This window comes from Robertmurraya massiliosenegalensis JC6 (assembly GCF_000311725.1).
Classification (GTDB): domain Bacteria; phylum Bacillota; class Bacilli; order Bacillales; family Cytobacillaceae; genus Robertmurraya; species Robertmurraya massiliosenegalensis.
Genome location: NZ_HE978511.1, coordinates 378,841 through 494,183, shown reverse-complemented (window position 1 = coordinate 494,183; position 115,343 = coordinate 378,841). Strand labels below are relative to the sequence as shown.

Here is a 115,343-nt window from a genome sequence, read left to right as displayed (position 1 = left end):
AACACAACCAAAAGCAAAAACGGAAAAACAACCTGAAGAAAAAATGACATCAAGAGTGAAGAAATTCCTTGGTTACTTTTTTGAATAGCTGAAAGTTATGTTCAGCTTAAACGATAGCTTCAAGTAAAACAAAACTTACTTGTAGAAGGCGGGATAAATAGTGCTATCAGGAATATCGACGAATTAGGAGGATTTGTCATGTTGGAATTTGATACTAATTTAGATTCATTAGCGACGATAAAAGTAATTGGCGTAGGTGGCGGCGGTAACAATGCAGTGAACCGAATGATTGAACATGGGGTTCAGGGTGTTGAGTTTATTGCTGTAAACACAGACGCTCAAGCTTTAAATCTATCAAAAGCAGAAGTGAAAATGCAAATAGGAGGAAAGCTAACCAGAGGTCTTGGTGCTGGGGCAAATCCTGAAGTTGGAAAAAAGGCAGCAGAAGAGAGCAAAGAACAGCTTGAGGAAGTCCTTAGTGGTGCTGATATGGTCTTTGTGACGGCTGGTATGGGTGGCGGAACAGGTACAGGTGCTGCACCAGTTATTGCCCAAATTGCTCGTGAATTAGGAGCTTTAACCGTTGGGGTTGTGACACGTCCTTTTACCTTTGAAGGTAGAAAGCGTCAAAATCAAGCGGCAGGCGGTATTCAAGCGATGAAGGATGCCGTTGATACATTAATCGTAATCCCGAATGATAGATTGTTGGAAATTGTTGATAAGAGCACACCAATGCTTGAAGCATTCAGAGAAGCCGATAATGTATTGCGTCAAGGGGTACAAGGTATTTCTGACTTAATCGCAGTACCTGGACTTATTAACCTTGATTTTGCTGATGTGAAGACGATCATGTCGAATAAAGGTTCAGCACTAATGGGAATCGGTGTTTCTGCTGGTGAAAATCGTGCAGCAGAAGCGGCGAAGAAAGCTATTTCTTCACCATTATTAGAAACATCTATTGATGGTGCACAAGGTGTCCTCATGAATATTACAGGTGGTTCTAACTTAAGCTTATACGAAGTTCAAGAGGCAGCTGATATTGTTGCAACAGCTTCTGACCAAGAGGTGAATATGATTTTCGGATCCGTAATTAACGAAGATTTGAAAGATGAAATTGTCGTTACGGTCATTGCAACAGGTTTTAATGAGGAAGTTGCTCAGCCAAAATCATTCCGCCCAACAGTAAATCAAGCAAAACCAACAAACTCTTTTGAAAAACCACGTAGAGAGGTTAGAAGAGAAGAGGAAGTTCCAGAGCCAACAAGAACAGTAAGCCAACAAGAAGATGCTCTAGATATTCCAACGTTTTTAAGAAATCGCAATCGTAGAAGATAATTGCAAGAAGAAGGAAAAAGCATGATCCGAAAATGGGTCATGCTTTTTTTGCGTCAAAAATTGCGAATCAATATTCCCTCTTAAGATGCTTGCAAATTATCCAATGTGAAAATAAGAAAAACTGACAAAATCCGAACGAATATGTGAAAATTACTGCTTTTTTATTTCATGAAGTGACACACTTTCATCATCAATGTACGCTATACTTTTTCGTAACAGATTAGTAGAGAAACAGTAAATGAGAATTACCTTAGTGATAGAGAAAAGGGGGAGAGCAGTTGACCATCTATTTAGATGTCATTTGGGCATTAAATTTTCTGTTCGATACCCTTCTTTTATCTTTAACAGCTATCATTTTGAAGAGGAAGATTCAAAAATATAGGTTATTGCTCGGTGGGTTGATTGGTTCATTCATTATTTTATTATCGATTACGCCATTAAATGCCTATTCGGTCCATCCGATGACCAAATTATTTTTTTCTTTCCTTATGATTCTTACCGCTTTTGGTTATAAGCGATTACGTTACTTTCTAAGTGGTGTATTTACCCTTTATTTAGTGACATTTCTTGCTGGAGGGGCTCTAATCGGTACTCACTACTTTATCCAATTTGACTTTAATTTAGCTTCAAATGTGGCATTAGGTAGTATAAAAGGGTTTGGTGATCCGATTAGTTGGCTTTTTGTTCTAATCGGGTTTCCGCTCGCATGGCATTTTTCCAAGACGAGCATTGATAGGATTGAAGTGACAAAAATTCAGTATGAGAAGATCGTTGATGTCACGGTTAAACTAGGTAACTCCAATATGAAGATCAAAGGGCTTGTAGATAATGGGAATCAATTATATGATCCAATTTCGAAAATGCCTGTTATGTTTGTTTCAATAAAAAATCTAATGGAATTACCTGAGGAAATAACAAAGCTGGCGACAGATGCAGAAAGAATTATATTAGGTGAAATAGAATTGGAATCGGATGTGAATTTTAATTTGAGAATTATTCCTTATAAGGTAGTCGGACAAGAGCATCAATTAATAATCGCCGTTAAACCAGATGAAATTTTAATTGAAACGGGAGGAGAAGTAGTGTTAGTAGATAAAGGCTTGGTTTCATTTACTACTCAGGAGCTATCCTCTGACGATGCCTTTAGGTGCATCGTCCATCCTAAGATGTTAACAAGTTGTAAGAGTAAGAGTTCATCGAAAGTGAGTTAATATATTTACTCTTGAATGATTGAGTATGTTGCGTTATGAAAACAAAACAGCTTTAAAAAAAAATAAACATAATTTAGAAGGAGGACAACAGATGAAAAGATTGAAACTTCGCTTATCCTACTATTGGTACAAACTATTAATCAAATTACGAATTAAAACGGATGAAATCTATTATATAGGTGGAAGCGAAGCTCTCCCTCCTCCCTTAACGAAAGAAGAAGAAGAGCTATTATTACAAAAGCTCCCAAATGGAGATATGGCTGCGCGCTCTATTTTAATTGAACGGAATTTACGTTTAGTTGTCTATATTGCAAGAAAGTTTGAAAATACAGGGATTAATATTGAAGATTTGATTAGCATTGGAACCATTGGTTTAATCAAAGCGGTTAATACATTTAATCCTGAAAAGAAGATTAAGCTCGCTACATATGCATCAAGATGTATCGAAAATGAAATTCTTATGTACTTAAGAAGAAATAATAAAATTCGTTCAGAAGTATCTTTTGATGAACCACTTAATATCGATTGGGATGGCAATGAACTGCTTTTATCTGATGTTCTAGGAACAGAGGATGATATTATTACAAAAAATCTTGAGGCGACTGTAGATAAAAAATTATTATTAAAAGCATTGCACCAGCTATCCGATCGAGAAAAACAAATTATGGAGCTCCGTTTTGGACTTGGAACCGGTGAAGAAAAGACACAGAAAGATGTAGCAGATATGCTGGGAATTTCTCAATCATATATTTCTCGCTTAGAGAAACGAATTATTAAAAGATTAAAGAAAGAATTTAATAAAATGGTGTGAATAATTCGAATTAAAAAACATCTAAAGGTTGAAGGGGGAAATTTTTAAAATAAAACACTACTAGGAAAAGGTTTTCTGAGGATAATGACTCTTTTTCGCTTTTCCTTGTCCTGATCGAAAGTGCATATTTTTCCTTCTCAAGGAGATACTGTTTTTTGTACAGCAACTCCTGTGAGGAGGGAAAAGAATTGACTCGAAATAAAGTTGAAATCTGCGGTGTTGACACATCTAAACTTCCAGTGCTTAAAAACGATGAAATGAGAAAGCTATTTAAAGAAATGCAGAGTGGGGACATTTCCGCACGTGAAAAACTCGTTAATGGAAATTTACGACTAGTATTAAGCGTGATTCAGCGTTTTAATAATAGGGGCGAGTTTGTTGATGACCTCTTTCAGGTAGGATGTATAGGTCTTATGAAATCTATTGATAACTTTGATTTAGGTCAAAATGTCAAATTCTCTACTTATGCTGTTCCGATGATCATTGGAGAGATTCGGCGCTATTTAAGAGATAATAATCCCATTCGTGTTTCTCGTTCATTAAGAGATATCGCTTATAAGGCACTTCAAGTACGAGAGAAACTAATGAGTGAAACGTCAAAGGAACCAACAGCGGCAGAAATTGCGAAGGTTCTCGATGTTCCGCATGAGGAAATTGTCTTTGCTTTAGATGCAATTCAAGACCCAGTATCCTTATTTGAACCAATCTATAATGATGGGGGAGATCCTATTTATGTGATGGATCAATTAAGTGATGAAAGAAATAAAGATATTCAATGGATTGAAGAAATCGCTCTAAAGGAAGGCATGCGAAGATTAAATGAGAGGGAGAAACTAATCCTAAGGAAGCGCTTCTTCCAAGGGAAGACGCAGATGGAAGTTGCTGAAGAAATTGGCATTTCCCAAGCACAAGTATCCCGTTTAGAAAAAGCAGCCATTAAACAAATGAATAAAAACATACAAAGCTAAGCAAAGAAGCTGCCAAAATAGGCGGCTTTTTTGCTGCGATTTAATCTTTTTCCGCCTCCTTCCGATTCTGTTCATTATTTGCCCACCTTGTTTCATATACATAGAAGGAGAAATCGTAGGAGTTGATATCCATGATAAGAATATCTGAATTTCAAATGAAAGATGTTGTCAATATATCAGATGGAAAAAAGCTTGGGAACATTGGAGATATTGATATTAACTTAAAAACAGGTAAAATTGAAGCGATCATTATAACGGGTGCCGGTAAGGTTCTGGGCTTTTTTGGGAAAGATGAAGAAGTAACGATTTCGTGGAAGAATATATTAAAAATTGGTGAGGATGTCATATTAGTTCGTTATAAGGATATTCCAGAAATTAAATATCTTGAAGAATAGAAAGTAAGCAAGCTTTGGCAGAAAAGCCATTTTATACTGTGACCTCAGAGTTATCTATGTTAAACTAAAAAAAACAACATGAGGTATTGAAGTATGGAGCCGTTCTTTTTAAGGAATGAACAATTTTATTTGATTGAAGGTTGGCGATCTGATTCTCTTGTTGCGGGATTCACAAGTAAAAATGGGGGAGAGAGTTCAGAGGATTTTTTATCGTTAAATCTAGGATTCCATGTAGAAGATAACATAAAAACAGTCTGCCAAAATCGTGAGACAGTTTCTCAATTGCTTGATTTTCCATTGGAAAATTGGGTTGGTGCTGAACAAACCCATGATATACAGATTGTAAACATTCAAAAGCAAGATAGAGGAAAAGGTGCCAGTCAATACAAAGATTCCTTTAAGCATACAGATGGCTTTTTTACAAAAGAGTCTGGTGTTTTGCTCACTCTTTGTTTTGCTGATTGTGTTCCACTCTATTTTTATGCGCCGCAACATCATGCAATTGGAATCGCCCATGCTGGCTGGAAAGGGACCGTGAAAGGAATCGGGAAGGAAATGATGCAGTTGTTTCATACCGAGCAGATCACTGCCGATGAGGTGTTCGCTGTGATCGGGCCTGCCATTTGCGAAAAATGTTATATTGTTGATGATCGAGTTATCGATTTAGTTCAAAATATACTAGAAGATGTCGAAGAAAAACCATATAATTTAATTAATGACAATCAATATCATCTGAATCTTAAGGAATTAAATCGTTTAATCTTACTTCAATCAGGAATTCCAGCCGAGAATATTCAAGTATCGAATTTCTGCACAAGTTGTCATAAAGAACAATTTTTTTCACATCGACGGGATGAAGGAAAGACCGGTCGTATGTTAGGATTTATAGGTTGGAAGGAGGATATTAAAACAATCGATGAAAGTAACAGACAATTTAGCAGCAATCAATGAACAAATTCATGAAGCATGTCACCACGCTCATCGTGATCCTAAAGAAATTAAGATTGTTGCTGTTACAAAATATGTATCTATTGAGAGAGCAAAAGAGGCGATTGATGCAGGAATTACTCATTTAGGTGAAAACCGTGAAGAAGGGTTAAGTGCTAAATGGGAGGTTCTTGGGGACAAGCCGAAATGGCATTTCATCGGTACTCTTCAGTCACGAAAGGTAAAGAACATTATTGATAAGGTTGATTTTATCCACTCGCTCGATCGAGTATCTCTAGCTGCTGAAATCGATAAAAGGGCTAAAAGGAAGATCAAATGCCTTGTTCAGGTAAAAACATCGGAAGAGGAATCAAAACATGGTCTAGTTCCAAATGAAGTACTCTCATTCATTCAACAATTAGGTGATTATTCGAATATAGAGGTTGTTGGTTTAATGACGATGGCGCCGTTTACTCAAGACGAAAAGTTGCTACGACATTGCTTTCGCACACTAAAAGAGTTACAACAGGAAATTCAAAATCAAAAATTAGAATATGCTCCTTGTCATGAGCTTTCCATGGGAATGTCTAATGATTTTACAATCGCGATTGAAGAAGGAGCAACAATGATTAGAATTGGTACCGCATTAGTCGGTGAATAAAGAGGTGAAAAACATGAGTATAAAATCAAAATTCAAAACATTTTTTTTCCTAGACGATGAATATGATTATGAAAATGAAGAGCCGTATGAGGAGCAATCTGCACCACCGGCTAGATCCCAAAAACATCAACAAGCTACTCAGAAGCAAAATGTAGTGAGCTTGCAAAGTGTGCAAAAATCATCTGCATCGAAAGTGGTTCTTGTGGAGCCTAGAGTGTATGCAGAAGCTCAAGATATTTCTGACCAATTGAAAAATCGCCGCGCAGTTGTTGTCAATTTACAAAGAATTGATCGTGAACAAGCAAAGAGAATAGTCGACTTCTTAAGTGGTACTGTGTATGCTATAGGGGGAGACATCCAAAAAATCGGAACCGATATTTTCCTTTGTACACCTGACAACGTAGAGGTTTCTGGAAGCATATCGCAAATTTTACAAGAAACGGAATATGAAGATACGAGGTGGTAGTGGTTGCTTACAACGATTTTTAGTATTTTGGTTCAACTAATTTCCATTTATTCATGGGCGTTAATTATTTATATTTTGCTCTCTTGGTTTCCTAATGCGAGAGAGTCAGCCATTGGACAATTTTTAGCAAGAATATGCGAACCTTATTTAGATCCTTTTCGTAGAATTATCCCACCGCTTGGGATGATCGACATTTCACCAATTGTCGCTATCTTGGTGTTGCGATTTGCTACAAATGGATTGTGGCAGCTTTACTCTTGGATCATTTAAATAGCTTGAACAAATACTCATATGAAGATGTAAAAGGGGCTTGTACGAATCCCCCTTTTTTTCATTAACTCCAGGTGATGACATGAATATTTATCAGCATTTTCGCATCGAAGAAAGAGAATTCATCGATCTGGCTTTGCAATGGATGGAATATGTTGAACAAACGTATAGCTCCAAGTTAACCGATTTTCTCGATCCGAGAGAGCAACAGATTGTCCAGGCAATTGCAGGAAGTCAGTCTGAAATTCAAGTTGCTTTTTTTGGTGGACAAGAAAGTAATGAACGTATGCGGGCTCTCATCTATCCAGATTACATGCAAGTAGGAAAAGATGATTTTCAGATTCGCTTAATTGAAGTAGAATATCCAGTGAAATTCATTACCATTGAGCATCCACAAGTTCTAGGAAGTTTGATGTCTCTAGGGTTGAAAAGAGGTAAATTTGGTGATATTCTCATTCGCGATGAGCAAATTCAATTTTTGGTAGCAGAAGAAATTTGTGATTATGTGACATTGCAGCTTACCCAAATTGGGAAAGCTTCAGTTACATTAAAAGCCTTACCTTTAGAAGAAGGATTAACCATGGAAGAGCAATGGCAAGAATTGACCTCAACTGTTTCTTCTCTTCGGTTAGACACCGTTTTAGCTGCAATGCTTAATCTTTCTCGGCAGAAGTCACAAGAATTAATTAGAAGTAAAAGGGTGAAAGTTAACTGGACAATGATTGAAAATCCTTCCTTTGAATGTGGGATGGCTGATATCCTATCTGTAAGAGGTTTTGGTCGCTTAAAATTAATTGCCATTGAAGGAAAAACAAAAAAAGATAAGTGGCGAATCGTTGCCGGCAAGCAAAAATGATGATCTTTGCCTAAATTTTTTTACAAATGATGCAGGAAAAAGATAATAAATGTCGAATAATTGCTTGTATATACATACTAACTATACAGAAATATGGAGGTGGCCTTCATGCCATTAACACCTTTAGATATACATAACAAGGAATTTAATAAAGGGTTCCGAGGTTATGATGAAGATGAGGTAAATGAATTTCTTGACCAGGTCATTAAGGATTATGAAATTATTATCCGTGAGAAAAAGGAATTAGAAGAAAAATTAAATGATCAGAAAACTCGTCTAGGCCATTTTTCTAATATAGAAGAAACATTAAATAAATCGATTGTTGTGGCCCAAGAAGCAGCTGAGGAAGTTAAACGCAATGCGCAAAAGGAAGCGAAGCTGATTATAAAAGAAGCGGAGAAAAACGCTGATCGAATAGTCAATGAGTCTTTATCAAAGGCCAGAAAGATTGCTTTAGAAATTGAGGATTTAAAAAAGCAATCAAAAGTATTTCGGACACGCTTTAAAATGCTCATTGAGGCTCAATTAGATCTTCTCAATAATGATGATTGGGATCACCTCTTACAGTACGAGATTGATGCAGCTGAATTGAAATCTGCTGAAGAAGAAGATTCAATGGCTTGACGTTTAGCGGTAAAAGAGAATATAATACGAAAATAAAACATATTTCATACAATGAGAGGGACAAGTACAATTTTTCATAAACTTACTGTAGCGAGTCGAAGATGGTGAGAGTTCGACGTAGACGGAAAATTGGAAATCACCCTTGAGTACCTAGTTGAACAATTTCTTTGAAGGTTCCTTCAGGAAATAAGTAGGCATAGGCGAGTTATTCACGTTACGAACATAGAGCGGATAGTTTTTCTATCTACTAGGGTGGTACCGCGGGATTTTAAACCTTCTCGTCCCTTTTGGGGATGAGAGGGTTTTTTTGTGTTTGCAAACGCCTCAACTTTATGCCTTAAAATGCGAAAATAGGTAATACTGTATGATTAGTGAGGTAGGACTTGTAAGGAGGAAGGAAAATGGAATATAAAGATACGTTATTGATGCCGAAAACAGAGTTTCCAATGCGAGGAAACTTACCAAAAAGAGAACCTGAAATGCAAGAAAAATGGAATGAGATGGACATTTATAAAGCCGTACAGGAAAAAACAAAAGATCTCCCCATGTTTGTTTTACATGATGGCCCTCCATATGCAAATGGTGATATTCACATGGGGCATGCGCTAAACAAAATTTTAAAGGATTTTATCGTTCGCTATAAATCAATGAGCGGGTTTAATGCTCCATATGTACCAGGATGGGATACGCATGGATTGCCAATTGAGCAAGCCTTGACGAATAAAGGGGTTAAGCGTAAAGAGCTTACTGTAGCTGAATTTAGAAAGCTATGTGAAGAGTATGCTTATCAACAAATCGACAGTCAAAGATCGCAATTTAAACGCTTAGGAGTGCGTGGAGATTGGGAAAACCCATATATCACATTGAAGCCAGAATATGAAGCACAGCAAATTAAAGTGTTTGGAGAAATGGCGAAAAAAGGATATATCTATAAAGGATTGAAGCCGGTTTATTGGTCTCCATCAAGTGAGTCCGCACTTGCTGAAGCAGAAATTGAATACAAGGATAAGCGTTCAGCTTCAATTTACGTGGCCTTTGATGTGAAAGATGGCAAAGGAGTGCTCGATACAGATACTCAAATTATCATCTGGACGACTACACCGTGGACGATTCCAGCAAATCTTGGGATCACGGTTCATGCTGACTTGAATTACGTAGTGGTAGAAGTGTCAGGTAAGAAATATGTCATTGCTGCTGAGCTTTTAGAGTCTGTATCAAGTGAACTTGGCTGGGAAGATGCTTCCGTTGTTAAAACGGTAAAAGGAAATGAGCTCGAATATATTGTAGCAAAGCATCCGCTATATGGTCGTGATTCGCTTGTAATGCTTGGTGATCATGTCACTACTGATGCTGGTACAGGTTGTGTCCATACGGCACCAGGACATGGGGAAGATGACTTCCTAGTTGGAAAAAAATATGGTTTGGATGTGTTAAGTCCTGTCGATGACAAAGGGGTATTCACAAATGAAGCTCCAGGATTTGAAGGGTTATTTTATGATACTGCGAACAAACCAATTACAGAAAAGCTGCAAGAAGTTGGCGCATTACTGAAGTTGAATTTTATTACCCATTCCTATCCACATGATTGGAGAACGAAGAAACCGGTAATTTTCCGAGCTACGGCACAGTGGTTTGCTTCCATTAAAGATTTCCGCCATGAGCTTTTAGAAGCTGTAAAGGAAACAAAATGGGTACCTGCTTGGGGAGAAACTCGTCTCTTTAATATGGTAAGAGACCGTGGCGATTGGTGTATCTCTCGTCAACGTGTATGGGGAGTGCCGATTCCAGTGTTTTATGGGGAAAACGGAGAACCGATCATTACGGATGAAACAATTAATCATGTATCCAATCTATTCCGTGAAAATGGCTCAAATATTTGGTTTGAACGGGAAGCAATTGAGTTACTTCCAGAAGGGTTTACCCATGAGTCTAGTCCAAATGGCAAGTTTACAAAAGAAACCGATATTATGGACGTATGGTTTGATTCAGGCTCTTCACATCAAGCAGTGTTAGAAGAGCGAGAAGACTTGCAACGCCCTGCAGACCTTTATTTAGAGGGTTCTGACCAGTACCGAGGTTGGTTTAATTCATCATTATCAACAGCAGTTGCGGTTACAGGTAAGGCACCGTACAAAGGGGTATTAAGCCATGGCTTTGTCCTTGATGGGGAAGGGCGAAAAATGAGTAAATCGATCGGAAATGTCATTATCCCTGAAAAGGTAATGAACCAACTCGGGGCAGATATTTTACGACTATGGGTATCTTCTGTTGATTATCAAGCGGATGTGAGAGTATCTGATGCGATTTTAAAGCAAGTAGCTGAAGTTTACCGTAAAATCAGAAATACCTTCCGTTTCTTATTAGGGAACCTTGCAGACTTTAATCCAACAGTGAATGCTGTTGCCTATGAGGATCTACGAGAAGTGGATCAATTCATTTTAGTAAAATTAAATCAGTTGATTAAAAATGTTCGAAACGCTTATGAAAATTATGAGTATGCTTCCATTTATCATGCGATTAATAATTTCTGTACGCTTGATTTGAGCGCCTTCTACTTAGATTTTGCGAAGGATGTCCTTTATATCGAAGCACCGGATAACAGAGAGCGTCGTGCGATACAAACGGTTTTATATGAATGTTTAATCCATTTAACGAAATTAGTGACACCGATTCTTCCACATACGGCAGATGAAGTGTGGAGCCATATTCCAAATGTAGAAGAAGCAAGTGTTCAATTAACTTCTATTCCAGAATACAAAGAGCTTGCAAATGGGGAAGCTTTAGTTGAGAAATGGACAGCATTTATGGATGTCCGCGATGATATTCTAAAAGCGTTAGAAGAAGCAAGAAATGCTAAAGTTATCGGAAAGTCATTATCAGCAAAAGTGAGCCTATATGTTAATGCATCAACAAAAGAATTACTTGATTCCATTTCTGAAAATCTACAACAGTTATTTATTGTTTCAGGATTTGAAATTGCAGGTACGTATGATGCGGCACCTGAGAATGCTCTCAAGTTAGAGCATGCAGCCATTGTTGTATCAAAAGCAGATGGTCAAACATGTGAGCGCTGCTGGGTCGTGACAACTGAAGTTGGTCAAGTGGAGGAACATCCAACTCTTTGCCCACGTTGTGCAGAAGTAGTAGAAAATCATTATAGCCATTTAAGCTAAATCAAAAAACTCCCTCTAGATAGTTGTCTTAGGGAGTTTTTTTATGGAATCTTTTCCAATTCTAAAAGGAGATGAACCTTTTTTATACTTGCTTTATACAATACAGAAAGGGGAAAAAATATTCCAAGATCGTAAAAGCTTGTTCACCTTGTCAAATGTTTGTCTGTGTCAGATTGTCAAGTATGGCAATACTAATGGCAATAACAAAGGTTTAAAATGCTTAAAAAATTTGCAGAGCGGAGGGGTAGATATGGTTGCCAATCAACAAAAGCTCTATTCAGAACTCCGTATGATTCGTAATGAATTATTAGAAAGTCTTAATAAAAATTCAAGTATTAAACCGCTGATCGAGGACGAGCTAAGGGATATTGAAGAAACACTCGGAAAAATGGAATCAGGGACATTTGGTTTTTGTGAGAGTTCTGGGGAAATGATTCCAGATGATTATTTATCTATTGTACCGACAATTAAATCAATTGATGATGTAAATGAAATCAGTAAATATTATTGCAAACCAATCTACCATTAGCACCAATAGCTATCGTTTTTATGAGTTGTATGCTAAAATGCAAAGGTAACAATTTTCGTATGAGCTGGAGGTTACCTTTGTGTTTTTATATTACATACTAGCAATTGTCATTATTGCACTCGATCAGTTGACTAAATGGTTAATTGTAAAAAATATGGAGCTTGGAGAAAGCATGACGATCGTGGAGAATTTCCTCTATATTACTTCCCATCGCAATCAAGGTGCTGCTTGGGGAATTCTTCAAGGACAAATGTGGTTCTTCTACATTATTACAACAGTTGTGATCGTGGGAATCATATACTATATGGCAAAGCATACGAAGGGAAATATCCTTCTTGGAATTTCATTAGGGCTAATGCTTGGCGGTGCGATTGGGAATTTTATTGATCGGATTTTCCGAAAAGAAGTAGTCGACTTTGTTGATACATATATATTCGGATACGATTTTCCAATCTTTAATGTGGCGGATTCGGCTTTAGTGGTAGGAGTCATCCTCCTAATGATTCAAATGTTCCGTGAAGAGCGGCAAGCAAAGGAGAAAATAAATGGAGAAAAAGGAACACATCATTCATGAAGAACAGGTAAATGAAAGGATCGATAAGGTTCTCTCAACCTTGAATCAAGAATGGTCAAGGACACAAGTACAGGCATGGATCAAAGAAGGTCATGTCCTTGTAAATGGAAAACAAATTAAGACCAATTACAAAAGTAGTTTAAATGATAAAATTGAAATTATGATCCCTGAGCCAGAAGAGTTAGATGTTATTCCTGAAGAAATGGATTTGGATATATATTATGAGGACAAGGATGTCATTGTCGTTAATAAACCAAAGGGAATGGTTGTACATCCAGCTCCGGGTCATTTAACGGGGACATTAGTCAATGGTTTAATGGCCCATTGTAAAGATTTATCAGGAATTAATGGGGTGTTAAGACCAGGGATTGTCCATCGAATTGATAAAGATACATCTGGATTATTGATGGTTGCCAAAAATGATTATGCCCATGAGCATCTCGTTAATCAGCTTGTAGAAAAGACGGTGACAAGAAAGTATCGAGCAGTCGTCCATGGAAATATTCCGCATGATTATGGAACGATTAACGCACCGATTGCACGAGATCCGAAAGAGCGTCAAAGCATGACTGTGGTCGATAATGGCAAGCATGCTGTTACCCACTTTCAAGTACTTGAAAGATTTACTGATTTTACCTTTGTAGAATGTCAGCTTGAAACAGGTAGAACCCATCAAATTCGCGTTCATATGAAATATATTGGCTATCCTCTTGCAGGGGATCCAAAATACGGTCCAAGAAAAACAATAGATTTTGGTGGGCAAGCCTTGCACGCAGGGGTGCTTGGTTTTGTACATCCAAGAAGTGGTGATTATTTAGAATTTGAAGCGCCGCTTCCACAGGATTTTGTCGAATTATTGGATAAGCTACGAAATAATCGTTGACTTATTTTTTTAGTTAAGCTATGATAACTATAGTTTCATAAGTCCTTTAAGACAGTCCAGAGAGGCTGAGAAGGAAACGGATCGTAAGTTGGTCGAACTACGCCCAATTTACATTAGATTAGAATTCGTCCATCCTCTCGCCTTTACGGTGGGAGGATTTTTTGTTTGAAGCAATGAAGTTCGTAAAAAGGGTGTGAATCAATGTCTAAAAAAGCAGTTGTCCTAGATGAACAAGCAATCAGACGAGCATTAACGAGAATAGCTCATGAAATCATCGAAAAAAATAAAGGGATAGAAGGCTGTATCCTTATTGGTATTCGTACGAGAGGGATTTATTTAGCGCAACGTCTCGCTGAGCGAATTCAACAAATTGAAGGAACTGAAATTCCAGTCGGAGAAATAGACATCACCCTATACCGTGATGATTTAACAACAAAAACAGAGAATCAGGAACCGCTTGTAAAAGGCTCTGACGTTCCGCAAGATGTTAATAACCAAAAAGTCATTTTAGTCGATGATGTATTGTATACAGGAAGAACAGTACGTGCAGCACTAGATGCCTTAGTGGATATTGGCAGACCTTCATCAGTGCAGCTTGCGGTATTAGTAGACCGTGGACATCGGGAATTGCCGATTCGGGCTGACTATGTAGGGAAAAACATCCCAACTTCAAGCTCAGAAAAAATTGTCGTGGAGTTAACCGAAATTGATGAGCGTGAACAAGTAAGTATATATGAAAAATAAGAATCACCTTTTAATTGTAGTCCAGAGAGGCTAGCAAAAGGAATTGTATAAGGGGGCACCCTTATACTCTTTCGCCTAGCCTCTTTGAAAGAAATTTCAAAGAGGTATTTTTTTGGGGGGAAATTGACATGAACAGACCAGTATTAGATATTCATGAAAAACCAACAGCAGGACAAATGATTACACTTAGTTTCCAACATATGTTTGCGATGTTTGGAGCAACAATATTAGTTCCTAAATTAGTTGGGTTGAGTCCAGCAATCGCACTACTTACTAGTGGGATTGCTACGATTTTGTTTTTAATTATTACTCAATTTAAAGTACCAGCTTATCTTGGTTCTTCCTTTGCTTTCATCGCACCGATTCTAATTGCGGCTGGCGGACTTGATGATAACGGTATGAGTGTCAATCCTGGCAATGCGATGATAGGAGCAATGGCAGTAGGGGTTACCTATGGGGTAGTCTCACTAATCATTTGGAAAACAGGTTATAAATGGTTAATGCGTCTTTTACCACCGATTGTCGTCGCACCCGTGATAATGGTTATTGGTCTTGGATTAGCAGGAACAGCAGTAGATATGGCCATGAATGTTGAAGGAAAATATAATTTCTTACACTTTACAGCAGCACTTGTAACACTATTCTCTGCCATTATCTTCACTGTGTATTTCAAGAACATTATAAGTGCAATGCCAATTTTACTAGGATTAATTGTTGGCTATATCTACTCAGCGATTGTCGGTATTGTTGATTTTACAGCAGTAAAAGAAGCCAATTGGTTCGCCTTACCAGACTTTTTATTCCCTGGGATTCATTATGAGTTTTCGATTACTTCTTCCATTCTCCTTGCAATGGTTCCCATCGTCTTTGTTACCATCTCTGAGCATATCGGACACCAATTAGTGTTAGGAAGAGTCGTTAATCGTAATTATATTAAAGACCCAGGATTACATCGTTCCATTGTTGCCGATGGATTAGGAACATTCATCAGCGCGTTTTTAGGTGGACCTCCAAAAACAACATATGGAGAAAATATCGGAGTATTAGCGATAACAAGAGTTTATTCTATCTATGTGATTTTTGGTGCAGCGGTGATAGCCATTCTCTTCTCATTCGTAGGAAAAGCAATGGCATTCATCCAAACGATTCCGACAGCAGTACTTGGAGGTATCTCGATTTTACTCTTTGGAATCATCGCTTCAAGCGGCTTACGCATGCTTGTCGACAGCAAAATTGATTTTGGAAACAACCGAAACTTAGTGATTTCTTCTGTCATTTTAGTATTAGGTATCGGTGGAGCAGCGTTAGAAATATCAGAAGCATTTAGTATTGAAGGAATGGCTTTAGCTGCCATTGTTGGGGTGATACTGAACATCGTCCTCCCTGGCAGAGATAAAGGAAGTAACGATTTAGAAGATGAAGTTGATAACCATGATGTTGCATAAGTTCAGCCTTTAATTAAATCCGAGAGATTTACAAGGGTGAGAATAGGTTGGCATTAAAGATAGCTTTCATAGTAGATAGCTATCTTTAGGCTAGCGTTCTTTAACACACCCTGAAAAAATTCAGGGTGTGTTTTTTACGAAAAAAAGGAGGGTTCTCTTAAATGAAGCATTTATTAACGACGAATACCTTATCACTAGAAGAAGTAAGAACAATTTTAGAAGATGCTCAAGCATTTTCTGAAGGTGCTGTTTGGAAACCGGAAAAGCAAACATTTGTGGCTAATCTTTTTTTTGAGCCAAGTACGAGAACTAAATGCAGCTTTGAGGTTGCTGAAAGAAAACTAGGGTTAGAGGTCATCCCGTTTGAAGTAAATGCTTCAAGTGTGTTAAAAGGAGAAACCTTGTATGACACAATCAGAACACTGCAATCAGTTGGTGTTGAAGCGGTCGTCATTCGCCATCATGAAGATAACTACTTTGCTGAATTAGAAGGGAACATTCATATCCCGATATTAAATGCCGGAGATGGATGTGGACATCACCCGACACAGTCATTATTGGATCTCCTTACCATCCAACAAGAATTTGGTCATTTTTATGGGTTAAAGGTGGCGATAATCGGAGACATCCGCCATAGCCGTGTAGCACGTTCAAATGCAAATATTTTAAATCGCTTAGGAACAGAAGTTGTCTTTTCTGGACCGGAAGAGTGGTTTGATGATAGTTTGTTAGAAAATGGAAAATACGAAGAAATTGATGAGGCAATCTTGACAGCTGATGTCGTCATGCTTCTAAGAATTCAACATGAAAGACATGAACAAGGGGAAGAAAAAGGGAAAGAATCTTATCATCAGCAATATGGACTTACCGTCGAACGGGAAAAAAATATGAAAGCTGGGAGCATCATTATGCATCCTGCACCCGTGAATCGTGATGTGGAAATTGCTGATGTACTCGTCGAATGTCAGCGTTCAAGAATTTTTAAACAAATGGAAAATGGTGTTTATGTTCGGATGGCAGTATTAAAAAGAGCATTACAACAAGGGGGAAAAGTAAATGTCAATCATCATCAAAAATGGCCAGTTGCTTACTAATGAAGGGGAATTACAGAAAAGGGATCTGTTTATTGATAACGGTGTAATCGAAGAGATTGGAGAGTCTCTTTCTAAAGAAGCAGATGAAATGATTGATGCAAATGGACTTCTCGTTGCACCAGGATTAATTGATTTACATGTTCATCTACGTGAGCCTGGCGGCGAAAAGAAGGAAACGATTGAAACGGGAACTTTAGCTGCGGCAAAAGGTGGTTTTACAACCGTCGCTCCAATGCCAAATACAAGACCAGTACCTGATTCAAAGGAACAGTTACAGTGGTTGAATCAGCGAATTGAAGAAACAGCATCGGTAAGAGTGTTACCATATGCCTCCATTACCATTCGTGAGCTAGGGCAAGAGCTAACAAACTTTGCAGAATTGAAAGCTGCAGGTGCATTTGCTTTTACGGATGATGGAGTAGGTGTGCAAAGTGCGGCAATGATGCTGGAGGCAATGAAAAAAGCTGCGGCTATTAACATGCCGATTGTCGCCCATTGTGAAGAAAACACGCTCATTAATAAAGGGGCTGTTCACGAAGGGAATTTTTCCGAAAAACATGGCATTAACGGAATCCCTTCTGTGTGTGAATCTGTACATATTGCCCGGGACGTTCTATTAGCAGAAGCTGCCGATTGTCATTATCATGTTTGTCATATTAGTACAAAAGAATCGGTGAGAGTCGTACGTGATGCAAAGCGAGCAGGAATTAAGGTGACAGCAGAAGTAACACCACATCATCTCTTGTTATGTGAGGATGACATTCCGGAACTTGATCCGAACTACAAGATGAATCCGCCTTTACGAAGCAAAGAGGATAGAGAGGCATTAATTGCAGGGCTGTTAGATGGAACGATCGACTTTATTGCAACAGACCATGCCCCGCATACGGAAGCAGAAAAGGCTGAAGGAATGGCATTAGCACCATTTGGAATTGTCGGCTTAGAAACAGCCTTTCCACTTCTCTATACGTTTTTAGTGAAGGATGGTGTCATCACATTAAAGCAGCTAGTTGACTTTCTAACGATCAAACCAGCAGACGCATTTGGCTTAAATTATGGAAGGCTAGAAGTGGGGAAAGCCGCAGATATCACGCTAATCGATTTAGACTATAAAGACAAGATTGACCCAGAAAACTTCTTATCAAAAGGAAAAAATACTCCGTTTACAGATTGGGAGTGTGCAGGCTGGCCACAGCTAACAATCGTTGGGGGAAAAATTGCTTACAACAGGGAGAGTGTAAGAGCATGAAAAGGCAATTAATTCTAGAAGATGGTAGTGTCTTTATTGGAGAAGCATTTGGAAGCGAAAAAAGAACACTTGGTGAAGTCGTATTTAATACAGGAATGACAGGCTATCAAGAAATCTTATCTGACCCCTCTTATTGTGGACAAATTGTTACACTAACATATCCATTAATCGGAAATTATGGAATCAATCGTGATGATTTTGAATCCATTACCCCAGCGATTTCTGGTTTTATTGTCAAGGAAGCGGCAGATTTTCCGTCAAATTGGCGAAATCAAATTTCATTGAACGATTATTTTCAAAGTAAAAATATTCCGGGGATTGCTGGAATTGATACAAGAAAGTTAACAAGAATTATTCGTCAACACGGAACATTAAAAGGGGCCATCTGTCATATTGAAGAAAATGTTCAAGCTGTTTTACATCAATTAAGAACAACTCCATTAAGAAGCGACCAAGTGAAGCAAGTTTCTACGAAAACAGCTTATCCAAGTCCTGGAAGAGGGAAAAGAGTCGTCCTTGTCGATTTTGGCATGAAACATGGAATACTACGCGAGTTAAATAATCGAAATTGCGATGTGCTTGTTGTTCCTTACAATGTAACAGCAGAGGAAATCTTAGCGTTAAACCCAGATGGCATCATGCTTTCCAACGGCCCTGGAGATCCAAAGGATGTACCAGATGCGATTGAAATGATTAAAGGGATTTTGGGAAAAGTACCGATGTTCGGGATTTGTTTAGGGCATCAGCTCTTCGCTTTAGCATGTGGTGCCAATACGGAGAAGATGAAGTTTGGACATAGAGGTTCGAATCATCCGGTAAAGGATTTACGTACAGGAAAAGTAGCCATCACCTCACAAAATCATGGCTATACAGTAGAAGAGAATTCCATTGGAAGCACTCGCTTGGAAGTCACCCATATTGCCCTTAATGACGGAACAATCGAAGGTTTAAAACATAAAGATGTACCGGCCTTCACCGTGCAATATCATCCTGAAGCTTCACCAGGACCAGAAGATGCAAATTATTTATTTGACCAGTTTATGAGCTTACTAGAATCTGAGGAAAGTGGTGCAAACAAATGCCAAAGCGTACAGATATAAACAGCATATTAGTCATCGGATCAGGGCCGATCGTCATCGGTCAAGCAGCGGAATTTGATTATGCCGGGACACAAGCATGTATGGCCTTAAAAGAAGAGGGGTATAAGGTTATTCTCGTTAACTCAAACCCAGCTACGATTATGACAGATACAGAGATGGCCGATGTTGTGTATATTGAGCCACTTACTCTTGAATTCGTTTCACGCATTATTCGTAAAGAACGTCCTGATGCTATCGTGCCAACATTAGGAGGGCAAACAGGTTTAAACCTTGCAGTAGAACTTGCTAAATCAGGAGTACTTGAAGAATGTGGCGTCGAAATATTAGGAACAAAATTAGCTGCGATTGAACAAGCGGAAGACCGAGATCTTTTTCGAACATTAATGAATGAATTAGGCGAGCCAGTTCCTGAAAGTGATATCATCCACAACTTAGAAGAAGCCTACAAATTTGTGCAAACAGTAGGGTATCCAGTAATCGTTCGTCCTGCTTTTACATTGGGCGGAACTGGTGGCGGAATTTGCCATAACGAAGCAGAACTGATTGAAACGGTTCAAAGTGGCTTGAAATATAGCCCGGTTACACAATGTCTACTTGAAAAAAGCATTGCCGGTTACAAGGAAATAGAGTATGAAGTTATGAGAGATGCAAATGACAATGCGATTGTCGTTTGTAATATGGAGAATATTGACCCAGTTGGTGTTCATACAGGGGATTCGATTGTTGTTGCGCCAAGCCAAACGCTAAGTGACAGAGAATACCAGCTTCTTCGTAACACATCGTTAAAAATCATCCGTGCCCTAGGAATCGAAGGGGGCTGTAATGTTCAGTTAGCACTAGACCCTTATAGCTTCCAATATTACATCATTGAAGTAAATCCAAGGGTAAGCCGTTCTTCGGCATTAGCATCAAAAGCAACGGGCTATCCAATCGCTAAGCTCGCAGCAAAAATTGCGGTTGGCTTGACTTTGGATGAAATGATGAACCCGATTACAGGGAAAACCTATGCCAGCTTTGAGCCAGCTCTTGATTATATCGTCACGAAAATCCCTCGCTGGCCTTTTGATAAATTTGATTCAGCTAAGCGAAATCTAGGTACGCAAATGAAAGCTACAGGAGAAGTGATGGCGATTGGGCGTACATTTGAAGAGTCTTTGCTAAAAGCGATTCGCTCGCTTGAAGCAGGTGTATACCATTTAGCACTTAACGATGCAGACGAAATCAATAACGAGTTATTAGAAAAACGTATCCGTAAAGCTGGGGATGAAAGACTGTTTTACATTGGAGAAGCGTTAAGAAGAGGATACAGCATTGAGACGATTCATGACTGGAGCCAAATTGACCTCTTTTTCCTACACAAAATGGAGAAAATCATCAAATTTGAGCAAGAAATTGCGGACTACCATTTTGACTTAGAAGTCGGGAAAAAAGCAAAGGAAATGGGTTTTTCGGATATGGCACTTGCACAAATTTGGAATTGCCGTGAGCTTGAAATCTATGAATGGCGTAAAGAACAAGGGATTATGCCAGTTTATAAAATGGTTGACACATGTGCAGCTGAATTTGAATCTGAAACACCTTATTATTACGGGTCCTATGAAGATGAAAATGAGTCGATTGTAACGGATAAGAAAAGTGTCGTGGTGTTAGGTTCTGGTCCAATCCGAATTGGGCAAGGAATTGAGTTTGATTACTCAACTGTTCATGCTGTATGGGCGATTAAGGAAGCTGGTTATGAGGCTATCATTATTAACAATAATCCAGAAACTGTTTCAACCGATTTTAGTATTTCAGATAAGCTCTACTTCGAACCGCTGACGATCGAGGATGTGATGCATATCATCGATTTAGAAAAGCCAGAAGGAGTAGTCGTCCAGTTCGGTGGACAAACGGCAATAAACCTTGCATCAAAGTTGGTTGAGCGCGGCGTGAAGATTCTTGGAACATCTCTTGAGAACATTGATGGTGCAGAAGATCGAGATAAATTTGAACATGCACTCTCTCGCTTAAATATTCCACAGCCGAAGGGAAAAACAGCTCTTTCTGTTGAAGAAGCAGTGAAAATTGCATCAAATATTGGCTATCCGGTCTTAGTTCGACCTTCTTATGTCCTTGGAGGACGGGCGATGGAAATCGTTTATCATGAGGAAGAACTTTTACACTATATGAAAAATGCCGTCAAAATCAATCCAGAGCATCCAGTACTCATTGACCGCTATTTAACGGGAAAAGAAATTGAGATTGATGCCATTTGTGATGGAGAGACCGTCTTGATTCCAGGAATTATGGAGCATATCGAAAGAGCTGGGGTTCACTCAGGCGATTCGATTGCCGTTTATCCACCACAAAGCTTAACGACAGAAATCAAAAATACGCTTATTGACTATACGGAAAAGTTGGCAAAAGGGTTAGGCATAATCGGACTGTTGAACATTCAATACGTCATCTCCAAAGGGGAAGTATTCGTCATTGAAGTCAATCCTCGGTCAAGTCGTACAGTGCCTTTCCTAAGCAAAATTACGAAGGTACCAATGGCAAAAATTGCGACTAAGGTTATTCTTGGTCAATCCCTTAAAGAACAAGGATATGAATCAGGACTTGTACCAGAACAATCAGGAGTATACGTGAAAGTGCCGGTCTTCTCTTTTGCAAAGCTAAGAAGAGTCGATATCACATTAGGACCAGAAATGAAATCAACCGGGGAAGTCATGGGCAAAGACATTACGTTAGAAAAAGCGCTATATAAAGGACTTGTTGCTTCAGGGATGAAAATACAGTCTCACGGAAATGTGCTGATGACGGTTGCAGACAAAGACAAAGAAGAGTCTCTTCAAATCGCTAGAAGATTTGCTTCCATCGGCTTTCAATTAATGGCGACAAGTGGCACGGCCGAATTTTTACAAACGGCAGGAATTGAAGTTAAAGTCGTTGATAAAATTGGTACAGAGGGTCCAGACCTACTAGATGTCATTCGCAATGGAAATGCACAAATGGTCATTAACACCTTAACAAAGGGTAAACAACCGGCACGTGATGGCTTTAGAATTCGTCGAGAGTCTGTTGAAAATGGGATTCCATGCTTCACATCACTCGATACGGCAGAGGCGATGCTTCGCGTCCTAGAATCGATGACTTTCGCGGCAGAACCAATGGGGCAACAAACGAAAGTACGAGAGGCGGTTTTACTGTGATTGTTAACGACCATTGTTCCATCGTTTCACAAAGAGAAATAGCTGAAAATATTTATGAGCTCATCCTTCGTGGTGAGCTTTCCTCTCAAATGAATGAGCCAGGTCAGTTTGTTCATGTAAAGGTAGCACAAGGTTATGACCCATTGCTCCGTAGACCGATTAGTATCGCGCACATCGATCAGGAAAATCAGGAATTCACCTTGATTTATCGTAAAGATGGTCGAGGAACAAGTATTTTGTCTTCTAAAAAGACCTCTGAAACAATTGATATTCTTGGTCCATTAGGACATGGATTTCCAGTTGAAGAAACAAAGGCAGGCGAGACAGCTCTACTCGTCGGAGGCGGAATTGGCGTTCCACCGTTGTATGAGTTATCCAAGCAACTTGTGAAAAAAGGTGTAAATGTCATCCACGTCCTTGGCTTTCAAAACGAAGCAGCGGTGTTCTATGAAGATAAATTTAAAAGTTTAGGACCGACCTATGTAACTACGGTCGATGGTTCTTACGGTACTAAAGGCTTTGTAACAGACGTTATCAAGGATTTACAGTTTAATACGATTTTTTCTTGCGGACCAACGGCTATGCTCAAGGCACTAGAAGCTGGTTATGCCTCTTCTAAAAAAGTGTATTTATCCTTAGAAGAAAGAATGGGCTGTGGCATTGGCGCGTGCTTTGCCTGTGTGTGTCATACGGCAGACGACCCTACTGGCTACTCCTATAAAAAGGTCTGTACGGATGGACCGGTGTTTAAAGCAGGGGAGGTCGTGCTATGAATCGATTAGAAACCCAATTACCAGGCTTACAATTGAAAAATCCGGTCATGCCTGCTTCTGGTTGTTTTGGCTTCGGCAGAGAATTCGGTGGCTTATATAATTTGTGCGACTTAGGCGCGATTATGATTAAAGCGACGACAGCAGAACCTCGCTTTGGCAACCCAACTCCTCGAGTGGCTGAAACTGCAGCAGGAATGTTAAATGCGATTGGTTTGCAAAACCCAGGACTTGATGGAGTCATGAATAAGGAGCTTCCCTGGTTAGAACAGTTTGATGTTCCGATTATCGCTAATGTTGCAGGTTCGACAGAAGAGGACTATGTGGAAGTCGCTACGCGAATATCGACTGCACGAAATGTCCATGCTCTCGAATTGAATATTTCCTGCCCAAATGTGAAGACAGGAGGCATTGCCTTTGGAACGATTCCGGAAGTAGCGAAAAGCTTAACAAAAAAAGTAAAAGACGTATCAGCGGTTCCCGTTTATGTGAAACTTTCTCCCAACGTCACCAATATCGTCGAGATGGCAAAAGCGGTGGAAGATGGCGGAGCAGATGGTCTAACGATGATTAACACATTACTTGGGATGAGACTCGATTTGAAAACAGCGAAACCAATTTTAGCGAATAAAACAGGCGGGCTTTCAGGTCCAGCGATAAAACCAGTAGCGCTTCGGATGATTCACGAGGTAAGTCAACAAGTGAACATTCCGATCATTGGAATGGGTGGGATTGAATCAGCAGAAGATGTGATTGAATTTTTCTATGCAGGTGCAAGTGCTATCGCAGTAGGGACAGCAAACTTTGTAGACCCATTCGTTTGTCCGAAAATCATTAAAGATTTACCAGAATTACTAGACCAACTTGGATTTGACCATATTTCTGATTGTACGGGAAGGAGCTGGAAGTAAATTGAATAATCCCCTAATTATCGCCCTTGATTTTCCGAATAAACATGAGGTATTCCATTTTTTACATCAATTTCAGGACGAGAAACTCTTTGTAAAGGTTGGGATGGAGCTTTTTTATCAGGAAGGTCCTCAAATCATCCAAGAAATAAAAGAAAAAGAGCATCAAATTTTTCTCGATTTGAAATTGCATGATATCCCAAACACGGTGTACAGAGCGATGAAAGGGTTAGCGAAACTAGGCTGTGACCTTGTCAATGTTCATGCGGCAGGGGGAAAAGAAATGATGCAGTCTGCTCTTGAAGGATTAGAGGCTGGAACGCAAGCTAAAGAGAAGAGACCTGCTTGTGTTGCTGTCACCCAGTTAACGAGTACATCAGAACAGCAAATGAAAAGCGAGCAGCTTATTGAAGCAACTCTTCAACAATCGGTACTTCATTATTCAATGATTGCACAAGAATCTGGAATTGATGGAGTCGTTTGTTCATCCCATGAAGTGGCTATGATACGGCAGCATCTAGGAAAAGAGTTTCTGACAGTGACACCAGGGATTCGCTTAAACTCTGACCTCGTTCAGGATCAAAAAAGAGTGGCAACACCTGAGGAAGCAAGAGCAGCTGGGGTTTCAGCAATAGTGGTTGGCAGAGGGATTACGAAGTCAGAAGATCCATTCAAAAGCTATCAAGCCTATAAACAAGCATGGGAAGGTGTTCAAGTATGAAAAAAATCATCGCTGAAAGATTATTAGAAATAGAAGCAGTTGCCTTAAAACCTGAAGAACCTTTTACTTGGTCGTCTGGTCTTAAGTCACCGATTTACTGTGACAATCGTTTAACGCTATCCTATCCCCATGTACGTAAGGAAATTGCCAATGGATTAAAGGAGCTCATTGAAGAGAATTTCCCTACAGCTGAGCTTGTTGCAGGTACAGCAACCGCAGGAATTCCCCATGCAGCATGGGTAAGTGACCTACTTGACCTTCCAATGTGCTATGTACGTTCAAAGGCAAAGGGTCATGGAAAAGGAAAGCAAATTGAAGGGAAAGCAGTGGAAGGACAAAAAGTCGTCGTCGTAGAAGATTTGATTTCTACTGGTGGAAGCGTCATTACGGCAGTAGCTGCATTAAGAGAAGCAGGCTGTGACGTATTAGGAGTCGTATCCATTTTTACTTATGAACTAGAAAAGGGAAAGGAACTTCTTGCTGAAGCAAACATAACGGCTTATTCTCTTTCTGACTTCTCAACTCTAATCGAAGTAGCAGAAGCGAAGGGCCGTATCCAACAAAAAGATTTAGAAAGCCTAACAGAATGGAAAATGGACCCTGCTGAGTGGGGGAAACAAAGGGTTTAATAATGGTAGAAATGGAAAGGGAAGATTTTTGGATCTTCTCTTTCATTAATTATTAGGTAAGGATTTGAATATATCTCGTGTAATGGGGATAATTAACAACACACATACCCCAATATTAACCAAGAATTTTATGACATTGCCTTCCATAAAGGCAGTTGGAAGTATGAAGAACAATTGAATTCCTAAGGCGAAGGCGCATAAAATTGACATTAATTTAATTTTCATCTTTATTCCCCCATTCTAATATTTTGTTCATCCATTTCAGTATTTTATTCTTCCATGCATTTTACTTGAAACAAGAGCCTGTCGAAAACAATGGAATCCTAAACTATCCGTTGTGCGTTCCAGCGTTCTATTTTTTTATGCCGAAGATGATAGTATCCCTAGAACGATTTCCTAAAAAATTGGTTGATCCCATTTATATAACATCCTCCATGGATATGCAATGGTACCATTATTATACAGTACGAATACCGTTTGAAATAGTTTCATTATTTAAAAAGCAAAAAAGGTAGTAAGGAAAAACTAAATCCTTACTACCATATCTAAATCTCTTCTATTTCTTCAATCGTAACACGGTATCTTCCTCAGGCGTCACGTACACCGTTTGCTGATGATCATATATGACGTAACCAGGCTTTGCGCCGCTTGGCTTCTTGACGTGGCGAATTTGCGTGAAGTCGACAGGAACGGAACTAGAATTCCTCGCTTTACTGAAATAAGCTGCGAGTTGAGCTGCTTCAAGAATTGTCTCATCAGAAGGATTTGCACTTCGAATGACCACATGGGAACCAGGAATATCCTTCGTATGGAGCCAAATTTCGTCCTTGCCGGCTATTTTATTTGTTAAATAATCATTTTGCTTATTGTTTTTGCCGACGAGAATTTCCGTTCCATCTGTAGACGTGTATTTTTCCAAAATAGGCTTGGCATTTTTACTATTTTTGTTGCTTTTCTTATGCCGATCTCGTAAGTAGCCACCTTCAATCAGTTCCTCGCGGATTTCAGAGATGTCCTTCGTTGAGGCTGTTTCAACTTGCTGCAGGAGAGAATCGAAATAGACAACCTCTTCTTTTGCTTTTTCCAATTGTTCACTTGCCATTAGGAGAGCGGTTTTGGATTTCTGATATCGGGTGAAAAATCTCTGCGCATTTTCAGAAGGGGTCTTTTGCGGATTTAATGGAATCGTGACCGTTCCGCTATTCTCATCATAATAATTGATGACCTCAATTTCCTTCATTCCTTTTTCTAAGGCATAGAGATTAGCTGTTAACAGTTCCCCATACAGCTGATATTGAGTTGCATTTTTCGCTTCATTGATTGTCGCTTCGAGCTTTTTAATTTCTTTTCATTTTTTTCTTTTTCATTCAAAATGAATCGTTCTAAATCAGTGGCTTGCTGTTTTACTCGATCTCGATCTGCTTTGCCAAAATAATAGCGGTCAAGGAGTTCGCTGAGCGATTCATAACGTTTACTTTCCCCATATAGGTGTTCTAATGGAAAGAGGTAAAAGGATTCTTTCTTATCCTTCATCGTAATGGCTGGCTCGTAGGTATGCTCCTTTATTTTTCGTAATACGTCTACGAACGCTTTTGGAATCGTCATTCTATTGGCGATTCCTGCATGATACACAATCTCTTTCGCAAGGAGTGGTGAAATTCCGGCGAATTGTTCAACGATTTGTTTATCCAATTTACCAGCATTAAAGTCTAATTTTCTTAATACGGCTTCTTCCGTTGCATCCAATGGATTTTCCTTGTTCTGCACAGGAGGGGCGATATATTCTTGTCCTGGCATAACGGCTCGATGGCTGTTTACCGCATAGGAAATATGCTTGATGCTGTCTAGAATCATATTTCTCGTCTTATCTACTAAAATAATATTGCTGTGCCGCCCCATAATTTCCACGATTAGCTGCTTAGAAGAAATATCTCCAATCTCATTTCGTCCTTTTACGTCAAAAACAATGATCCGATCCATTCCGACTTGATGGATATCCTCTAAAATAAAACCTTCGAGATGTTTTCTAAGGAGCATACAGAACATCGGTGGCTCATTTGGATTTTCATAGCTTTCATTCGTTAATTGAGCCCTCGCATAACTTGGATGCACAGAAATAAGGAGTTTGTGATTCTTACCGTTGGCACGAATGATTAAGACAATTTCATTTTTAAAAGGTTGATGTATTTTATTGATTCTTCCTCCTTTTAAAAGGGAAGAAAATTCATGCGTAATCGCTCTTGTAAAGACACCGTCAAATGACATATGTAACATCCTCTTCTTTCTAAAATCTCATCCTTAATCATAGCCTATTTTTAAGGAAAAAACGAATCTGGATGTCTGGTCCTTAAACTAAAGTAACTACTGAAAATAAAAATAAACGGAGATTGGAATTAGTAGCTTTTTTTCTCTTTTCAAATTTGAGTTTATTGTAGCATTTTTTAGGACGAGTCTGAATAAGCTTTCTTTAGAGTGAGTTTGCATTCTATCACAAATATTAGCAGTGATTTGCAAGGTTTTACAATGCTGGAGGAGGAGTGAAATGGTCGGATGAAGTACCATGAGATGAAAGAACAAGATATTGAAAAGGTCTTGAATACCGACTTTTCTAACGGTCTATCAAGTAGTGATGCGAGAAAACGAATGAAGCAGCAAGGATTTAATGAATTAGATGAAGGGGAAAAACAGTCAGCTATTCTTTTATTTTTTAGTCAATTCAAAGATTTTATGGTTCTTGTTCTATTAGGAGCTGTCTTAATTTCCGGGTTGTTAGGAGAATATATCGATGCGATTGCTATCATTGCCATCGTCATCATTAATGGTTTTCTCGGTTTTTTTCCAGGAGAGGAAAGCGGAGAAATCGTTACAAGCGTTAAAAGAACTGTCTGCCCCACATGTCATGGTCTTGCGAGACGGTGAATGGAGAAAGATCCCATCAAAGGAGCTTGTTCCAGGGGATGTCGTGAAATTTTCCTCAGGGGACAGAATTGGAGCAGATGTAAGAGTAATAGACTCAAAAAGTTTAGAGATCGAAGAATCAGCTTTAACAGGTGAATCTCTTCCAGTATCAAAAACAACTGAAGCGATTGGAAAAGAGAATATTGGTATTGGTGATATGGAAAACATGGCCTTTATGGGTACGATGGTGACGAGAGGTTCAGGGATTGGGGTGGTCGTTGGTACTGGTATGAAGACGGCGATGGGCCAGATTGCAGACCTATTGCAAAATGCGGAGACGATGATTACACCACTTCAAAGAAAACTTCAGCAACTCGGGAAAATCCTTATCATTGTTGCCTTATTACTTACTGTTTTAGTCGTTCTTGTTGGAGTCATCCAAGGACATGATCTTTATACGATGTTTTTAGCAGGTGTTTCACTAGCGGTTGCAGCTATTCCAGAGGGTCTGCCAGCTATCGTTACCGTTGCACTTTCACTGGGAGTCCAACGGATGATTAAGAAAAATGCAATCGTTCGAAAGCTTCCAGCTGTAGAAACATTAGGTTGTGCATCTGTTATTTGTTCTGATAAAACAGGGACGATGACGCAAAACAAGATGACCGTTACGCATCTATGGAGTGGGGGAACGACATGGAGAGTGGACGGGGTAGGCTATAGCCCTAGAGGAAGTTTTTATCGGGGAGATCAGGACAATCCAGTAGATGTGAGCCGTGAAAAATCGATTCAGCAAATGCTGATGTTTGGAATGATGTGTAATCATGCCGTCTTAAAAGAGAATGATCATCATGAATATGTGGTCGACGGTGACCCAACAGAAGGTGCTTTGCTAGTTGCAGCCATGAAGGCAGGTTATAATCGTGATAACCTATTAAAGCAATATAAGATTGTACAAGAGTTTCCATTCGATTCTACTAGAAAGCTAATGTCTATCATTATAAAGGATCAAAATGGGCGTCAATTTATTGTGACGAAAGGTGCCCCAGATGTAATGGTTGGAATTAGCGAATCGATTCTGTGGGAAGGAAAACGTCAGCTTCTTTCGGCAGATAGAAAAAATGAGGTGCAGGCAGCAATCAATGAATTAGCTTCAAATGCACTGCGAACCATTGCAATTGGATTTAAAGAAATACCCGCTAAAACAATGATTCTAGATGAAAAGGAAGCGGAGAAGGATTTAACCTTTATTGGGTTACAAGGGATGATCGACCCGCCAAGACCAGAGGTGAAATTAGCTGTTAAAGAATGCAAGGAAGCGGGAATAAAGACCGTTATGATTACTGGAGATCATTTGATTACAGCGAAGGCAATTGCCACTCAGTTAGGAATTCTAACAAAAGATAAGAAAGTACTAGATGGCAATGCATTATCCAATATGTCAGTCGATGAGTTAGAAGCAGTAGTCGATGAAGTGGCTGTGTTTGCCCGCGTATCACCTGAGCATAAGTTGAAAATTGTTCGTGCTTTCCAAAATCAAGGACATATTGTGGCGATGACAGGGGATGGAGTCAATGATGCTCCTGCCATTAAGACAGCTGATATTGGTGTAGCAATGGGGATTACTGGAACAGATGTGGCAAAGGAAGCATCAGCTCTGGTTTTATTAGATGACAACTTTGCAACGATTAAAGCAGCAATTAAAGAAGGACGCAATATTTATGAAAATGTCCGCAAATTTATTCGTTACTTATTAGCTTCCAATGTAGGTGAAATTCTTGTTATGCTTTTTGCGATGCTTTTGGCATTACCGTTACCGCTCGTACCGATCCAAATTCTCTGGGTTAATCTTGTCACAGATGGCTTGCCAGCAATGGCTTTAGGCCTTGATCAACCAGAAGGAGATGTAATGAAGCGAAAGCCAAGAGATCCGAAAGAAGGGATATTTGCAAGGGGCTTAGGGTGGAAGGTTGTCTCAAGGGGATTCTTAATCGGGCTTGCGACATTGGTTGCCTTTATGATTGCTAATAATGAAAATCCAGACCATTTAGCGTACGCACAAACCGTTGCTTTTGCTACCTTAGTCATGGCACAACTGATTCATGTGTTTGATTGTCGTAGTGAAAAATCGATATTTGCCCGTAATCCTTTCGGAAATATGTATTTAGTTTGGGCTGTTATATCATCTGTCGCCTTAATGTTTGTCGTCATCTATTATCCACCGTTACAACCGATTTTCCATACTGTTCCGATTTTAGCGAAAGATTGGATCATGATTCTCGGTTTAGCTGCTGCACCAACTTTTTTACTGGCGGGAACATTTTTGGCAAGAAAAAGAAAGTAAACTATGTTATAATCCAAAAGGTAATAGAGCGATGGCTCTATTACCTTTTTCAATGGGCTATTTTGTTAAAATACTCTTTAGCAAAACAGATGTATTCAATATCAAAAATTGGATGTGTTACGATGATCGTGAGTATGACAGGCTTTGGCCGTAGTAAAGCAGAACTCGAAACATGTTCTGTGACAGTAGAAATAAAAGCTGTTAATCATCGGTTTCTTGAATTCAATATACGAATGCCTAGACAACTATTGGTGATCGAGGATAAAATCAAGAAAAAAATAGCTGAGCAAGTGACGAGAGGACGAATCGAAGTATTTGTTACCCTAGAAGGTACCGGACACTCCACTTCTAAAGTAGTGGTGGATTGGCAACTGCTTGAACAATATGTTCAATCGATAAAAGCGATTCAGAATAAGTATGAGTTTGCACATGCTATTTCTTTACAGGACGTTCTCCAAAGAAGTGACTTTATTTCAATTGATGAAGATCATGGTGGAAATGAAGAACTAGAACAGCTTGTACTTGATGCAATCGAAAATGCAGCGTTGCAATTAAAGCAAATGCGTATCATTGAAGGGAAGGTCCTTGAAAGCGACATACATAAACAATTGAAACTTTTAAGTGAAAAAGTCATTCTCCTAAGAGAATATGCTCCTAAAGTTGTCAAGCTCTTTGCAGATAGATTGAAGAAGAGAATGGAAGAATTCACGAATGGTTTAATAGATGAAGCGAGAATGGTCAACGAGATTGCCATTTTTGCCGATAAAGTAGATATTAATGAGGAATTGACGAGATTAGAAAGTCATATTAGTCAATTTCAAAAAATCATGAAATTAGCTGAACCGATTGGACGTAAATTGGATTTTCTCCTCCAAGAAATGAATCGTGAGGTGAACACGATAGGTTCAAAAGCAAATGACTCTAGCATCGCTAGAGAAGTCGTCGAAATGAAGAGTTCGCTCGAAAAAATGAAAGAACAAGTTCAAAATATAGAATAGTCCTAGTTTAGAAACAGGCGAGCAAGGTAAAAATAAATAACTGAATTATGGAGGGGAAGCATGTCAATTAAATTAATTAATATCGGCTTTGGAAACATTGTTTCTGCAAACCGAATCATTTCAATAGTTAGTCCAGAGTCAGCTCCAATAAAAAGAATTATCCAGGATGCAAGAGACCGTGGTGTCCTCATTGATGCCACTTATGGAAGAAGAACTCGAGCTGTTATTGTAATGGATAGTGACCATGTGATTCTTTCAGCGGTTCAGCCCGAAACGGTAGCAGCCCGTCTGAATGACCGTGATGAAATTATAGATGAAGGGTAGGTACATTTCATGCAAGAAAAGGGGTTATTAATTGTCTTATCTGGACCCTCTGGAGTCGGGAAAGGTACCGTTAGAAAGGAAATTTTTTCGCAAGAGGACACGGCGTTTGAATATTCCATTTCAATGACCACGCGTTCACCTAGACAGGGAGAAGTGAATGGTGTCGATTATTTCTTTAAGACAAGAGAAGAGTTTGAAGAGCTTATTAAACAAGGTAAGCTCCTTGAATATGCAGAGTTTGTTGGCAATTATTATGGTACACCAGTAGATTATGTTCGAGAGACATTAGATAGAGGAAAAGATGTTTTCCTTGAAATTGAGGTTGAGGGTGCAAAGCAGGTGAGGGAGAAATTTCCTGATGGTTTGTTTATTTTCCTCGTACCACCAAGTTTGTCAGAATTAAAAAACCGCATTACTACCCGAGGAACTGAATCTGAGGAAGTGATCAATAATCGCATGAATGCGGCGAAAGAAGAAATTGAAATGATGCATTTATATGATTATGTCGTAGAAAATGATAAAGTAGAGAATGCGGTAGAGAAAATTAAAGCAATAGTCATTGCAGAGCATCTCCGTAGAGAGCGCGTTGAGCCGAAATATAAAAGAATGCTGGAGGTAAATTAACTATGTTATACCCATCAATAGACTCACTATTAACAAAAATCGATTCCAAGTACTCATTAGTATCAGTAGCTGCTAAAAGAGCTCGTCGTTTATCACAAGATGCACAGCCATACTTAACAAAGTATGTTTCCCATAAACCCGTTGGGAAGGCGTTAGAAGAGATTCATGCGGATGAGTTGACATTCCGTATCGTGAATCATGATGAATCATCTTCAGCTGAATAAATTGGTGGATGAACAACCTAGAAATAGGTTGTTTTTTATTGCCAAAGTAATGTGTAATACGAACACTTGTAAGGTTTTTAAAGCCATTTCGATTATAAAAGATGCAATGAAACGACAATTCTTGCATAATGGAAGAAAGAGCTTGCGTTTTTGAGGGGGAACGATAAATGTTAAATGGAAAAAAAGTATTGCTGTGTGTAACAGGCGGAATTGCAGTCTACAAAGCGGCGGCTTTAACGAGTAAGCTTACACAGGCGGGCGCACAAGTGAAAGTAATTCTTAGTGATTCAGCGGCGAAGTTCGTGACTCCGTTGACCTTTCAGGCATTATCACGCAATGACGTATACATAGATACTTTTGACGAAAAAGATTCAAAGGTGATCGCTCATATCGATTTAGCAGATTGGGCAGATTTAGTCTTGGTTGCCCCTGCTACTGCCAACATTATTGGAAAAATGGCCAACGGTATCGCTGATAATATGGTCACAACGACACTTTTAGCGACGACATCTCCAGTTTGGGTAGCTCCAGCAATGAATGTCCACATGTATGAGCACCCTGCTGTCAAAAAAAATATTGAAACACTTCATCACTTTGGCTATCAATTTATTGAGCCAAGCGAAGGTTACTTAGCGTGTGGATATGTTGGCAAGGGGCGTCTGGAGGAACCAGAAAGAATTGTTGAGTTAATGGAAGCCTATTTTCAGCCACAGCCAGTGATGCTCTATGGAAAAAAAATTGTGGTAACTGCTGGTCCAACCCGTGAAAAGATTGATCCTGTTCGATTTATTTCAAACCACTCAAGTGGAAAAATGGGCTACGCCTTAGCAGAACAAGCCATTCGTTTAGGAGCAGATGTTGTGTTAATTTCAGGACCTGTTTCTGTACAACCACCATTAGGAGCCAAAGTTATTCATGTTGAAAGTGCGGAAGAGATGCTTCAAGCGGTGAGAACAGAATATCCTACAGCTGACATTGTCATTAAAACAGCGGCAGTTGCTGATTATCGTCCAAAGATATCCCATGATGAAAAGGTGAAGAAGAAAGATGGCGAAGAAGTTCTGGAATTAGAGAGGACAACAGACATCTTACTGCAATTAGGAAAAGAGAAAAAAGAGCAAATTCTCATCGGTTTTGCAGCAGAAACTAGCCGTGTTGAGGAATATGCCAGGATGAAGCTTGAGAAGAAAAATGCTGATATGATTGTTGCGAACAATGTGAAGGTGCCAGGAGCAGGCTTTGCAACAGATACGAATATTGTCACCATTTTTAAGCGTGATGGTTCAAAAATAGAACTTCCAATGATGTCAAAACAAGATGTTGCGAGAAGAATTTTAATAGAAGCGAGTCAATACTTAAAGGGTGACGATAAATAATGATTGCTAAAGTAATAGTCGATGTGCCAGCCAAGCAAACGGATCGCACGTTTGATTACAAAATTCCTGAGGCTTTAGAAGAAGTGATAAAACCTGGGATGAGGGTCGTAGTTCCATTTGGACCAAGAACGATCCAAGGTTTTGTTGTAGAGTTAAGCGAGAACTCATCCTTTGCGGAATTAAAAGAAATCGTTGAACCAATGGATCTAGCTCCTGTCTTAAATCAGGAGTTACTGAAACTTGGAGATTGGTTAACCGAACAAACCCTATCTTATAAAATTTCTGCCTTTCAAGTGATGCTCCCAGCAGCTTTAAAGGCAAAATATAAGAAAAAGATTAGAAGACTTGCTCCAGTTGAAAGTCTACCAACGAAAATACAGTCGCTATTTCAACATGATGATATGATCTTGTGGAGTGAGGCTGCCGGCTATTTAAGTGCTTTGCAAAAAGAAGCGGCTAAAGGAACCGTTGAGGTTATATACGAAGTAAAGGAAAGAGTAAAAAAGAAAAAATTGAAATATGTTTCTCCGCTTTTGGATAAGGAAGGGCTTCAACAGGCAAAAGCAAGCTTAGTGGCAACTGCAGAAAAACAACGGGATCTCATTGACCATTTTCTCGACAAGCCTGAAGCGATAGAACTCCGTCAAATTCAATCACTCCTTAATATTTCCTCTCAAACGATTAAAAGTCTTGTTAAAAAGGGAATTTTAGAAGAAAAGGATGTCGAAGTGTATCGCGATCCCTTTGAAGATCGAGTATTTGCCAAAACCGCCCCTTTTCCGTTAACGAATGAACAAGAGAATGCCATCGCTCCTATTTTAGCTACCATTGAAGAAGAGCTACAAAAGGTATTTTTATTGTACGGTGTAACAGGTAGTGGAAAAACGGAAATCTATTTGCAGTCGATCCAGAAAGTGTTAGAGAAAGGCAAAGAAGCGATTGTATTAGTTCCTGAAATCTCTTTGACACCGCAAATGGTGAAAAGATTCAAGGGGAGATTTGGCGATGCGGTGGCTGTTCTCCATAGTGGGCTATCTTCAGGAGAAAAATATGATGAATGGCGGAGAATCGAACGTAAGGAAGTAAAAGTAGTCGTTGGGGCGAGATCTGCTATATTTGCGCCATTTGAACATTTAGGGATTATTATCATTGATGAAGAGCATGAGACAAGTTATAAGCAGGAAGATAATCCGCGTTATCATGCTAGAGATGTGGCAATTGAACGTTCCCTTTACCATCAATGTCCAGTCATTTTAGGAAGTGCAACACCAACATTAGAAACATTTGCCCGTGCCCAAAAGGGGGTATATGAGTTACTAACATTACCTAAAAGAATGAATAATCAATCATTACCTTCTGTGCAAATCGTCGACATGAGAGAAGAGCTTAGAGATGGAAATCGTTCCATGTTTTCAAGAACGTTAATTGAAGGATTGAAAGAGCGACTTGAAAAAAAACAACAGATTGTTCTGTTTTTAAATAAAAGAGGGCACTCTTCCTTCGTTATGTGCCGTGATTGTGGCTATGTAGTTAATTGCCCGAATTGTGATATTTCCCTTACATATCACCGCTTTAATCAGCAAATGAAATGCCATTACTGTGGTTATGAAGCACCTGTCCCTCAGCGCTGTCCGGAATGCAATAGCGAGCATATACGTTATTTTGGAACAGGGACACAAAAGGTCGAGGAAGAGCTTGGCAAAGTATTGCCAGAGGCAAGAGTGATTAGAATGGATGTAGATACGACAAGTCGAAAGGGTTCACATGAACGATTATTAACTGAATTTGAAGAAGGAAAGGCAGATATCCTTCTTGGTACACAAATGATCGCTAAGGGTCTTGACTTCCCCAATATTACGCTCGTTGGTGTGCTTTCAGCAGATACGATGCTGCACTTGCCAGACTTCCGGTCTTCCGAAAAGACATTTCAACTTTTAACACAGGTTAGTGGAAGAGCGGGGAGGCATGAGTTGCCTGGAGAAGTCATTATCCAGACATACACGCCAGAACATTATAGTATTGAATTAGCTTCTGAGCAAAATTTTGATCGCTTTTTTGAAAGGGAAATGATGGTTCGTAAATCCCATCAATATCCACCGTATTATTATATTGCTCTGATTACAGTATCCCATGAAAACGTAGCGATGGTAGCTTCTATCACAGACAAGATTGCAAAGTTTGTCCAATCTAAGCTATCGAGAGAATCTCATGTCCTTGGTCCTGTTGCTTCACCGATCTCCCGGATCAAAAATAGATATCGCTATCAATGTTTGATAAAATACAAACGTGAACCAGAATTAAACAAAACATTAAAGACGGTGCTCGAGCATTACCAACAAGATATCGTCTCAAAAGGTTTGCAAATTTCGATTGATGTAAATCCTTATATTTTAATGTAATCAGGTTGTTAAAAAAGTTTTATGAGAAATGAATCGTTAATGGAGGAAATGAGTTGACTGTAAAAGCCATTGTGACATATCCTGCTGAAATATTGGAGCAGGAATGTGAGCCAGTAAAGGTATTTGATAAAAAATTAGCAAAGTTATTAAATGATATGTATGAAACGATGATTGAATTTGATGGCGTTGGACTTGCTGCACCACAAATAGGTGTGAACAAGCAAATCGCCATTGTTGATATAGATGATGACACAGGCACAATTGAACTGATTAACCCAGAAATTCTTGAAACATCTGGAGAACAAAATGGCGTGGAAGGGTGCCTGAGTTTTCCTGGTCTTTATGGGGAAGTTGCGAGACCCTATTACGTAAAGGTTAAAGCCCTTGATCGTAAAGGCAAGCCGTTCGTATTTGAAGCAGAAGACTATTTAGCTCGTGCAATACAGCATGAAATCGATCATCTGCATGGAATCTTATTTACGTCAAAAGTTAGTCGATATTTAGAAGAAGAAGAGTTAGAGGAAGTGGAGCAAAATGACTAAAATCGTTTTTATGGGAACACCAGATTTTTCTGTTCCTGTTTTACAACAAATTATTGAAGATGGCTTTGAAGTGATTGGAGTGGTGACACAGCCAGATCGTCCTGTAGGAAGAAAAAAAGTGTTAACTCCTCCACCGGTGAAAGTTGAAGCTGAAAAACATGGAATCCCTGTTTTTCAGCCAGAAAAAATTCGCCAAAGGGAAGCATTAGAACCCATTTTGGCACTTCATCCAGATTTGATCGTAACGGCAGCCTTTGGGCAAATTTTACCGAAAGAACTGCTAGATGCCCCGAAGTTTGGCTGTATTAATGTCCATGCATCGCTATTACCAGAATTAAGAGGTGGTGCCCCTATGCATTACGCAATCGTGCAAGGGAAAGAGAAGACAGGGATTACGATTATGTATATGGTTGAAAAACTTGATGCTGGAGATATGCTCACGCAAGTAGAGGTTCCAATTACAGAAACAGATACGGTTGGCACATTGCATGACAAACTAAGTTCTGCAGGTGCAAAACTACTATCGGAAACCTTACCAAAGCTTTTGAAGGGGGAATTAAAGGCAACTCCTCAAAAGGAAGAAGAAGCGACCTTTGCTTATACGATCAAACGAGAGCAAGAGAAGATTGATTGGACGAAAACAGGAGAAGCTATTTATAACCATGTGAGAGGTTTTAATCCATGGCCTGTTGCATATACCACTCATTTAGGCACTGTGATGAAAATTTGGTGGGTGGAAAAATGTCATACTTCTTCAACAAAACTCCCAGGTGAAATCATGGCGATAGAAGAGGATGGATTCATTGTCGCAACAGGTAATGAAACAGCTGTGAAAATCATCGAGCTCCAACCATCTGGAAAAAAACGAATGAAAGCTAGCGATTTTTTAAGAGGGGCAAAGGTAGTCGTTGGAGACAGATTAGGAGAATAGAATGAGTCAGTCAAACAATGTAAGAGAAGGTGCTCTTAGGATTTTAGAACAGATTGAGAAAAATCAATCTTACAGCAATCTTCTATTAAATAATGAGATCAAGAAAAATCAAATCAATTCTAAGGATATCGGACTATTAACCGAATTAGTATATGGAACATTACAGCGAAGAATGACACTAGACTTTTATTTGCAGCCTTTTTTAAAAAAAGCTCGTAAATTGGAGTTGTGGGTTCGACAGTTACTGAGATTGACTGTTTATCAAATGGTCTATCTAGATAAAATCCCCGACCGTGCTGCGATTTATGAGGCTGTTGAAATGGCAAAGAGGCGAGGTCACAAAGGGATATCAAGTATGGTCAATGGAGTGTTAAGATCTATTCAAAGAGAAGGCGTCCCCAGTCTTGAAGACATAAGTGACCCAGTCGAACGCCTTTCCATTAGTACAAGTCACCCGTCTTGGTTGGTGCAACGTTGGGTCAATCAACTAGGTTATGAGCGAGCAAAGGAAATGTGCGAGATGAATTTAACAGCACCTCTTCAAACAGCGCGCATCAATACGACAAAAACAAATCGCAAAGCATGTATGGAAATGCTCCAAGAGGAAGGGTATCAAGTTGAGGCGAGTTCTGTTATTCCTGAAGCGATCAGATGTTTAAAAGGAAATTTAGCAAACTCACAAGCATTTAAGGACGGACTATTAACGATACAAGATGAAAGTTCGATGATCGTTGCATATGCCTTAGGTGTACAACAAGATGAAGAAATATTGGATGCTTGCGCTGCTCCTGGAGGGAAAACGACTCATATTGCCGAAAAGCTTAATCAAACAGGTAAGGTCTTTTCATTAGACCTTCATGATCATAAAGTAAAGCTTATCGCTCAAAATGCCAGTCGTTTACAATTAACGAATATTGAGACAAAAGCATTGGATAGTCGTAAAGTGCAAGAACATTTCAAAGAAGAAAGCTTTGATCGTATTCTTCTAGATGCACCTTGCTCCGGATTCGGGGTCATGAGAAGAAAACCGGATATGAAGTACACGAAAAAAGAAACAGATGTTGATCAGCTTCAAGAGATTCAGTTGCAACTTTTGAAATCTGTCACACCTTTATTGAAAAAAGGTGGTATTCTTGTTTATAGTACATGTACAGTGGATGAAACTGAGAATGGGGCTGTTGTTGAAAAGTTTTTGGGTGAGAATAAAGAATTTATTGGAGATATTGGACTGAAAGGTCGACTTCCAGAAACGATCCAACCGCTTTGCGATGAGTTCACATTGCAAATTTTGCCGCAGGATTTTGGCTCAGATGGATTTTATATAGCCGCATTAAGAAGATTAAATTCGTAAATACTCGTTTATTGTTGACAATAAACAGAAACAATGTTGATGTAGAGGCATAGAAAGAAGGTGTAGGAAATGGAACAAACAACAAGAGTGAAAAAACAAACAACAAATCAGAAACCATCCATTTATTCCTTACAATTACATGAATTAAAAGAATGGTTAGTAGAAAGAAACGAAAAGGCATTTAGAGGGGAACAAATTTTTGACTGGTTATATATAAAAAGAATTACCACGTTTGAGGATATGACCAATCTTTCAAAAGGGCTACGAGAAAAGCTTGCTGAGCATTTCACGATTACGACTCTAAATACACTCATACAGCAAACTTCGGCCGATGGAACGATCAAATTCCTATTTGAGCTTCATGATGGATTTTCGATTGAGACCGTCCTTATGAGACATGAGTATGGGAACTCTGTCTGTGTCACTACTCAAGTAGGATGTAGAATTGGTTGTACATTTTGTGCATCCACCCTTGGCGGTTTAAAAAGAAATTTAGAAGCAGGAGAAATTGTTTCCCAAGTTGTTAAGGTGCAACAAGCATTAGATGAATCAGATGAGCGTGTCAGCTCTGTCGTGATTATGGGAATTGGAGAACCGTTTGATAATTTTGACTCCATGATGTCATTCTTAAAAATTATCAATCATGACAAAGGCTTAAATATCGGTGCCCGTCATATTACGGTTTCAACAAGTGGAATCATACCTAAAATTTACAAATTTGCTGATGAGAACTTACAAATCAACTTTGCGATCTCTCTTCATGCTCCAAACACGGAGATCAGAAGTAAATTAATGCCGATTAATCGTGCTTATAAGCTCCCAGATTTAATGGAAGCCGTTAAGTATTATATTAATAAAACAGGACGTAGAGTAAGCTTTGAGTATGGTCTCTTTGGTGGAGTAAATGACCAAGTGGAGCATGCAGAAGAGCTTGCAAAACTGATAAAAGGTATCAAATGTCATGTCAATTTAATTCCTGTTAATTACGTACCTGAAAGAGATTATGTGCGAACTCCAAAGGAACAAATTTTCTTATTTGAAAAAACATTAAAGCAGCATGGTGTCAACGTAACGATAAGAAGAGAACAAGGACATGATATTGATGCTGCATGTGGACAACTACGTGCGAAGGAGCGAAAAGAGGAGACGAGGTGACTGGTAAAGTGAAGTCTATTTATATGACTGACAAAGGGAGAGTCCGCCAAAATAATGAAGATAATGGCGGGGTGTTTGAAAATAAGCATGGTCAACGCCTCGCGATTGTTGCTGACGGGATGGGCGGTCATCGCGCTGGGGATGTCGCTAGCGAAATGACGGTCACGACCTTACAATCATTGTGGGAGCAGAGTGAAGCGATTGAAACAGCCGATCAAGCAGAAATTTGGTTAAGGACTAATATTATAGAAGTCAATAACAAGATATTTGAGCATGCCAGAGTGAACTCTGAATGTGATGGAATGGGAACAACGATTGAAGCTGTTATTGTGACAGAGCTTTTTACGACTGTTGCACATGTGGGAGATAGTCGTAGTTACATACTTAATTCGAGTGGTTTTAAGCAATTAACCGAAGACCATACATTGGTTCACGAATTGGTCCGCACGGGTCAAATTTCTGAAGAAGATGCTGAGCATCACCCGAGAAAAAATGTCATTTTACGTGCCCTCGGAACAGAACTTGAGATAAAAATTGATATAAAAACAATTATGTTCGAGGAAGAAGATTATCTTTTATTATGTTCTGATGGACTTTCTAATAAAGTCTCAAACGATGAGATGAACGAGATTTTAAGCGGCGATGGAACGTTAGAAGAAAAGGCGACTAAATTAATCAATCTAGCAAATGAAAATGGTGGCGAAGACAACATCACCCTTGTCATTTTAGAATTTGACGAAGGTCATGAAAGAGGGTGATGTGAATGTTGATCGGTAAAAGAATTAGTGGTCGCTACAAAGTCCTCGATATGATTGGCGGAGGAGGTATGGCGAACGTTTATTTAGCCCATGACATGATTCTTGATCGGGATGTAGCCGTGAAAGTACTCCGTCTTGACTTTTCCAATGATGAAGAATTTATTCGTCGTTTTCATCGTGAGGCCCAATCTGCGACAAGCCTAGCACATCCTAATATCGTAAATATTTACGATGTAGGGGAAGAAGATTCGATTTATTATATTGTGATGGAATATGTAGATGGGCAGACGTTAAAGCAATACATTCAGCAGCATTCTCCAGTGAGGGTTGAAACCGTATTAGACATCATGCAACAGCTAACTTCCGCCATTTCCCATGCGCATCAAAACCATATCGTGCACCGGGATGTTAAACCGCATAATATATTAGTTGATCGAGATGGCAATGTGAAGATTACTGATTTTGGGATTGCGATGGCATTAAGTGCAACTAGTATAACGCAAACGAATTCGGTACTAGGTTCTGTTCACTATTTATCACCAGAACAAGCACGTGGAGGAATGGCAAATAAAAAATCTGATATTTATTCACTAGGGATTGTGATGTTTGAATTATTAACTGGAAGACTCCCATTCTCAGGTGAATCAGCTGTTTCGATTGCTTTAAAGCATCTTCAATCAGAAACACCGTCGATTCGCCGTTGGTATCCATCGATTCCACAAAGTGTTGAAAACATTGTCTTGAAGGCGACAGCAAAAGACCCGTTTCATCGCTATGATAGTGCTGAAGAAATGGAGCATGATTTAAGAACGGCGTTAGACCCATCTAGAATGAATGAGGAACGATTTATTCTTCCTGAAGATAACGATGCAACAAAGGCGATTCCTGTTATTACGAATGACCGTCCATACGGAAACCTAGACGAAACGATCGTTCATGGAAAAGAAACAACTCAACCTGATTCAGTGGCTGAACAAAATGAGAATGGGAACAAGAAGGCGAAAAATAAAGACAAGCAGAAAAAGAAACGGAAGAAATGGCCTATCATTCTAGTTTCTGTTTTCATCGTCCTTATTATACTCGCTATTTCAGTTGTGACGATCTTACCAGATTTGTTGGCGCCAGAAGAAGTGGAAGTACCTGATGTAGCAACGAAGGAATTGGAAGAAGCGATTGAAGAACTTGTGGGATTAGGGTTTGTGATTGGCGATACGAATGAGCTTCCAGATGATGAAATTGAGGAAGGACACGTGATTAGAACGGATCCGAAAGCTGGTCAATTACATAAAGAAGGTACGTCAATTGATCTTTTTGTAAGTACTGGAAAAGAAAAAGTAGAGTTACTCGACTATACTGGACGCAGTTTTGATGACGTTTATCAGTTATTAGATGGTCGAGAGCGTAAATTCAAGGATATAGTCAAGAATGAAGTAAATAATGATGAAGTGCCTGCCGGTGTCATTATTGAACAATCTTATACCCCAGGTGACCAAGTTATACCTGAGGATACGGTTCTTGAATTTACTGTAAGTAAAGGTCCAGAAATCGTCAAACTGAAGGACTTATCCGGTTATAATGCCAAGGGCTTGGAGGAATATGCAGCTTCTGTCGGGTTGTTTGTAGACATTGCAAAGGAAGAATTTCACGATTCAGTCGATAAAGGGTTGGTCATCTCTCAAGATCCGAAAGCAGGTTCAGAATTGAAAAAAGGAGACAGAGTATCTGTCACAATTTCGAAAGGTAAAGAAGAAATCCCGCCCAAGGATGTTGTCGAAGAAATAGCGATTCCTTATGAGCCAACTGAAGAGGGCGCACCACAGACCGTACAAATTTTTATCGATGATATGAATAATAGTAGTACAGTCCCATTTGATACATTTGAAATAACGGAACCTAGAACAATGACGATCACATTGAAAATTGCCCATGATCGTAAAGCTGGTTACCAAGTCATTGTTGACGGTCGGGTCATTATTACTAAATCGGTGCCATATCCAGAGGGTTAGTAAAAATTTTCATTATCAGAACTTCGCTATGTACTTCAGAAGTGTAGAGGGAATTATTGAACGCCTTTTCACTTCTGAATACGAATAAAAGGAGTGTATATATGCCTGAGGGCAAAATTATTAAGGCGCTAGCTGGTTTCTATTATGTTTTAACGAAAGATAAAAGAATGGTTCAATGCAGGGGTCGAGGTGTTTTTCGAAAGAAGAAGATAACACCACTTGTAGGGGATGAAGTGGTATTCCAAGCTGATAATGACACAGAAGGATACATTCTCGAAATTAAAGAACGAAAGAATGAACTTGTCCGCCCACCGATCGCAAATGTCGATCAAGCTATTTTGATTTTTTCTGCCGTTGAGCCGGATTTTAGCACAGCATTATTGGATCGCTTTCTCGTACTAATAGAATTTAATCGAATTCGTCCAATTATTTGTATATCTAAAATCGATTTAATTAACGAAGTGGAACGGGAGCGCATCATGACTTATGTCAAAGACTATGAAAGTGCAGGCTATCATGTCTTATTAACTTCCTCTGTGACAGAGGATGGTGTGGAAAAACTTCTCCCATTGTTAGAGGATGAAATTTCCGTTTTTGCAGGCCAATCGGGCGTAGGAAAATCTTCTTTGCTTAATGTGTTGAAGCCGGATTTAGAGCTTGAGACGAATATGATTTCTTCCCATTTGGGGCGGGGAAAGCATACAACTCGCCATGTAGAGCTCATTGAGATCGGTGCCGGATTGGTAGCTGACACTCCTGGGTTTAGTTCTTTGGAATTTATGGAACTCGAAATGGAAGATTTAAATTATTGTTTTCCCGAAATTGAAAAAGCAAGTGAATCATGTAAATTTAGAGGCTGTTTGCATATGCAAGAACCAAAATGTGCGGTCAAAGAAGCGGTAGAAGCAGGAGATATTCCAGATTATCGTTATGAGCATTACAAACAGTTTTTGCAAGAAATAAAAGAGAGAAAGCCGAGGTATTAGTTATGGTGAAAATCGCACCTTCGATATTATCCGCTGATTTTTCCAAATTGGGTGAAGAGATCAAGGATGTTGAACGAGGCGGAGCAGACTATATCCATGTCGATGTGATGGATGGTCATTTTGTTCCGAATATTACAATTGGACCACTTATTGTGGAGGCGATTCGGCCAGTAACAACTCTTCCTTTAGATGTCCATCTCATGATCGAGAAACCTGATCAATATGTAGAAGCATTTGCAAAAGCAGGAGCAGATATTATAACGGTTCATGTCGAAGCATGTAATCATCTTCATCGTACCATTCAAAATATTAAATCTCATGGGGTTAAAGCAGGTGTTGTTTTGAATCCAGCTACCTCTGTTGAAATGATTAAACCGATCATTGACGATGTTGATATGGTCCTCTTAATGACGGTCAATCCAGGTTTTGGAGGACAAAAATTTATCCATTCGGTACTTCCGAAAATTAAGGAAGTGAAAGAAATCATAGAGGCAAGAGGCTTGAAGACTGAGATAGAGGTCGATGGTGGTGTGAACGAAAAGACGGCCAAACTCTGTATAGAGGCAGGAGCAAATGTCCTTGTTGCAGGCTCCGCAATCTATAACGAAACCGATCGAAAGCGTGCTATTGAAGGATTAAGAGGATAATTTCGAAAAGCTCAATGTCAAAGTCAGCTGTCAAAAAGCTGGCTTTTTTCATAGATTTTTCTATGGTAGCAGGTAATTAATCATAGTAAGAGGGTGGAGGTATGAATATTAATATTGTCGCAGGTGGTCCTGTAGAACATCTGCCAGCACTGACAGAGTTTACAAAGGATAGTATGTGGATTGGGGTAGACAAAGGTGTTGCAATCCTCTTAAATAATGGGATCCAACCAGACTATGCTTTTGGTGATTTTGATTCAGTGACAGAACAAGAATGGAATTTGATTCGTTCGAAGGTGAAAAATATTCGAACATTTAAGCCGGAGAAGGATGAACCAGATATGGAACTTGCCATTAACTGGGCATTAGCTCAGAACGCAGAAAAAATTCGCATCTTCGGTGGGACTGGAGGAAGATTGGATCATTTTCTTGGCAATCTACAATTAATCATTAGGCCCCTTTTAAAGGACATAAGTTGTGACATCGAGATCATTGATAGGCAAAATATTATTTTTGCGAAAGGACCGGGGCGTCACCAAATAGAGAAGAATGAGAATAAAAAATTCATTTCATTTATCCCTTTTTCCAGCGATATCGAAGGGCTAACGCTTATCGGTTTTAAATATCCATTAAAAGATCGTCATATTCCGCTTACTTCCACACTATGTATTAGTAATGAACTTATTAAGGATTATGGTACTTTTTCTTTTACGAAAGGCATATTATTGGTTGTAAGGAGCAATGATTAACTAATTTTACTTGTAAGAATATAATAGTTAGGGCATTACGTAGTAGTTGTATGCGTGAGATGGTAAGGAGGGACATGATGAAATTTTATACAATTAAACTTCCGAAATTTCTTGGTGGCATCGTCCGGGCCATGTTGGGAACATTCAAAAAGGGCTAATGTAAAACAACGAGAAAAGCAAACTTTATGCACCTCATAATCTTGATGAGGTGTTTTTTCCTGTGGAGAAAAATGTAATTTTGAGAAATGGGACAAACTAATGCTAGGTAGACTTCTGGCAAAAAGAAAAGAGCATCTATGTGGATGCTCTCAACTTACTTATACGCGTTCAACTTTACCTGATTTAAGCGCTCTTGCAGAAACCCAAACACGCTTAGGCTTACCGTTAACAAGAATACGTACTTTTTGAAGGTTTGCACCCCATGTACGCTTGTTTGCGTTCATAGCGTGAGAACGTGCATTACCTGAAGTTGTTTTTTTACCAGTGATAACACATTGACGTGGCATATTTATTTCCCCCCTTACTATGAAAGGCGTATCATTTCAACCTATACATTGTGCGCAATGAATCTTGCCATTTTTAATTTAATGCGAAAAATTAGCAAACATTTTTCGACCATTAAAAGATACTTTAATAATTTATCATACAAACATTCGGATTGCAATAGGGATATAGAAGAGTTTCAAGAAAATTACCTTGACAGCATTGTTTTGTGAATAGATAATGGCAAATGGATGGTTTGATCCAGTCTTCTTTTCATTTAGAGTTCCTTCATAGCACTTTCAAATTTGAAATCATTATAGTAAAATGGCTATAGTTGAAATAATTTCATAATACTTGTTCAAGTAATGCCTTTTATGGGTATAGTACATTATGAAGATCAACTCAGTTGGATGGATTCCATCAAGGATCGTCATTTAAAACGGAGTAATTTCCAAAGGGGGAAGACCTGTGTCCATTGAATTGAAAACGAACTACGGACAAATTGATATTTCAAATGATGTAATTGCTACAATTGCAGGTGGAGCAGCAGTTGACTGTTATGGTATAGTAGGAATGGCGTCAAAACATCAAATTAAAGATGGATTAACTGACATACTACGTAGGGAAAATTTCACACGTGGTGTCATCGTTCGCCAAGAAAATGACGATGTGCATATTGATATGTATATTATCGTAAGTTATGGAACGAAAATTTCCGAAGTAGCACACAATGTTCAATCTAAAGTACGATATACATTGGACAAGACGGTCGGACTTAGTGTGGAATCGGTAAATATATTTGTTCAAGGCGTTCGTGTTACGAACCCGTAGTGAGGAGGAAGTTTAGTGTCTATGAAAACTTTAGACGGGAAACGTTTTGCAGAAATGATCGCCGTTGGGGCGAATCATTTGTCCGCAAATGCTAAATATGTGGATGCGTTAAACGTTTTTCCTGTTCCAGATGGAGATACTGGAACGAATATGAACTTATCGATGACTTCTGGTGCAAAGGAAGTTAGAAATAATGTTCAGGACCATATCGGACGAGTTGGTCTTGCTTTATCGAAAGGTCTCCTAATGGGAGCGCGTGGTAATTCGGGGGTTATCCTTTCTCAATTATTTCGTGGATTCTCAAAATTTATTGAGCAAAAAAGTGAAATCAATGCGACTGAATTTGCTCAAGCATTTGAAGCGGGTGTACAAACAGCATATAAAGCAGTTATGAAGCCTGTTGAAGGTACTATTCTTACGGTCGCTAAGGATGCAGCTAAGCATGCAGTCGAAGCCGCCGTACAAAATGATGATATCGTGAAGATCATGGAAGAGGTTGTTAAAGAGGCGAAGGCATCGCTAAAAAGAACCCCTGATTTACTGCCAGTTTTAAAAGAGGTCGGAGTGGTAGACAGTGGTGGTCAAGGGCTTGTATTTGTCTATGAAGGTTTCTTAGCTAACTTAAAAGGTGAACAATTACCTGAAACTCCATCTGAATTGCCGAGCATGGATGAGCTTGTTAATGCCGAACATCATATGAATGTTCAAGGTCATATTAACACAGAGGATATTGAATTTGGCTATTGTACAGAGTTTATGGTTAAATTTGAATCTGAAAAGCTTTCCCAAAATCCATTTTCAGAAGAAGACTTTCGTCAGGATTTGAGTAAATATGGTGATTCCTTATTAGTTATTGCTGATGAGAACGTTGTTAAAGTACATATTCACTCAGAGCAACCAGGGACTTGTTTATCTTATGGACAAAAATATGGTAGCTTAATCAACATGAAAATAGAAAATATGCGTGAGCAGCACACCAATATTGTTGGTGAGCAGCATCGTGCTGAGGCGCCTGTGAAACGGGCGGAAAAGCTTGAATATGGGATTGTGACCGTGTCCATGGGAAGTGGGATCGCTGAGTTATTTAGAAGTATTGGTGCCCATGCTGTCATTGAGGGTGGCCAAACAATGAATCCAAGTACAGAGGACATTGTAAAAGCGATCAAAGAGATCAATGCTGAAAAGGTCATCATCATGCCAAATAATAAGAACATAATTATGGCGGCAGAACAAGCGGCAGAGGTTTCTGAAGAAGATGTTATCGTTGTTCCAACGAAAACGGTTCCTCAAGGTTTGGCTGCACTTCTTGCTTTTAACCCAACTGCTGATCTTTTAGCCAATAAAGAAGGTATGACAGAAGCGTTCAGTCATGTAAAAACAGGACAAATTACTTATGCTGTCCGCGATACGAATATTGACGGCATAGAGATTGAAAAAGATGATTACATGGGCATCGCTGATGGTAAAATTGTCTTAAAAAACAAGGTACTGTCTGCAGCTGCAATTGAACTGCTTAAAAATATGCTTGATGAAGATTCTGAGATCTTGACGATACTAAAAGGTGAAGATGCGACAGATGAAGATGTTCAATCAGTGATTGAATTTGTTGAGCAACAGTTTGAAGATGTAGAAATTGAAGTGCATGATGGGAAACAGCCGTTATATGCATTTATTTTCTCCATCGAGTAATTCCATACCCTTCTAAATGATAACCAACAAAAAGCATGGCTAAATTAGTCATGCTTTTGTGATTATCAAAAGTTAAGGAGGAACTAAAAGGTGAGCGAAGATAGAAATTTAAAACAATCAATCACTGTCATTAAAGGGATTGGCGAAGAGACAGCAGAAGCACTTGCTGACATGAATATATTTTCTGTTGAAGACCTTCTTGAGCATTATCCATTTCGCTATGAAGATTATCGCCTGAAGGATTTAACGGAAGTAAAGCATGAAGAGAGGTTAACACTTGAAGGGAAAGTACAAAGTGAGCCATCTCTCGTTTATTATGGGAGAAAGAAATCCCGTTTAACGATAAAACTATTAGTGGACCATTTTTTAATTCAAGTGATCTTCTTTAATCAGCCGTACTTAAAGAATAAGATTCAGCTGAATGATACGATTCAAGTAACTGGGAAATGGGATATGCATCGCCGCACGATTACAGCCTCAGAAATGAAAATGGGTCCATCCAACAATAAGGAGACCTTATCTCCTGTTTATAATGTAAAAGGAAGCGTAACGATAAAAGGAATCCGTCGTTTTTTACAATTAGCCATTCAACAATTTGGTGATCAAATTGTTGAAACATTGCCACCGCATCTTCTATCAAAGTATCGCCTTCCAAGTAGGAAAGAATCATTGAGAATGATTCATTTCCCTTCTCATGATCAAGACATAAAACAGGCAAGAAGAAGGATTGTTTACGAGGAGTTTCTTTACTTTCAATTAAAGATGCAAGCATTGCGGAAGTTTGAAAGAGAACAGTCACAAGGGGTTATTCAAAACTATGACTTGAAAAAGCTTAAAGGATTTCTTGACTCACTACCTTTCCCGTTAACGAATGCCCAAAAAAGAGTCGTAAATGAAATATTGTCCGACATGAAATCGCCGTATCGAATGAGTAGACTCCTTCAAGGGGATGTTGGTTCTGGAAAAACCGTTGTAGCAGCCATTGGTCTTTTTGCTAGCATTTCAGCTGGTTTTCAAGGTGCACTTATGGTACCGACAGAAATCTTGGCAGAACAGCATGCCGACTCATTGAAAGAGCTCCTTTTTCCATTTAATATTCACTGCGAACTTTTGACAAGCTCTGTCAAAGGAAAACGGCGGAAGGAAATCTTGGAACGACTACAGATTGGTGAAATTGATGTTTTGATTGGCACCCATGCTTTGATTCAAGATGAGGTACATTTCCATAAGCTTGGCCTTGTCATTACAGATGAACAACATCGTTTTGGAGTGGGACAGCGGAAAGTTCTACGAGAAAAAGGGGAGAACCCTGATGTGCTCTTCATGACAGCAACGCCAATCCCGAGAACGCTTGCGATTACCGTTTTTGGGGAAATGGATGTCTCGATCATTGATGAAATGCCTGCGGGGAGAAAATCGATTGAAACGTATTGGGCAAAGCACGATATGCTCGATCGAGTGCTGGTCTTTATGGAAAAGGAATTATCAAAAGGTAGACAAGCCTATGTTATCTGTCCGTTGATTGAAGAATCAGATAAGCTTGACGTGCAAAATGCAATAGATGTACATGCAACTCTTATCACCTACTTTCAAGGAAGATATGATGTTGGATTAATGCATGGTCGCTTAAGTGCAGATGAGAAAGATACTGTCATGAAAGCATTTAGTCAAAATGAACTTCAGGTGCTTGTCTCCACAACAGTTGTAGAAGTCGGTGTAAATGTACCGAATGCAACCCTGATGATCATCTATGATGCAGAACGTTTTGGATTAGCGCAGCTTCACCAGCTTCGGGGTCGAGTAGGGCGCGGGAGTGAACAATCCTATTGCATTTTACTTGCCAACCCTAAAACGGAAATTGGGAAAGAACGTATGCAAATTATGACGGAGACGAACGATGGTTTCGTTTTAAGTGAAAAGGATTTGGAATTAAGAGGTCCTGGAGACTTTTTCGGTAAAAAACAAAGTGGTGTTCCAGAGTTTAAGCTTGCGGACATGGTCCATGATTATCGTACACTGGAAACAGCAAGAAATGATGCGACGCTCATGATTCAATCAGAAGAATTCTGGCAATCTCAAGCGTATGCAGCTTTACGTGAATATCTTCATAAATCTGACGTATTAAAAGGTGAAAAGCTAGATTAAAAGGGTTTGTCCTTAAAAGTTACTTGTTCGAATAGATTGCAAGAAGATTTCCTTCTTGCAATCTGCATTTTTTAATCATATACTACTATTAGTACCTAGTCTTAATATCTTGGACGGTGTCATAAATGAGAAGAAATAAAAGGGAACGGCAAGCGTTATTAACAGAGACAATCAAGGAAAATCCGTTTATCACAGATGAAGAGCTTGCGGATAAATTTACCGTTAGTGTTCAAACGATTCGATTGGATCGATTAGAATTATCAATCCCTGAATTAAGAGAAAGAATAAAGAATGTTGCTGAAAGAACGTTTGAAGATGAGGTTCGTTCATTGCCTATAGACGAAGTGATTGGGGAAATTATTGATATGGATTTAGACCAATCAGCAATTTCCATTTTGGATATTCGCAAAGAACATGTGTTCAAGCGAAATCAAATTGCTAGAGGACATCATCTATTTGCGCAAGCGAACTCATTGGCAGTAGCTGTCATTAATGACGAACTTGCGTTAACAGCCAAAGCGAATATTCGTTTTACCCGTTCAGTCAAAGAGGGAGAAAGAGTCGTTGCTAAAGCAAAGGTCATTCATATTGATGAAGACAATGGGCGTACACTAGTTGAAGTAACGAGCTTTGTAAATAGTGAGATTGTTTTCAAAGGTGATTTTGAGATGTATCGCTCCCATGTTTAATTCAATGATTTAGTTAACTTACTTTTAATATAAGGAATGAGACATAAATGAAAATAGCGATAGATGCTATGGGCGGTGACAATGCTCCAAAGGAGATTGTCCTCGGAGCAATGAAAGCCATTGAGGCATTTTCTGATTTAGACATTATCTTAGTCGGTGATGAAAACAAGATTAAAGAACATCTTTCTAAAGATGAAAGAATAACGATTGTACATACAGAAGAAGTGATATTAGGGACAGACGAGCCCGTTCGTGCAGTGAGAAGGAAGAAGAACGCCTCAATGGTATTAGCGGCAAAGCTAGTAGCAGACGGTGAAGCTGATGGTTGTATTTCTGCAGGAAACACAGGTGCCTTAATGGCAGCCGGATTATTTGTTGTTGGACGTATTGAAGGGATTGATAGACCAGCCCTTTCGCCAACCTTGCCAACGATCGGTGGAGAAGGATTTCTTTTACTCGATGTCGGAGCAAATGTGGATGCGAAGCCGGAGCATTTGTTACAAAATGCGATTATGGGATCGATCTATTGTGAAAAAGTAAGAGGCGTTACGAATCCCCGTGTCGGTCTCTTAAATATTGGAACAGAAGAGAAAAAAGGCAATGAATTGGCCAAACAGACATTTGAATTACTGCAAGCCTCTAATCTCAACTTTATCGGCAACATAGAAGCTCGCGATTTATTAGAAGGTGTAACAGATGTCGCTGTGACGGATGGGTTTACAGGTAATATGGTTTTAAAAACGATCGAAGGAACAGCGATGTCGGTGTTTAGCATGCTTAAGACGGCCCTTTCAAGTGATTTTAAATCAAAGCTGGCAGCTGCTGTCTTAATGCCTAACTTAAGAGCGCTAAAGTCAAAAATGGATTATTCGGAGTACGGTGGTGCTGGATTATTTGGACTAAAGGCTCCTGTGATTAAAGCACATGGGTCGTCTGATGCGAACTCCCTTTATAATGCAGTTCGACAAACCCGTGAGATGGTACAGAAGGAAGTTACAAAAACGATTAAAGAAATGATTGAAGAAAACTCAAATTAATCTACAAAAAGGAGATTTTTCATGGGCAAAATTGCTTTTATATTTCCAGGACAAGGTTCCCAAACTGTCGGAATGGGACAAACTCTCGCCGAGAAGAATGAATCGGTGCGTTCCATTTTTCTAAAAGCGGATAATAAATTAGGTTTTGGCCTTTCAAATCTCATTTTTGAAGGTCCTCAGGAAGAATTAACGTTAACCACGAATGCGCAACCAGCCTTATTAACTACGAGCATTGCTATTTTAAACTTTTTTAAACAAGCAGGTATTGAAGCTGATTATGTCGCTGGACATAGCCTTGGAGAGTATACCGCCCTTGTAGCAGCAGGTGCACTATCTTTTGAAGATGGGGTTTACGCTGTCCGCAAAAGAGGAGAATGTATGGAAGAAGCTGTGCCAAATCGTGAAGGAACGATGGCCGCAGTTCTTGGATTAGAGCGACATGAGTTAGAGAAGGTGACAGATGAAATTACGCAAGCTGGCGATCCTGTCCAACTCGCCAATATTAATTGTCCAGGTCAAATCGTCATTTCCGGTTCACGACATGGTGTCGAATTGGCATCCGTTAAGGCGAAAGAAGCTGGTGCAAAAAGAGTTCTACCTCTTGAGGTTAGTGGACCTTTTCATTCAAGCTTAATGAAACCCGCATCTGATAAATTATCTGCAGTGCTTGATGAAGTGGATATTCATGAAGCTAACATTCCTGTCATTGCGAATGTTTCCGCTACAGCAATGACAAATCCAAGTGATATAAAAGAGAAGCTCATTAAGCAATTATATTCCCCTGTACAATGGGAAGATTCCGTTAAGAAAATGATTGAGCTCGGCGTTGATACCTTTATCGAGATTGGTCCTGGAAAGGTTTTGTCCGGGTTAGTGAGAAAAATTGACCGTAATGTGAAGACTTACGCTATTTCGGACGAAGAAAGCTTTAAAACTGTGTATGAAGCCCTAAAGGAGGGAGTACAATGAAGATTGAAGGTAAGAATGCCTTAGTGACTGGTGCATCTAGAGGAATAGGAAGAGAAATCGCCCTTGAACTTGCTAGACAAGGTGCTAATGTTGCTGTCAATTATGCTGGTAGTGAACAAATGGCAAACGAAGTAGTGGACGAGATTAAATCTTTAGGTCGCAAAGCATTTGCTATTCAAGCAAATGTTGCAGACGGAGATGCTGTTTCGAACATGATGAAGGAAGTAGTTGACCGCTTTGGTAGTATTGATATTTTAGTAAACAATGCAGGGATTACTAGAGATAATCTACTTATGCGTATGAAAGAAGAAGATTGGGATGCTGTCATTGATACGAATCTAAAGGGAGTATTCCTTTGTACTAAAGCAGTGACTCGTCCAATGATGAAGCAACGAAACGGAAGAATTATCAACATTTCTTCTATCGTTGGTGTCGGTGGAAATGCTGGACAAGCAAATTATGTGGCAGCAAAAGCGGGTGTGATCGGGTTAACGAAGACGACTGCAAAAGAGTTAGCTTCACGAGGAATCACTGTTAATGCAGTTGCACCTGGCTTTATTACGACGGATATGACCGACAAACTAAATGAAGATGTGCAAGCTGAAATGCTCAAACAAATTCCACTTGCACGCTTAGGTGAACCACAAGATATCGCCAAAGTGGTTGTGTTTTTAGCTTCAGAAGACAGCCGTTATATGACAGGTCAAACCCTGCACGTAGACGGTGGAATGATTATGTAGTTTTATTTTAATATAAAATCAACTATAATGGCTTGAGGGGAGGTGAACAAGCATGGCAGAAGTATTAGAAAGAGTAACAAAAATAATCGTTGACCGCCTTGGTGTGGAAGAGTCTCAAGTGAAACTTGAAGCGACTTTCAAAGAAGATCTTGGTGCTGATTCACTAGATGTTGTTGAGTTAGTGATGGAATTAGAAGATGAGTTTGATATGGAAATTTCTGACGATGATGCTGAGAAAATTCAAACAGTTGGTGACGCAGTTAATTACATACAAGCCAAATCATAATGTAAGATCTTAAAAAAAGCTCCGTTTTGTGACGGGGCTTTCTTCTATAGTATACCTTAGTAAATGAGGGATCGGGATTTTCTGAAGAAAGTACGTTATATCAATGTATTTTCACTTAGAAAATTTCTTTGCGTTTTAAAGAAAATAAAAGTACACTTGAATCTAGAATGTAAAAATATAGCAAGGTGGATGCAGGATGCGTAAGAGTGGCAAAGAAAAGGACAAATGGGCATTACGGAATAGGGATAGACAATTTAAAGAATTCCAAGATAAAATAGGTGTGCAATTTACGAATGTGAAATTACTGATTCAAGCTTTTACTCATTCATCATATGTGAATGAGCATCGCAGAAAGCCTTATGATGACAATGAAAGGCTAGAATTTCTAGGAGATGCAGTTCTTGAATTAACGGTTTCTCAATTCCTGTATAATAAATATCCAACGATGAGCGAAGGAGAGCTTACGAAGCTAAGAGCAGCGGTTGTATGTGAACCTTCCCTGGTAGCGTTTGCTAATGAATTGACCTTTGGTGAGTATGTTTTACTTGGAAAAGGTGAAGAAATGACAGGTGGCAGAACGAGACCTGCCTTGTTAGCTGATGTGTTCGAGGCATTTATTGGAGCGTTGTTTTTAGACAAAGGAATTGACATAGTCGTGCAATTTTTAGAAAAAGTCGTATTTCCGAAAATTGATGCTGGTGCTTTTTCTCATGTGATGGATTTCAAAAGTCAGTTGCAAGAGCATGTACAAAGAGACAGCTCTGGCGTGATAGAATATAAAGTGTTGCAAGAAAAAGGACCTGCCCATAATCGTGAATTTATTTCCCAAGTCAATTTAAATGGGGAAGAAGTAGGGGTAGGTACAGGAAGATCAAAAAAAGAAGCAGAGCAACATGCAGCCCAAATGGCTCTCGAAAAATTAAAAACACATCTGTAAAATGAGATGACAACTAGATAAACAACAGGGTGCTTTTATCTTTAAAAAAGGACCTGGTAGATGATTAGGAGCGAAGGGGGATACAAACGTGCACCTTAAACGTTTGGATGTAGTAGGGTTTAAATCTTTTGCTGAACGCATTGGGGTCGACTTTGTTCCTGGTGTAACCGCAGTTGTGGGACCTAATGGAAGTGGAAAGAGCAATATTACGGATGCCATCCGTTGGGTACTTGGAGAACAATCGGCTAAATCCCTCCGTGGAGCAAAAATGGAAGATATTATTTTTGCAGGTAGTGATTCGAGAAAACCTCTCAATTTTGCTGAAGTGACTTTAACATTAGAGAATGAAGATCAATTTTTGCCAATTGATTATCAGGAAGTAAGTGTGACAAGAAGAGTATATCGTTCAGGCGATAGTGAATTCTTCATCAATAAGCAAAACTGCCGCTTAAAGGATATCATTGATTTATTTATGGATTCTGGTCTAGGACGAGAGGCCTTCTCTATTATTAGCCAAGGAAGAGTTGAAGAAATCCTCAATAGTAAGGCTGAAGAAAGAAGAACGATTTTTGAAGAAGCAGCGGGCGTTTTAAAATATAAAACGAGGAAAAAGAAAGCAGAAGGTAAGCTTACTGAAACGCAAGAAAATTTAAACCGTGTTCATGACATTCTTCATGAGTTAGAGGGGCAAGTAGAGCCATTAAAAATTCAAGCGTCTATCGCTAAAGATTTCCTTCAACAAAAGGAAGAGTTAGAAAAAATTGAAGTGGCGCTTACGGTTTATGAGATTGAAGACTTGCACGGAAAATGGGAGCAACTTACTTCTCAATTAGAAAACAATAAACAAGTGGAAATGCAACTTTCTTCTACTTTGCAATCGAAAGAGGCAAAAGTGGTCGAAATGAGAGAGCAAATTGCGGCCTTGGATGAATCGATTAATGATCTCCAGACCGTTCTTTTACATGCTAGTGAAGAACTTGAGAAGCTTGAGGGGCGAAAAGAAGTTTTAAAGGAAAGAAAGAAGAACGCAAAACAAAACAAAGAACAGCTCGAAAAGAACATACAAACCCTTTCCTTTAAAGTGGACGAACTTACTAGAGAAAAAGAAGAGCAGGAATTAGTGGCATCTTCCCTTGAACAAGAGGCAGCGGAGCTACAAAAGGTTTTATCCGATAAGCAAAATCAAGTAAAGCTCTTCAGTGAAAATATAGAAGAAACGATTGAATCATTAAAAAGTGATTATATCGAGATTTTAAACCAACAAGCTACGTACAAAAATGAGATGCAAAATGTTGAAGCACAGCTTGGGCAACAAGGGAATCGAAGTAAGAAATTAGAAGAGGATAACGAAAAATACTTGGAAGAGCGCCGTCTGATCGAAAAAAAACGTGCGGACATTCTTTCAAAGTTATCTGAAGTGCAAAAAGAACTAGAGCAACAGGTTCATATTTTTAGAAATGAACAGAACAAGCTCGAAAATTTGCGTAATCAATATGATAAGCAGGAGCAAACCCTCTATCAAGCCTACCAATTTTTACAGAAGGCAAAGTCAAGAAAGGATATGCTTGAAGAGATGGAAGATGATTATTCAGGATTCTTCCAAGGGGTTAAGGAAATTTTGAAGGCAAGAGACAGCAAGCTCTCGGGGATTGAAGGGGCAATCGCTGAGCTGATCCAAGTTCCTAAAGAATATGAGGTTGCACTAGAAACAGCCCTTGGTGGTGCTATGCAACATGTCGTTGTATCAGATGAAGAAAGTGGTCGTAATGCGATTCAATATTTAAAGAAAAACTCTTTTGGACGAGCAACTTTTTTACCGTTAAATGTGGTAAAGGGTAAGTCTTTATCTTTTCAACAGCAGCAGTCTATTAGTGGACATCCCGCATATGTAGGGATTGCAGCTGAACTGATTAGCCATGATCAAAAATATAACCAAATTGTTTCCAGTTTACTTGGTAATGTCATCATTACGAAGGACTTGAAGGGTGCCAATGAAATGGCGAAAATACTTCAATACCGCTGTCGTTTTGTGACTTTGGATGGGGATGTTGTCAATGCTGGAGGATCGATGACTGGTGGTGCACTTAAGCAAAAATCTTCTTCCCTTTTAAGTAGAAAAGGAGAGCTAGAAGATTTAATTGCCAAACTTGCAGAAATGGAGCAACAAACAGCACTCAAAGAAGCTCAGGTAAAGCAAGTTAAATCCAGTATTCAAGCCCAAGAGGCCCATCTTGACGAGCTAAGAAGAAAAGGGGAAGAACTCCGCTTAAAAGAGCAATCGATCAAAGGTGACTTGCGAGAGGCTGAAGTAGAAGAAAAGAACATGAATGAAAAGCTTGCCTTATATGATATGAATATATCGCAGTATGGGGAAGAACGAGAAAAACTGACAGTTCGCAAGCTAGAGTTAACCAATCTATTAGCGGCATCTGAGAAAGAAAAAGTCCGTTTAGACAACGAAATTTCCCTTTTAACCGAGCAAAAAAATACACAAATTTCGTCTAAAGAATCGTTGGTAGAAGAAATTAGCGAACTAAAGGCTCAGCTGGCTGCCAAAAATGAACAAACCCGCAATGCTCGCGAGAAGCTGGCTAAAACGATGTTTGAGTTGAAGGAAAATCAAGAAGCATTTGAAACCGTTTCAGAAGACTTACAATTGCTGTCCTCTGAAATGACGGATAGTTCATCGGGAGAAGAGCATTTAGAAGAAGCAGCTAATCGCAAGCTTCAGGATAAAAACGAGACAATGAACTTGATTTCTTCTCGTCGTGAAGAGCGCCTCCAGCTTCATAGCCAGATAGAGGATGCGGAGCTTGAAGTGAAAGAATTAAAACGCCAACATAAAGGGTTAATTGGCATTTTAAAGGATGAAGAAGTGAAATTGACTCGCCTTGATGTTGAACTTGAAAATCGTTTAGCGCACTTAAGAGAAGAATACTTGCTTTCCTATGAAGGAGCTAAGGAAGAGTATCCTTTGACGATCCCAGTTGAGGAAGCGCGAAAGAAAGTAAAGCTCATCAAACTCGCAATTGATGAACTCGGTACGGTGAACCTAGGTGCGATCGAAGAATATGAACGGGTTTCAGAACGCTATGAATTTTTACTGGAACAAAAAAATGATCTTCAAGAAGCAAAGGATACGTTATTCCAAGTCATTGGTGAAATGGATGAAGAGATGAAGAAGCGCTTTGAACAAACGTTCTACGGCATTCGTTCCCATTTTGAATATGTTTTCCAGGCTTTATTTGGCGGGGGACGTGCGGATCTTCGTCTTACTAATCCAGAAGATTTATTGAACACAGGTGTGGAAATTGTAGCACAACCACCAGGGAAAAAGCTTCAAAATCTTGGCTTATTATCTGGAGGCGAAAGAGCGCTAACAGCCATTGCTCTTCTATTTTCGATATTAAAGGTGAGACCTGTCCCATTTTGCATATTGGATGAGGTGGAAGCAGCGCTCGATGAAGCTAATGTCCATCGTTTTAGTCAATACCTCAAGAGATATAGTCATGAAACACAGTTTATTGTCATCACCCATCGAAAAGGAACGATGGAAGGTGCAGATGTGCTCTATGGTGTGACGATGCAGGAGTCTGGTGTATCTAAGCTAGTATCTGTGCGATTAGAAGAAACAAATGAGCTAGTAAAATCGTGAAGATAGCAATGGTAAAGGAGATTTGAGATGAGTTTTTTTAAGAAGTTAAAAGAAAAAATCACCAAGCAAACGGATGCTGTAACAGATAAATTTAAAGATGGTTTGACGAAAACGAGAGACAGCTTTTCTGGTCGCGTAAATGATCTAGTCGCCCGTTATCGTAAAGTGGATGAGGACTTTTTTGAAGAACTTGAAGAAATATTAATTCAAGCAGATGTTGGATTTGAAACAGTGATGGAACTTATCGAAGAGCTGAAAATGGAAGTGAAGCGTCAACATATCCAAGACCCTGCCGAAGTACAAAGCGTCATCTCTGAAAAGCTTGTGGAAATTTATCAAAGTGGAGAAGATACGACTTCGAAATTAAATATTCAAGAAGATGGCTTAACCGTCCTTTTATTTGTAGGCGTAAATGGCGTTGGAAAAACGACTACGATCGGAAAACTTGCCCATAAATTTAAATCTGAAGGAAAGAATGTTGTTCTTGCCGCTGGAGATACTTTCCGTGCAGGGGCGATTGAACAGCTTGAAGTATGGGGAGAGAGAGTGGGGGTTAACGTTATTAAGCAGGGAGCAGGATCTGATCCTGCTGCCGTTATGTTTGATGCGATTCAGGCGGCAAAATCAAGAAATGCAGATATTTTAATTTGTGATACTGCAGGTCGTCTGCAAAATAAGGTTAATTTAATGAAGGAATTGGAAAAAGTAAAGCGCGTCATCGAGAGAGAGGTACCAGGAGCTCCCCACGAGGTTCTTCTTGTTTTGGATGCGACGACTGGTCAAAATGCCTTAATTCAGGCGAAGACTTTCAAGGAAGCAACGAATGTGAGCGGGATTGTTTTAACGAAGCTCGATGGTACTGCGAAAGGTGGAATTGTACTAGCAATTCGCAATGAGCTTGGCATTCCTGTAAAATTCGTTGGTCTCGGTGAAAAAATGGATGATCTGCAAGAGTTTGATGCGGAAACATATGTTTATGGCTTATTTGCTGATTTAGTCGAAAAAGAAGAGTTAGCATAAGAGTTGTATGCCCGGCCCGGTACGTGTTGTGCCGGGTTTTTGTTTGTTTTGGCTGAGGGAGTTTTTGTAAAATAGATGTTAATTCCGTAACTTTTTCGATAATTCCGGGACTTTTGTGCTTAATTCCGTAACTTTTTCGATAATTCCGTAACTTTTATACTTAATTCCGTAACTTCAATCCTTAATTCCGTAACTACCGAAATGTAAGGGAATTACCTTGACATCCCTAGTGGATGTGTGTAAACTGTCAATGTAAAGGCTTTTCACTTAACAAGGAGGGATCGGTGTGCTCGAAAAGACCACTCGAATCAATTACTTATATGATTTTTACCAATCCTTGTTAACACCAAAACAACAGAGCTATATGTCTCTTTACTATCTTGATGATTTCTCCCTTGGGGAAATAGCTGATGAATACGGTGTGAGTAGACAGGCTGTGTACGATAATATTAAGCGTACAGAGGCGATGCTCGAGGAGTATGAAGAAAAGCTACTTTTATTCGATAAATTCCAAAGGCGGAGCAAGCTACTTAATGAAATAAAAGTAGTTTTGAACAAAGAAGCTCCATCGAAGCAAGAGCTGCTTGAAGCAGTAACTGAGCTTGAGAAATTGGATTAGGAGGCGGCAAGATGGCATTTGAAGGATTAGCCGACCGACTGCAAAGTACCATGCAAAAGATTCGCGGTAAGGGGAAGGTCTCTGAAGCGGATGTTAAGGAAATGATGCGTGAGGTTCGCCTTGCTCTTTTAGAAGCAGACGTTAACTTCAAAGTGGTTAAGGAATTCGTCAAAAAGGTGAGCGAGCGTGCCGTCGGGCAAGAAGTATTAAAAAGTTTAACTCCTGGCCAACAGGTCATCAAAGTAGTAAAAGAAGAACTCACCAACCTGATGGGTGGCGAGGAGAGCAAAATTGCTGTATCAAACCGCCCGCCAACAGTCATTATGATGGTTGGATTACAAGGTGCGGGGAAAACGACAACTACAGGAAAGCTCGCGAACTTACTTCGCAAGAAATATAATCGTAAACCGTTGCTTGTAGCGGCAGATATTTATCGTCCCGCTGCGATTAAACAACTTGAGACACTTGGGAAACAGCTTGATATGCCTGTTTTCTCTCTTGGTGACAAAGTTAGTCCGGTTGAAATTGCGAAACAAGCAATTGCGAAGGCGAAAGAAGAACACCATGACTATGTCCTCATAGATACTGCAGGTCGCCTGCATGTTGATGAAGGGCTAATGGGTGAACTACAAGAGATTAAAGAGCTCACAAACCCGAATGAAATCTTCCTAGTCGTGGATGCAATGACGGGTCAAGATGCTGTCAATGTAGCTGCAAGCTTTAATGAGCAGCTTGGATTGACGGGAGTGGTCCTAACGAAATTAGATGGAGATACTCGCGGTGGTGCGGCACTCTCAATTCGTTCTGTTACGAATACTCCTATTAAATTCATTGGTCTCGGTGAGAAATTAGATGCACTAGAATCTTTCCATCCAGAACGAATGGCTTCCCGTATTCTTGGGATGGGGGATGTTTTGACTTTAATTGAAAAAGCCCAGGAAAATGTCGATGAGGAAAAGGCTAGGGAAATGGAGAAGAAGATGCGTACCGCTTCATTTACCTTAGATGACTTTTTAGAGCAGCTCGGTCAGGTTCGCAATATGGGACCTCTCGAAGATCTTCTAAAAATGATGCCTGGTGCTAATAAAATGAAGGGTCTTAACAATCTGCAAATTGATGAAAAGCAAATAACCCATGTCGAAGCAATCATTCAGTCGATGACAAAGGAAGAGAAAATTCATCCTGAAATCATCACATCAAGTCGTAGAAAAAGAATTGCTAAAGGGAGCGGAAGATCCGTACCTGAGGTAAACCGTCTCTTAAAGCAGTTCGAGGATATGAAAAAAATGATGAAACAAATGACTGGGATGCAACAAAAAGGGAAGAAAAAAGGAAAGAAAAAGGGTGGATTTAATCTCCCATTTAATCCTTTCCAATAAATTCTTGTCGCTATTTTTCATCTGACAAGAAAAAACACTTTACAAACTATTTAACAATCTGTTATTATTCTATCTTGTGTGAAACTATTCGGAGGTGCAATTAATTATGGCAGTAAAAATTCGTTTAAAGCGTATGGGAGCAAAAAAATCTCCTTTTTATCGTATTGTAGTAGCTGATTCTCGTTCTCCTCGTGACGGACGATTCATTGAAACAGTTGGAACTTATAATCCAGTAGCTGAGCCAGCTATCGTTGATATCAATGAAGAGTTAGCTCTTAAGTGGTTACAAGACGGTGCAAAGCCATCTGACACAGTTCGTAACTTATTCTCTAAAGAAGGCATTATGGAGAAATTCCATAACGCTAAGCACAGCAAGTAAGGCTTATGAAAGAGCTTATTGAAACAATTGTCAAGCCGCTTGTTGACTTTCCAGAAGATGTCCAAGTTGATGTCAATGAAGAGTCAGACCGTGTTACCTATAAACTCAATGTCAATAAAAGCGATATGGGGAAGGTAATCGGAAAGCAAGGGCGAGTTGCTAAAGCTATTCGAACTGTTGTCTACGCAGCAGGAACTTCTGGGCAGAAGAAAATATTTTTAGAAATTGTTGAGTAAGGCTCTACAAGAATTACAGCGAAAAAGGAGGGAGATTCCCTCCTTTTTTTTGTAAGGCAATGCTAAGCACGATTTTTGATTCATTTCAGCTTTGCTAAAAAGGCGTACGAAATGAGCTAATAATGTTTTTTAAAAAGCGATTGCAATAATCTTTCATAATTCAAATGAGGGAGGCACAGAGTATGAATATTCTTCAAAAAATTGTCGTCAAGCAAGTGCTAACAGAAAAAAGCAGAGAACAACTCCATCAGAAATACGAAGAGAATTTGCGCCAGTTAAAAAAAGAAACCGAGCAGCTTCGATTTGAGTTGAAAAAGCTAGAAAAGACGAAAAAATATCCAATAGGGAATTTAACCAAACAATTTGAAAAGGAAATCCATACTCGCCAAGAAAAAATCAAGCTTCTCGATTTTCAAATAGAACAATTACATATGCTACCATTAGGTAGTGAACTGCAAGAAAAGGAAATTCAAGGGATCATTGAAGTTAAGATTGGAGACGCTTGGGAGGACATTGCGACAAGCAAAACAATTGTCATAAAAGACGGCGTCGTTGCGGAAATTCGGTAGAGGTGATGACTGTTGGAAAAATGGTTTAATGTCGGAAAAATAGTAAATACCCATGGAATTAAAGGTGAGGTTCGTGTAATCTCAAGAACAGATTTCGCTGAGGAGCGCTATACTCCCGGAAATCCACTCTATCTATTCATGCCAGATGCAAAGGAACCGGTGAAACTAATCGTTGCCACACATCGTGTGCATAAAAATTTTGATTTATTAACATTTAAAGGTTATGAAAATGTGAATGAAGTGGAAGCGATGAAAGGTGGAATTTTAAAAATCCAAGAAAGCCAGTTAACAGAGCTGGAAGAAGATGAATTCTACTTTCATGAAATCATTGGCTGTCACGTTTTTACGACGGATGGAGAAGAGATTGGGAAAGTGCGAGAAATTTTAACTCCAGGGGCAAATGATGTTTGGGTTGTCAAAGGAAAAGGCGGCAAGGATATTTTAATCCCGTATATTGAACAGGTCGTAAAAAAGGTAGATGTGAAGGAGCAGGTAATCTTAATAGAGCCGATGGAAGGGTTACTCTCATGATGAAAATCGATGTTCTTTCCTTGTTTCCTGAAATGTTTGAAGGTGTATTTGGGAGCTCTATTTTGAAAAAAGCAGCGGAACAAAAGGCTGTCGACTATCATGTTGTCAATTTTCGTGAATTCGCCGATAACAAGCACAAAACAGTCGATGATTATCCTTATGGTGGCGGCGCTGGGATGGTCCTGAAACCTCAACCGATTTTTGACGCCGTGTCTCATTTAAAGGCTGAAGCTGAAAGTGACAAGCCTAGAGTCATTCTCCTATGTCCACAGGGAAAAACCTATAATCAAAAAATGGCTGAAGACCTAGCTAAGGAAGAGCATCTTATATTCATATGTGGCCATTATGAAGGCTATGATGAAAGAATAAGAGAGCATATTATTACTGACGAAATATCGATTGGTGATTATGTGTTAACGGGTGGCGAACTCGGTGCAATGGTCGTTATCGATAGTGTCGTTCGGCTCTTACCTGAGGTATTAGGAAACGAGGAATCGCATTTGAGAGATTCGTTTAGTACTGGCTTGTTAGAGCATCCTCATTATACAAGACCAGCCGATTTTCGAGGAATAAAGGTCCCTGATGTCCTCACTTCAGGTAATCATCGCTTAATTGATCAATGGCGAGCGAAGGAGTCACTAAGAAGAACATATGAACGAAGACCTGATCTTCTCGACAACTTTGAACTAACCGAAGAACAGAAAAAATGGCTTCGTGAAATAGAGAGCCTTAAAAAATAAGCTTGAAGTTGTATGCCTAATATGGTATGATACTTCTTGTGACTTAGATGTGTAGTCTTTGTCTTATAACGATGTTCCGCTGCAATTAATGAGCTACAGTGATGCATGAGCGTCTGTTGGAAGGAGTTGAAAACGATGCAAAAATTAATCGAAGAAATCACAAAAGAACAACTTCGCACTGATCTTCCTGCTTTCCGTCCTGGTGACACTGTACGTGTACACGTTAAGGTTGTCGAGGGTACTCGTGAGCGTATTCAGTTATTCGAAGGTGTTGTGATTAAGCGTCGTGGTGGTGGAATTAGCGAAACTTTTACAGTTCGTAAAATCTCTTACGGTGTAGGCGTTGAGCGTACATTCCCAGTACACACACCAAAAATTGCGAAGCTTGAAGTTATTCGTCGCGGTAAAGTTCGCCGTGCTAAACTTTACTACCTACGTAATCTACGTGGTAAAAAAGCTCGTATTAAAGAAATCCGATAATAAAAAAAGTGTAGAGCGCTTATGCTTGAAGCTAAACAAAAGAAGCAGAAGAATTCAGGTTGATTCAGCTGCCTAACAATGAAAGGAGCTTGTTTATGTGAAAATCTAACATGGATTTTTACTTACAGGCTCCTTTATTGTTTTGGGCATAAGAGATGGTTTTCACCTAAGTTCACAGCTTCACCCTGTTTCAAATAAATAAAAAGTTAAATAAAGTATGTTAAACATTAACTATTGGATACTCTAATATGTACTCTCACTCGTTTTCGTTTGATTTCACTGGCTATCATAGTTTACTCTTAATATAAGAATTGTCATAATGATAATCGTGTACTTTAAGAATGGTGGGGATTGAAAAAGTGGCTAAGAAAAAAAATGAACTATGGGAATGGACAAAGGCACTTATTATAGCTGTTGTGTTAGCAGCATTTATACGCTATTTTTTATTCGCCCCTATCGTAGTGGATGGCTTATCGATGATGCCGACTTTAAATGACCAGGATCGAATGATTGTCAATAAATTTAGCTATAAAATTGGGAAGCCTGAACGATTTGACATCATTGTTTTTCATGCACCAGAAGATAAGGATTACATAAAGCGAATCATTGGTCTACCAGGAGATAAAATAGAATATCGAAATGACACTCTATATGTGAATGGAGTGGCATACGAGGAGCCTTATCTTGATGAATTCAAAAATCGGGTCATAGATGGACCACTAACAGAGCCTTTCACGCTTGAAGAGGTCACAGGTCAAGAGGTTGTTCCAGAGGGCCATTTATTCGTCATGGGGGATAATCGACGGTATAGCAAAGATAGTCGCCACATTGGGACGGTTCCGATGGAAAAAGTATTAGGTAATACGAGTATGATCTATTGGCCGATAGAAGATATTCGGCTTGTAAAATAATTGATTTTTATACATAGAGGGAGGTGCAGCAATGACGATTCAATGGTTTCCAGGACATATGGCGAAAGCCCGTCGACAAGTAACAGAAAAGCTAAAACTTGTCGATATCATTTTTGAACTAGTTGATGCAAGGATACCTCATTCCTCTCGTAATCCAATGATCGATGAAATCATTCAACATAAACCAAGGCTCGTCCTTTTAAATAAAGCTGATATGGCTGATAAAGATGTGACGAAGGCATGGATTCGTTATTTTGATAAAAAAGGGATTAAAGCACTAGCAATTAATTCCCAAGCGGGTACTGGGATGAAAGAGATTGTTTCAGCTTCAAAATTGATTTTAAAAGAGAAGTTTGATCGGATGCAGGCTAAAGGAGTGAAGCCAAGAGCGATTAGAGCGATGATTGTTGGTATACCTAACGTAGGGAAGTCAACATTAATCAATCGTTTAGCAAAGAAAAATATTGCTAAAACCGGTAATACCCCTGGTGTCACGAAAGCGCAGCAGTGGATTAAGGTAGGGAAGGAATTAGAACTACTAGATACACCGGGAATCCTTTGGCCGAAGTTTGAGGATCAAGAAGTCGGCTCCAAGCTAGCATTAACTGGGGCGATTAAAGATACGATTTTAAATTTGCAAGATGTAAGTATTTATGGACTTCGTTTCCTTGAAAATCAATATCCAACACGTTTAAAAGAGCGATATCAACTTGAAAACATACCAGAAGATATTGTAGAGCTTTTTAATGAGATTGGTAAACGACGCGGTACATTTATGAGCGGTGGCGAGGTTAATTATGATAAAGTGGCTGAACTTGTGATTCGAGACATTCGCTCAGAGCAACTAGGACCACTTTCCTTTGAAAAACCGCAATACGAAGAAGAGTAAACAAGAAGTAAAGACCTTCTCAGCAATAGGAGGTCTTTACTTTTTTCATTTCTAGCCGATAAAAACAATATGACATAATAAAAGGGGTTTTCATACCTTGACTACATACACAATTAAAGAAATTGAAGAAAAACTTTTAAAGATAGAGCAAGAGAATGATTCGTTCCTAGAAGAAATAAAGCAGGATAGTCGTAAAGGGGTCCAGCAATTAATCCAAAAATATGAACGTCGTCTCGAACAGAGAAAGAAGGCGATGGGTAAATTCATGCAAATGTCGAGTATCGAGCGGCAGCTAGTGAGACAAGGATTTAAGATGATAGGTGGGATTGATGAGGTTGGCCGCGGTCCTCTTGCAGGCCCTGTTGTGGCAGCGTGTGTCGTATTGCCTGCGGACTTTCAACTTCTTGGCATTGATGATTCTAAAAAGCTAACTGAATCAAAACGGGACGAGTATTTTGACTATATTAAGCAGAACGCCCTATCTATCGGTATCGGCATCATTGAAGCAAATGAAATCGATAGAGTAAATATATATGAAGCGACTAAAAAAGCGATGCTTTCTTCCATTGCTGAAATGCCGATTAAACCAGATTATCTTTTAATTGATGCGATGAAATTGGATACTCCTTATCCTTCTCAATCAATTATAAAAGGTGATGGTAAAAGTATTTCCATTGCTGCAGCCTCGATTATAGCGAAAGTAACTAGGGATAGAATGATGAAGGAGTTGCATAGCCAATATCCTTTTTATCAATTTGCTCGTAACATGGGCTACGGCACGAAAGATCACCTATTAGCACTAGATAAACACGGAATTACACCATTTCATAGAAAGAGCTTTGAACCGATTAAAAGTATGATGAAACGAGAGGATTAAGATGATCGCAAGCCTTATCCAGTCTTTACAAAAACAGCATACCCTTCGAGGCCAGACGAGCTCATTTCAACTAGGCCAGATCATTTATGGGAGAATCGGCAAGCTCTTTCCAAATCAGACTGCTGAAGTTCAGGTGGGCGATCAAAAAGTGATCGCTAAGCTCGAGGTACCCTTATCAGCAGGAGGAAAGTATTGGTTTCAAATCCAACCTGGTGAAGGTCGCCTCCATTTGAAGGTATTGCCTTTTGAAGAATCTGGGAACAACCATCAGACGCCTGTTAATAGTCTATTAAAGCAACTGGGACTTCCAGAGACGAAAGAAAATAGAGAGATGATTCAATACTTGATAAAAGAGAAACTTCCGATTACAAAGGAGGCATCGCAAGCAATAGCTCAACGATTAATGGAATATAAACATGAGCCTGGAAAACTAGAAGCGGTAAAAGAAATGCTGTTACGGAATCTACCTTTAACAAAGGACGTCTTTTTAGGAATGCTTGCCTCATTGAAGAAAGAACCGTTGCATCAATTAATGGACCAGCTAAGTACAAAATTAAGAGCTTCACCTCAACTCTCAAAAGACGGGCAACAGCTACTGCTTTTATTAGAGGAAATGACGAAGACAGGGCAAGAGAAAGTGACAGAAAAAGTGACTAGTGCTTTATTAAAAGAGTGGCTTAATAATCGAGATACTGTTTCATCACAAAATGCTCTATCGCTTTTACAAAAGCTTTCATTTGTTCGTCAAGGGGAAGAACGTGAGCTTCTTTTTGAAGCAGCCAAAACAATAGCAAGGAATTCAAGTGCGCTATCCCTTCCGATAAATGAAAATAATAGAATGGAGCAAGCCCTGAATCAAAATCAAACGGGTTTAACAGGGCTTTTAGTGAAGGCCGCTATAATGAAAGAGCTGGAGAAAGGGATCCTACTATCAAAGCAAATTCTTTCCGCATTTTCTGCAGACGGAAAACGTCCCTACACACTGCCGGACAATCCTACCATTTTTTTAGAAAAGATGTCGACTGAACTGACAAAACAAGAAATGACCATGTTGCAAAATAGTGTCAACAACGCTCATGATGAAGTGCTTAAGTTCGACTTTGGAAAAAATGTAGCAGATCATCTGCGGATGTTAGTCTCGAAGATAGGTTTCGATTACGAATCAAGTCATCTGCCATTGTTAAAAGAGGGAAATGGCAATCAATTACAAAAGTTCGATGTCCTTAAAGCGCTATTACTTCGTGTCATAAATGAGGAATCTTCAGGGAATGTAAAAGGCGATGCAGAACAGCTGCTACATAAAATTACGGGTATCCAGTTATTATCACAGGAAACGCTGCCGCTAACGAATTTTGTTCTGCAGGTTCCCCTTTCATTTTGGGAGAAAAAAACAGATTTAACGGTGCAATGGAGTGGACGGAAGAAGGAAAATGGAGAAATCGACCCAGCATATTGTCGAGTTCTATTCTACTTAGAACTGGAATATTTAAATGAAGTGATTGTTGATATGCACATTCAAAATCGCATTATGAATATGACGATTGTAAACGACACGGAAAAAGTAAAGTTCATAGCAGAACCGTTTATCAAAACGTTAAAAGATAATTTACGTAATCTAGGATTTACGTTAACTAGTATCTCCTTCCAACCAACATTCGCAAAAGGAGCAGACACGAAGAAAAAAGAAAATCCCTACACGTCGAATTCATATAGTGGAGTTGACATTCGAGTATGAAGCAAGAAAAAAAGGAAAAAAGAAAAGAAGCAATCGCTTTAGGGTATGATGTTGAAAAAGGAGAAGCCCCAAGAGTGCTAGCAAAGGGGAAAGGAATAATTGCTTCCAATATTTTAGAAGAGGCAGCAAAAAACGAAGTTCCCATTCAAGAAGATGCGGCTCTTGTTGAATTGTTAAGTAAACTAAATATTGATGAAACCATTCCTGAAGAGCTGTATCAAGCGGTAGCAGAAGTGTTTGCCTTTATTTATAAAACCAATCAAGAGGCTGGGAGGAAGGAAAACTCTTCTTCTAGACATAAAGGTGAATGATAGAAAAATGAAGAATTTAACCTTGATTCTTTGTTCGTTAATAGAAAGAAAATTATTATTTTTGGCATAATGGTAGACAACTTATTTTCAGTCTTATAAAATGAAAGCGCAGTCTAGTTTTAGAAGGTGTAAGTAAAAGGTCGCAAGTTGTCATCTAAGATCCTTTTACAACCATAAGGAGGATGGGAAATGAATATTCACGAGTACCAAGGTAAGGAAATCCTCAAAAGCTTTGGGGTATCCGTTCCTAACGGAAAAGTGGCTTTCACGGTGGAAGAAGCTGTCAGTGCAGCAAAAGAACTAGGAACAGAAATTTGTGTCGTTAAAGCACAAATTCATGCTGGGGGACGAGGCAAAGCAGGCGGTGTAAAAGTTGCCAAGAACTTAGATGAGGTTCGTACATATGCTAGCGAAATACTCGGCAAGACTCTTGTCACACATCAAACAGGCCCTGAGGGGAAGGAAGTAAAACGCTTATTAATTGAAGAAGGCTGCGATATTAAGAAGGAGTACTATGTGGGTCTAGTTTTAGATCGGGCCACTTCTCGTGTTGTTCTAATGGCTTCTGAAGAAGGTGGAACAGAAATTGAAGAAGTTGCAGAGAATACTCCAGAAAAGATTTTCAAAGAAGAGATCGATCCAGTTGTCGGCCTGCAGCCATTCCAAGCAAGAAGAATTGCTTTCAATATCAATATTCCAAAGGAATTGGTGAATAAGGCCGTTAAATTTATGATGGGTCTTTATCAAGCATATATTGAAAAAGACTGCTCCATTGCCGAAATTAACCCGCTTGTCGTCACGGGAGACGGGGATGTTATGGCATTGGATGCGAAATTGAATTTTGATTCAAATGCGCTTTATCGTAGAAAAGATGTTTTGGCATACCGCGATCTTGAAGAAGAAGATGCGAAGGAAATCGAAGCATCTAAATATGACTTAAGCTATATTTCACTAGATGGTAATATCGGCTGTATGGTTAACGGTGCAGGTCTTGCTATGGCTACGATGGATATCGTTAAACACTATGGTGGAGAACCGGCTAACTTCCTTGATGTTGGGGGCGGTGCAACAGCTGAAAAAGTGACCGAAGCATTTAAAATCATCCTTTCTGATCAAAATGTAAAAGGTATTTTTGTTAATATTTTTGGCGGTATTATGAAATGTGATGTCATCGCTACTGGTGTTGTTGAGGCAGCGAAGCAAGTAGGACTTAGTGTGCCATTAGTCGTTCGTCTTGAAGGTACAAATGTAGAAATTGGCAAGAAAATCCTTGCTGAATCAGATATTGATATCATTTCTGCTGATTCTATGGCTGACGGTGCACAGAAAATTGTTAGTTTAGTAGGATAACAACCATTTTATCAATGTTGGATTGACCACATATGTGAATGACTCTAGAAGTCGGATTACATATATCAGAAAGGAGATAAGTCTCGTGAGTGTATTTATTAATAAAGATACAAAAGTAATCGTACAAGGGATTACAGGCTCAACAGCCCTATTTCATACAAAACAAATGCTTGAATATGGTACGAAGATTGTAGGGGGAACTTCACCTGGTAAAGGCGGCATGGAGGTGGAAGGAGTACCTGTGTTTAATACAGTCAAGGAAGCAGTGGACGCTACAGGTGCGACAGCGTCAGTAATTTACGTACCTGCTCCTTTTGCGGCAGATGCTATTCTTGAAGCAGTGGATGCTGAGCTTGAGCTTGCGATCTGTATTACGGAACATATTCCGGTATTAGATATGGTAAAAGTGAAACGTTATATGGAAGGAAAGAAAACTCGCCTTGTTGGACCAAACTGCCCAGGTGTGATCACAGCAGATGAGTGTAAAATTGGCATTATGCCAGGTTACATTCATAAAAAAGGTCATGTAGGTGTAGTTTCTCGCTCTGGTACATTAACATATGAAGCGGTTCATCAATTAACAGAAGCTGGAATCGGTCAAACGACAGCTGTTGGAATTGGTGGAGATCCAGTTAATGGAACAAACTTTATTGATGTATTAACAGCATTCAATGAAGATCCTGAGACTTATGCTGTCATCATGATTGGAGAAATTGGTGGTACGGCTGAAGAAGAGGCTGCCGAATGGGTGAAAGCAAACATGACAAAGCCTGTTGTTGGCTTTATCGGTGGACGTACTGCACCTCCAGGTAAGCGTATGGGCCATGCTGGTGCGATTATCTCTGGTGGTAAAGGTACAGCAGATGAAAAAATTCGTGTCATGAATGAGTGTGGAATTGCCGTTGCAGACACCCCTTCAGTCATGGGTGAAACCTTGATCAAAGTTTTAAAAGAAAAGGGTCTCTACGAAAGTTGTAAAACACATTAATTAAGTGATCCAAGTTAGTCCCTTTTTAGGGGCTAACTTTTATATTATATTAAGGAGGAAAAAAATAATGGATGAATTTAAACTAAGGCTTGTCTCTTTACACCATTGTAGAGGAGTCGGCTGGAAAACGATTTATCATCTCTTAAAGCATGACCCTGAGCTTGCAACCCTTTTTGAGCAAAATAAGATCCCTTCCTATCTTCCCCACGTAAATGAAAAACTCCTTCAAGACCTTCACTCTCATTCCATTCGCGAACAAATCCATCAGTATGAATTAAATCAAATCCATATTATGACGATTTTTGATAAGGAATATCCCGCGTTTTTAAAAGAAACATACGAGCCGCCGTGGGTTTTGTACGGAAAAGGGAATATGGAATTGTTAAATCAGCCTCTAAAACTAGCAGTTGTAGGTTCAAGGAATGCAACTGAATATGGAAAAAAAGCGATCGAATCTATTTTTCCTTCATTAATAAAAAGTGGAGTTGTGATCGTAAGTGGTTTAGCAACTGGAATTGATACACATGCTCATGAGACAGCGATTCGTCTCGGTGGGCAAACCATTGCCGTAATCGCAGGGGGCCTATTTCATATTTACCCGAAGACGAATAAAGAGTTGGGGATAAAAATGATGAGAGAACAGCTCGTTTTATCAGAATATCCGCCTAATACGATGCCTTCTAGATGGCAATTTCCAATGAGAAACCGTATTATTAGTGGGATGAGTAATGGAACTTTTATCGTTGAAGCTAAAAAACAAAGCGGTTCTCTTATTACAGCCAATTTAGCAGTAAATGAAGGGAGAGAAGTATTTGCCCTCCCGGGAAACATTTTTAATGCGAATTCAGTTGGGGCGAATGAACTCATTCAGCAAGGGGCCAAACTAGTGTTTAATGGGGAAGATATATTGAATGAACTTTATTACTAAACTCACAGTCATTTACTGTGAAAATAGACCTAAATCTTTCATAAACCTCTTCGATAAAGTGAACAAAATAATAAATTTTTCGAAAAAAGGTTGAAATTATCTTAAAACTGGTATACATTTTGCATCAGGTGTTACATATTTTATGTTAAGTTTTTATCACGTAAAGACACACTTTCCTTGACAACCACTATTTATCTGTTTAATAATAGTGAATATTTAAAAAATAAGAATAAACGATTTGATGTATGTTTTTGATGGGAAATGCTGATAAATGGGATGATTAACATTGAACCTTTTTAAAGGACAAACAGTCCATCGTTTAATATAATACCCTCTTAAGGAGGACAATTGATGTCTGATTTTCTTGTGATCGTTGAGTCGCCGGCAAAGGCGAAGACGATTGAGAAGTATTTAGGAAAAAAATATAAAGTAAAAGCGTCGATGGGTCATATTCGAGACCTACCAAAGAGCCAGACGGGTGTTGACGTTGAGAATAATTACGAACCGAAGTATATTACGATACGTGGTAAAGGGCCAATTTTGAAAGAGTTAAAGACTGCGGCTAAAAGAGCCAAGAAAATTTATCTCGCAGCTGACCCGGATCGTGAAGGAGAAGCAATTGCTTGGCATTTAGCACATAGTTTAGATATGGATATCCATTCTGACTGTCGAGTGGTGTTTAATGAAATAACAAAGGATGCCATTAAGGAGTCCTTTAAACATCCGCGTCCGATTAATATGGATCTTGTCGATGCTCAGCAGGCACGAAGAATTCTTGATCGTCTTGTTGGCTACAATATTAGCCCACTCCTTTGGAAAAAGGTCAAAAAGGGCTTGAGTGCCGGTAGAGTGCAATCTGTTGCCGTCCGACTCATTATGGATAGAGAAAGAGAAATTCAAGAATTTGTCCCGGAAGAGTATTGGTCGATCGATGCTCAGTTTTTAAAAGGTAAAGATTCTTTTGATGCTAGTTTCTACGGAGTTCTAAAAGAAAAAGTCGAACTGAAGTCTGAAGAAGATGTAAAGGCCATTTTAAAACAAGTAAAAGGGAATAAGTTTACCGTAACCTCGGTGACAAAAAAAGAAAGAAAAAGAAATCCTGCAGCACCTTTTACAACATCATCTTTACAACAAGAGGCTGCGCGTAAATTAAATTTCCGAGCAAAGAAAACGATGATGCTTGCCCAGCAATTATATGAAGGAATTGATTTGGGTAAAGAGGGTACAGTTGGTTTAATTACATATATGAGAACGGATTCAACGAGAATTTCGGAACTGGCTCAAAATGAAGCAGCAGAATATATTCAATCCACATATGGGGATTCGTTTCTACAAACGGAGAAACGGAAAGAAAAGAAAAATTCAAATGCTCAAGATGCCCATGAAGCGATCAGGCCGACTAGCACACTTCGTGAACCAAGTACGATGAAGGAGTATTTATCCCGTGATCAATTAAGATTATATCGTCTTATATGGGAGCGCTTTGTTGCCAGTCAAATGGCTCCGGCAGTCATGGATACGATGAGTGTTGATTTGAAAAACGGGGATGTCATCTTCCGAGCAACTGGTTCAAAAGTAAAGTTCCCTGGATTTATGAAGGTATACGTTGAAGGATCAGATGATCAAACGGATGATACTAAGAACAATATGCTTCCAGATCTTCAAGAAGGAGACGAAGTGCTGAAAAAGGATATTGAACCGAAGCAGCATTTCACCCAACCGCCACCAAGATACACGGAGGCTCGCTTAGTCCGAACGTTAGAGGAGCTCGGAATTGGTCGACCATCTACTTTTGCACCAACTTTGGATACGATTCAAAAGCGAGGCTATGTAGCGCTTGATAATAAGCGTTTTATCCCAACTGAGTTAGGAGAAATTGTCTTACAATTGATCATGGAGTTTTTCCCAGAAATTCTCGATGTTGAATTTACTGCGAAAATGGAGCAGGACCTCGATTATGTGGAAGAGGGAAAGACAAAGTGGGTTAAAATCATTGATGATTTCTACCAAGGCTTTGAAAAGCAGTTAGAAAAGGCTGAAAAAGAAATGGCTGAGGTGGAGATTAAAGACGAGCCTGCTGGGGAAGATTGTACGGAGTGCGGGAGCCCAATGGTATTTAAAATGGGACGCTATGGTAAATTTATGGCGTGTAGTAACTTTCCAGATTGCCGCAATACGAAACCAATTGTCAAAGAAATTGGAGTCAAATGTCCGAAATGCAGCGAAGGAAATATCATTGAAAGAAAAAGTAAAAAACGCCGAATATTTTATGGCTGTGATCGTTTTCCTGAATGTGACTTTATTTCTTGGGATAAACCGCTGCCGCGGAGCTGTCCGAAATGCGAAAGCCTCTTAGTGGAGAAAAAGCTGAAAAAAGGAATTCAAGTTCAATGTGTCAATTGCGACTATAAGGAAGAGCCTCAAAGCTAAAGAGTGAGCAGCTGCTCACTCTTTTACATGCGTGTAATTAAAGAAATTACTTGAAACTTTATTCTTTTTCAAACGTATTATAAAATGCAGAAGGAATCGCAAAATAAGGAATAGGAAGCATGTTATTTAGAAACACGAAGGACAATTCAGAACTTTGTGAAAAATTTGTAAATTTCCTTGCGTGCGTTTTATTCTTGTGATAATATTGAATAGCTATGCCCTGTGAGGTGAATAAAGTTGGGTAAAGACGAGGTTGCTACGAAGTTGTTTTTACAATACCTACAAGTTGAGAAGAACTATTCCCAGTATACAATCGAGTACTATCATGGGGATCTCATAGATTTTCGATTGTTCATGTCTGAACAATCTGTCGCTGATTTTGAGCAAGTTGAGTATTCGGACGTAAGGTTGTTTTTAACAAAACTATTCAATCAAAAGCTTGCGAGAAAGTCTGTTGCTAGGAAAATATCTAGCTTAAGGAGCTTCTATAAATTTTTACTAAGAGAACAGCTAGTTTCACAAAACCCGTTTGCTTCAGTGTCGATACCAAAGATAGAAAAAAGATTGCCGAATTTTTTCTATGAAGAAGAATTGTCGATACTTTTCGAAGCGTGTGATACTAGTGAGCCGATAGGCCAAAGAAATAGAGCCATACTTGAATTACTTTACGCAACTGGAATTAGGGTAAGTGAATGCTGTAGTATTCGCTTGCAGGACATAGATATGGATTTGTCTACGCTGTTGGTTCATGGAAAGGGAAGGAAAGACCGATACGTTCCTTTCGGTAGTTTCGCTGAAGAGGCATTGAAAAGATACATAGTAGAAGGCAGAGAAGCCATCATGAAACAGCATAAGAAATCACATGATGTTCTACTAGTGAACTTTCGCGGTGGACCACTCACGACTCGAGGCTTGCGAACAATTCTAAACAGTATTGTTGAGAAATCATCCTTACACGGGAAAATACACCCGCATAAATTGCGACATTCATTTGCAACTCATCTCTTGAACAATGGCGCTGATATGAGGACCGTTCAAGAGCTACTTGGACATGCGAATTTGTCATCAACACAAATTTATACCCATGTGACAAACGATTATCTGAAAAAGACGTATATGGAACATCATCCGAGGGCTTAGAGTCCCACAAAGGAGGAATCTGTATGAATCAATTTCATGCGACCACGATTTTCGCAGTACAACATAAGGGCAAGTGTGCAATGGCGGGAGATGGTCAAGTTACATTTGGCAATGCGGTTGTGATGAAGCACACAGCAAGAAAAGTTAGAAAACTGTTTAATGGCAAAGTACTTGCGGGGTTTGCCGGTTCAGTGGCGGATGCCTTTACCCTTTTTGAAATGTTTGAAGGTAAGCTAGAAGAGTATAATGGGAATCTTCAAAGAGCTGCTGTTGAGTTAGCGAAACAGTGGAGAAGTGACAAGATGTTACGCCAACTAGAAGCGATGTTAATTGTGATGAATGAGGATAGCATTCTTTTAGTATCAGGTACAGGGGAAGTAATTGAACCAGATGATGGTGTGTTGGCGATCGGCTCTGGTGGGAATTACGCCCTATCTGCTGGTAGAGCACTTAAACGGTATTCTGGTGATCACTTAACTGCAAAAGAGATTGCTAAATCTGCTTTAGAAATTGCTGCTGAAATATGTGTGTATACGAACGAAAATATAATTGTTGAAGAGCTAGGGGGAATGTAATGATGTCAAAAGAAAAAAACTTAACTCCAAGGCAAATTGTAGAACGTTTGGATCAATACATAGTCGGGCAAAAGGATGCAAAAAAAGCCGTTGCGGTAGCATTAAGAAATCGCTATCGTCGCAGTTTATTGGACGAGAAGCTTCGAGACGAAATAAATCCGAAAAACATTTTAATGATTGGACCAACTGGGGTTGGTAAAACTGAAATCGCTAGAAGAATGGCAAAGCTTGTTCAAGCTCCATTTGTGAAAGTTGAAGCGACAAAATTTACTGAGGTTGGTTATGTCGGTCGTGATGTTGAATCGATGGTTCGAGATTTAGTTGAAACATCCGTAAGACTTATAAAAGAAGAAAAAATGTTAAGTGTTAAAGAGCGAGCTGAGGAAAATGCTAATAGAAGACTGATCGATCTATTAGTTCCTTCAACGAAAAAGACAAGTAGTTATAAGAATCCGCTGGAAATGCTTTTTGGTGGCGGAACAGACCAACAAGAACAAGAAACAAATCCATCTGAAGAAAGCAGCATTCAAGAAAAAAGAAAAATTGTCAGAGAAAAGCTTGCGTTGGGTGATTTGGAAAACGAAGTTGTGACTGTTGAGGTAGAAGAGCAACAGCCTTCCATGTTTGATATGTTGCAGGGCTCCGGAATGGAGCAAATGGGCATGAATATGCAAGACGCTTTGAGTGGCCTTATGCCTAAAAAAAGGAAAAAGCGTAAACTCACTGTTAAAGAGGCAAGAAGCGTTTTAACCAATGAAGAAGCGCAAAAGCTTATTGATATGGATGAAGTCACGCAAGAAGCGGTATTTAGAGCAGAGCAATCTGGAATCATCTTCATAGATGAAATTGATAAAATTGCGAGTAAAAATCAAGGTGGGTCATCAGCAGATGTATCTCGTGAAGGTGTTCAAAGAGATATTCTTCCAGTTGTAGAAGGTTCGACAGTTGTGACAAAATACGGCTCTGTTAAGACGGATCATATTTTATTCATGGCTGCTGGAGCGTTTCATATCGCAAAACCTTCAGATTTAATTCCTGAACTTCAAGGACGTTTTCCGATTCGTGTGGAATTGACAAAACTAACAGTTGAAGATTTCTTTAAAATTTTGATCGAGCCTGACAATGCATTAATTAAACAATATGAAGCATTGTTAGCAACGGAAGGTATACAAATTGAATTTTCTGACGATGCTATTCGTAAGATTGCAGAAGTAGCATTCGAAGTAAATCAAAACACTGATAACATTGGGGCAAGACGTCTTCATACCATCCTTGAAAAATTATTAGAGGATTTATCCTTTGAAGCTCCAGATATTACGATGGAAAAGGTGACGATAACACCGCAATATGTGGAAGACAAATTAGGTGCGATCTCCAAAAATAAAGATCTTAGCCAATTTATTTTATAGGAAAGTATGAGAACAAGTTCTCGCATATCAGTTGTAAAAAAACAAATCATGTAATGAATATTAAAATTTTCGAAGCAACAACGGTTGTAAGGAAATAGGAGGAAGAACAATGGATTTATTAACAAAAACAAGAAAAATTAACGCATTACTACAAAAAGCAGCAGGAAAGCCAGTTAACTTTAAAGAAATGTCTGAAACATTGAGTGAAGTAATTGAAGCGAATATCTTCATCGTCAGCAGACGTGGTAAACTTTTAGGTTTTGCGGTAAATCAAAAGATTGAAAATGACCGTATGATTAAAATGCTTGAAGATCGTCAATTTCCTGAAGAGTATACAAACAATCTATTCAACATTAAGGAAACATCTTCAAACCTTGATATTGATAGTGAGTACACTGCTTTTCCAGTGGAAAATAAAGAATTATTTCAAAATGGTTTAACTACAATTGTTCCGATAATTGGTGGTGGTGAGAGACTAGGTACATTAATCTTGGCTCGTCTACAGGAACAATTTCACGATGATGATTTAATCCTTGGTGAATATGGTGCTACTGTTGTAGGAATGGAAATTCTTCGTGAAAAAGCAGAAGAAATTGAAGAAGAAGCTCGTAGTAAAGCGGTTGTTCAAATGGCGATTAGCTCACTCTCATATAGTGAATTAGAAGCAATTGAGCATATTTTTGAAGAGTTAAATGGTCATGAAGGTTTGCTAGTGGCTTCAAAAATTGCTGATCGTGTAGGAATTACTCGTTCAGTCATCGTCAATGCACTGCGTAAGTTGGAAAGTGCTGGAGTTATTGAATCACGCTCATTAGGTATGAAGGGAACGTATATTAAAGTATTAAATGATAAGTTCCTTGTTGAATTAGACAAACTTAGAACAAATTAATCACATACTGCCCTCCTCATGTAGGAGGGTTTTTTTATATTCTGGGAATGTCGAATTTTGTTGAAATATCAAATTGTTTGTTTAGTAAGCATTTGCGATAAATAGTTCGGAATCACTATTAATAATGATTCTAAAGAATGAGTATTTTCTTTTCCATTAAATAAGAACTACTGTAAAATTAAAGAAAACAGGTCATATCTCCCATTTTTTTTAACGATTATTTCATAGACATATGATTTCTTATTCATTACAATTAAGTATGTGTTACATTTTTCATCTAAATATTACATTCTTCTACAAAATTCCTTAACACGGATAAATTATAATGACGGGGGTGAAGAAAATTGAAGCTGTTTTCTAATACTATTTCAACACTAGAGAATGCGTTGAACTATTCTTCTACTAAACAGAAGGTAATTGCTCAAAATATCTCAAATGCTGACACTCCTAATTATAAGGCTAAAGAAGTGAGCTTTAAATCCGCGTTAGATACTGCCCAACAGGCTTCAATGACAGCGAAGCGAACGGATATGAGACATTTTGATTTTCAAGGTAGTTCATCAGCAGGAATCACTATTACAACGAATAATGGTACATCATATAACAATAATGGAAATAATGTCGATATCGACAAAGAAATGGCTGATTTGGCTACTAACCAAATCTATTACAACGCATTGACTGAAAGAATTAGCGGAAAGTTCCAGACGTTGCAATCGGTTATAAAAGGAGGTAAATAAAAATGTCTATTTTCCATAGCATGAATACTTCTGCTTCAGCGCTGACATCACAAAGATTAAGAATGGATGTCATCTCATCAAATATGGCAAATGTCGACTCTACAAGAGCAACGCAAGTAAATGGAGAGTGGGTTCCTTATCGTCGTAAGTCGGTTGAACTTCAACCGAAGGAAGGCGGATTTTCTTCGTTTTTAAATGTTGCGATGAATAAGAATGAAGCTGGAAATGGAGTTCAAGTTTCAAGAATTGTTGAGGATGATACTCCTTTTAAAGAAGTCTATGATCCAGAACATCCCGATGCTAACGAATTGGGCTATGTACAGATGCCGAACGTTGACCCTTTACGAGAGATGGTTGACTTGGTCAGCGCAACACGCTCTTATGAAGCAAACGTTACGGTCCTAAATGCATCTAAAGGAATGTTAATGAAAGCCTTAGAAATCGGGAAATAAAAGGAGCTATCTTAAATGACGAATGTATCGTTTCCAAATGTATCGAAAGTATTGCCGATAAATAATCATGAGGCTAAGACCTCTTCACTTACACCATACGAAGCACAAAAGAGTTTTGCGTCCGTACTTAAACAATCAATTGAAAAAGTGAATGAAGCGCAAGTACAATCGGACGTGATGACCGATAAGCTAGCAAAAGGAGAGAATGTGGACTTACATCAAGTTATGATTGCAAGTCAAAAAGCAAGCGTCACTCTCCAAGCAACAATGGAAATTCGAAATAAGGTTGTAGAGGCATACCAAGAGGTAATGAGAATGCAAGTTTAGTAGACTTGGTGAATATGTGATTTTTTTTACAATTTGACAGAACAACCGGGGGATGAGAATGACAGTTTCGTTTCAGAGATATATAAACAATTTAAAAGAATACTGGAATGGGCGTTCTAAACAACACAAGATGATCATAATCGGATCTATTCTGTTATTAATCATCGTTCTTTCCTTGGTCATAGTGTTTGCTACGAGAACCAATATGGTCCCGTTATATAAAGATTTATCTTTAACCGAAATAGGTACAATTAAAGAAAACCTAGATGGAAAAGGAATAAAGTATGAAATATCTGATGGGGGCACTACCATTAGTGTTCCCGAAGAACAAGCAGATACGCTTATCGTGGAGCTAGCCGCAGAGGGGTTGCCAAAGTCCGGGGGTATTGATTATTCGTTTTTTAGTCAAAATGCTGGAATTGGTATGACAGATAATGAGTTTAATGTCATGAAACTTGATGCGATGCAGACAGAACTTGCGAATTTAATAAAAGGTGTTGAAGGAATCAAGGATGCGCGAGTGATGATCACGCTTCCTACTCAAGGAATCTTTGTTAATGATGCAAAAGAAGAAGCTACTGCAGCAATAATATTGAATACCGTACCTGGTTATCAATTTGAAGAAAAGCAGATCAATGCCTTATATCATCTAGTTTCAAAAAGTGTGCCAAATCTTTCTACAGATAATATCGTCATCTCTAACCAAAACTTTGAGTATTTTGATCAAAAAAATGATGAAAATTCTTCAGGAGATATTTTCACTGCTCAAAATGGTATTAAAAAAGAGATCGAACGGGATGTGCAACGTCAAGTTCAAAGCATGCTTGGTACTTTAATGGGTCAAGATAAAGTTGTTGTTTCAGTAACAGCAGATATCGATTTTACTCAAGAGAATCGTGAAGAAAATATTGTTACTCCTGTTGATGAGGAGAATATGGAAGGAATCGCGATTAGTGCCCAGAGAATTACTGAGACTTTCACTGGTGAAGGTGCTGGAGCAGGAGGTGTTCCGGCAGCTGAAGATCCAGCTGATGCTTTAGGTGGTACGTACCAAGCTGGAGCAAATGGAAATGGCGATTATGAAAGAATAGAAGAGACGATTAATAGCGAAGTAAATAAAATTCGCAAAGAAATAGTGGAAAGTCCATATAAAATAAGAGATTTAGGAATTCAAGTGATGGTTGAACCGCCAGTTGCTGATGATGAAACTTCTTTGCCACAGGAGAGAGTAGACGATATCACGAAAATGTTAAGTACAATCGTCCGAACAACTATCAATAAGGATGCTGTCGAGGGAGAATTAACGGATGAAGACATACAAGAAAAAGTAGTCGTATCCGTTCAACCGTTTAATGGAAAGACACAATTTACAACCGAACCTGAAACGGCTTTACCTTGGTGGGTATATGTTTTAGGTGGAGTATTAATTTTAATCATTATTCTTCTTATTTTCTTATTTTTACGTGCTCGTAAAAAACGTCAGGAAGAAGCAGAATTTGAAGAAGTTTATGATGATGGTCCACAAGTAAATATTGCTGATGTAAATGAAGAGCAAGAAACTGAAGGAAGCTTAAGAAGAAAACAACTTGAGAAAATGGCAAAAGAAAGTCCTGAAGACTTTGCAAAATTATTAAGGACGTGGATCTCGGAAGACTAGGAGGTTTGACAGTTGGTAAAAAGAGAACAAAGAGAATTAACTGGTAAACAAAAGGCAGCCACTCTACTCATATCACTAGGCCCTGATGTATCTGCGTCTGTTTATAAGCATTTAAGTGAAGAAGAAATCGAAAAATTAACATTAGAAATATCTGGTGTAAAAAAAGTCGACTCTCATGCAAAAGAAGAGATTATGGAGGAATTTCATAATCTAGCCCTGGCGCAAGATTACATTTCTCAAGGTGGTATTGGCTATGCAAAAACGGTCCTTGAGAAAGCACTCGGAACGGAACAAGCTGCCGTCATCATTAATAGACTGACATCGTCATTACAGGTTCGTCCATTTGACTTTGCAAGAAAAGCAGACCCTGCACAAATTCTCAATTTCATTCAAAATGAACATCCGCAAACCATCGCCTTAATTTTGTCTTATTTGGACTCGACTCAAGCGGGCCAAATTCTATCAGAATTACCACAGGAAATGCAGGCGGATGTGGCGAGAAGAATTGCCGTCATGGACAGTACATCTCCAGAAATCATTAATGAAGTTGAACAGATTTTGGAACGAAAGCTATCTTCAACTGTTACGCAAGACTATACGCAAACTGGCGGTGTAGAGGCAGTCGTTGAAGTGCTTAATGGGGTAGACCGAGCTACGGAAAGAACGATTTTAGATGCTTTAGAAATTCAAGATCCAGAGCTTGCTGAGGAAATCAAGAAACGGATGTTTGTCTTCGAGGACATTGTTACTCTTGATAGTCGAGCTATTCAACGTGTTATCCGTGACTGTGAAAATGAAGACCTGATGCTGTCCCTTAAAGTATCTAGTGATGAAGTGAAGAATATTGTTTATAAAAATATGTCAACGCGCATGGTTGAAACATTTAAAGAAGAAATGGAATATATGGGGCCAGTTCGCTTACGCGACGTTGAAGAGGCCCAGTCGAGAATTGTTGCGATTATTCGCCGCTTAGAAGAATCTGGTGAGATCGTAGTCGCTCGTGGCGGAGGAGATGATATTATTGTCTAGGCTTATTAAATCTAGCTGGTCAAATAGTGAACAGCAAGAAAACAAAGTGATCTCGATTCGAAAGTTCAAGACAGAAACCGAAGAGAGTAATCTAGAGCCGTCCAATAATATAATCTCGATCCAACAACAAGCAATTTTAGACGAGGCAAAGAAACTAGCAAACCAAATAATTGCTGAGGCAAATGCTCATCAAAAGCAACTGCAGGAGCAATTACAACAAGAACGAATTCGTTGGGAAGAAGAACTTGCAATACTTACCCATCAGGCGAAGGAAAGTGGTTATGAAGCGGGATTTCTTCAAGGGAAAGAAGAAGGATATCGAGAAATGCTCGATTTGATTGATCTGGCAAAACAAACCGTAACAAGCTCGAAGTCTGATTACCAGCGCACAATTGAACAATCTGAACCGACGATTTTAGAAATAGGGTTGAAAGTGGCTGAGCGAATCCTTGGTGAACATCTTGATGGAACATCGGAGCACTTTATAAGTATTGTGAAACGAGCACTTAAGGAAGCGAGAGAGTATCGTGAAGTGCAATTACATGTAAATCCGCTCCATTATGAGTTTTTACTATCTCAAAAAGAAGATTTGCTTAAAATCTTCCCGAAGGAGACGGAAGTTTATATTTATCCAGATGGAGAGTTATCCCAGAATAGTTGCATCATCGAGTCAGCCAATGGAAGAATTGACGCAAGCGTAGACCAACAGCTTTTGGAGATTAAAGCAAAGTTATTCGAATTGTTGGAGAGTGAATAAAGTGAAATTAGCTGGCGTAATAGAGCAAATTAACCATATAGACACATACAAACACTACGGTAGAGTCAAACGGGTTGTAGGACTGATGATTGAATCTCAAGGTCCAGAAAGTTCAATAGGTGATGTTTGCTATATTCATGTCGGCCATAAACAGAAAAGAAAAATCAAAGCAGAAGTAGTCGGTTTTAAAGATGAAAATATTATTTTAATGCCCTATACAACAGTTAATGACATTTCTCCTGGGAGTTTAGTCGAGGCAAGTCATAAGCCGCTTGAAATTAAAATCGGGCCAGATTTAATCGGGAGTGTCCTTGATTCGATGGGACAACCTTTAGATGGGGAAGAATTGCCGAAAGGCCTCTCGCCGGTATTAACAGAACAAGAGCCGCCTAATCCATTAAAACGCCCACCGATTTCTGAATCAATTGAAGTAGGTGTTCGAATGATTGATTCTTTATTAACAGTCGGTACAGGACAAAGGGTCGGTATTTTTGCTGGAAGTGGTGTCGGAAAGAGTACCTTACTTGGAATGGTGGCTAGGAATACGAAAGCTGACTTAAACGTTATTGCTTTAATTGGAGAGCGGGGTCGTGAGGTAAGGGAATTTATTGAACGAGATTTAGGAGCTGAAGGCTTGGCTCGTTCGATTGTTGTAGTCGCAACCTCAGATCAACCTGCTCTTATGAGGATTAAAGGAGCATTTACGGCGACGGCAATAGCTGAATACTTTCGTGACCGAGGCTTGAATGTCATGTTAATGATGGACTCAGTAACGAGGGTAGCGATGGCCCAGCGTGAAGTAGGGCTTGCAATTGGTGAACCGCCTACTACGAAAGGTTATACACCTTCTGTTTTTGCGATACTTCCCAAGCTTTTGGAAAGAACAGGAACAAATATGAAAGGCTCTATCACTGCTTTTTATACTGTTTTAGTAGATGGTGATGATATGAATGAACCGATTGCAGATACGGTACGTGGTATATTGGACGGACATTTCGTCTTAGATCGGGACCTTGCCAATAAAGGCCAATATCCAGCCATTAATGTTTTAAAAAGTGTGAGTAGAGTTATGAACAATGTCGTTCCTGATGGACATCGTAAATCAGCTGAAAAGCTAAGAGAACTTTTGAGTACTTATATAAATTCAGAGGATCTAATCAATATTGGAGCCTATAAAAAGGGGTCCTCAAGACAAATTGATGAAGCCATTCGTTTATACCCAGATATTATTCGTTTCTTAAAACAGGAAACGGATGAAAAGGCATCGTTTCAAGATAGCTTAAATGCGCTTTATGAGTTAATGGGAAAAGGTGAGATAATCCGATGACTTATCATTATAAATTTGCAAGAGTACTAGCTTTGAAGGAAAGGGAGAAGGATGAAGCTTTATCTTCTTACCAGGACGCCGTTAAAAAATTTGAAGAAGTTGCCGAAAAATTATATGAACTCTTAAGAAAAAAAGAAGAGCTTGAGGATTTTCAATCCACAGGTCTAAAGAGAGGCTTGTCGATTGTGGAAATTCGCCATCACCAGCAATTTATTGGGAATCTAGAAAAAACAATAAATCACTATCAAAAAATGGTTATTAATGCTCGAAATCGAATGAGTTTATTTCAAGAGAAGCTAATGGAAAAAAACATTGAAGTGAAAAAATTTGAAAAAATTCGTGAAAAGGATTTCGAACAATTTCTCAAATCCTTAAAGGCAACTGAGAGTAAACAAATGGATGATATCTCGATTCAAGTCTATATGAACCGGGGAAGTTAGGTGATTTGATGGCAAAGACAGCCGAGAGAATAGTAGAAAAAAAAGCGAATAAATTTCAATGGTTTCTCTACACGGGCCTTATCCCATTATTATTTCTCGTCGTAGTGATGCTGATTGTTTTCTCTGTTGCTGGTGTTAATGTATTTGAAAAGGCGAAGGAATATAGTCAGAAGGTTCCATTTCTTTCTGAGATGATAAAGGAAGAGCCTACTCAAACGATGGAAGAACTTGAAGCCAATACCATTGAGCTCGAAGGCCAAATACAGGACAAGGAAGCTCAAATTGAAAAGCTTCAATCGGAGCTTGAGGGAAAAGACTCGGAGATTGAACGAACTAATTTAGAAATTGAGCAACTTCAATTACAAATTGATGAGCTTCTGGCGATTCAAGACGAAAATAAACGAGCATTCAAAGATATTGTAAAAACATATGAAACGATGTCTGCCAAAAAAGCTGCGCCTATTATTTCAAAAATGCAAGAACAAGAGGCATTGCAAATACTTTCAAGTATAAAGTCGGATAATCTAGCAGCCATTATGGAAAATCTTCAGCCTGAAGAGGCAGCGAAATATACTGAATTGCTGACAAATGAATAAGCAATGGGTTCTTTTAAACGATGGAAAACTTGAGAGGAGGTGAAATAATGACAATCGGAGGTATTGGTTTTTTTAATACAATCTCTTCATCAGTAAAGGAAGGGACATTATCTACCGGAGAAAGCGGCTTTAAAAATCTTGTTAGCTTGTTCCTAGCGGAGGGCAGCACGTCACAGGGCACAAATAATCCTTTAGCAGAGCAACGCTCACTTGACATTCCAACAGAGGAACTAATTGGTTTAATAGATTTTTTAGGTGCAGAGGATATTCTTGATGTAGAAGATGGGTTAAATTTATTGAGACAAGCTCAATCAGCAGGCAGCCCTGAAGAATTACTACAAATCATTGCTGAAACTATTGAATCGAATGTCAATGTAAAGGAATTAATCCAGTCATTCCAACAAAATTCAAGCATGCCGCTTGAAGATGAGATTTCTGAACCAAATCCAAATCAATCTGAACCAATCAAACTAGAAGATTTGTTAGCGATGTTGACTCAAATAAGCGCCTTCCCTCTTGATGATCTTAATGGCGTTGCCCAAAAAGATATGGTTCAGCTTGTGAAAATAGTGAAGATATTTGAGCTGCTTGCACCTGAACTGAATATGACGAATGATCAAAAGCAACTTAAAGATTTGGTCCAGCAATTGACGAAAAAACTAGAAGGATTTTTAGAGTCAGCTAATTTAAGTCAAAAGGATGATTTCGCAAAGCAGAATAGCCGGCAAGAATATGTACTGAAAACTTTTTCAGCGGTAGCTTCAGAGCTTAATCAAAATAACAAAGATCCTCTAGGCAAGCTTTTAGGAGAAGTTTCTACTGAAGCTAAAACGTTGTCAGTAAAGACCGAGCCTGTTAATGGAATAGTCCAATTCCATCAAATATCAAAGGCTGAGCAATTGACGATGACACTTCAGCAACAAACTGGAAAACCGACAGGAGCAAATGATTTAATCAAGCAATTTGAAAATATTTTAGCAAAAAGTCAATTTTCCAATATAGGTGGTTCCCAAAAGCTACTGATCAAATTAAACCCTGAACATTTAGGTGCCTTAAGAATCGAGCTTATTCAAAAGGATGCGGGGATGGTTGCAAAAATACTTGCGACAACGAAGTTAGCGAAGGAGACACTTGAATCACATATTCAAAATTTAAAACATGCGTTTGCTTCACAAAACATTCAAGTAGACAAACTTGAAATTACCCAATCGGCGAATCAATCGATGGAGAGATTTTTAAACAAAGAACAGCAACAACAATCACAGCAACAACAACAAGAACAACATGAGCAAAATCGTGAAAGCCAATCTAATGCTGATGAACATACTTTTGTTTCGTCATTGGAAGAAGCGCTCATAAATCAAGAAGTATAGGAGGTGAACAGATGACGAATACCATTGATTCATCTTTATATTTATCATCGCAACAACAAGTTAAAAATACTGGATCAAATATTTTAGGTAAGGATGACTTCCTTAAAATCTTAATGGTTCAATTGCAAAACCAAGATCCAACAAGTCCCATGGAGGACCGAGAGTTTATTGCCCAAATGGCTCAGTTTTCTTCGTTAGAGCAAATGACGAATATGAGTACTGCCTTGCAAAGCTTTGTTAGTACACAGGAGCAAAGCAACCTTATTTCCTACAATCAATTTATAGGGAAAGAAGTAAATTGGCATAAGCTATCCTACTCAAATGAAGATCCGAACGCTGAACCGACCATTCTTGAAGGGAAAGGCAAAGTTGAATCTGTGCAATTTAAAAATGGAACTGTCGAATTGCTTCTTGAAGATGGAACAATTCTAGAACCAGCCAATATTTCTGGCGTAAATGGAACCTCTTCGGTATCAGGTGAAAACAATCTTATTCAAGCGAGTATGTTAATTGGAAAAATGATCACTTATTTAAATGAAGCGAAGGAAGAGATGTCAGCACTCGTGAAGTCCGTTTCTGTCAAGGATGGAAAAATTTTATATCAACTTGATGATGAAAATGAAACAAAGATTACTTCACAACAAATGACGAAAATTGAATAAAAAGGGTTGGTTGGATGGAACAGTCTAATTTTAGACCAATACAATCACAGCCGATTGCTAATCAGCGAATTCAAACTAAGAGATCGAACCCTGCACCAAGTAATTCTTTTGCGTTGCATTTTCAGCAGGCGATACATGGAGATAGTAAGTTGGTTTTGAGTAAGCATGCAAAAGAAAGATTGCAACAGCGAGATATTCATATAACTGACCAACGCTGGGAGCTTATCGAAGAGAAAGTGAATGAAGCGAAAAGATTAGGAATCAAAGATTCCCTTGTCCTCATGGATGATGCGGCTCTGATTGTGAGTGCCAAAAATAACACGGTCATAACGGCAATGGATCGACAAGAAGCAACAACACAAATTTTCACTAATATTAATGGGACGATTGTCCTTTAACTTAAATGAATGGCTGGACCTAAACAGGAGGCCAGAGCTGCGGACTGATTGAAGCAGCTAATGAAAGGGGAAATAATTCAATGTTACGTTCAATGTACTCAGGAATAAGCGGAATGAAAAACTTCCAAACAAAATTAGATGTTATTGGGAATAATATTGCCAATGTAAATACATTTGGATTTAAAAAGGGTCGCGTTAACTTTAAAGATATGATTTCTCAAACAGTAGCAGGTGCTAGTGCTCCTTCAGCAACGCTAGGAGGGGTTAATACAAAACAAGTTGGTTTAGGTTCTACACTAGCTGCGATTGATACGATTCATACTCAAGGTAGTATCCAAACAACAGGAAGAGGACTTGATTTAGCTATTTCTGGTGATGGATATTTTGTCCTTGCACCAAATAGTGGGAATGCGGATACAAACTTTGCTGAATTAGATAAAAGCTTTACAAGAGCAGGAAATTTTTATTTAGATGATGAAGGCTATCTTGTGAACTCAGATGGACTTTATTTACAAGGTTTTGCTTCTAGCTCTGGTGGTGTAGATGACGATGGCAATCAACTACCTGACACAATTGATACTTCTCTTTATACTAGAATGAGAATTCCTTCAACTGCTGAAAGCTTTAGTATTTCTGATAAGGGTGAAGTTCAATATGTTGAGGATGGACAAATCAAACTGGCTGGTCAAGTGATTATAGCGAAGTTTGATAATAGCGAAGGACTTCAAAAAGCGGGCGATAACTTATTTAAAGAATCTGCCAACTCTGGTCTAGCTATTGGAAATGCTCCGAAAGATGGAGGAGCCGGTGCGATTGTTGCAAGTGCCTTAGAAATGTCAAATGTGGACCTTTCAGAGGAATTCACAGAAATGATTGTGGCACAGCGTGGTTTCCAAGCGAATACTAGAATCATCACAACTTCTGATGAAATTCTTCAAGAGCTTGTAAATTTAAAACGATAGGTTAAGGGGGGAACAGGACTGAAGTGATAAAGAGTCTTCAGTCCTGAATAATACCGTGATAAATGTTACAAGATTAAATGGAAAACCTTATGTCATTAATGCAATTTACATTGAAACAATTGAATCCTTTCCTGATACGACGATTACTCTTTCAAATGGGCGTAAATACGTAGTGAAGGAATCAGAAGAAGAGGTAGTACAGTTAGTAATCAAGTTCTATCAAACTGTCAACCTTCTTGGACTTCAACAGTTGGAGGGCCCAGAGTATGAAAAATAATAAGCTTGTTATGATTATGTTAATTATTCTAATCACCATTACCCTTGTTGGGGCTGTTGCAGTAGTAGTTGTCCTTAAGGTGACTGGTGCTGAAAAAACAGATGGACCTACCATTGATGAGGTGCTGGAATATTCGGTAGACATTCCCGAAATCACAACAAATTTAGCTGGAAATGACTTTATCCGTATCTCATTTAAAATTCAAACAGATAGTAAGAAGGCAAAAGTGGAATTAGAAAAAAGAGATTTTCAAGTAAATAACATTATTATCCATACACTATCTGAAAAGAGCCCAAAAGATATTCAAGGTTCACAGGGTCAGAAAAATCTTGAAGATGAGTTAAAAGATAAAATCAATGAAGTGATGATGGACGGAAAAGTGGAGAAAGTATATATCACCGGCTCACTCCTCCCATAATTTTAGAAAAAAATGAACATTGTATGTGAATGGAGGTGAGGATTCATGTCCGGAGAGGTTTTATCACAAAGTGAAATTGATGCCTTATTATCTGCTATTTCAACTGGAGAAATGGATGCTGATGAACTAAAGAAAGAAACTAATGAGAAAAAAGTCAAAGTGTACGACTTTAAGAGGGCTTTACGCTTTTCAAAAGACCAAATTCGAAGTTTAACTCGTATTCATGAGAATTTCGCTCGGTTGCTTACAACTTTTTTCTCAGCACAGTTAAGAACCTATGTTCAAATTTCTGTTGCGTCAGCCGATCAAATTCCATATGAAGAATTTATTCGCTCCATTCCCAAAATGACGATTTTGAATGTTTTCGAGGTCCCACCATTAGATGGAAGAATTCTGATGGAAGTAAACCCGAACATCGCTTATGCTATGATGGATCGAATGATGGGTGGTAAGGGTAGCAGCATTAATAAAGTAGAAAATCTAACTGAAATTGAAACAAAAATTATGACGACAACGTTTGAACGTTCTTTTGAGCATTTACGTGAAGCGTGGGAAACACTCGAAGATATTGAACCAATGCTAGCTGATTTTGAAGTGAATCCTCAGTTTTTACAAATGGTTTCACCGAATGAGACGGTGGTCGTGATTTCTTTAAACACGACGATTGGAGAAACAACAGGGATGATCAATATTTGTATCCCTCACGTCGTTTTAGAACCAATTATTCCAAAGCTTTCGGTTCATTATTGGATGCAAACAGACAAGAAGGATAGAGAACCGCAAGAAGTGGCACTATTAGAAAACCGTCTAAAAAGAGCAGATTTATCAGTTGCGGTTGAATTGGGAGAGGCAGAAATTACGATACAGGATTTTCTTATGATGGACGTTGGAGATGTGATTGAATTACGACAACATATTGAAAACCCATTGACGATCAAAGTAGCTGAAGTTCCTAAATTTGCAGGACAAGCAGGAAAACTGAACAAGAAAATTGCAGTTCAAATTTTAGAGACATTGAAGGGGGGAGACGACAATGGTGAGTGATGATATGCTCTCTCAAGATGAAATAGATGCGTTATTAAAAGGAACAGATGAAGTAGAGCTAGATGATGAAAAAAATAGTACAGCCAATGTGGAAGACTATTTGACACTGATGGAACAAGATGCATTAGGTGAAATTGGAAATATTTCCTTTGGGAGTTCCGCAACTGCGTTATCAACTTTGTTAAATCAAAAAGTTGATATTACAACACCAACCGTTTCAGTCATTTCAAAACGTGATTTACAGGATGAGTTTCCACACCCTTATGTAGCCATCCAAGTAAAATATACGGAAGGTTTTTCAGGAATAAACCTACTCGTTATCAAACAAGAGGATGCGGCTATTATTGCTGATTTAATGCTTGGAGGGGATGGGTTAAATCCTGCTGAGCTTATGGGGGAAATCCAGCTTAGCGCTGTCCAAGAAGCGATGAATCAAATGATGGGATCTTCTGCGACTTCAATGTCGACAATTTTTAGTAAAAGGGTGGACATCTCTCCGCCAACGATTGATATGCTAGATCTCCAACATGGTGAAGGAACAGAAAAGATTCCAAACGAGGATATGCTTGTAAAGGTATCTTTTAGGCTGAAAGTGGGAGAGTTGATCGACTCGAACATCATGCAATTGGTTCCACTTGAGTTTGCGAAAGATTTAGTTGCAGAATTGTTGAATCCAACATCTGTAACAGAACAAGCTTCTACGACAACCGAACCCGTTCATGCGGAACCAGTCGTTCAAACTCAGCATACTCAACAAGGGAATCCTAGTTCAGTTTCGGAAAAGCAAGTAATAATGCCAGAATATGGTGAATCTAACCACCAACAGGGTTCGACATCAACAGGATACCAAATGCCGCCAATGCAGCAACCAATGACACAACAACCGACAGGACCGCAGCATTATGGATCACAGTTCCAAGGTGGACCACCACCAGCTGTACAACCTGCTGTGTTCTCAAATTTTGATCAATATCAACTTCAAGAATCTGAAGCAAAGAATTTAAATATGTTGTTCGATATTCCACTTCAGGTTACTGTAGAACTTGGAAGAACGAAGAGGTCTGTAAAAGAAATACTGGAATTATCGCCTGGATCAATTATTGAATTAGACAAATTGGCAGGGGAGCCGGTTGACATTTTAGTAAACAGTCGCCTGATTGCAAAGGGCGAAGTGGTTGTAATTGATGAGAACTTTGGGGTCCGTGTAACAGATATCATTAGTCAGAGCGACAGATTAAATAAACTTAGATAAACAATGGGGGATTCTATTAATGGCACACAAAATTTTAATTGTAGATGATGCAGCATTTATGCGGATGATGATCAAAGATATTTTAACGAAAAATGGTTTTGAAGTGGTTGGAGAAGCTGCAGATGGAGCACAAGCAGTTGAGAAATATCAAGAAACGAACCCTGATTTAGTGACGATGGATATTACAATGCCAGAAATGGATGGAATTACAGCATTAAAAGAAATTAAAAAATTAAATCCTAGTGCAAAAGTCATTATGTGTTCAGCAATGGGCCAGCAAGCAATGGTTATCGACGCTATTCAAGCTGGAGCAAAAGACTTTATCGTAAAGCCATTCCAAGCGGATCGAGTGATTGAGGCGATCTCAAAAACGTTAGGATAATGTTAACAATGGCGGCTTTTATGCCGCCTAAATTTCCTTTCATTCTCTCTAAATGAATACATAAATAGAGGTGCATACAGTTGCGAGTAATTCAACAATCCGTTAGAGTTCTTCTTCTTTTAGTTGTAGTACTTTTCGGATTTAATATAGTAGCTAAAGCAGAAACGGACGATAGTGTTAAAAATTGGCTTGAGCCAGAACAGACGGTTGATGAAGAATCCGATCCCCTAGAGATTACGGATACTGAAGTTGTTGATGAAAGTAGCACAGTGGGGATTACGATTTGGGATTTTGTAAAAATGATTGTAGCCACCCTTTTTGTTATTGCACTTCTTTATTTTTTACTTAGGTTTATTAATAAAAGGAACATCAGTTATCGAGATTCTCAACTTATTCAAAATATTGCTGGAACATCTGTTGGATCGAATCGTTCTATACAGATGATTAAAGTAGGGAAAAGAATTCTAGTTGTTGGGGTTGGAGAGAACATCCAATTATTGAAAGAGGTAGAAGACGAAGAAGAAGTTCGCCAAATCATTGAGGAACATAATCAAAGACTCGAACAATTAACAAGCCCAAGCGATATTGTGACAAAGGTACTTGAAAGAACAAAATCTTTTCAAAAGCAGGATCAGAATAAAGAAAAAAATACTTTTTCTTCACTCTTGAAAACACAGCTAGATCAGATCTCGAAACAAAGAAAGAAGCTGTTTGATGAAATGGATAAGAAAGGGCCAGAAGATAAATGAATGAGTTTATGGAGTTTTTTAACACTAGTGACCCTGCTAATGTTTCGACATCAGTTAAGCTTATCTTACTTCTAACCGTCATGTCCTTGGCTCCAAGTATATTAGTGCTGATGACATCATTCACTAGAATTGTCATTGTTCTTTCCTTTGTCAGAACGGCGCTTGCCACTCAGCAAATGCCACCAAACCAAGTTATCATTGGTTTATCTTTGTTTTTAACCTTTTTTATTATGGCGCCTACTTTTAGTGAGGTTAATCAACAGGCTTTAACTCCGTTGTTCAATGAGGAGATTACGCTTGATGAGGCTTATGAGCGTGCATCATTGCCATTAAAGGAATTTATGAGTGCTCATACAAGACAGAAGGATCTGGCATTGTTTCTCGAGTATTCACAGGCAGAGCGTCCTGAGTCGATAGCAGATATTCCATTAACAACCCTTATACCTGCATTTGCAATCAGTGAAATTAAAACAGCTTTTCAAATAGGATTTATGATTTTTATTCCGTTTCTCGTCATTGATATGGTCGTAGCGAGTGTTCTGATGTCGATGGGAATGATGATGCTGCCTCCGGTCATGATTTCCTTGCCTTTCAAAATTCTATTATTCATCCTTGTTGATGGCTGGTACTTAGTGGTCAAATCTTTATTGGACAGCTTTTAAATAATTTATTACATATAACGGCACCTTATAAAGTAAGATGCTTATCCGTTTTTTATGAGTGAAAAAGTAGGTGAAACTCTGATGACTCCAGAAAGTGTTATTTCGATAGCAGAACAAGGAATCTGGATTGTTTTGATCATTAGTGGACCACTTTTGCTATTGGCTCTTGTGGTCGGTTTGGTTGTCAGTGTATTTCAGGCAACGACGCAAATTCAAGAGCAAACATTAGCATTTGTTCCCAAGATCGTAGCTGTATTATTAGGTATTGTTTTCTTTGGACCATGGATGCTAAGCCAAATGCTTTCTTATGCGAACAATATTTTTTCTAATTTAACGAGGTTTGTAGGCTGATGTTATGGTAGACTTTCTTCCCGATTTTCCTGCTTTTTTACTTGTGTTTGTGAGGGTTACATCATTCTTCATTATGATGCCTCTGTTCTCGTATCGAACGATTCCTACAAGTCATAAAATTGGTTTTGGTTTTTTTCTTGCTTGGATAATGTTCTATACGATAGAAGCACCGGCTTTCGAAATTAACGGAGCCTACTTTTTATTAATTATGAAGGAAGCACTTGTAGGTTTAATGGTAGGATTTATCGCTTATCTAATGTTATCAGCGATCCAAGCAGCTGGAGGCTTTATCGATTTTCAAATGGGATTTGCGATCGCCAACGTCATTGATCCACAAACTGGCGCACAAAGCCCTTTAACTGGTCAGTACTTCTATATTATTAGCTTGTTATTTTTACTTAGTGTAAACGGCCATCATCTTATGATTGATGGCGTCTATTATAGCTATCAATTTATTCCGATCGACCAACCGTGGATCCCGTTTGGCAATGAAAATATGGTAGCGTATATTGTCCAATCCTTTAGTTATATGTTTATGATTGCATTACAAATGTCACTGCCCGTTGTCGGAAGCTTATTTTTGGTCGATGTTGCATTAGGGATTGTCGCAAGAACGGTTCCCCAACTAAACGTATTTGTTGTCGGTCTACCGTTGAAAATCGGTGTCAGCTTTATCGTTATTTTTTTGGTTATGGCCATCATGATGGGCGTTGTTTCACAGCTGTTCGAAACGATGCTCGGTACAATGAGGGGTCTTATGGATCTCATTGGGGGTGCATAACATGGAATGGATAAAAGTAGATTTACAATTCTTTGCTGGGGAGAAGACAGAGAAAGCGACACCGAAAAAAAGACTGGATAGTAGAAAAAAAGGGCAAGTGGCAAAAAGTCAAGATGTGAACACGGCGATTGTGTTACTGGCCGTCTTTCTTATCCTTCTATTTGCAGGGAACTTTTTTTTTGAATCGTTGCTAAATATTTTCCGTCATTCTTACCAACAGTATATTGGCTTAGACTTAACGGAAAATAATATACAAATGATCCTATTGGATATTCTCCAAGAGTTAGTATTTGTTCTTGCTCCGATTATGGCGGTGGCGATGGTTGCTGGTGTAGCAGCCAATTATATGCAATTTGGCTTTCTCTTTTCAACTGAAACGATTCAGCCCAAATTGGAGAAATTAGATCCGATTAAAGGGTTTAAAAGGATTTTTTCAATAAGAGCACTTGTTGAGTTATTAAAGTCTATTTTGAAAATTACCTTTGTTGGAGTGGCTACCTTTTCCGTTCTGTGGTTTCGAAAAGAGGAGATCTTAATCCTGGCAGAAAAATCGGTAGGTGCAGGTCTAGCAACCATTGCCAACCTAACTGTACAAATGGGATTAATCGCATCTGTTTTACTAATAGTCTTATCAATATTAGATTACCTCTATCAAAAATACGATTTCGAAAAGAATATTAGAATGTCAAAGCAAGACATCAAGGATGAGTATAAAAACATTGAAGGGGATCCGTTGATTAAGTCGAAGATTAAACAGCGTCAACGTGAAATGGCGATGAGACGAATGATGCAAGAGGTTCCAAATGCTGATGTAGTTATTACAAACCCTACCCATTTTGCGGTATGTTTAAAATATGACGAACATAAAAGCGATGCGCCATTAGTTGTTGCAAAGGGTGTTGATTATGTTGCTCAAAAAATTAAGTATATTGCGAAGGAAAATGATGTCGTCTTGGTAGAAAATCGCCCATTAGCAAGAGCTTTATATAGTCAAACTGAAGTAGGTGACGCTATTCCAGAGGAGTTTTTTAAGGCAGTCGCTGAAATCTTAGCATTTGTATATCGAACAAAGAAAAAATTTAAGCAGTTGTTGTCATAGCAGGACATAGTAATCCCTGTTCATATATTTTCTTTTCGTTTAGCAAAAGGCACTGTTTAATAAATCGGTTTAAAAAAGGCTCTCCATAATGTCAGTGCCTTACGCTATTCAATTAGGGGGAAACACCATGCGAGCTAAAGATTTAATTGTATTATTAAGCGTCATTTTAATAGTGGCGATGCTCATCATTCCATTTCCAACATGGGTTTTGAGTATCCTTTTAATTGTGAATATATCGCTAGCTCTCCTAATTTTACTGATTTCAATGAATATGAGTGAACCACTTCAATTCTCGGTGTTTCCTTCATTGCTCTTATTGGTTACTTTATTTCGATTAGGATTAAATGTATCAACAACCCGCTCCATTTTATCTAAAGGGGATGCTGGAAATGTTGTTGAAACATTCGGTTCCTTCGTGGTAGGTGGCAATGTTGTTGTCGGGTTAGTGGTATTCATTATATTGGTCATCATCAATTTTATCGTTATTACAAAAGGGTCAGAACGTGTTTCAGAAGTTGCAGCACGATTTACATTAGATGCGATGCCAGGAAAGCAAATGAGTATTGATGCTGATTTAAATGCTGGCATGATTTCTGAGCATGAGGCAAGGGAACGCCGTGAAAAAGTCAGTCGAGAAGCAGATTTTTACGGTGCCATGGACGGGGCGAGTAAATTTGTTAAAGGAGACGCTATTGCTGGGATTATCATTACGTTAATCAATTTACTATTTGGAATCATCATTGGTGCCACGCAATTAGGTTTACCAATTGCCGAAGCAGCAACAAAGTTTTCGCTCCTTACAGTAGGAGATGGAATCGTTAGCCAAATCCCGGCTTTGTTAATATCAACTGCTACCGGTATTGTTGTTACACGCGCTACTTCTGATGGAAATCTTGGACAGGATATTACGAAACAACTCCTCTCTTATCCAAAGATGCTATATGTAACAGGCGGGACGATTATTTTATTAGGTTTATTCACACCAATCGGTGCGTTGTTAACCTTGCCTGTAGGTGGTTTAATGCTTATCGGTGGATATCGTATGTCAAAAGTTCCTGAAACATCGAAAGAACAACTAGAGGATATGGAAGAGGATATTCAAACAGATGAAATGAAAAGTCCTGAAAGTGTTGTTAGCCTTCTAAATGTCGACCCGATTGAATTTGAATTTGGTTATGGACTAATCCCATTAGCTGATTCAAACCAAGGTGGGGATTTGCTTGATCGTATTGTGATGATCAGGAGACAATTAGCGATTGAATTAGGTCTAGTCATTCCTGTTGTTCGGATTCGTGATAATATCCAACTCCAACCTAATGAATATAGGCTAAAAATCAAAGGGAATGAAATGGCAAGGGGCGAGCTCCTTCTTGATCATTATTTGGCGATGAGTCCAGGGGTTGAAGATGATTCGATTGAAGGAATTGATACAGTAGAACCATCTTTCGGACTTCCTGCAAAATGGATTACAGAAGATATGAAGGAACAAGCTGAGATTTTTGGATACACGGTTGTCGACCCACCATCTGTTGTGTCTACACATATTACGGAAATTATAAAAGGAAATGCACATGAGCTTCTTGGAAGACAGGAAACAAAACAACTGATTGACCATATAAAAGAGAGTTACCCAATTTTAGTAGAGGAAGTGACTCCAAATCCACTTTCTGTTGGCGAAGTACAAAAGGTACTAGGTAAGCTATTAAGAGAAAATGTCTCCATTCGTAATTTACCGATTATTTTTGAGACGTTGGCTGATTTTGGCAAAGTAACTTCAGATACTGATTTACTAACTGAGTATGTCCGTCAAGCTTTGGCAAGACAAATCACCAACCAATATAGTTCTAATGGTCAAGTTCTAAAGGTCGTAACCGTGTCTGGTAAAGTTGAGAAAATCATTGCTGATGGGATTCAACAAACAGAGCATGGCAATTATTTATCCATTGATCCGAATGTCTCTCAATCCATTTTAGAGTCTATTGCTGGTCAGGTAGAGCAACTTTCTTTAATGGAACAAACACCGATTGTTTTGTGTTCACCAGCCGTGCGTATGTATATTAGACAGTTAACGGAACGTTATTTTCCGCAAATTCCAATCCTGTCTTATAACGAACTAGAAGCCAATGTGGAGGTACAAAGTGTAGGGGTGGTGAATATCGAATGAAGGTAAAAAAATACGTGGCAAATTCAATGCCTGAAGCAATGAAAAAGATACGAGCTGAATTAGGCAATGATGCCGTAATATTGAATTCAAAAATTGTTTATACAGGTGGATTCTTAGGACTCTTTCGAAAAAGAAGTATTGAAGTGATCGCCGCAATGGATCAAGTAACAAATAACCGAGAACCTAAGATAAAAGAGAAACCAACCAATATCCCACCGATATACAAGTCGAAAGAGAAACCAAGTGCGAGCCTTAATAATGTTCAAAATAAAGGGAAAGAAAATTTATCTACTGAACTAAATAAGGAATTAGCAGAGGTTAAGAAAATGATTCAAACGATGTCTGTCCCAAGAATAGAAAGTGGGATTTTTCCAGAATCGATCCAGCATGTTAATCATTTACTCAGCACTCAGGGAATTGATGCCGATATTCGTAACGAATTGATGGGTGCACTCTTAGAAAAATGGTATATCAATCGAGCAAATTCCGGAACGGAAAATGTAAAGCAATGGTGTCAGGAGATCATGACGAAGCGAATCTCGAAATGTACATTTGGAGAAATTTCCTTTACAAAAAAATATGTAAATGTTGTGGGACCAACAGGTGTAGGGAAGACGACGACATTAGCAAAAATTGCAGCAGATTCGATCTTAAAATTCCAAAAAAAAGTGGCATTAATCACAACAGATACTTATCGGATTGCTGCGATCGAGCAATTGAAGACCTATGCAAAAATCCTCTCTGTTCCGTTAGAGGTTTGTTACAATTTGGATGATTTTAAGAAAGCTTGTGATGCTTTCAAGGATTATGACGTCGTGTTAATTGATACAGCTGGACGTAATTTTCGTGATTCACGTTATGTGAAGGAGCTTAAGACGACGATCGATTATGAAAATGAGATGGAAACCTTCCTTGTATTGTCGCTTACTTCCAAACAAAGTGATATGGAAGAAATTTTTAAGCAGTTCTCGAGTATTGATATCAAACAGTTTATCTTTACAAAAATGGATGAAACAGCAACCTATGGTGCGATGTATAACATGATCGAGAAATATCAAATTGGTGTCGCTTATTTAACAAATGGTCAAGATGTACCTGATGATAAGATATCTGCTTCTGCGGATGTAGTTACCAAATTGACTCTTGGGGATGAAATGGATGAGAGATCAAGCTGAAGCACTAAGAAGACGTTTAAACGATCTAACTAATCTAAGGGAGACGAAGTCTCTTGCTGTTGTAAGTGGAAAAGGTGGAGTCGGAAAATCGAATTTTTCGTTAAACTTTGCCATCTCTTTATGTCATAAAGGCTATAAAGTGTTACTATTTGATATGGATGTCGGGATGGGAAACATTGATATTTTATTAGGAAAGTCTTCAAAATTTACCATCGTTGACTTCTTTGAAAAGAATGAATCATTGAAAAATATTGTTTCGGAAGGACCTGAGAATCTCCATTATATTGCTGGCGGTACAGGATTAAACAGACTCTTTAAAATAGATAGAACCATGCTGGATGAGTTTACTGAGGAATTTTCATCTGTCTTAAATGAGTATGATTATGTCATTTTTGATATGGGAGCAGGAGTCACGGAAGAAACGCTTCAGTTTATTCTCTCTGTTGATGAAATTATTCTTGTCACTACACCTGAGCCTACTTCAATTACCGATGGCTATGCAATGTTAAAACATATACATATGCAAGATGATAGAGTCCCTTTTTTAGTAGTTGTTAATCGAACACTTGAGAAAAATGATGGACTAGTGACATTTAATCGACTTAATTCTGTTACTCAGAAATTTCTCGGGCGTGAATTAAAGCTTCTCGGAATGATTCCAGATGATCAATCAATTAGACTTGCTGTTTCAAAACAAACTCCATTTATATTAGCAACAAAATCTCTTGCTTCAAAAGCGTTAATGGAACTTACAGAAAGATACGAACAAGCTAAATTTAACGTAATGCAACCATCTAATGGTTTCCGTTTTGTGACAAAGCTAAAGAGATTACTCTTTGAAAGGTAGTGCGTGAAATGCCAAAAATTAAAGTGCTTATTGTTGATGATTCAGCATTCATGAGAAAACTGATACATGATTTTTTATCAGAACATCCTTCCATAGATGTAATAGGCACAGCTCGAAACGGAGAAGATGCATTAAAAAAAATTAAGACGTTACGACCAGATGTCGTAACGTTGGATATTGAAATGCCAGTGATGAATGGATTAGAGGCACTTCAAATGATCATGAAAGAACATCCAGTTCCGGTTTTAATGTTATCGAGCACCACGCAGCTCGGTGCTGAAAATACGATGCTAGCGATATCATATGGGGCGATCGATTTTATTACAAAGCCTTCTGGTCCTATATCCCTAGACCTAATTAAAGTCAAAGAAGAATTAGTTGAGAAAGTACTCTCGGCCAGTAAAGCCAATATGGCTGTGGTCATGAAAAATAAGCCATATACAAAAAGCACTATTCGAACATCGAAAGAATGTAGTAAAATAGAACGAAAGGAACAGAAATTAAGTTCTGTTCAAAAAAGCTTTTCTAAAAAAATAATTTGTATAGGGACATCAACAGGTGGGCCAAGAGCCCTACAAGAAGTCTTAACAAAGTTACCGAAAGACCTAGATGCAGCCGTCTTTGTTGTACAGCATATGCCTGCAGGATTTACAAAAAGTCTTGCAACAAGGCTGGACTCTCTATCTGAATGTCATGTGAAAGAGGCAGAGGATGGAGAATTTGCAATAAAAGGTACGATATATATCGCTCCAGGAGGCTATCATTTACTAGTCAATGAGGTAGGAGGAAAGTTAAAGATTCAACTTGATATGAGCATACCTCCGAAAAGTGGTCATCGCCCATCTGTCGATATTATGTTTCATTCTATCAGTGATATTTCGGACTATACAAAAATTGCTGTGATTATGACTGGAATGGGTGCTGATGGCTCACAAGGGCTAGTCGAGTTAAAGAAAAAAGGGCATGTTACAGCGATCGCAGAATCAGAAGTGACTTCGATTGTGTATGGAATGCCAAAGTCGGCGATTGCCACTAATTTAGTCGATGAGATTAAAAATGTGGACGAGATTGCTGAAACGATTTTGAAATATGTTTAAGTTATGCCAAAAGGAGGTAAGAAAATGGAATTGAACCAGTACCTTGAAGTGTTTATTGAAGAAAGCAAAGAGCATTTACAAAGCTGTAATGAGCGTTTGCTCGATCTGGAAAAAAATCCACAAGATTTAAACATCGTTAATGACATTTTCCGTTCTGCCCATACATTAAAAGGCATGTCTGCAACGATGGGCTATGAGGATCTTGCTAGTTTAACCCATCAAATGGAAAATGTCCTTGACGCTATACGCAATCATAAATTATCGGTCACACCTGAATTATTAGATGTTGTATTTCAAGCGGTGGATGATTTAGAAGCAATGGTATTTTCTATTGCAGATGGCGGCGATGGAAAAAGAAACGTAACAGAAGTAGTGGAAAAGCTGAAACTAATTGAAAAAGGTGAAAGCCCTACTCAAGCCCAGTCTCAAGCTGAAGTTGCAGCTACTGCAACAGCTGCCTCAGTTTCGTTTAAAAGTGACTATGATGAATTTGAATACACAGTGCTTGAACAATCAAAGGAACAAGGGTTTGAAGCATATGAAATTACGATAGCGTTAAGGGAAGATTGTCTCCTTAAGGCTGCACGAGTTTATATGGTGTTTGAAGTATTAGAAAAAGTTGGAGAAGTGATAAAATCCAATCCTCCAGTTGATCAACTTGAAGAAGAACAATTTGATCAAGAATTCACCGTGTCGATCGTTTCGAAAGAAAATCCAGACGATTTACAGAAAAAAATCATGAAGGTTTCTGAAGTGGAAAAAGTGGAGATCAACTTCATTTCACTTGAAGGCATTCGCAACAAGAAAGAGTTAACGAATGTAACCGCTCTAGAAGAAACCAATAAAGTTGAAGAAGTTACAGCCACAGCTACTGTTCCAGCTGAAAAGGAACAAAAAAAGCAAACAAGTACAGCGAAACAAGCTAACAACAAAACGATCAGAGTGAATATCGAAAGACTTGATATCCTGCTGAACCTATTTGAAGAACTTGTCATTGACCGTGGTCGATTAGAACAAATTTCCAATGATTTGAAAAATCAGGAACTTCATGAAACAGTCGAGAGAATGTCTAGAATTACAGGCGATCTCCAAAATATTATTCTTAATATGAGAATGGTACCTGTAGAAACCGTTTTTAATCGTTTCCCAAGAATGGTAAGACAATTAGCTCGAGATTTAGGTAAAAAGGTTAGCCTAGAAATTATCGGTGCAGAAACTGAGTTAGACAGAACCGTAATCGATGAAATTGGCGATCCACTTGTTCACCTTATTCGCAATGCACTTGACCATGGTTTAGAAACTCCGGAGGTTCGTAAAGCGAATGGAAAGAATGATGAAGGCACAGTTGTTCTAAAGGCTTTCCATAGTGGAAACCACGTTTTCATTGAAATTGACGATGATGGAGCAGGAATCAATAAACAAAAAGTACTTGAAAAAGCGATAAAGAATGGGATCATCAGTGAACAAATGGCAACAACTCTATCTGATAAGGAAGTTTTTGAGTTAATCTTTGCATCAGGATTCTCGACAGCGGATAAAATCTCAGATGTTTCTGGGCGCGGTGTTGGCCTTGATGTTGTTAAAAACACAATTGAATCATTAGGTGGGGCCATTTCGATCGAATCGATCGAAGGGAAAGGCTCTAAATTCTCGATTCAACTGCCGCTTACTCTATCCATTATTTCAGTTATGCTTGTTGAAATTGAGAAAGAAAAGTTCGCAGTTCCACTTTCATCAATTATCGAGACAGCGATTGTTAAAAAAGATGAAATCTTAAATGCACACAATCAAAAGGTGATTGATTTCCGTGGCAAGGTCGTACCTCTATTATTTTTAAAAGATATCTTCGAAGTGCCTAGCCAAGAAGAAGAGGATGAATTCTATTCTGTTGTTATCGTGAGAAAAGGTGATAAAATGGCAGGATTAATTGTTGATTCCTTTATTGGTCAACAAGAAGTCGTTTTAAAATCACTCGGAAACTACTTAACGAATGTTTTTGCCATTTCAGGAGCGACGATACTCGGTGATGGTCAAGTAGCTTTAATTGTCGATTGTAATGCACTAATCAAATAAATAGACAAATGAAATATCCTCCACTCGTTATGTGGAGGACCCCCCTTTAAAAGGAAGGTGTGAAGAAAATGACTGAAACATTAGCAGAAGATATTAAATTTATTGTTTTTCAGTTGAAAGAGAAGGAATACGCCATTCCCGTAGATAAAGTCAACTCGATTGAAAAAGTGGATCATATTACGAGAGTACCTGGATTGACTCCATATGTGAAGGGGGTTATCAATCTTAGAGGAGTCGTAACCCCAATTATTGATCTACGGTTGCGTTTTGGACTTGAAGAAGTCAGCTATACAGAAAGCACAAGAGTGATTATCGTGGCGATTGATGAGATGGAGGTGGGCTTGATCGTTGACTCCGCTAATGATGTAATTGATGTCAAGGTCAACTCGATTGAACCACAGCCAGAGGTTGTTGGTGTTATAGAAGTAGCGTACATAAGTGGCGTCGTGAAAATCGATAAACGTTTACTCATATTATTAGACCTTGAGAAAGTTCTGAATCGAGATGAAATAAGAGTAGACAATAAGATAGAAGGCTAGTGATATGAATTTTCTTGAGAAGTTTTCTACCGTACACTTAGATGTTCTAAAAGAAGTTGGCAATATTGGGGCGGGGCATGCTGCGACCGCCCTTTCAACCTTATTAAATAGAAAAATCGATATGAGAGTACCGAACGTGAGAGTTGTCTCATTTGATGAGATGATGGAAATGGCTGGAGGTCCAGATAATATTGTAGCAAGTGTATTCTTGAGGATTGAGGGAGATGCTCCTGGAAGTATGTTCTTCGTACTGTCACTAGAACAAGCTACAACCTTTATTAAACAAATGACTGGAGATACAGACTTTTCATTTTCTAAAGCACCTTATGATGAATTAGCGATGTCTGCCTTACAGGAACTTGGCAATATTCTCTCTGGCTCTTATCTTTCTTCTCTTTCTGATTTCACCAATTTAGATTTATACCCTTCCGTTCCTGCATTAAGTATTGATATGGTCGGTGCGATAATTAGCTTTGGATTAATTGAGCTTTCCCAAGTTAGCGATTTTGCGATTGTTATTGATACGGCATTAGATGACGAAAACAATAATGGCCCGAAAAGTGTAAAAGGTCATTTTTTCCTATTACCTGATCCAGATTCATTTGACATCATTTTTCGAGCTTTAGGAGTAACGGAAAATGACTGACAGTGTTCAGGTGATTAAGGTGGGGATTGCGGATATGAACATTGTAAGAACCCCTAATCATATCAGAACATCAGGTTTGGGATCTTGTGTCGGTGTTGTCGTCTATGATCAAGGGAAGGAACTAGCTGGATTAGCACATGTCATGTTGCCTGATTCAAAACTGGCAAAGGGTGGAACCATTAATATTGCTAAATATGCGGATACCGCTGTTAGGGAACTGGTAAGTAGACTTATAAAACATGGTGCTAGAGACTATTCACTAAAAGCAAAGCTCGCTGGTGGCGCACAAATGTTTCAATTTTCTAGTTCAAATGACATGATGAGAATCGGTCCTAGGAATGTTGAAGCAGTGAAAAGGGAGCTTGCAGCCTTAAAGATAGCCATCGTTGGTGAGGATGTTGGTGGTAGTAGTGGAAGAACGATTGAGTTTGATCCCAAAACATGCCTACTGAACATCCGTACAGTCAATAAAGGTATTTGTGAACTCTAGTAATTTGAAAACAGTCCCTACAAGGACTGTTTTTTCATACTCTAGGTATATTGACGCATTTGCCTAATAATGGTTGTAATAATTTATCAACTCATCTAATATGATGTGCCTAAATTTGATATAATAATAGTATATGTTTTTGGTCATTAAAGAAGGCTCATTTTGCGAACTTTGTTGATTTAAGAAAGCAAAACAATAGGCCTGATTTAGGGAGCGAAGAGTGCCGTCGCACACTTCATGTATAGCCTTAACCGTATCTAAGGGTAAAATTATGCTTCTGGGTTTTTACACATAACCACAATCTATCCGGAAACAGCGTGAAAGAAAGATAAGGCCTACGAAAGTGAATGACTCTGCCTGAATTACGTATGACCATTTTTGGTTGGAAATATTACGAAGTATTGGGAGGTTGCAATGGGACAGGTATTAACAACTGAGGAACAATTAATATGGGATAAATGGATTTCGGCCCGCGACTCAGAAGCAGGAAACCTGTTAGTCAAAAAATACATGCCTCTTGTTAGTTATCATGTACAAAGGGTAGCTGTTGGACTTCCCAAAAATGTATCGAGAGATGACATTCATAGTCTAGGATTAATGGGGTTGTACGATGCATTGGAAAAATTTGACCCAACGAGAGAATTAAAATTTGATACGTACGCATCGTTCAGAATACGTGGAGCGATTATAGATGGATTAAGAAAAGAAGATTGGTTATCAAGAAGCACGAGAGAAAAAGCCAAAAAAATTGAAGCGACCATTGGTAAACTTGAACAAAAATATATGAGAAATGTAACAGCTAAAGATATTGCGATAGAGCTAGACATGCCTGAAGAAGAAGTTCACACTACGATGAATGAACATTTTTTTGCCAGCATCCTTTCCATTGATGAGCGAGGAAATGAACAGGATGAAAAAGATGGACAAGCTTATACGATAAAAGACACGAAGGCTGATATTCCAGAGGAGAAAATCGTAAAGAACGAATTGATTCAAGAAATGTCAAAAGTGATATCGCAATTAAATGAGAAAGAACAGCTTGTGTTAAGTTTGTTTTATCAAGAAGAACTTACCTTAACAGAAATTGGACAAGTTATGGAATTGTCCACTTCCCGAATTTCACAAATTCACTCGAAAGCAATATTTAAGCTAAGACAATCATTAAGTAAAATGATCTAATTCTATCAGGGGAAGCTAAGAATAGAAAGAGGGATAGAAAATGGATATACCCTTTCGTGTCAGCATAACAAAAGATCAATTGACCGCTTCAATTGAATTAAAGGAACCTTTAGCTGAAGGTTTTTCTATTTCAGCCAATGCGCTCAAAACATTTTTAGAGGAGCAGAATGTCGTATTCGGTATTAATGAATCACTACTATTTCTCATGGCAGATAATCCGAGTTCATTAGAGTACCCGATTACGATCGCAGAAGGTCTTCCGCCGCAAAATGGGGAAGATGCTTATGTGATCCTAGAGAGCGATGATAAAGAAAAGACAAAAAAGAAAGATAAAATAAACTTTCGAGATGTATTGGACATTCCTTCAGTTAAGAACGGGCAAGTTATTGCAAAAGTGGTACCACAAACGGTTGGTATCAATGGGCGAGGAGTAACAGGGAAATTGCTCCTTGCCCGTGATGGCAAGCAATTAAAGCTCAAGGCTGGTAAAAATGTGATGAAGGAAGGAAATCAGTTTATCGCAACGACGGACGGACAAGTAAGCGTTACCTATAAAGCGATAACGGTAAATCCGGTATTTGAAGTGAATGGGGATTTGGATTTAAAGACGGGCAATGTTAATTTTATTGGCAACGTCGTTATTCGTGGCAATGTTCCTACCGGTTATGAAGTCATTGCAGGCGGGGACATTAAAGTGTATGGACTTGTTGAAGGAGCACAACTCGTTGCAAGAGGAAATATCCATATATCAGGTGGAATTACAGCTGCGCACCGAGGGAAGGTTGTGGCAGGTGGGAGTGTTCAAACGAATTATTTGAATCAAGCAGATGTTCGAGCGGGACAAGATGTCATTATTCATACTTCTGTTTTACATAGCCAAGTTGAGGCAAAAGAATCGATTTCTTGTAAAAACGGGCCTGTCATTGGAGGGATCCTGCGTTCAGGTAAAGATATTCATGTGAAAGTGCTTGGCAATGATCTGTTTACGAAAACAGAGATCTTTGTTGGTTTCGACCCCTCCATTCATAAAAAAGAAGTAAAGCTTAAAGAAGAGCTTGAAGAAATATCGGAAAATATAAAAAAGCTTAATTTGATTGAAAATCGATTAGTTGAACAGGCGAAAATAAAAGGACACGCATCCACAAAGGAACAGTTGCTAATCTCAAAGCAAAGAGTGACAAAGAGGGAACTACAATCTAAATTGAAGGAACTTGAAAAACAGCTCGAAGGCATCGAAGTTGAGAAAATGAATCAGGGTAGGTATGGAGTTTACGTCTATGATAAAGTTAATCCAAATACAAGCTTGAATTTTGGCAAGTACGTCAAATTGATTCGGAAAACACATACGTATGTAAAATTCTTTTTAGACCATAATGAAATTAAATTTGAACCTATTTAACTATGCATGATCCATTAATTTATCCGGGGAAGTGATTTAAATTGAGCCTTAAAGCGATCGAAATGCAGATTGCACTTCCTAGAACACATGAAGCAGGTAAATTACTAGAGCAAATGCAACAGCGTGGTCAACTTCATCAAGATCTTGCCTCAGATAGTGTCAAAAAGGAAGATGTGAAAAAGAAAAACTCAGTCATTAAACAGGAGCAAAAGGATACCGCAAAATTCAAAAAGGATGGACAACATAAGGAACAACCCGATCAACATGGAACGAAAAGAGAAAAACATACGCACCATCCGAAAGAAACCCATCCATATAAAGGGACACGGGTGGACTATAGTGGATAGAGGGGTAGCATGACGAATATATTTTTGTTTATTAGTATGGTCTTAAATATTGTCGCTTTATTCTGTATCGTGATACTTTATTTACGTCAAAATAAGCTGTTGCAAGTTGAAAAAAAACAGGAACAAATCCTAAAGGATATGGAAGAGGTTATATCAAGCTATTTAATGGAAATGACGGAGGAAAACGAGAAATTTATAAAAAAAGTGAGTGAACTTCAACATAAGCAAAAACCAATAATCGCACCCGATATAATAAAGGAAAACGACGCTCGAGAAGGTTTAAGCAAAAAAAGCCAAGAGGAAAGTGTTCACCTTGAAAAGAGCGATCATAGTAATTTTAGAAAAGGAACTGTATTTCAAGCAGTACAGGCCTATAGTAATACAACTGTCAAAGGTGAAGATAAGGAAACGACAGAATCAGTGGAAATCGCTCAAAATGAACGGGAACAAGCCTCAGACAATAAGGAAGACGGTACAGAAAATCTGTACAATCAATCCTTTTATTACCAAGCATTATTATTGCAAAAACAAGGCTTATCTATCGAAGAAATTGCCAAAAGGCTTGATAGAGGGAAAACGGAAATAGAATTATTATTTAAATTACGTAAAAATGAGAAAGAATGACTTGATTCGCACATGTACATATGCTATATTTACAAATGGTGTTAATACACACGTTCATGGATTTAGGCAAATGGTGCTGTCGTCCGACAGTTTTTGACTAAAGATGATATGGGCGGAGGCAAACAAAACCATTAGGAGGAAAAAACATGTCAGTAATTTCTATGAAGCAATTGCTTGAAGCTGGTGTACATTTCGGACACCAAACACGTCGTTGGAACCCAAAAATGAAGAAATATATCTTCACTGAGCGTAACGGCATTTATATTATCGATCTTCAAAAAACAGTTAAGAAGGTTGAAGAAGCTTATAACTGGGTAAAAGAATTAGCTGCTAATGGCGGTACAGTTCTTTTCGTTGGTACAAAGAAACAAGCTCAAGATTCTGTGAAAGAAGAAGCAGAACGTTCTGGAATGTACTATGTCAACCAACGCTGGTTAGGTGGAACTTTAACAAACTTCGAAACAATCCAAAAGCGTATTTCACGCCTTAAAGATATCGAAAGAATGTCTGAAGACGGTACTTTTGAAGTACTTCCAAAGAAAGAAGTAGTTGGATTAAGAAAAGAACAAGAGCGTCTTGAAAAGTTCTTAGGCGGAATTAAAGATATGAAGCAACTTCCTGATGCTTTATTCATCATTGATCCTCGCAAAGAGCGCATCGCTGTTGCTGAAGCTCATAAATTAAACATTCCAATCGTAGGTATTGTTGATACGAACTGTGATCCAGATGAGATCGATGTTGTTATCCCTGCTAACGATGATGCAATTCGTGCAGTTAAACTTTTAACTGGTAAAATGGCTGATGCTATTTTAGAAGCGAAGCAAGGCGAAGAAGTAACAACTGCGTAATCAAAAAGTGAAAAGTGCCTTGATTAGGCGCTAAAACTGATAGAGTTGATTCAATGAAGGTGATAAGAGGGCTTTACCCTTCTTTATCACCTTTTTTTGAGAATAATGAACGATTATAGATTAGCTTTTGTTAGTCTAGCTAAAAATAATAATTATACATAGACTTAAGGAGGATTTCTCATTATGGCAATTACTGCACAAATGGTTAAAGAACTGCGCGAAAAAACAGGCGCAGGTATGATGGATTGTAAAAAAGCACTTCAAGAGGTTGATGGTGATCTAGAAAAAGCGATTGATTTACTTCGTGAAAAAGGGATTGCAAAAGCTGCGAAAAAAGGCGATCGTATTGCTGCTGAAGGTCTTACTACAGTAAAAGTTAATGGGAACGAAGCAGTCATTCTAGAAGTGAATTCTGAAACAGATTTTGTTGCGAAAAATGAAGGTTTCCAAACTCTTGTACAGGAATTAGCTGATCACATTCTTGCTAAAAAGCCTGCATCTGTTGAAGAAGCAGTTGGACAAACAATGGACAATGGAGCTACTGTAGAATCCCATATTAACACTGCAATTTCAAAAATCGGTGAAAAGTTATCTTTACGTCGTTTTGAAGTGAAGACAAAAGGTGACAATGATGCATTTGGTGCATACTTACACATGGGTGGACGTATTGGTGTTCTTACAGTTCTTGAAGGAACTACTGAAGAGGCTGCTGCTAAGGATGTTTCTATGCACATTGCTGCGTTAAATCCAAAGTATGTTTCTCGTGATGAAGTGTCAGCTGAAGAGGTTGAACGTGAGCGTCAAGTTCTTACACAACAAGCACTTAACGAAGGCAAGCCAGAAAAAATCGTTGCAAAAATGGTTGAAGGCCGTTTAAGCAAGTACTTTGAAGATGTTTGTGTAAATGATCAAGCATTCGTGAAGAATCCTGATCAAAAAGTTGGTCAATTTGTTTCATCTAAAGGTGGAAAAATCCGTGAGTTCGTTCGTTATGAAGTTGGAGAAGGTATCGAAAAGCGTGAAGATAACTTTGCTGAAGAAGTAATGAACCAAGTTAAAAAATAATTTTACAGATTAAAATGATAGGGGACACATTGTGTTCCCTATTTTCGAAAACATCGAAAAAGAAATACGATGCCTTTAGTAAATGTACAATCGCAATGAAAAAGGGATCCTAATCATACATATGGAGGTTCTCATGAGCAGCCCAAAATACAAACGCGTAGTATTAAAATTAAGTGGTGAAGCATTAGCCGGGGAAAAAGGCTTCGGGATTAATCCGACGGTTATTAAATCAGTCGCCAATCAAGTAAAAGAATTAGCCGAGCTAGGTGTTGAAGTGGCAGTAGTTGTTGGTGGCGGAAATATCTGGCGTGGGAAAATTGGTGAAGAGATGGGCATGGATCGTGCCAATGCTGATTATATGGGTATGCTTGCAACCGTGATGAATTCATTAGCATTACAGGATAGCCTAGAGCAAGAAGGGGTTGAAACCCGTGTTCAAACCTCGATTGAAATGCGCCAAGTTGCAGAACCATATATTAGACGTAGAGCGATTCGCCACCTTGAAAAAAAACGCGTGGTAATCTTTGCAGCAGGCACTGGAAATCCATACTTCTCAACTGATACGACTGCAGCATTACGTGCAGCAGAAATTGAAGCAGATGTCATTCTGATGGCTAAGAATAATGTTGACGGCGTTTATTCTGCAGACCCAAGACTTGATGCAAATGCGAAGAAATACGATGAATTATCTTACTTAGACGTTTTAAAAGAAGGTTTAGCCGTAATGGATTCGACTGCTTCGTCTTTATGCATGGACAATGATATCCCACTAATTGTTTTTTCAATCATGGAAAATGGAAATATTAAGAGAGCAGTTCTAGGTGAAACTATTGGAACAATTGTAAGGGGGAAATAATAATGCCAAAACAAGTAATTGCAAATGTAAAAGATCGCATGACAAAAGCGATTCAAGCTTATACTCGTGAACTTGCAAGTATTCGAGCTGGGAGAGCGAATGCTTCGTTGCTTGATCGAATCACCGTAGATTACTATGGAGCGCCAACTCCTATTAATCAATTAGCTGGTGTTTCTGTTCCTGAAGCCCGCCTTTTAGTGATTCAGCCGTATGACAAATCTGTTTTAGGAGAAATCGAAAAAGCGATTCTAAAATCAGACCTTGGTCTTACACCAACAAATGACGGAAATATTATTCGACTTTCCATTCCACAATTAACAGAGGAACGTCGTAAAGAACTGGTTAAAGTGGTGAAGAAAGAAGCTGAAGAAGCGAAGGTCGCGATTCGTAATATTCGTCGCGACGGCAACGATGATTTAAAAAAGCTTGAAAAAAATGGTGACATTACAGAAGACGCTCAACGTGGTTATGCAGATGATATTCAAAAGGTAACGGACGAATATATTGCTAAAGTTGATAGTTTGACGAAGGATAAAGAAAAAGAAATTTTGGAAGTATAAATATGGTTCTACATTTAGACCCTCTAGTTCTAGGGGGTTTTTATTTTAGGGAATCATTGAGAATTTTAGATACTTAAAAAAAGAAATTTTTTATAGTCTTAATTTCTCTTGCTCGTACATACTTTTTATAGAGATATCTCACTAATTTTTTGATATGATAGAGGCAGTTACGGGAAAATAGTGGAATATTGAATGGAAGGCTTGTTTTTTCTCTAAAATTGAAATGGAATATAAAAGATTAATGGAACATCTGAGAAAAAATGACCCCTCTTTAGAGGAGCGACAATCATGTTAGATAAATTGAAGTCATGGAAAAATAACAAAAACTCTCCCATTCTTCGGGAACAAATAGAATATCTGATGAAGCAACCAGTTCCAGAGCATGTGGCCATTATCATGGATGGAAATGGCAGGTGGGCAAAAAAAAGGGCTTTACCAAGAATCGCAGGACATCATGAAGGAATGAAGGTTGTAAAAAAGATTACGAAGCTAGCAAATGAGCTTGGAGTAAAAACGCTTACCTTATATGCCTTTTCGACTGAAAATTGGAAACGTCCGAAAATGGAAGTAGACTATTTAATGAAGCTTCCTGAAGAATTTCTCGGTACCTTTCTTCCAGAGCTTGTTGAAGAAAATGTCCGTGTTGAAATGATGGGTTATAAAGACAGTCTCCCCTCTCATACGCTCGGTGCAATCGAGCATGCGATGAAGAAAACAAAAGACAATAACGGTCTGGTCTTAAACTTTGCGCTCAATTACGGGAGCAGAAGTGAAATTGTCGATGCTGTAAAGCGGGTCTTAGAAGATTATAAAAGTGGTATAATAAAGGAAGAGATGCTTGATGAAGAAACTTTTTCCTCTTATTTAATGACGAACAAGCTTAATGACCCAGATTTACTGATTAGAACAAGCGGAGAAATCCGTTTAAGCAATTTCATGCTATGGCAACTTGCCTATACAGAGTTTTGGTTTACAGATGTGCTATGGCCTGATTTTAGCGAACAGCATTTCATTGAGGCTGTAGAAGCATACCAAAATCGACAAAGACGATTTGGTGGAGTATAACAAAGGTGTTGAATATATTAGATGAAGCAAAGAATTATTACAGCTATTATTGCAGCAGCTGTCTTTTTACCGATTGTGCTGATAGGTGGAATCCCACTAATTGTACTAGCTTATTTATTAGCATCGATAGCGCTCTATGAGCTCTTAAAAATGCGGAATTTAAAATTGTTTTCAGTTCCTGGATTGATCTCGTTAGTGGTGTTATGGATCTTTTTATTACCGGATCAACTACAGGATGTTTTAGTAAGTATTCAATATTCAAAAGTGGAAGTTGCCCTGCTTGCGGTCCTGTTATTTCTAACCTATACAGTGGCAACTAAAAACAAATTTACGTTTGATGATGTTGCTTTTTCCATTATGTCAATCATCTATATTGGTATGGGCTTTTTATATTTTATTGAGACAAGAGAAGAAGGTGGATTAGTTTTTATTTTCTATTCTCTTTTCATTATTTGGGCAACGGATTCTGGAGCTTACTTTATTGGCCGTAAAATGGGAAAAAGGAAGCTATGGCCAGAAATTAGCCCGAACAAAACGGTTGAAGGCTTTGTAGGTGGAATCGTTTGTGCCGTTGTCGTTGCTTTCTTATTTGTAGTCTTTTCCGATATTCCAGTCTCTTTTCTGAAATTAGGAATTATCACGATCTTCCTTTCTATTTTCGGTCAAGTGGGTGATTTGGTTGAATCTGCCCTAAAACGACATTATCATGTAAAGGATTCAGGAAGCTTACTACCCGGTCATGGAGGCATACTAGATCGCTTTGACAGTCTATTATTCGTTTGGCCGCTTATCCATTTCTTTCATTTGATTTAACTGCTTTTATGATCAGGAGTGAATTCGTTGAAATATATTAGTTTATTAGGTGCAACTGGTTCAATCGGTACACAAACATTAGATATTATTAAAGAGCATTCAAATGAGTTTCAATTAGTCGCCATGACAGTAGGA

At 38.7% G+C, this 115,343-nt stretch carries 117 protein-coding genes, 2 pseudogenes and 1 other annotated feature (2 of these 120 only partly in view); of the genes and pseudogenes, 117 read left to right on the top strand and 2 right to left on the bottom strand.

The features are described from left to right. The 26 genes from ftsA to pyrE all read left to right on the top strand — a co-directional run. Nucleotides 1-88 carry the final stretch of a cell division protein FtsA gene (gene ftsA / locus BMSHG_RS02580; protein ID WP_019152869.1) on the top strand. The gene continues 1,196 nt to the left of window position 1, outside the view, so the window shows 88 of its 1,284 coding nt (coding positions 1,197-1,284); the start codon falls outside the window, past its left edge; its stop codon occupies nt 86-88. A 110-nt stretch (nt 89-198) separates the two neighbouring features. After that, complete coding sequence (ftsZ, locus tag BMSHG_RS02575; protein WP_019152868.1) at nt 199-1,335, top strand: cell division protein FtsZ; 1,137 nt, start codon at nt 199-201, stop codon at nt 1,333-1,335. A 278-nt stretch (nt 1,336-1,613) separates the two neighbouring features. Beyond that, on the top strand, nt 1,614-2,546 hold the full coding sequence (gene spoIIGA / locus BMSHG_RS02570; RefSeq protein WP_019152867.1) for a sigma-E processing peptidase SpoIIGA: 933 nt from the start codon (nt 1,614-1,616) through the stop codon (nt 2,544-2,546). 91 nt (nt 2,547-2,637) lie between these two features. After that, nucleotides 2,638-3,357, top strand: a complete 720-nt coding sequence (gene sigE, locus BMSHG_RS02565; protein ID WP_019152866.1) for an RNA polymerase sporulation sigma factor SigE — start codon at nt 2,638-2,640, stop codon at nt 3,355-3,357. 188 nt (nt 3,358-3,545) lie between these two features. Beyond that, nucleotides 3,546-4,325 carry an RNA polymerase sporulation sigma factor SigG gene (sigG, locus tag BMSHG_RS02560; protein ID WP_019152865.1) on the top strand — a complete coding sequence of 260 codons (780 nt, stop codon included), beginning with the start codon at nt 3,546-3,548 and terminating at the stop codon, nt 4,323-4,325. Between the two features lie 131 nt (nt 4,326-4,456). After that, nucleotides 4,457-4,720, top strand: coding sequence for a YlmC/YmxH family sporulation protein (locus tag BMSHG_RS02555; protein WP_019152864.1), 264 nt, complete (start codon nt 4,457-4,459; stop codon nt 4,718-4,720). Nucleotides 4,721-4,813: 93 nt separating this feature from the next. After that, on the top strand, nt 4,814-5,671 hold the full coding sequence (gene pgeF / locus BMSHG_RS02550) for a peptidoglycan editing factor PgeF (RefSeq protein WP_019152863.1): 858 nt from the start codon (nt 4,814-4,816) through the stop codon (nt 5,669-5,671). Continuing rightward, entirely contained in the window at nt 5,637-6,308 is a 672-nt protein-coding gene (locus BMSHG_RS02545) for a YggS family pyridoxal phosphate-dependent enzyme (RefSeq protein WP_019152862.1), read from the top strand. Before pgeF ends, BMSHG_RS02545 begins: the two co-directional genes overlap by 35 nt. A gap of 13 nt (nt 6,309-6,321) precedes the next feature. Then, the gene (locus BMSHG_RS02540; RefSeq protein ID WP_019152861.1) at nt 6,322-6,774 is read left to right on the top strand and encodes a cell division protein SepF; all 453 of its coding nucleotides are present in this window, start codon (nt 6,322-6,324) and stop codon (nt 6,772-6,774) included. Between the two features lie 3 nt (nt 6,775-6,777). Beyond that, nucleotides 6,778-7,044: a YggT family protein gene (locus BMSHG_RS02535; RefSeq protein ID WP_019152860.1), complete on the top strand. Its 267-nt coding sequence runs from the start codon at nt 6,778-6,780 to the stop codon at nt 7,042-7,044. 82 nt (nt 7,045-7,126) lie between these two features. Next, entirely contained in the window at nt 7,127-7,900 is a 774-nt protein-coding gene (locus BMSHG_RS02530; RefSeq protein WP_019152859.1) for a YlmH family RNA-binding protein, read from the top strand. A 108-nt stretch (nt 7,901-8,008) separates the two neighbouring features. Next, complete coding sequence (locus BMSHG_RS02525; protein WP_019152858.1) at nt 8,009-8,524, top strand: DivIVA domain-containing protein; 516 nt, start codon at nt 8,009-8,011, stop codon at nt 8,522-8,524. Nucleotides 8,525-8,566: 42 nt separating this feature from the next. Continuing rightward, nucleotides 8,567-8,813, top strand: a binding site (T-box leader). Nucleotides 8,814-8,925: 112 nt separating this feature from the next. Continuing rightward, on the top strand, nt 8,926-11,697 hold the full coding sequence (gene ileS, locus BMSHG_RS02520) for an isoleucine--tRNA ligase (protein ID WP_019152857.1): 2,772 nt from the start codon (nt 8,926-8,928) through the stop codon (nt 11,695-11,697). A 43-nt stretch (nt 11,698-11,740) separates the two neighbouring features. Next, nucleotides 11,741-12,226, top strand: coding sequence for a TraR/DksA family transcriptional regulator (locus BMSHG_RS26990; protein ID WP_019152856.1), 486 nt, complete (start codon nt 11,741-11,743; stop codon nt 12,224-12,226). 79 nt (nt 12,227-12,305) lie between these two features. Continuing rightward, nucleotides 12,306-12,800, top strand: coding sequence for a signal peptidase II (gene lspA / locus BMSHG_RS02510; RefSeq protein ID WP_019152855.1), 495 nt, complete (start codon nt 12,306-12,308; stop codon nt 12,798-12,800). Next, nucleotides 12,772-13,683: an RluA family pseudouridine synthase gene (locus BMSHG_RS02505; protein WP_019152854.1), complete on the top strand. Its 912-nt coding sequence runs from the start codon at nt 12,772-12,774 to the stop codon at nt 13,681-13,683. Before lspA ends, BMSHG_RS02505 begins: the two co-directional genes overlap by 29 nt. Nucleotides 13,684-13,884: 201 nt before the next feature. Then, nucleotides 13,885-14,427, top strand: a complete 543-nt coding sequence (pyrR, locus tag BMSHG_RS02500) for a bifunctional pyr operon transcriptional regulator/uracil phosphoribosyltransferase PyrR (protein ID WP_019152853.1) — start codon at nt 13,885-13,887, stop codon at nt 14,425-14,427. A gap of 128 nt (nt 14,428-14,555) precedes the next feature. Then, a complete protein-coding gene (locus tag BMSHG_RS02495) occupies nt 14,556-15,872 on the top strand; it encodes a solute carrier family 23 protein (protein WP_019152852.1) in 1,317 nt (438 codons plus the stop codon). A 161-nt stretch (nt 15,873-16,033) separates the two neighbouring features. Further along, nucleotides 16,034-16,966, top strand: a complete 933-nt coding sequence (locus tag BMSHG_RS02490; RefSeq protein ID WP_019152851.1) for an aspartate carbamoyltransferase catalytic subunit — start codon at nt 16,034-16,036, stop codon at nt 16,964-16,966. After that, nucleotides 16,929-18,215: a dihydroorotase gene (locus BMSHG_RS02485; RefSeq protein ID WP_019152850.1), complete on the top strand. Its 1,287-nt coding sequence runs from the start codon at nt 16,929-16,931 to the stop codon at nt 18,213-18,215. The genes BMSHG_RS02490 and BMSHG_RS02485 overlap by 38 nt, the downstream gene beginning before the upstream one ends. Further along, on the top strand, nt 18,212-19,315 hold the full coding sequence (locus BMSHG_RS02480; RefSeq protein WP_019152849.1) for a carbamoyl phosphate synthase small subunit: 1,104 nt from the start codon (nt 18,212-18,214) through the stop codon (nt 19,313-19,315). Before BMSHG_RS02485 ends, BMSHG_RS02480 begins: the two co-directional genes overlap by 4 nt. Further along, nucleotides 19,294-22,506 (top strand): carbamoyl-phosphate synthase large subunit, encoded by a 3,213-nt coding sequence (gene carB / locus BMSHG_RS02475; RefSeq protein WP_019152848.1) that lies wholly within the window; start codon nt 19,294-19,296, stop codon nt 22,504-22,506. Before BMSHG_RS02480 ends, carB begins: the two co-directional genes overlap by 22 nt. Beyond that, entirely contained in the window at nt 22,506-23,279 is a 774-nt protein-coding gene (locus BMSHG_RS02470) for a dihydroorotate dehydrogenase electron transfer subunit (protein ID WP_235776319.1), read from the top strand. The genes carB and BMSHG_RS02470 overlap by 1 nt, the downstream gene beginning before the upstream one ends. Further along, entirely contained in the window at nt 23,276-24,187 is a 912-nt protein-coding gene (locus tag BMSHG_RS02465; protein ID WP_019152846.1) for a dihydroorotate dehydrogenase, read from the top strand. Before BMSHG_RS02470 ends, BMSHG_RS02465 begins: the two co-directional genes overlap by 4 nt. A 1-nt stretch (nt 24,188) precedes the next feature. Further along, the gene (gene pyrF / locus BMSHG_RS02460) at nt 24,189-24,905 is read left to right on the top strand and encodes an orotidine-5'-phosphate decarboxylase (RefSeq protein ID WP_019152845.1); all 717 of its coding nucleotides are present in this window, start codon (nt 24,189-24,191) and stop codon (nt 24,903-24,905) included. Beyond that, a complete protein-coding gene (gene pyrE / locus BMSHG_RS02455; protein WP_019152844.1) occupies nt 24,902-25,534 on the top strand; it encodes an orotate phosphoribosyltransferase in 633 nt (210 codons plus the stop codon). The genes pyrF and pyrE overlap by 4 nt, the downstream gene beginning before the upstream one ends. Before the next feature lie 556 nt (nt 25,535-26,090). Here the strand turns inward: pyrE and BMSHG_RS25630 are convergent. Further along, a pseudogene (locus tag BMSHG_RS25630) lies at nt 26,091-27,799 on the bottom strand (Rqc2 family fibronectin-binding protein). A gap of 285 nt (nt 27,800-28,084) precedes the next feature. Here BMSHG_RS25630 and BMSHG_RS25625 point away from each other — a divergent pair. From BMSHG_RS25625 to spoVM, 17 genes and pseudogenes are all read left to right on the top strand, one after another. Continuing rightward, nucleotides 28,085-30,773 (top strand): annotated as a pseudogene (locus BMSHG_RS25625) (calcium-translocating P-type ATPase, SERCA-type). A gap of 122 nt (nt 30,774-30,895) precedes the next feature. Further along, nucleotides 30,896-31,771, top strand: a complete 876-nt coding sequence (locus BMSHG_RS02435; protein ID WP_019152842.1) for a YicC/YloC family endoribonuclease — start codon at nt 30,896-30,898, stop codon at nt 31,769-31,771. Nucleotides 31,772-31,831: 60 nt separating this feature from the next. Further along, nucleotides 31,832-32,095, top strand: a complete 264-nt coding sequence (remA, locus tag BMSHG_RS02430) for an extracellular matrix/biofilm regulator RemA (protein WP_019152841.1) — start codon at nt 31,832-31,834, stop codon at nt 32,093-32,095. A gap of 9 nt (nt 32,096-32,104) precedes the next feature. Beyond that, nucleotides 32,105-32,719 (top strand): guanylate kinase, encoded by a 615-nt coding sequence (gene gmk, locus BMSHG_RS02425; protein WP_019152840.1) that lies wholly within the window; start codon nt 32,105-32,107, stop codon nt 32,717-32,719. A 2-nt stretch (nt 32,720-32,721) separates the two neighbouring features. Further along, the gene (gene rpoZ / locus BMSHG_RS02420; RefSeq protein ID WP_019152839.1) at nt 32,722-32,943 is read left to right on the top strand and encodes a DNA-directed RNA polymerase subunit omega; all 222 of its coding nucleotides are present in this window, start codon (nt 32,722-32,724) and stop codon (nt 32,941-32,943) included. 167 nt (nt 32,944-33,110) lie between these two features. Further along, on the top strand, nt 33,111-34,319 hold the full coding sequence (gene coaBC, locus BMSHG_RS02415; RefSeq protein ID WP_019152838.1) for a bifunctional phosphopantothenoylcysteine decarboxylase/phosphopantothenate--cysteine ligase CoaBC: 1,209 nt from the start codon (nt 33,111-33,113) through the stop codon (nt 34,317-34,319). Continuing rightward, nucleotides 34,316-36,718, top strand: a complete 2,403-nt coding sequence (gene priA, locus BMSHG_RS02410; RefSeq protein ID WP_026073297.1) for a primosomal protein N' — start codon at nt 34,316-34,318, stop codon at nt 36,716-36,718. The genes coaBC and priA overlap by 4 nt, the downstream gene beginning before the upstream one ends. A 53-nt stretch (nt 36,719-36,771) precedes the next feature. After that, nucleotides 36,772-37,260: a peptide deformylase gene (def, locus tag BMSHG_RS02405; RefSeq protein ID WP_019152836.1), complete on the top strand. Its 489-nt coding sequence runs from the start codon at nt 36,772-36,774 to the stop codon at nt 37,258-37,260. Next, nucleotides 37,253-38,191, top strand: coding sequence for a methionyl-tRNA formyltransferase (fmt, locus tag BMSHG_RS02400; RefSeq protein WP_019152835.1), 939 nt, complete (start codon nt 37,253-37,255; stop codon nt 38,189-38,191). Before def ends, fmt begins: the two co-directional genes overlap by 8 nt. Before the next feature lies 1 nt (nt 38,192). Further along, nucleotides 38,193-39,542 carry a 16S rRNA (cytosine(967)-C(5))-methyltransferase RsmB gene (rsmB, locus tag BMSHG_RS02395; protein ID WP_019152834.1) on the top strand — a complete coding sequence of 450 codons (1,350 nt, stop codon included), beginning with the start codon at nt 38,193-38,195 and terminating at the stop codon, nt 39,540-39,542. 69 nt (nt 39,543-39,611) lie between these two features. Further along, nucleotides 39,612-40,697: a 23S rRNA (adenine(2503)-C(2))-methyltransferase RlmN gene (gene rlmN / locus BMSHG_RS02390; RefSeq protein WP_019152833.1), complete on the top strand. Its 1,086-nt coding sequence runs from the start codon at nt 39,612-39,614 to the stop codon at nt 40,695-40,697. Nucleotides 40,698-40,705: 8 nt separating this feature from the next. Continuing rightward, the gene (locus BMSHG_RS02385; RefSeq protein WP_026073296.1) at nt 40,706-41,455 is read left to right on the top strand and encodes a Stp1/IreP family PP2C-type Ser/Thr phosphatase; all 750 of its coding nucleotides are present in this window, start codon (nt 40,706-40,708) and stop codon (nt 41,453-41,455) included. 5 nt (nt 41,456-41,460) lie between these two features. Continuing rightward, on the top strand, nt 41,461-43,461 hold the full coding sequence (gene pknB / locus BMSHG_RS02380; RefSeq protein ID WP_019152831.1) for a Stk1 family PASTA domain-containing Ser/Thr kinase: 2,001 nt from the start codon (nt 41,461-41,463) through the stop codon (nt 43,459-43,461). A gap of 101 nt (nt 43,462-43,562) precedes the next feature. Continuing rightward, the gene (gene rsgA / locus BMSHG_RS02375; RefSeq protein WP_019152830.1) at nt 43,563-44,447 is read left to right on the top strand and encodes a ribosome small subunit-dependent GTPase A; all 885 of its coding nucleotides are present in this window, start codon (nt 43,563-43,565) and stop codon (nt 44,445-44,447) included. A 2-nt stretch (nt 44,448-44,449) separates the two neighbouring features. Continuing rightward, nucleotides 44,450-45,094: a ribulose-phosphate 3-epimerase gene (gene rpe, locus BMSHG_RS02370; protein WP_019152829.1), complete on the top strand. Its 645-nt coding sequence runs from the start codon at nt 44,450-44,452 to the stop codon at nt 45,092-45,094. A 101-nt stretch (nt 45,095-45,195) separates the two neighbouring features. Further along, nucleotides 45,196-45,840, top strand: coding sequence for a thiamine diphosphokinase (locus tag BMSHG_RS02365; protein WP_019152828.1), 645 nt, complete (start codon nt 45,196-45,198; stop codon nt 45,838-45,840). A gap of 77 nt (nt 45,841-45,917) precedes the next feature. Then, entirely contained in the window at nt 45,918-45,998 is an 81-nt protein-coding gene (spoVM, locus tag BMSHG_RS25620) for a stage V sporulation protein SpoVM (protein ID WP_017551496.1), read from the top strand. 159 nt (nt 45,999-46,157) lie between these two features. On the opposite strand, the gene rpmB is transcribed toward spoVM, so the two are convergent. Then, complete coding sequence (rpmB, locus tag BMSHG_RS02355; RefSeq protein WP_019152827.1) at nt 46,158-46,346, bottom strand: 50S ribosomal protein L28; 189 nt, start codon at nt 46,344-46,346, stop codon at nt 46,158-46,160. A 445-nt stretch (nt 46,347-46,791) separates the two neighbouring features. Here rpmB and BMSHG_RS02350 point away from each other — a divergent pair, with 445 nt between their 5' ends. The 74 genes from BMSHG_RS02350 to BMSHG_RS01985 all read left to right on the top strand — a co-directional run. Next, a complete protein-coding gene (locus BMSHG_RS02350; protein ID WP_019152826.1) occupies nt 46,792-47,154 on the top strand; it encodes an Asp23/Gls24 family envelope stress response protein in 363 nt (120 codons plus the stop codon). A gap of 15 nt (nt 47,155-47,169) precedes the next feature. Then, complete coding sequence (locus BMSHG_RS02345) at nt 47,170-48,843, top strand: DAK2 domain-containing protein (protein WP_019152825.1); 1,674 nt, start codon at nt 47,170-47,172, stop codon at nt 48,841-48,843. A 90-nt stretch (nt 48,844-48,933) separates the two neighbouring features. Further along, nucleotides 48,934-50,988, top strand: a complete 2,055-nt coding sequence (gene recG / locus BMSHG_RS02340) for an ATP-dependent DNA helicase RecG (protein WP_019152824.1) — start codon at nt 48,934-48,936, stop codon at nt 50,986-50,988. Nucleotides 50,989-51,113: 125 nt separating this feature from the next. Beyond that, on the top strand, nt 51,114-51,677 hold the full coding sequence (fapR, locus tag BMSHG_RS02335) for a transcription factor FapR (protein WP_019152823.1): 564 nt from the start codon (nt 51,114-51,116) through the stop codon (nt 51,675-51,677). Between the two features lie 47 nt (nt 51,678-51,724). After that, a complete protein-coding gene (gene plsX / locus BMSHG_RS02330; RefSeq protein WP_019152822.1) occupies nt 51,725-52,714 on the top strand; it encodes a phosphate acyltransferase PlsX in 990 nt (329 codons plus the stop codon). Between the two features lie 21 nt (nt 52,715-52,735). Beyond that, the gene (fabD, locus tag BMSHG_RS02325; protein WP_019152821.1) at nt 52,736-53,683 is read left to right on the top strand and encodes an ACP S-malonyltransferase; all 948 of its coding nucleotides are present in this window, start codon (nt 52,736-52,738) and stop codon (nt 53,681-53,683) included. Further along, nucleotides 53,680-54,423 carry a 3-oxoacyl-[acyl-carrier-protein] reductase gene (gene fabG, locus BMSHG_RS02320; protein ID WP_019152820.1) on the top strand — a complete coding sequence of 248 codons (744 nt, stop codon included), beginning with the start codon at nt 53,680-53,682 and terminating at the stop codon, nt 54,421-54,423. The genes fabD and fabG overlap by 4 nt, the downstream gene beginning before the upstream one ends. Before the next feature lie 52 nt (nt 54,424-54,475). Beyond that, entirely contained in the window at nt 54,476-54,709 is a 234-nt protein-coding gene (acpP, locus tag BMSHG_RS02315; RefSeq protein ID WP_019152819.1) for an acyl carrier protein, read from the top strand. Nucleotides 54,710-54,905: 196 nt separating this feature from the next. Further along, on the top strand, nt 54,906-55,646 hold the full coding sequence (gene rnc / locus BMSHG_RS02310) for a ribonuclease III (protein ID WP_019152818.1): 741 nt from the start codon (nt 54,906-54,908) through the stop codon (nt 55,644-55,646). A gap of 88 nt (nt 55,647-55,734) precedes the next feature. Further along, nucleotides 55,735-59,301, top strand: coding sequence for a chromosome segregation protein SMC (smc, locus tag BMSHG_RS02305; protein ID WP_019152817.1), 3,567 nt, complete (start codon nt 55,735-55,737; stop codon nt 59,299-59,301). Between the two features lie 27 nt (nt 59,302-59,328). Next, nucleotides 59,329-60,321: a signal recognition particle-docking protein FtsY gene (ftsY, locus tag BMSHG_RS02300; protein WP_019152816.1), complete on the top strand. Its 993-nt coding sequence runs from the start codon at nt 59,329-59,331 to the stop codon at nt 60,319-60,321. Between the two features lie 286 nt (nt 60,322-60,607). Further along, the gene (locus tag BMSHG_RS02295) at nt 60,608-60,940 is read left to right on the top strand and encodes a putative DNA-binding protein (RefSeq protein ID WP_019152815.1); all 333 of its coding nucleotides are present in this window, start codon (nt 60,608-60,610) and stop codon (nt 60,938-60,940) included. Between the two features lie 11 nt (nt 60,941-60,951). After that, nucleotides 60,952-62,319 carry a signal recognition particle protein gene (gene ffh, locus BMSHG_RS02290; RefSeq protein WP_019152814.1) on the top strand — a complete coding sequence of 456 codons (1,368 nt, stop codon included), beginning with the start codon at nt 60,952-60,954 and terminating at the stop codon, nt 62,317-62,319. A gap of 106 nt (nt 62,320-62,425) precedes the next feature. After that, entirely contained in the window at nt 62,426-62,698 is a 273-nt protein-coding gene (gene rpsP / locus BMSHG_RS02285; protein ID WP_019152813.1) for a 30S ribosomal protein S16, read from the top strand. A gap of 5 nt (nt 62,699-62,703) precedes the next feature. Beyond that, nucleotides 62,704-62,934 carry a KH domain-containing protein gene (locus tag BMSHG_RS02280; RefSeq protein WP_019152812.1) on the top strand — a complete coding sequence of 77 codons (231 nt, stop codon included), beginning with the start codon at nt 62,704-62,706 and terminating at the stop codon, nt 62,932-62,934. Between the two features lie 182 nt (nt 62,935-63,116). After that, on the top strand, nt 63,117-63,503 hold the full coding sequence (locus tag BMSHG_RS02275) for a YlqD family protein (RefSeq protein ID WP_019152811.1): 387 nt from the start codon (nt 63,117-63,119) through the stop codon (nt 63,501-63,503). Nucleotides 63,504-63,515: 12 nt separating this feature from the next. Beyond that, entirely contained in the window at nt 63,516-64,034 is a 519-nt protein-coding gene (rimM, locus tag BMSHG_RS02270) for a ribosome maturation factor RimM (RefSeq protein WP_019152810.1), read from the top strand. Beyond that, on the top strand, nt 64,031-64,774 hold the full coding sequence (trmD, locus tag BMSHG_RS02265) for a tRNA (guanosine(37)-N1)-methyltransferase TrmD (protein ID WP_019152809.1): 744 nt from the start codon (nt 64,031-64,033) through the stop codon (nt 64,772-64,774). Before rimM ends, trmD begins: the two co-directional genes overlap by 4 nt. 135 nt (nt 64,775-64,909) lie before the next feature. Beyond that, a complete protein-coding gene (rplS, locus tag BMSHG_RS02260; protein ID WP_019152808.1) occupies nt 64,910-65,254 on the top strand; it encodes a 50S ribosomal protein L19 in 345 nt (114 codons plus the stop codon). A 359-nt stretch (nt 65,255-65,613) separates the two neighbouring features. Beyond that, nucleotides 65,614-66,165, top strand: coding sequence for a signal peptidase I (lepB, locus tag BMSHG_RS02255; protein WP_019152807.1), 552 nt, complete (start codon nt 65,614-65,616; stop codon nt 66,163-66,165). 31 nt (nt 66,166-66,196) lie between these two features. After that, nucleotides 66,197-67,054: a ribosome biogenesis GTPase YlqF gene (ylqF, locus tag BMSHG_RS02250; RefSeq protein WP_019152806.1), complete on the top strand. Its 858-nt coding sequence runs from the start codon at nt 66,197-66,199 to the stop codon at nt 67,052-67,054. A gap of 97 nt (nt 67,055-67,151) precedes the next feature. Further along, complete coding sequence (locus BMSHG_RS02245; RefSeq protein WP_019152805.1) at nt 67,152-67,931, top strand: ribonuclease HII; 780 nt, start codon at nt 67,152-67,154, stop codon at nt 67,929-67,931. A 1-nt stretch (nt 67,932) separates the two neighbouring features. Then, entirely contained in the window at nt 67,933-69,666 is a 1,734-nt protein-coding gene (locus BMSHG_RS02240; RefSeq protein ID WP_019152804.1) for a hypothetical protein, read from the top strand. Beyond that, nucleotides 69,663-69,977 carry an EscU/YscU/HrcU family type III secretion system export apparatus switch protein gene (locus tag BMSHG_RS02235; RefSeq protein WP_019152803.1) on the top strand — a complete coding sequence of 105 codons (315 nt, stop codon included), beginning with the start codon at nt 69,663-69,665 and terminating at the stop codon, nt 69,975-69,977. The genes BMSHG_RS02240 and BMSHG_RS02235 overlap by 4 nt, the downstream gene beginning before the upstream one ends. 189 nt (nt 69,978-70,166) lie before the next feature. Continuing rightward, nucleotides 70,167-71,327 carry an ADP-forming succinate--CoA ligase subunit beta gene (sucC, locus tag BMSHG_RS02230; protein WP_019152802.1) on the top strand — a complete coding sequence of 387 codons (1,161 nt, stop codon included), beginning with the start codon at nt 70,167-70,169 and terminating at the stop codon, nt 71,325-71,327. Nucleotides 71,328-71,412: 85 nt separating this feature from the next. After that, nucleotides 71,413-72,315 carry a succinate--CoA ligase subunit alpha gene (sucD, locus tag BMSHG_RS02225; protein WP_019152801.1) on the top strand — a complete coding sequence of 301 codons (903 nt, stop codon included), beginning with the start codon at nt 71,413-71,415 and terminating at the stop codon, nt 72,313-72,315. A gap of 67 nt (nt 72,316-72,382) precedes the next feature. Beyond that, complete coding sequence (gene dprA / locus BMSHG_RS02220) at nt 72,383-73,243, top strand: DNA-processing protein DprA (RefSeq protein ID WP_019152800.1); 861 nt, start codon at nt 72,383-72,385, stop codon at nt 73,241-73,243. Nucleotides 73,244-73,594: 351 nt separating this feature from the next. Further along, nucleotides 73,595-75,673, top strand: coding sequence for a type I DNA topoisomerase (gene topA / locus BMSHG_RS02215; RefSeq protein WP_019152799.1), 2,079 nt, complete (start codon nt 73,595-73,597; stop codon nt 75,671-75,673). 237 nt (nt 75,674-75,910) lie between these two features. Next, nucleotides 75,911-76,813 carry a tyrosine recombinase XerC gene (gene xerC / locus BMSHG_RS02210; protein ID WP_019152798.1) on the top strand — a complete coding sequence of 301 codons (903 nt, stop codon included), beginning with the start codon at nt 75,911-75,913 and terminating at the stop codon, nt 76,811-76,813. A 23-nt stretch (nt 76,814-76,836) separates the two neighbouring features. After that, nucleotides 76,837-77,388, top strand: coding sequence for an ATP-dependent protease subunit HslV (gene hslV, locus BMSHG_RS02205; protein ID WP_019152797.1), 552 nt, complete (start codon nt 76,837-76,839; stop codon nt 77,386-77,388). Between the two features lie 2 nt (nt 77,389-77,390). Then, on the top strand, nt 77,391-78,797 hold the full coding sequence (hslU, locus tag BMSHG_RS02200; RefSeq protein ID WP_026073295.1) for an HslU--HslV peptidase ATPase subunit: 1,407 nt from the start codon (nt 77,391-77,393) through the stop codon (nt 78,795-78,797). Between the two features lie 109 nt (nt 78,798-78,906). After that, a complete protein-coding gene (gene codY, locus BMSHG_RS02195) occupies nt 78,907-79,686 on the top strand; it encodes a GTP-sensing pleiotropic transcriptional regulator CodY (protein ID WP_019152795.1) in 780 nt (259 codons plus the stop codon). A gap of 344 nt (nt 79,687-80,030) precedes the next feature. Beyond that, a complete protein-coding gene (flgB, locus tag BMSHG_RS02190; protein ID WP_019152794.1) occupies nt 80,031-80,426 on the top strand; it encodes a flagellar basal body rod protein FlgB in 396 nt (131 codons plus the stop codon). A gap of 2 nt (nt 80,427-80,428) precedes the next feature. Next, complete coding sequence (flgC, locus tag BMSHG_RS02185) at nt 80,429-80,878, top strand: flagellar basal body rod protein FlgC (RefSeq protein WP_019152793.1); 450 nt, start codon at nt 80,429-80,431, stop codon at nt 80,876-80,878. 15 nt (nt 80,879-80,893) lie between these two features. After that, on the top strand, nt 80,894-81,205 hold the full coding sequence (fliE, locus tag BMSHG_RS02180; RefSeq protein WP_019152792.1) for a flagellar hook-basal body complex protein FliE: 312 nt from the start codon (nt 80,894-80,896) through the stop codon (nt 81,203-81,205). Between the two features lie 58 nt (nt 81,206-81,263). Beyond that, nucleotides 81,264-82,862 (top strand): flagellar basal-body MS-ring/collar protein FliF, encoded by a 1,599-nt coding sequence (gene fliF, locus BMSHG_RS02175; protein WP_019152791.1) that lies wholly within the window; start codon nt 81,264-81,266, stop codon nt 82,860-82,862. Between the two features lie 12 nt (nt 82,863-82,874). Next, the gene (gene fliG, locus BMSHG_RS02170; RefSeq protein ID WP_019152790.1) at nt 82,875-83,891 is read left to right on the top strand and encodes a flagellar motor switch protein FliG; all 1,017 of its coding nucleotides are present in this window, start codon (nt 82,875-82,877) and stop codon (nt 83,889-83,891) included. Next, on the top strand, nt 83,875-84,648 hold the full coding sequence (gene fliH / locus BMSHG_RS02165; protein ID WP_148346785.1) for a flagellar assembly protein FliH: 774 nt from the start codon (nt 83,875-83,877) through the stop codon (nt 84,646-84,648). The genes fliG and fliH overlap by 17 nt, the downstream gene beginning before the upstream one ends. A gap of 1 nt (nt 84,649) precedes the next feature. Further along, the gene (gene fliI / locus BMSHG_RS02160) at nt 84,650-85,975 is read left to right on the top strand and encodes a flagellar protein export ATPase FliI (RefSeq protein WP_019152788.1); all 1,326 of its coding nucleotides are present in this window, start codon (nt 84,650-84,652) and stop codon (nt 85,973-85,975) included. Then, a complete protein-coding gene (gene fliJ, locus BMSHG_RS02155; RefSeq protein WP_019152787.1) occupies nt 85,972-86,415 on the top strand; it encodes a flagellar export protein FliJ in 444 nt (147 codons plus the stop codon). Before fliI ends, fliJ begins: the two co-directional genes overlap by 4 nt. A gap of 8 nt (nt 86,416-86,423) precedes the next feature. After that, nucleotides 86,424-87,011 (top strand): MotE family protein, encoded by a 588-nt coding sequence (locus BMSHG_RS02150; RefSeq protein WP_019152786.1) that lies wholly within the window; start codon nt 86,424-86,426, stop codon nt 87,009-87,011. Between the two features lie 47 nt (nt 87,012-87,058). Then, nucleotides 87,059-88,384 carry a flagellar hook-length control protein FliK gene (locus BMSHG_RS02145; protein ID WP_019152785.1) on the top strand — a complete coding sequence of 442 codons (1,326 nt, stop codon included), beginning with the start codon at nt 87,059-87,061 and terminating at the stop codon, nt 88,382-88,384. Between the two features lie 11 nt (nt 88,385-88,395). Further along, complete coding sequence (gene flgD, locus BMSHG_RS02140) at nt 88,396-89,046, top strand: flagellar hook assembly protein FlgD (RefSeq protein WP_019152784.1); 651 nt, start codon at nt 88,396-88,398, stop codon at nt 89,044-89,046. A gap of 14 nt (nt 89,047-89,060) precedes the next feature. After that, complete coding sequence (locus tag BMSHG_RS02135) at nt 89,061-89,444, top strand: TIGR02530 family flagellar biosynthesis protein (RefSeq protein WP_019152783.1); 384 nt, start codon at nt 89,061-89,063, stop codon at nt 89,442-89,444. A gap of 80 nt (nt 89,445-89,524) precedes the next feature. Further along, on the top strand, nt 89,525-90,406 hold the full coding sequence (gene flgG, locus BMSHG_RS02130; RefSeq protein ID WP_019152782.1) for a flagellar basal body rod protein FlgG: 882 nt from the start codon (nt 89,525-89,527) through the stop codon (nt 90,404-90,406). 55 nt (nt 90,407-90,461) lie between these two features. Continuing rightward, the gene (locus tag BMSHG_RS02125) at nt 90,462-90,683 is read left to right on the top strand and encodes a flagellar FlbD family protein (RefSeq protein ID WP_019152781.1); all 222 of its coding nucleotides are present in this window, start codon (nt 90,462-90,464) and stop codon (nt 90,681-90,683) included. Beyond that, nucleotides 90,673-91,101 carry a flagellar basal body-associated protein FliL gene (fliL, locus tag BMSHG_RS02120; protein WP_019152780.1) on the top strand — a complete coding sequence of 143 codons (429 nt, stop codon included), beginning with the start codon at nt 90,673-90,675 and terminating at the stop codon, nt 91,099-91,101. The genes BMSHG_RS02125 and fliL overlap by 11 nt, the downstream gene beginning before the upstream one ends. Nucleotides 91,102-91,146: 45 nt before the next feature. Beyond that, nucleotides 91,147-92,145 carry a flagellar motor switch protein FliM gene (gene fliM / locus BMSHG_RS02115; protein ID WP_019152779.1) on the top strand — a complete coding sequence of 333 codons (999 nt, stop codon included), beginning with the start codon at nt 91,147-91,149 and terminating at the stop codon, nt 92,143-92,145. Then, nucleotides 92,135-93,397, top strand: a complete 1,263-nt coding sequence (gene fliY / locus BMSHG_RS02110) for a flagellar motor switch phosphatase FliY (protein WP_019152778.1) — start codon at nt 92,135-92,137, stop codon at nt 93,395-93,397. The genes fliM and fliY overlap by 11 nt, the downstream gene beginning before the upstream one ends. A gap of 19 nt (nt 93,398-93,416) precedes the next feature. Beyond that, nucleotides 93,417-93,779 (top strand): response regulator, encoded by a 363-nt coding sequence (locus BMSHG_RS02105; RefSeq protein WP_019152777.1) that lies wholly within the window; start codon nt 93,417-93,419, stop codon nt 93,777-93,779. Between the two features lie 80 nt (nt 93,780-93,859). Beyond that, nucleotides 93,860-94,528, top strand: a complete 669-nt coding sequence (locus tag BMSHG_RS02100; RefSeq protein WP_019152776.1) for a flagellar biosynthetic protein FliO — start codon at nt 93,860-93,862, stop codon at nt 94,526-94,528. Then, nucleotides 94,525-95,190 (top strand): flagellar type III secretion system pore protein FliP, encoded by a 666-nt coding sequence (gene fliP / locus BMSHG_RS02095; RefSeq protein ID WP_019152775.1) that lies wholly within the window; start codon nt 94,525-94,527, stop codon nt 95,188-95,190. Before BMSHG_RS02100 ends, fliP begins: the two co-directional genes overlap by 4 nt. A gap of 81 nt (nt 95,191-95,271) precedes the next feature. Continuing rightward, a complete protein-coding gene (gene fliQ / locus BMSHG_RS02090) occupies nt 95,272-95,541 on the top strand; it encodes a flagellar biosynthesis protein FliQ (RefSeq protein WP_019152774.1) in 270 nt (89 codons plus the stop codon). Between the two features lie 4 nt (nt 95,542-95,545). Then, a complete protein-coding gene (fliR, locus tag BMSHG_RS02085) occupies nt 95,546-96,322 on the top strand; it encodes a flagellar biosynthetic protein FliR (RefSeq protein WP_019152773.1) in 777 nt (258 codons plus the stop codon). A gap of 1 nt (nt 96,323) precedes the next feature. Beyond that, the gene (flhB, locus tag BMSHG_RS02080) at nt 96,324-97,421 is read left to right on the top strand and encodes a flagellar biosynthesis protein FlhB (RefSeq protein ID WP_019152772.1); all 1,098 of its coding nucleotides are present in this window, start codon (nt 96,324-96,326) and stop codon (nt 97,419-97,421) included. Between the two features lie 127 nt (nt 97,422-97,548). Beyond that, on the top strand, nt 97,549-99,585 hold the full coding sequence (flhA, locus tag BMSHG_RS02075) for a flagellar biosynthesis protein FlhA (RefSeq protein WP_019152771.1): 2,037 nt from the start codon (nt 97,549-97,551) through the stop codon (nt 99,583-99,585). Beyond that, complete coding sequence (gene flhF, locus BMSHG_RS02070; RefSeq protein WP_019152770.1) at nt 99,582-100,760, top strand: flagellar biosynthesis protein FlhF; 1,179 nt, start codon at nt 99,582-99,584, stop codon at nt 100,758-100,760. The genes flhA and flhF overlap by 4 nt, the downstream gene beginning before the upstream one ends. Further along, nucleotides 100,744-101,607 (top strand): MinD/ParA family protein, encoded by an 864-nt coding sequence (locus BMSHG_RS02065; protein ID WP_019152769.1) that lies wholly within the window; start codon nt 100,744-100,746, stop codon nt 101,605-101,607. The genes flhF and BMSHG_RS02065 overlap by 17 nt, the downstream gene beginning before the upstream one ends. 8 nt (nt 101,608-101,615) lie before the next feature. After that, nucleotides 101,616-102,704, top strand: a complete 1,089-nt coding sequence (locus tag BMSHG_RS02060; RefSeq protein WP_019152768.1) for a protein-glutamate methylesterase/protein-glutamine glutaminase — start codon at nt 101,616-101,618, stop codon at nt 102,702-102,704. 24 nt (nt 102,705-102,728) lie between these two features. Further along, nucleotides 102,729-104,777 (top strand): chemotaxis protein CheA, encoded by a 2,049-nt coding sequence (locus BMSHG_RS02055; protein ID WP_019152767.1) that lies wholly within the window; start codon nt 102,729-102,731, stop codon nt 104,775-104,777. 68 nt (nt 104,778-104,845) lie between these two features. Beyond that, a complete protein-coding gene (locus BMSHG_RS02050) occupies nt 104,846-105,316 on the top strand; it encodes a chemotaxis protein CheW (RefSeq protein ID WP_019152766.1) in 471 nt (156 codons plus the stop codon). 4 nt (nt 105,317-105,320) lie between these two features. After that, nucleotides 105,321-105,962: a chemotaxis protein CheC gene (locus BMSHG_RS02045; RefSeq protein ID WP_019152765.1), complete on the top strand. Its 642-nt coding sequence runs from the start codon at nt 105,321-105,323 to the stop codon at nt 105,960-105,962. Continuing rightward, nucleotides 105,955-106,452, top strand: a complete 498-nt coding sequence (locus tag BMSHG_RS02040; protein ID WP_019152764.1) for a chemotaxis protein CheD — start codon at nt 105,955-105,957, stop codon at nt 106,450-106,452. The genes BMSHG_RS02045 and BMSHG_RS02040 overlap by 8 nt, the downstream gene beginning before the upstream one ends. 414 nt (nt 106,453-106,866) lie before the next feature. Next, nucleotides 106,867-107,631, top strand: a complete 765-nt coding sequence (locus tag BMSHG_RS02035; protein WP_019152763.1) for a FliA/WhiG family RNA polymerase sigma factor — start codon at nt 106,867-106,869, stop codon at nt 107,629-107,631. Nucleotides 107,632-107,671: 40 nt separating this feature from the next. Beyond that, nucleotides 107,672-109,030, top strand: a complete 1,359-nt coding sequence (locus tag BMSHG_RS02030) for a DUF342 domain-containing protein (RefSeq protein WP_019152762.1) — start codon at nt 107,672-107,674, stop codon at nt 109,028-109,030. Nucleotides 109,031-109,071: 41 nt separating this feature from the next. Next, nucleotides 109,072-109,377 (top strand): hypothetical protein, encoded by a 306-nt coding sequence (locus BMSHG_RS02025; protein WP_019152761.1) that lies wholly within the window; start codon nt 109,072-109,074, stop codon nt 109,375-109,377. 9 nt (nt 109,378-109,386) lie between these two features. Then, nucleotides 109,387-110,001: a hypothetical protein gene (locus tag BMSHG_RS28635; protein WP_019152760.1), complete on the top strand. Its 615-nt coding sequence runs from the start codon at nt 109,387-109,389 to the stop codon at nt 109,999-110,001. A gap of 146 nt (nt 110,002-110,147) precedes the next feature. After that, complete coding sequence (gene rpsB, locus BMSHG_RS02015; RefSeq protein ID WP_019152759.1) at nt 110,148-110,849, top strand: 30S ribosomal protein S2; 702 nt, start codon at nt 110,148-110,150, stop codon at nt 110,847-110,849. A 183-nt stretch (nt 110,850-111,032) separates the two neighbouring features. Then, nucleotides 111,033-111,914 carry a translation elongation factor Ts gene (gene tsf, locus BMSHG_RS02010; RefSeq protein WP_019152758.1) on the top strand — a complete coding sequence of 294 codons (882 nt, stop codon included), beginning with the start codon at nt 111,033-111,035 and terminating at the stop codon, nt 111,912-111,914. A 133-nt stretch (nt 111,915-112,047) separates the two neighbouring features. Next, on the top strand, nt 112,048-112,770 hold the full coding sequence (pyrH, locus tag BMSHG_RS02005; protein WP_019152757.1) for a UMP kinase: 723 nt from the start codon (nt 112,048-112,050) through the stop codon (nt 112,768-112,770). Between the two features lie 2 nt (nt 112,771-112,772). After that, nucleotides 112,773-113,330, top strand: coding sequence for a ribosome recycling factor (frr, locus tag BMSHG_RS02000; RefSeq protein ID WP_019152756.1), 558 nt, complete (start codon nt 112,773-112,775; stop codon nt 113,328-113,330). 288 nt (nt 113,331-113,618) lie between these two features. Further along, nucleotides 113,619-114,395, top strand: a complete 777-nt coding sequence (locus BMSHG_RS01995) for an isoprenyl transferase (RefSeq protein ID WP_019152755.1) — start codon at nt 113,619-113,621, stop codon at nt 114,393-114,395. A gap of 21 nt (nt 114,396-114,416) precedes the next feature. Then, the gene (locus BMSHG_RS01990; protein WP_019152754.1) at nt 114,417-115,208 is read left to right on the top strand and encodes a phosphatidate cytidylyltransferase; all 792 of its coding nucleotides are present in this window, start codon (nt 114,417-114,419) and stop codon (nt 115,206-115,208) included. 27 nt (nt 115,209-115,235) lie between these two features. Then, nucleotides 115,236-115,343 carry the start of a 1-deoxy-D-xylulose-5-phosphate reductoisomerase gene (locus BMSHG_RS01985; RefSeq protein ID WP_019152753.1) on the top strand. Its footprint extends 1,038 nt past the window's final position, so only the first 108 of its 1,146 coding nucleotides appear in the window; its start codon is at nt 115,236-115,238; its stop codon lies off the right edge, out of view.

Coding starts and splice junctions, on each gene's coding strand:
- tsf (WP_019152758.1), top strand. CDS start 111,033: ATGGCAATTACTGCACAAATGGTTAAAGAACTGCGCGAAAAAACAGGC.
- pyrE (WP_019152844.1), top strand. CDS start 24,902: ATGAAAAAAATCATCGCTGAAAGATTATTAGAAATAGAAGCAGTTGCC.
- BMSHG_RS02280 (WP_019152812.1), top strand. CDS start 62,704: ATGAAAGAGCTTATTGAAACAATTGTCAAGCCGCTTGTTGACTTTCCA.
- BMSHG_RS02045 (WP_019152765.1), top strand. CDS start 105,321: ATGAATTTTCTTGAGAAGTTTTCTACCGTACACTTAGATGTTCTAAAA.
- pyrR (WP_019152853.1), top strand. CDS start 13,885: ATGTCTAAAAAAGCAGTTGTCCTAGATGAACAAGCAATCAGACGAGCA.
- rpsP (WP_019152813.1), top strand. CDS start 62,426: ATGGCAGTAAAAATTCGTTTAAAGCGTATGGGAGCAAAAAAATCTCCT.
- fliQ (WP_019152774.1), top strand. CDS start 95,272: ATGACTCCAGAAAGTGTTATTTCGATAGCAGAACAAGGAATCTGGATT.
- BMSHG_RS02540 (WP_019152861.1), top strand. CDS start 6,322: ATGAGTATAAAATCAAAATTCAAAACATTTTTTTTCCTAGACGATGAA.
- ffh (WP_019152814.1), top strand. CDS start 60,952: ATGGCATTTGAAGGATTAGCCGACCGACTGCAAAGTACCATGCAAAAG.
- BMSHG_RS02055 (WP_019152767.1), top strand. CDS start 102,729: ATGGAATTGAACCAGTACCTTGAAGTGTTTATTGAAGAAAGCAAAGAG.
- ftsY (WP_019152816.1), top strand. CDS start 59,329: ATGAGTTTTTTTAAGAAGTTAAAAGAAAAAATCACCAAGCAAACGGAT.
- gmk (WP_019152840.1), top strand. CDS start 32,105: ATGCAAGAAAAGGGGTTATTAATTGTCTTATCTGGACCCTCTGGAGTC.
- fliF (WP_019152791.1), top strand. CDS start 81,264: ATGACAGTTTCGTTTCAGAGATATATAAACAATTTAAAAGAATACTGG.
- BMSHG_RS02105 (WP_019152777.1), top strand. CDS start 93,417: ATGGCACACAAAATTTTAATTGTAGATGATGCAGCATTTATGCGGATG.
- fliR (WP_019152773.1), top strand. CDS start 95,546: ATGGTAGACTTTCTTCCCGATTTTCCTGCTTTTTTACTTGTGTTTGTG.
- rlmN (WP_019152833.1), top strand. CDS start 39,612: ATGGAACAAACAACAAGAGTGAAAAAACAAACAACAAATCAGAAACCA.
- BMSHG_RS02235 (WP_019152803.1), top strand. CDS start 69,663: ATGAAGCAAGAAAAAAAGGAAAAAAGAAAAGAAGCAATCGCTTTAGGG.
- BMSHG_RS02435 (WP_019152842.1), top strand. CDS start 30,896: ATGATCGTGAGTATGACAGGCTTTGGCCGTAGTAAAGCAGAACTCGAA.
- pgeF (WP_019152863.1), top strand. CDS start 4,814: ATGGAGCCGTTCTTTTTAAGGAATGAACAATTTTATTTGATTGAAGGT.
- BMSHG_RS02050 (WP_019152766.1), top strand. CDS start 104,846: ATGACTGAAACATTAGCAGAAGATATTAAATTTATTGTTTTTCAGTTG.
- rpoZ (WP_019152839.1), top strand. CDS start 32,722: ATGTTATACCCATCAATAGACTCACTATTAACAAAAATCGATTCCAAG.
- rpsB (WP_019152759.1), top strand. CDS start 110,148: ATGTCAGTAATTTCTATGAAGCAATTGCTTGAAGCTGGTGTACATTTC.
- topA (WP_019152799.1), top strand. CDS start 73,595: ATGTCTGATTTTCTTGTGATCGTTGAGTCGCCGGCAAAGGCGAAGACG.
- rnc (WP_019152818.1), top strand. CDS start 54,906: ATGCGTAAGAGTGGCAAAGAAAAGGACAAATGGGCATTACGGAATAGG.
- BMSHG_RS02495 (WP_019152852.1), top strand. CDS start 14,556: ATGAACAGACCAGTATTAGATATTCATGAAAAACCAACAGCAGGACAA.
- trmD (WP_019152809.1), top strand. CDS start 64,031: ATGATGAAAATCGATGTTCTTTCCTTGTTTCCTGAAATGTTTGAAGGT.
- BMSHG_RS02240 (WP_019152804.1), top strand. CDS start 67,933: ATGATCGCAAGCCTTATCCAGTCTTTACAAAAACAGCATACCCTTCGA.
- BMSHG_RS02480 (WP_019152849.1), top strand. CDS start 18,212: ATGAAAAGGCAATTAATTCTAGAAGATGGTAGTGTCTTTATTGGAGAA.
- ftsZ (WP_019152868.1), top strand. CDS start 199: ATGTTGGAATTTGATACTAATTTAGATTCATTAGCGACGATAAAAGTA.
- BMSHG_RS02275 (WP_019152811.1), top strand. CDS start 63,117: ATGAATATTCTTCAAAAAATTGTCGTCAAGCAAGTGCTAACAGAAAAA.
- fliE (WP_019152792.1), top strand. CDS start 80,894: ATGACGAATGTATCGTTTCCAAATGTATCGAAAGTATTGCCGATAAAT.
- rsgA (WP_019152830.1), top strand. CDS start 43,563: ATGCCTGAGGGCAAAATTATTAAGGCGCTAGCTGGTTTCTATTATGTT.
- BMSHG_RS02555 (WP_019152864.1), top strand. CDS start 4,457: ATGATAAGAATATCTGAATTTCAAATGAAAGATGTTGTCAATATATCA.
- rpmB (WP_019152827.1), bottom strand. CDS start 46,346: ATGCCACGTCAATGTGTTATCACTGGTAAAAAAACAACTTCAGGTAAT.
- BMSHG_RS02060 (WP_019152768.1), top strand. CDS start 101,616: ATGCCAAAAATTAAAGTGCTTATTGTTGATGATTCAGCATTCATGAGA.
- BMSHG_RS02545 (WP_019152862.1), top strand. CDS start 5,637: ATGAAAGTAACAGACAATTTAGCAGCAATCAATGAACAAATTCATGAA.
- BMSHG_RS26990 (WP_019152856.1), top strand. CDS start 11,741: ATGGAATCTTTTCCAATTCTAAAAGGAGATGAACCTTTTTTATACTTG.
- flgG (WP_019152782.1), top strand. CDS start 89,525: ATGTTACGTTCAATGTACTCAGGAATAAGCGGAATGAAAAACTTCCAA.
- flgC (WP_019152793.1), top strand. CDS start 80,429: ATGTCTATTTTCCATAGCATGAATACTTCTGCTTCAGCGCTGACATCA.
- rplS (WP_019152808.1), top strand. CDS start 64,910: ATGCAAAAATTAATCGAAGAAATCACAAAAGAACAACTTCGCACTGAT.
- plsX (WP_019152822.1), top strand. CDS start 51,725: ATGAAAATAGCGATAGATGCTATGGGCGGTGACAATGCTCCAAAGGAG.
- hslV (WP_019152797.1), top strand. CDS start 76,837: ATGAATCAATTTCATGCGACCACGATTTTCGCAGTACAACATAAGGGC.
- fmt (WP_019152835.1), top strand. CDS start 37,253: ATGACTAAAATCGTTTTTATGGGAACACCAGATTTTTCTGTTCCTGTT.
- dprA (WP_019152800.1), top strand. CDS start 72,383: ATGGATGAATTTAAACTAAGGCTTGTCTCTTTACACCATTGTAGAGGA.
- BMSHG_RS02150 (WP_019152786.1), top strand. CDS start 86,424: ATGGCAAAGACAGCCGAGAGAATAGTAGAAAAAAAAGCGAATAAATTT.
- BMSHG_RS02145 (WP_019152785.1), top strand. CDS start 87,059: ATGACAATCGGAGGTATTGGTTTTTTTAATACAATCTCTTCATCAGTA.
- fliL (WP_019152780.1), top strand. CDS start 90,673: ATGAAAAATAATAAGCTTGTTATGATTATGTTAATTATTCTAATCACC.
- BMSHG_RS02525 (WP_019152858.1), top strand. CDS start 8,009: ATGCCATTAACACCTTTAGATATACATAACAAGGAATTTAATAAAGGG.
- flhF (WP_019152770.1), top strand. CDS start 99,582: ATGAAGGTAAAAAAATACGTGGCAAATTCAATGCCTGAAGCAATGAAA.
- fliJ (WP_019152787.1), top strand. CDS start 85,972: ATGACTTATCATTATAAATTTGCAAGAGTACTAGCTTTGAAGGAAAGG.
- acpP (WP_019152819.1), top strand. CDS start 54,476: ATGGCAGAAGTATTAGAAAGAGTAACAAAAATAATCGTTGACCGCCTT.
- BMSHG_RS02465 (WP_019152846.1), top strand. CDS start 23,276: ATGAATCGATTAGAAACCCAATTACCAGGCTTACAATTGAAAAATCCG.
- coaBC (WP_019152838.1), top strand. CDS start 33,111: ATGTTAAATGGAAAAAAAGTATTGCTGTGTGTAACAGGCGGAATTGCA.
- fabD (WP_019152821.1), top strand. CDS start 52,736: ATGGGCAAAATTGCTTTTATATTTCCAGGACAAGGTTCCCAAACTGTC.
- sucC (WP_019152802.1), top strand. CDS start 70,167: ATGAATATTCACGAGTACCAAGGTAAGGAAATCCTCAAAAGCTTTGGG.
- rpe (WP_019152829.1), top strand. CDS start 44,450: ATGGTGAAAATCGCACCTTCGATATTATCCGCTGATTTTTCCAAATTG.
- BMSHG_RS02490 (WP_019152851.1), top strand. CDS start 16,034: ATGAAGCATTTATTAACGACGAATACCTTATCACTAGAAGAAGTAAGA.
- pyrH (WP_019152757.1), top strand. CDS start 112,048: ATGAGCAGCCCAAAATACAAACGCGTAGTATTAAAATTAAGTGGTGAA.
- BMSHG_RS02530 (WP_019152859.1), top strand. CDS start 7,127: ATGAATATTTATCAGCATTTTCGCATCGAAGAAAGAGAATTCATCGAT.
- flhB (WP_019152772.1), top strand. CDS start 96,324: ATGGAATGGATAAAAGTAGATTTACAATTCTTTGCTGGGGAGAAGACA.
- frr (WP_019152756.1), top strand. CDS start 112,773: ATGCCAAAACAAGTAATTGCAAATGTAAAAGATCGCATGACAAAAGCG.
- fliH (WP_148346785.1), top strand. CDS start 83,875: ATGATATTATTGTCTAGGCTTATTAAATCTAGCTGGTCAAATAGTGAA.
- BMSHG_RS02485 (WP_019152850.1), top strand. CDS start 16,929: ATGTCAATCATCATCAAAAATGGCCAGTTGCTTACTAATGAAGGGGAA.
- sigE (WP_019152866.1), top strand. CDS start 2,638: ATGAAAAGATTGAAACTTCGCTTATCCTACTATTGGTACAAACTATTA.
- BMSHG_RS02035 (WP_019152763.1), top strand. CDS start 106,867: ATGGGACAGGTATTAACAACTGAGGAACAATTAATATGGGATAAATGG.
- BMSHG_RS02030 (WP_019152762.1), top strand. CDS start 107,672: ATGGATATACCCTTTCGTGTCAGCATAACAAAAGATCAATTGACCGCT.
- flgD (WP_019152784.1), top strand. CDS start 88,396: ATGACGAATACCATTGATTCATCTTTATATTTATCATCGCAACAACAA.
- BMSHG_RS01990 (WP_019152754.1), top strand. CDS start 114,417: ATGAAGCAAAGAATTATTACAGCTATTATTGCAGCAGCTGTCTTTTTA.
- carB (WP_019152848.1), top strand. CDS start 19,294: ATGCCAAAGCGTACAGATATAAACAGCATATTAGTCATCGGATCAGGG.
- ileS (WP_019152857.1), top strand. CDS start 8,926: ATGGAATATAAAGATACGTTATTGATGCCGAAAACAGAGTTTCCAATG.
- BMSHG_RS02040 (WP_019152764.1), top strand. CDS start 105,955: ATGACTGACAGTGTTCAGGTGATTAAGGTGGGGATTGCGGATATGAAC.
- BMSHG_RS02505 (WP_019152854.1), top strand. CDS start 12,772: ATGGAGAAAAAGGAACACATCATTCATGAAGAACAGGTAAATGAAAGG.
- ylqF (WP_019152806.1), top strand. CDS start 66,197: ATGACGATTCAATGGTTTCCAGGACATATGGCGAAAGCCCGTCGACAA.
- fabG (WP_019152820.1), top strand. CDS start 53,680: ATGAAGATTGAAGGTAAGAATGCCTTAGTGACTGGTGCATCTAGAGGA.
- BMSHG_RS02365 (WP_019152828.1), top strand. CDS start 45,196: ATGAATATTAATATTGTCGCAGGTGGTCCTGTAGAACATCTGCCAGCA.
- codY (WP_019152795.1), top strand. CDS start 78,907: ATGGATTTATTAACAAAAACAAGAAAAATTAACGCATTACTACAAAAA.
- flhA (WP_019152771.1), top strand. CDS start 97,549: ATGCGAGCTAAAGATTTAATTGTATTATTAAGCGTCATTTTAATAGTG.
- spoVM (WP_017551496.1), top strand. CDS start 45,918: ATGAAATTTTATACAATTAAACTTCCGAAATTTCTTGGTGGCATCGTC.
- BMSHG_RS02135 (WP_019152783.1), top strand. CDS start 89,061: ATGGAACAGTCTAATTTTAGACCAATACAATCACAGCCGATTGCTAAT.
- fliM (WP_019152779.1), top strand. CDS start 91,147: ATGTCCGGAGAGGTTTTATCACAAAGTGAAATTGATGCCTTATTATCT.
- fapR (WP_019152823.1), top strand. CDS start 51,114: ATGAGAAGAAATAAAAGGGAACGGCAAGCGTTATTAACAGAGACAATC.
- fliY (WP_019152778.1), top strand. CDS start 92,135: ATGGTGAGTGATGATATGCTCTCTCAAGATGAAATAGATGCGTTATTA.
- rsmB (WP_019152834.1), top strand. CDS start 38,193: ATGAGTCAGTCAAACAATGTAAGAGAAGGTGCTCTTAGGATTTTAGAA.
- pknB (WP_019152831.1), top strand. CDS start 41,461: ATGTTGATCGGTAAAAGAATTAGTGGTCGCTACAAAGTCCTCGATATG.
- hslU (WP_026073295.1), top strand. CDS start 77,391: ATGTCAAAAGAAAAAAACTTAACTCCAAGGCAAATTGTAGAACGTTTG.
- BMSHG_RS28635 (WP_019152760.1), top strand. CDS start 109,387: ATGACGAATATATTTTTGTTTATTAGTATGGTCTTAAATATTGTCGCT.
- BMSHG_RS02065 (WP_019152769.1), top strand. CDS start 100,744: ATGAGAGATCAAGCTGAAGCACTAAGAAGACGTTTAAACGATCTAACT.
- BMSHG_RS01995 (WP_019152755.1), top strand. CDS start 113,619: ATGTTAGATAAATTGAAGTCATGGAAAAATAACAAAAACTCTCCCATT.
- fliP (WP_019152775.1), top strand. CDS start 94,525: ATGAATGAGTTTATGGAGTTTTTTAACACTAGTGACCCTGCTAATGTT.
- remA (WP_019152841.1), top strand. CDS start 31,832: ATGTCAATTAAATTAATTAATATCGGCTTTGGAAACATTGTTTCTGCA.